Below are 115343 nucleotides of genomic sequence, written 5' to 3' on the forward strand. Positions count from 1 at the left end.
CGCCGCAGCATCCGCAGTACTCAACCCCGCCGCGATCCCCCGCCAAAACCCCCGCTTCACCGACCTCAACACCAACAGCATCGACACCCCTCACATCAGGGTGTTGCACTGACCCCTTGAGACCGCCGCGGGAATCCGCCTGTGTCAGCCGAATCACCTGATCTGGCCACAGCGTCGGCGTGAGTCAGCCAGACTCACCCGTAGGTGTCGGGCCAGCTCGCGATGTCGATGCCGTGGTTCTCGGGCGAGGCCAGCGACCACCAGGCGGGCGCGTTCTCGTCGTCGACGAGGCGTCCGCCGGCGGCGAGCGCCGCATCGACGCGTGCCTGCGCCTGGTCTGCCGGCACATAGATGTCGAGGTGGGTGCGCCCCCGACCCGGCGCATCGCCCGTGATCGGGTTGAAGGCCAATTGCGGCCCTCGGCGCAGCGGGTCGACACCATCCCCCTCGCCGAGCGGGTCGTAGCCCAGCGCCGCGAGGAAGAACGGTCGCACGTCGGCCTTCGAATGCTGAGCCACGTACACCTGCACCGCCTGCACGCGCGACGGATCCGGGCTCAACCCGAGCTCGGCGGCGGCACTCGACACCGCAGCCGCGAACGCGGTGGCTCCCTCGGCGATCGCCTCCTCCTCGATCGGGATGCGCACGATGACGGCCTCCGGCCGCACATCGATATCGGGCAGGATGCCGGTCTTCGCGGCCGCATCGACGATGGGCGCGACGAGGCTCGCCGCCAGGCCGAGCGAGTCGGCGGTGAACACCGCCTGCGGCCCGGTGCTCGTGATCCGCCAGTCGGCGACCCCGTCGGCGCGATGGAACTGCGCAGGAGAGATCGTTCCCGATGCGTTGGCCCGATCGTGCATGTCGCGTCCCTTCGCCGTCGGAGTCGCGCCCGGCAGCGCCGAGCGCACGCGCGGCCCACGGTACCCGAGGGAGGGCACCGGCGACAGGCGCAGATCAGTCCGCAGCGTTCTCGCCGACGGCGATCCGATCCGGCTCGGACTGCTGCGCGGGCTCCCAGCGCAGCAGGTCGCCGGGCTGGCACTCGAGCGCTTCGCACAGGGCATCGAGCGTCGAGAAGCGCACGGCCTTCGCCCGCCCGTTCTTGAGCACCGCGAGGTTGGCGGGGGTGATGCCCACGCGCTCCGCCAAGACGCCGACGGGCATCTTCCTCCGCGCCAGCATCACGTCGATGTCGATGACGATGGGCATCAGACCACCTCGTCGAGTTCGGCCTGCAGCGCCTTCGCCTCGGCATCGCGGTCGACGGCCTGGCGCAGCAGCATCCGCATCACGCGCACCAGGAGCGCCATCCCACCCAGCACGAGTGCCGCGCCGCAGACGAGCCCGACGGCGCCCGGTGCCACCTCGCCCGGCGCGAGGAGCACCGCGAAGGCGAAGACGATCACGGCCGCCGCGACGATCGCCCAGGTGATCACGTCGACGTAGCGGAACGACGACTCCGAGAACACCGACCCTCGACGCACCCGCGTCAGCAGCTGCCATACGCAGACCGCGAACACCTGCAGGCTGGCCACCCCGAGCACGATGAGAGTGACGAACGCGATGCGCGGTGCCGGCGGAGCGCCGTCGAGATCGGCCCAGATCGTCGGGACGATCAGCGTCTGCACCACCAGCGAACCCGCGAGTGCCAGCGCGATCACGATCCGCAGCGCCAAGATGGTTGCCCTGCCCATGGTGCACTCCCTTGCCTCGTCATCGACTTACGACGTAATTCTATCGTTAATCGATAGATTTGGGCACCCCGGCGGCAGCATCCGCCGGCCGCACCTCTGCGGGGCCGTTCCGGGTCTTGATGAGGCTCGCGACGGTCGCCACGGCGACCGTGACGCCGATGAACGCCAGCGAGAACCAGATCGGGATCTCGGGCGCCCACAGCATCGGCTCACCGCCGTTGATGAACGGCAGCTCGTTGACGTGCATCGCGTGCAGCACGAGCTTGACGCCGATGAACGCGAGGATGACCGCCAAGCCCTGCGCGAGGTAGACGAGGCGCTCGAGCAGGCCGCCGATGAGGAAGTAGAGCTGACGCAGTCCCATGAGGGCGAAGGCGTTCGCCGTGAAGACGATGTAGGCCTCTTCGGTCAGGCCGTAGATGGCGGGGATCGAGTCGACGGCGAAGATGAGGTCGACGAAGCCGATGGCCACGATCACCAGCAGCATCGGGGTGACGAAGCGGCGCCCATCGATGCGCACCGTGAGCCGGTCGCCGTTGTACTCGTCGCTCACGGGCAGGTGGCGCCGAACGAAGCGCATGAACCTGCCGTCGGCGGGGTTCGACTCGCCGTGCGCGAACGCCTGGCGGTAGGCGAGGAACAGCAGCAGCGCGCCGAACAGGTAGAAGATCCACGAGAAGTTCGAGATCAGCGTCGCACCGACCGCGATGAACACGCCGCGTAGCGCGAGCGCGATCACGATTCCGATCATCAGCACCTTCTGCTGATAGATCTTGGGCACCGCGAAGCTCGTCATCACGATGAGGAAGACGAAGAGGTTGTCGATCGACAGCGCCTTCTCGGTGAGGTAGCCGGCGAAGTACTCGCCGCCGTAGGTCCACCCCGACACCATGCCGATGCCCACGCCGAACAGCAGCGCGAGGCCGATGTAGAACGCCGACCAGCGGGCGGACTCGCCGATGGTCGGCGCGTGCGGCTTACGCACGTGCACGAAGAACTCGAACACGAAGAACGCGATCGTGATGGCGATCGTGATGATCCACACGAGGGGTGTGATGTTCAAGGGAGGCTCCCGGAGCTCGGCGTCGACGATGTCAGCGCCAAGGTCTCTTCCATCCCCGATTGGGAACCGGCCGCCCGGTGCGCAACGCTGCACACGTAATGACGAACTGACCGTGTCGGAATACTCCCCCTGGACTCGGCGACTCTAGCGGCAGAAGGTCACGGGTTCCTGTGAATCGGATGCTGCGGCGTGGGTCAGACCCCGACTGCCATGTCGGTGAAACGGGAGAAGTGGCCCTGGAAGGCGACAGTGATGGTGTCGGTGGGGCCGTTGCGGTGCTTGGCGACGATGAGGTCGGCCTCGCCCGCCCGAGGGCTGTCTTTCTCGTAGGCCGCCTCGCGGTGCAGCAGCACCACCATGTCGGCGTCCTGCTCGATCGAGCCTGACTCACGAAGATCCGAGAGGGCCGGCTTCTTGTCGGCACGCTGCTCGGGGCCACGGTTCAGCTGCGACAGCGCGATCACCGGCACCTGCAGTTCCTTCGCGAGGAGCTTGAGGGCACGCGAGAACTCCGAGACCTCCTGCTGGCGCGACTCGACGCGCTTGCCCGAGGTCATCAGCTGCAGGTAGTCGATGACCACCATCTTCAGCCCGAAGCGCTGCTTGAGGCGGCGGCACTTCGCGCGGATCTCGACGAGCGTCATGTTCGGGCTGTCGTCGATGAACAGCGGTGCGTCGTTGATGCGGCCGCGGGTCGCGGCGATCGTCGTCCAGTCCCGAGAGTCGAGCGTTCCCTTGCGCATGTTCTGCAGCGGCACGGCGCCCTCGGCGCTCATCAGGCGCATCGCGATCTCGCTCCGCCCCATCTCGAGCGAGAAGAAGATCGTCGGCATGTTCGCCCCGATCGCCGCCGCGCGGGCGAAGTCGAGCGCGAGCGTCGACTTACCCATGGCGGGCCGGGCCGCGATGATGATCATCTGACCCGGGTGCAGGCCGTTGGTGAGCTGGTCGAGTCCCGCGAAGCCCGTGGGGATGCCGGTCATCGAGCCGTCACGACCTCGGGCGGCCTCGATCTCGTCGACCGCGGCGCCGATCGCGATCTCGAGCGGCACGTAGTCCTCAGCCTGCTCGGTGCCGGTGACCGAATAGATCTCGGCCTGCGCGTTGTTGACGAGGTCGAGCGCCTCGCCCTGGCCCGAGTAGCCCATCTGCACGATGCGCGTGCCGGCCTCGACGAGCCGGCGCAGCAGCGCCCGCTCGTTGACGATCGACGCGTAGTAGCCGGCATTGGCCGCCGTCGGAACGATCGAGGTGAGCGTGTGCAGATAGTCGGCCCCGCCGGCGCGCTGAAGCTCACCCGTCTTGATGAGCTCGTCGGTGACGGCGACCACGTCGGTGGGCTCGCCGTGCGAATAGAGGGTGAGGATCGCCTCGAAGATCAGCTCGTGCTTGGGCACATAGAAGTCGGTGCCCCGCAGCGTCTCGATGACGTCGGCCACGGCGTCTTTCGACAGCAGCATGCCGCCCAGCGCGCTCTGCTCGGCGAGAAGATCGTGCGGCGGCGTGCGCTCGTGCTCGCGGGGGCCGCCGAGGCGCTCCTCGGAGATGTCAGCGATCGACATGCGGCCTCACTTTCGGGTGCGGCCCAGCCGGGGGTTCCGGGCCTCACGCAACGTTAGAGATGGGTTCCGACACCTGCAAACGCGCCTGTGGATAAATCTGTGGAATTCCTGCGGGAAACGCCGGTCACCCTGTGCACAAGCGTTGTGGATAAGTGGTGAATCGCCCGCCGAGAAACGAATTTTCCAACCCTTTACCAGGGCTTTTCTGTTGCACACCTTGTGGATCGACATGTGGGTTCAAGCATCCATCGAAGGTTGCCGTTACCCACAGGCACCTGTGGGTAACGCCTACCACGAAACGACGGATGCCGCAGACCCGAGCTCTCGTGAAAGAGCGGGTCTGCGGCATCCTCAAGCCGCTGTAAGCGATTACTTGGCGGCGACCACCTGGAGCGTGATCACGGCGGTCAGGTCGTCACGCAGGCGAACGGTCGCCTCGTGCTGGCCCACCGACTTGATCGTCGAGGTGATGTGGATCTTGCGCTTGTCGAGGTCTCCGAGACCGGCGGCCTTGACGGCGTCGGCGACATCAGAGGTCTTGACCGAGCCGAACAGACGGCCTTCGGCGCCGGCCTTGACCGACAGCTTGACGGTCGCGGCCTCGAGCGCGTTCTTGAGCGCCACGGCCTCTTCGTGGTCGTGGATCGCGCGGGCGTCGCGGGCGGCGCGGATCGACGCCACCTGCTTCTCGCCACCGCGGGTCCAGGCCACAGCGAAGCCCTGGGGGATGAGGTAGTTGCGGGCGTACCCGTTCTTGACCTCGATGACGTCACCGGCGCTTCCGAGCCCGGCGACCTCGTTCGTGAGAATCAGCTTTGCCATCGGGTGCTCCTTAGCGGCCAGCGCCGGCGTAGGGCAGGAGCGCCATCTCGCGCGCGTTCTTGATCGCGCGAGCGATCAGACGCTGCTCCTGCACCGAGACACCGGTGATACGACGGGCACGGATCTTGCCGCGCTCCGAGATGAACTTGCGAAGCGTGGCGACGTCCTTGTAGTCAATGACGCCGACGCGGATCGCCTTCGCGGGAGCGGCGTTCTTGGCGCCCTTCCGCGGCTTGCGGCGGTCGCCGCTCGACTTTCCAGCCATGGTTTTTCCTTAGTTGTGAATGGATGCCGAGGCATCCGAGTCTGAGATCAGAACGGCGTGTCGTCGCCGTAGCTCGTGCCGGGAGCGCTCCACGCATCGGCGCCGCCGCCCGCGTTCGACGACCCGGGGGTCGCCCACGGCTCGTCGGACACCTGGGCGCGCGGCTGTCCGCCGCCGCCCGAGCCGCCGGCCGCGCGCGTGACCTGAGCGGTCGCGTAGCGCAGCGAGGGGCCGATCTCGTCGACCTCCAGCTCGATCGCGGTGCGGTTGTTGCCCTCGCGGTCCTGGTAGCTGCGCTGCTTCAGACGCCCGGTCGCGATGACGCGGGAGCCCTTCGTCAGCGAGCCGGCCACGTGCTCGGCGAACTCGCGCCACACGCTCGCGCGGAGGAACAGCGCTTCGCCGTCCTTCCACTCGTTCGCCTGACGATCGAAGTTGCGAGGCGTCGACGCGATCGTGAAGTTCGCGACGGGGAGCCCGTTCTGCGTGTACCGCAGTTCGGGATCGGCCGTGAGGTTGCCCACCACGGTGATGATCGTCTCGCCGGCCATGACGCTTACGCCTTCGCAGCCTTCGGAGCGGCAGCCTTGCGGGCGGCCTTCTCCTCGGAGCGCTTGGCCTCGGCGGCCACCAGGGCGATGGCCTCTTCGGCGCGCAGGACCTTGGTGCGCATGACGAGCTCGCTCAGCTTGAGCTGGCGGTCCAGCTCCTGCGTCGCAGCGCTGGTCGCGGTGAAGTTGACGACGGCGTAGATGCCCTCGTTCTTCTTCTGGATCTCGTAGGCGAGACGGCGCTTTCCCCACACGTCGACGTTGTCGATCGAGCCACCATCAGCGGTGATGACCTTCAGGAACTTGTCGAGGTTCGGGGCGACCTGGCGCTCGTCGATCTCAGGGTTCAGGATGACCATGAGTTCGTACTGGTGCGTCACTAACCCACCTCCTTCGGACTAGAACGGCTGTGGGGCATTTCCCCGCAGCAGGAGGGTGTGTTGCACGTCGTCCGGGCTTACGCGCACAGGGGCGCGACCGGACAACCTGAACAGTCTACCCGATCGCCCGATCACACGCAGAATCGCGGATGCTGGGGCCCCGGCATCCGCACCCTTTCTCATCGCGCTCTCATGGCTTCGTCCTCACGGTTTCGTCCTGCGTTCACCTCGATTTCTCCCGCGACCGCTCGACTGGAGCTGCCCGCTCGGGCGTACCCCTCCACCCTCACGCTGTCTCAGGGAGAAGCAATGAAGACCATGAGAGCGCGCGGCCGCAAGGTCGCCCTCCTCGCCGGCGCCGCCGCGGCGGCCACGACCCTCGCGATCTCGGGCACCGCCGTCGCGCTGACCGCAGCATCCGACTGGCACCGTCTCGACGGCGACCAGACCAAGACCGTGCGCGACGCGATCGTGGGCGGCAAGGCCAAGAACGTGATCCTGCTGATCGGCGACGGCATGGGCGACTCCGAGATCACGATCGCCCGCAACTACGCCTACGGCGCCGCGGGCGAACTGCCGGGCATCGACGCCCTGCCGCTGACCGGCTCGTACACGACCTACTCGGTGTACAAAGACGGCGCGAACAAGGGCAAGCCCGACTACGTGCCCGACTCGGCCGCCACCGGCACCGCGTGGGCGACCGGCAGCAAGACCTACGACAACGCGATCTCGGTCGACATCGAGGGCACGGCGCTGCCGACGATCCTCGAGATCGCCAAGGCCAACGGCCTGCGCACCGGCAACGTCTCGACCGCCGAGATCCAGGACGCGACGCCCGCCGTGCAGGTCGCCCACGTCGATGCGCGCTCGTGCTACGGGCCCGACTCCACCACGTGCGCCGGCGACGCCCTCGCCGCCGGCGGACTCGGCTCGATCTCGGAGCAGCTGCTGAACACGCGCCCCGACGTCGTGCTCGGCGGCGGACTCGCCTCGTTCCAGCAGACGGCCAAGGCCGGCGCCTGGAGCGGCGAGACGCTGCTCGACCAGGCGGACGACCGCGGGTATCAGGTCGTCACCGATGCCGCAGGCCTCGACGGAGTGACGAAGGCGAACCAGTCGCAGCCGGTGCTGGGCCTGTTCACGCAGGGCAACTTCCCGACCCGCTACGCCGCGACCACCGCGACCGTCGGCGGGGCGAACACCCCCGTCTCGTGCACAGAGAACCCCGACCGCCTCGACGAGTCGCTCTCGCTCGCCTCGCTCACCGACAAGGCGATCTCGCTGCTGAACAAGGGCTCCAAGAGCGGCAAGGGCTTCTTCCTGCAGGTCGAGGGCGCCTCGATCGACAAGCGCGACCACGCCGCCGACGCGTGCGGCCAGATCGGCGAGACGCTCGACCTCGACGAGGCCGTGCAGGTCGCCCTGGAGTTCGCGAAGAAGGACAAGAACACCCTCGTGCTCGTCACGGCCGACCACGCCCACTCGAGCCAGATCGTCGACTCCACCCCGCCGACGTCGCTGTCGACGGCCGTCAACACCCTCGAGGGCGGCGTCATGAAGATCTCGTACGGCACGGCGGCCGCGGGCGGCTCGCAGCAGCACACCGGCTCGCAGCTGCGCATCGCCGGCTACGGGCCGGGCGCCGCGAACGTCGTCGGACTCACCGACCAGACCGACACGTTCGGCACGATCACCCGCACGCTGGGGTTGAAGCTCGACACCGCGTCGCTCAGCAGGGGCGCCTCGGTCTCGTCGGCCTACGCCAAGCCCGCGAAGCCGGTCACGGTGAAGGCGACGGGCTTCAACGGCGACCGCCAGGCCGTCGTGACCTTCGGCTCCGAGTCGCAGACGGTCGACGTGATCTCCGGATCGGTCGCGGCAACCTTCACCGCCCCCGACACCGCTAGGCAGACGACTGTCAAGGTGACGGTGACGGGCGTGCAGAGCCAGGTCTCGAAGAAGGCCACGGTGACGGTGCGCCGCTGACCCATCCGCCGACGGATCCATCCCTGTCTGTGGGGGATGGATCCGTCGGCGACGCGGATGCTGCGCGCTCAGCGCTTCGGCTTCAGGCCGAAGTACTCCAGCTCGGCGTCGTTGAGCATCCGCGAACGGATGATGAACCGGTTGCCGGTCGGACCCTCCACCGAGAACCCGGCTCCGCGCCCCGGCACGACATCGATCGTGATGTGGGTGTACTTCCAGTACTCGAACTGCGCCTCCGAGATGAACACCTCGATCGCATCGAGACCGCTCACCTCGAGCTCCCCGAGCTTGACGTCGCTCGGACCCGTGATGAACATGCCGACGGGGTAGCACATCGGGGCGCTGCCGTCGCAGCATCCGCCCGACTGATGGAACATCAGCGGGCCGTGCGTGACGGTGAGCTGCCGCAGCAGGTCGGCCGCCGCGTCCGTCACGGCCACGCGCTGGTAGGTGCCGATGCTGACCATCGAGTTCTCCTTCCTGCAGTTTCGTCTCGTCGCTGCGCTCCTCGCTCAACGCCCGGGGGCTGGGTCCTCCCGGGCGTTGAGCGAGCGGGGGTGGGGGACCCGCCGGGCGTCGAGCGAGCGTCAGCACTCCCGGGCGTTGAGCGAGCGGAGCGAGACGAAACGCCTCGTGCCGGTCAGAAGAAGCCCATCGCGCCTTCGGCGTACGACACCAGCAGGTTCTTGGTCTGCTGGTAGTGGTCGAGCATCTTGAGGTGGTTCTCGCGACCGATGCCCGACTGCTTGTATCCGCCGAACGCCGCGTGTGCGGGGTACTGGTGGTACGTGTTCGTCCAGACGCGACCGGCCTCGATCGCGCGGCCCGCCTTGTAGGCGGTGTCGCCCGAACGGCTCCACACGCCGGCGCCGAGGCCGTAGAGGGTGTCGTTGGCGATGCCGATCGCGTCGGAGAAGTCGTCGAACGAGGTCACCGAGACGACCGGTCCGAAGATCTCCTCCTGGAAGATGCGCATGTCGTTGGTGCCCTCGAACACCGTCGGAGCGACGTAGTAGCCCCCGGACAGGTCGCCGCCGAGGTCGACCCGCTCACCGCCGGCGAGCAGCTTCGCGCCGCCCTGCTTGCCGATGTCGATGTAGCTGAGGATCTTCTCGAGCTGATCGTTCGAGGCCTGCGCGCCGATCATCGTCGCCGGGTCGAGCGGGTTGCCCTGCACGATCTTCGAGACCCGGTCGAGGCCGTCGCCGAGGAACTGGTCGTAGATCGAGCGCTGGATGAGCGCCCGCGACGGGCACGTGCACACCTCGCCCTGGTTGAGGGCGAAGAACGTGAAGCCCTCGAGGGCCTTGTCGTAGTAGTCGTCCTTGCTGCGGGCGACGTCTTCGAAGAACACGTTGGCGCTCTTGCCGCCGAGCTCGAGGGTCACCGGGATCAGGTTCTGCGACGCGTACTGCATGATCAGGCGCCCGGTGGTGGTCTCACCCGTGAACGCGACCTTGCGGATGCGCTTGTGCTGCGCGAGCGGAGCCCCCGCCTCGATGCCGAAGCCGTTCACGATGTTCACGACACCGGCAGGCAGCAGGTCGCCGATGATCTCGAACAGGAACAGGATGCTCGCCGGCGTCTGCTCTGCGGGCTTGAGCACGACGCAGTTGCCGGCGGCGAGTGCGGGAGCGAGCTTCCACGTGGCCATGAGGATCGGGAAGTTCCACGGGATGATCTGGCCGACGACTCCCAGCGGCTCGTGGAAGTGGTAGGCCACCGTGTTCTCGTCGATCTGGCTGAGCGAGCCCTCCTGGGCACGCAGGACACCTGCGAAATAGCGGAAGTGGTCGACCGCCAGCGGGATGTCGGCGGCGAGCGTCTCGCGCACGGGCTTGCCGTTCTCCCACGTCTCGGCGACGGCGATCTTCTCGAGGTTCGCCTCGATGCGATCGGCGATCTTGTTGAGGATCACGGAGCGCTCGGCGGGGGTCGTCCTGCCCCACGACTCGAACGCCTTCCACGCCACGTCGACGGCGCGGTCGATGTCTTCGACGGTGCCGCGGCCGACCTCGCAGAACGGCTTGCCGGTGACGGGGGTGATGTTCTCGAAGTACTCGCCCTTGACGGGCTCGACGAACTCGCCGCCGATGTAGTGGCCGTAGCGCGAGCGGTATTCCGCGACGGCGCCGCGCTCACCCGGTGCGGCGTAGACGCTCGAGACGCCCTCTTCGACGATGGTCATGCTGTCTCCTTCGACTGTCCATGAGTCGCAGCATCCGCGCTGCGTTTCGTCGAAGGTAGGCCGCGCAACGTTGCAACGCGTTGCGGCTGCCGTGGCGTCAGCGGCGGAGGGCGCCGTCGACCGCGGCCGTCAGCGAGCGGAACCTCTCGTTCGCCGCGAGATCGTCCACGAGGATCGCCTCGCCGTCGGGGCCGGCGAGCGGCACCTGCCAGTTGGGGTACTCCTTGTCGGTGCCCGGCTGGTTCTGCACGCGGCGCTCGCCCACCGCATCGACCAGCGACACCCCGAGCAGCCACGACGGCGACGAGGCGAGGTGAACGTGCAGCGCCTCGACGATCTGCTGCTCGGTCGGACTCTCGCCCAGAAGGCCCCGCTCGCGGAGCATCCCGATCACGGCGTCGCGCTCGCGCTCGGCGTCGGCCCGCTCGTCGGCGGCGGGGCGGGTGAGCAGCCCCAGCTCCTCGCGAAGCGCGACGTGGTCGCCCGCCAGGTACCCCGCGGTGGGCGGCAGGTCGTGGGTGTTGACGGTGGCCAGCAGCGCCTGCCGGTAGTGCTCGGGCGGGGTGAGGCCGCCGCCCTCGAACCACAGCACGGAGGTGCCGAGGATGCCGCGGGCCGACAGGTAGTCGCGCACCCACGGTTCGACGAGCCCCAGGTCCTCCCCGATCACGACGGCGCCGGCGCGGTGGGCCTCCAGGGCCAGCACCCCGATCATGGCGTCGTGGTCGTACCGGACGTAGGTGCCGGCGCCGGGGCCGAGCCCGGAGGGGATCCACCACAGCCGGAAGAACCCGATGATGTGGTCGATGCGCAGTGCCCCCGCGTGCCGCAGGAGCGTGCGGATCATGTCGCGCAGCGGTGCGTAGCCGGCGCGGGCGAGGGCGGCCGGCAGCCACGGGGGCTGATTCCAGTTCTGCCCCTGCTGGTTGTACATGTCGGGTGGGGCGCCCACCGTGATGCCCGGGGCGTACATGTCGCGCAGCGACCAGGCGTCCGATCCCTCGGTGTGCACGCCCACGGCGAGGTCGTGCATGACGCCGATCGTCATGCCCGACTGCCGCGCGGCCGCCTGAGCGGCGCCCAGCTGCTGGTCGACGATCCACTGCAGCCAGAGGTGGAAGTAGACCACTCCTGCCAGGTCGTCGCGCAGCTGCGCCACCAGCGGCGAGCCGATGTCCCATGCTTCGCTCGGGCGCTCGGCGCCGGCGGGCAGCGTCTGCGCGTAGTGCTCCTCGATGGCGCACCACAGCGCGAAGTCGCGCAGCGGCCTGCCTTCGCCGGCGACGAACGCGTCGAGCTGGCTCTGCCTGCTCGCAGAGCGCGGGGCCGCATGCACGAGCTCGAGTCCCCTCCGCTTGGCGGCCCACGCCTCGTCGCGGTCGATGCGGTTCGCATCGGTGTTCTCGGCGGCGATGAGCCGGTGCGCCTCGGCGAGCTCCGCCCGCTGGCCGGGGGAGAGGTAGGCGACCTCGCGGATGTCCTCGGGGCGCACATAGAGAGAGGCGAGGAAGCGCCTGGTCGACGGCCGATAGGGCGAGGCCTCGATCGGCGAGGTGACCTCGGCGGCGTGCACGGGGTTGATCAGCAGAAAGTCGGCGCCGCGGTCGCCCGCGATCGCGGCGAGGTCGGCCAGGTCGGCGAAGTCGCCGATGCCCCACGATCCCCGAGAGCGCACCGAATACAGCTGCGCCATGAGCCCCCAGCCGCGGCCCCGGTTGCCGGGCCTGGTCGGCGGGGCGGCCAGCCGGTGCGGGGTCACCACGAGCGCGCCGGTGCCGATCGCGTCGTCGGATGCTGCGCCGTGCGCCCGCCGCCATCCCCGCACCGTGTGCCAGCCCAGCGGCAGATCCCCCGGCAGCGGCACCCGCACGCGCCACACGATCACGCCGTCGACGATCCGCGCCTCGGGCGTCTGCGCCGGGATCGTCAGCGGCCACCGGTCGCCGCTCTCGAGGTCGACCGCGAGGTTCACGTCGTGGCCGTCGAGCACGTGCACGAGCAGCTCGCCCTCGCCCTGCTTCACGACCAGCGAAGCCGGCACGAGATCACGCCAGAGGGCGAGCTCCGCCTCGTCGAGGCTGTCGCGCACCTGACGGTCGGTCTCGGCATCCACGCCCATCGCCGTGAGCACAGCCCGCAGCGTCGGGGCGGGCACATGCACCTGTTCGCCGAAGAACGACCAGTACTCGGTCGCGACGCCGTGCCGGTCGGCGAGCGCCACGAGGTCTGCGGTGGGCTGTTCGAGCTCTGCCATGGATGCACCCCTCATCGTCCACGGCCATTCTGCCGGGTCGGGCCGGGCAGCGGGGGGTCGCCGGGCCAGGGGTATTGCTCAGCCCTCGAGGCGCTCGATGCGGGCGACCAGGCCCGCGCGCTTGGGCGAGCGCGCCGGCAGCAGGCTCAGGCACAGCCGCAGCACGTCGAGATCGTGCTCGCCGTCGTCGGTGTCGGCATAGGCCAGCAGCACGTCGACGCTCGCCTCGCTCATGAGCGCCTCGCGCAGCGCCGAGCGCACCGATTCGCGCAGTTGCTCGACACCCGGGGCGACCGAGTCGGGGAGCACCGGCCCTCGGTAGGCGGCCAGCGCCACGCGGTGCGCGCCGCGATCGAGCAGCGACACGAGGTGACCGGCATCCGTCTCGAGCGGGCCGGTCAGCCGATACGGGCGCGATGCCGGCACGAGCTGCGGCGCGACCCGCTCGAGCACCTTTCGCAGCCGCACGAGCTCGGGGCGCAGCGTGTCGGCGGTGTCGGGGTCGCCGTAGACGAGCTCGCCGAGGCGCTCCGCCGACAGCCCCTGCCGGTGGGTGGCGAGCATGAGCAGGATCTCGGCGTGCCGGGCGCTGAGCTCGCTCACGCTCTCGCCGCCGACGCCTGCCACCTCGAGCAGCGCCTTGTCGCGGCCGAGCACCCGCAGGGTCGCGCGGTCGGTGTCGGCCCGGCGCACGCCGCGGCCGGGGCGCGGGGGTGCGCTCGAGGCCCGATCGCGCAGTCGCGACACCAGCAGCTCGCCCTCGATCGCCCGCGCGGTGGCATCCACGAGCAGTTGCGCCTGGGGGGTCACCGCCTCGTCGCGTCCGGTGACGTCGATCATGCCGAGCAGGCGCCGGGTCTCCGGATCGTGCACGGGCGCCGCGGTGCACGACCACGGGGCCACGAACCGGTTGAAGTGCTCGGCGCCGCGGATCTGCACCGAGCGGTCGAGGGCCAGTGCCGTCCCGGGGGCGGCGGTGCCCACGGCATCCTCCGCCCAGTTCGCACCCGCGACGAACCCCATGTCGCCGGTGAGGGTGCGCACGTGCCGGTCGCCCTCGACCCACAGCAGCCGCCCCGCGGCGTCTCCCACCGCGACGACGACACCCGACTCGTCGGCGGTGCCCGGCAGCAGCAGAGCGCGCACCATGTCCATGACCCCGGCCAGCGGATGCGTCTGCCGATAGGCCTCCAACTCGTCGGCGGCGAGGTCGAGGCGGGGGAGGTCCTCTGCCCCCACGAGACTCGCGAGCGAGCGACGCCACGAGTCCTGCACGAGCGGACGCACGTCGTCGACGCGGCGGTCGGCCCGGTTCCCGGTGACGAACTCCTCGTGCGCGCGCTCGATGAGCAGGCGCGAGGTGTGCGGCGACACTTCGCGTGGCATCCACGGCGATGTCATGCGGGTTTCCGTTCGGCGGCGGGGAACGTGCGACCAGTGTAGGCAGACGAGTGCCGCCGATCACAGGGCCGAGTTGGTATTCTGGCGGCGTCTTCGGACCGCTCCCGGCGCCAGGCCGACCGGGAAGCGCACTTCTTTCCTGTATGAGTCGACGCCAGGCCGGTCGGACGGATCATGCGGGAGGAAGCATGAGCATCACCCTGGACCGCGCTCGCATCGCCGAGCTCACCGAGCGCGAGGCGGCTCGCCTCAACGAGCGCACCACCGCGTCGCGCGACATGTACGAGCGCGCACGCGTGCACCTGTCGGGCGGCGTCGCGTCGTCGTACCAGCTGCGCGACCCCTGGCCGATCTACATCGCCCGCGGCGACGGACCGAAGGTGTGGGACGTCGACGGCAACGAGATGTGGGACTTCCACAACGGCTTCGGCTCGATGGTGCAGGGCCACGCGCACCCCGCGATCGGCGCGGCCCTCGCGGCCCGCTACCCGCAGGGCACGCACTTCGGCTGCCCCACCGAAGACGACGTCGTCGTCGCCGACGAGCTGGCCCGCCGGTTCGGCCTGCCCAAGTGGCGCTACACGAACTCGGGCTCGGAAGCGACGATGGACGCCATCCGCATCGCCCGCGCCTTCACCGGCCGCGACACGGTCATGAAGATCTTCGGCTCGTACCACGGCCACCACGACACCGTCATGGTCTCGATCGGCGTCGAATACGACAAGATCGGCGACCGCGAGAACCTCGCCTCGCTGCCGTACGGCGCCGGCATCCCCCAGTCGGTCGTCGACATGACCGTCGCGGTGCCCTTCAACGACGCCGGCGCCATGGAGCGGCGCATCGAGCGGCTCGAGGCGGAGGGCCGCAAGCCCGCCTGCGTCATCATGGAGGCCGCCATGATGAACCTCGGCGTCGTGCTGCCCGAGCCCGGCTACCTCGAGGCGGTGCGCGAGATCACCCGCCGCCACGGCATCGTGCTGATCTTCGACGAGGTCAAGACGGGCCTGGCGATCGCCCCCGGCGGCGCGACCGAGAAGTTCGGCGTGCAGCCCGACATGGTCACCCTCGCCAAGGTGCTCGGCGGAGGCCTGCCCTCGGGCGCCATCGGCGGCACCGAAGAGGTCATGTCGGTCGTCGAAGACCACTCGGTCTACCAGGTGGGCACCTACAACGGCAACCCGCTCACGATGGCCGCCGCCCGCGCGTCGCTCGAAGAGGTGCTCACCCCCGAGGCCTACGCGCACCTGGCGCACCTGAACGACCGCATCGTCGACGGCTGCCAGGCGATCGTCGACAAGTACGACCTGCCCGGCTACGCCGTGGGCATCGGCTCGAAGGGCTGCGTCACGTTCTCGACCGCAAAGGTCGTCGACTACGAGACGTTCAAAGAGAACCAGGATGCCGAGCTCGCCGACCTGGCGTGGCTGTTCAACCTCAACCGCGGCATCTTCATGACGCCCGGCCGCGAAGAGGAGTGGACCCTGTCGGTCACCCACACCGACGAGGCCATCGACGCCTACATCGCCGTGTTCGAGGAGCTGGCCGCCGACCTCACGCGCTGACAGCATCCGCCCGCCGAGACCCACCTCTCGCACCCAGACCCGCCGCCCGGCGCCGGGTTTCGGAGCCAGGGGTGGGTCTCAGCGTTACACCGCCGGGTTTCGCGCAGTCCACCAGGCGCGCAGGCGCTGCTCGGCGAGCTCGGGGCCGACCACACCCTCGTCGAGGCGCAGGTCGAGCAGGAACCGGTAGGCCTCGCCCACCTCGCGGCCAGGGCCGATGCCGAGGATCTGCTGGATCTGGTTGCCGTCGAGCTCCGGACGCATCGCGTCGAGCTGCTCCTGGGCCGCGAGCTCATCGATCCGTCGCTCGATGTCGTCGTAGGCGCCCGCGAGGCGCGCGGCCTTGCGCTTGTTGCGGGTCGTCACGTCGGCGCGCGTGAGGATGTGCAGGCGCTCGAGCTCGGCGCCGGCGTCGCGCACGTAGCGCCGCACGGCCGAGTCGGTCCACGCCCCCTCGGCGTAGCCGAAGAACCGCAGGTGCTGCTCGATGAGCTGGGTGACCGAATCGGTCGTCGCCGAATCGAACCGCAGCGCCTTCAGGCGCTTGCGCGCCAGGCGCGCACCCTTCACGTCGTGGTGGTGGAACGTCACCGCGCCGCCCGGCTCGAGCCGCCTCGTCGCGGGCTTGCCGATGTCGTGCAGCAGCGCCGCGAGCCGAAGGGTCACATCGGGCTCGGCGCCCGGATGCCGCGCCTCGTCGAGCTCGATCGCCTGCCGCAGCACCGTGAGCGAGTGCTCGTAGACGTCCTTGTGGTGGTGATGCTCGTCGACCTCGAGCCGCAGCGCGGGGATCTCGGGCACGATCAGCTCCATCAGCCCGGTGTCGACCAGCAGGCGGATGCCCCGCACCGGGTCGGGCGAGCCCAGCAGTCGCACGAGCTCGGCCTGCACCCGCTCGGGGGAGACGATCGCGAGCGTGTCGCGCAGCTGCGCCATCGCCGCCACCGTCAGGGGATCGACCTCGAAACCCAGCTGCGCCGCGAACCGGGCGGCGCGCAGCATCCGCAGCGGGTCGTCGCCGAAGCTCACGGCCGCATCGACGGGGGTGCGCAGCACGCCCGCCACGAGGTCTTCCACGCCGCCGGTGGGGTCGACCAGCTGCCGCGACGGCACGCGCAGCGCCATCGCGTTGACGGTGAAGTCGCGCCGCACGAGGTCGCCCTCGAGGGTGTCGCCGAACTCGACGGTGGGCTTGCGTGTCACGCCGTCGTAGCTGTCGGCGCGGTAGGTGGTGATCTCGACCTGCTCGCCGCGCACCCGCGCGCCGATCGTGCCGAAGGCCCGCCCGATATCCCACTGGGTCGAGGAGACCGGCGTGACGATGCGCAGGATCTCGTCGGGCGACGCATCGGTCGTGAGGTCGAGGTCGTGGGTCACCCTCCCCAGCAGCGCGTCGCGCACGGGGCCCCCGACGACGGCGAGCTCGTGCCCCGCCGCGGCGAAGGCCTGCGCGAGGGTGTCGATCACGGGCGAGGCGGCGAGCGCCTCCAGGCGCGCCACACCGTCGGCCATGTTCAGCATGACATCGAGCCTATCCGGGCGGGCGCCACGCCTCAGAAGACGAGGAAGCCGGTGAACAGCAGCTCGCGCACCCGCGGCAGCAGATCGGCACGCAGCGCCGCGGCATCGACCTCGAGCAGCTGCGCGATCGCGTCGGTCAGCACCCCGATCGGCAGGTCGCCGTCGCACGCGCCGACGAGGGCGGCAAGGCCGGGGTCGACCGACAGCGAGCGGGCGAAACCGCCGCCCTGCCGCAGCTCGATCACCGTCGGCGCCTCGTCGCCGGGCAGGTGGTGGCGCGCCTCGGTCACATCGGGTGCGACACGCACGGCGGATGCTGCCAGCCCCACATCATCGAGTGCGAGCAGACGATCGTGCGCCGCGAGCGACGCCGCCAGGTGCGCTCCGAGCCCGCCCTGATCGCCGATCGCCTGCGGAAGCCGCTCGAAGCGGCGCAGCGTCGGCTCGCCGACCGCGCGCCGCAGCAGGATGTAGCCGAACCCGACCTCGGTCACCTCCCGCTCGGCGAAATCGTCGAGCCAGGCGTCGACCAGCAAACCGAAGCCGTCGGAGCCCGGCAGCGTGCCGCCGTCGCGGATCCACAGCTCTGCGTACGACAGCGGGTCGAGCGCCTCGCGCTCGACGATCCACGCGTCCAGCGGCACGGGCGAGGCCTCGACCCATCCCCGCACGCGCTCCAGGCCGTCGACGCCGGCCCTGGTCTCCCAGTTGCCCAGCAGCTGCGCGATCCCGCCGGGCTCGAGGTGCTCGCCGACGCCGCGCACGAACGCCGCGACGAGGTCGTCGCCGACCATGCCGCCGTCGCGGTACTCATAGCTGGGCACGCCCGCGGCCCGCGGGGTGATGACGAACGGCGGGTTCGACACGACGCGGTCGAACCTCTCACCGGAGACCGGCTCGAACAGGCTGCCCGCACGCGTCTCGATCCCCTCGACGCCGTTCAGTGCCGCGTTCAGGCGCGTGAACCGCAGCGCGCGCTGCGAGATGTCGGTCGCCACGACGGTGTCGGCGTACCGCCGCGCCCGCAGCGCCTGGATGCCGCAGCCGGCGCCGAGATCCAGCGCGCGCTCCGCAGGCGTCGGCAGCTGCAGGGCGGCCAGCGTCAGCGATGCTCCGCCCACACCGAGCACATGGTCTTCTGGGAGCGGCGCCTGCAGTGCGGCCTCGTCGAGGTCGCTCGCGATCCACCACTGGCCGTCGCCGTGCGCGTCGGCGAACGCCTGCGGCCGCACGAGGGCCCGCGGCACGACCGTGCCGGACGCCGCCTCGGCGAGCTCGAGCGCGACGAGCCCCGCGACGCCGAGAGCGGGCAGCGCCGCGGCGACCGGGGCCTCGGGCTGCGGCATCCCCAGCACGAACAGGCGCGCCAGCACCGCGAGTCGGTCGTCGCGCGACCCCAGCGACCGCACGGCCGGCGCGCGCAGTCCGCGGGCGATCGCGTCGTCGGCGACCGACCCCCACGCGTCGCGCACGTTCTGGGCGGTGAACCCCGCGTCGGTCAGGTCGGCGGCCAGCAGACCGCACAGCGAAGGATCGATCTCGACAGGCACGTCACCCATTCAACCGCGCGCTCCTGTGACCGCGCTTCCAGGGTGCGCAGGGCCTCGGCCCGTAGAATCGGCCTGACGTGCGGTCATGAATCGCACAGGAGCGAAAACTCATGACCATGACCTCACCGCCCCCGGGCACGCATCGGCGCCGTCGCGCCGGCGTCGTCGGGCTCATCGCCGCGGCGGTGCTCACGGTCGCTCCGCTGGTCGTGCCCGCAGCATCCGCCGATTCCGCGACGCCGACACCGAGTCCGTCGACCGCCTCCGGCACCGTGGAGTTCACCTTCACGCCCGTCAGCGGCGGCATCGTCGAGCAGGGCGACGCGCTGACCGTCTCGCTCACGATCGAGAACGGCACGGATGCGGTCGTCCCCCGCACGCAGGTCGACCTCTCGCTGGGCGCCACGCCGTTCGCCGACCGTGCCGCGCTCACCCGCTGGCTCGCGGGCACGACAGCGGGCGTCGTGACCGCCGCTGTCGAGCAGGCGACCATCCCGGCCGTCGGACCGGGCGACGTGAGCGGAACTGGAGTCGGGGTCGACGCCGACGATCCCGCGCTGGACGACCTCGCACCCGGGGTGTACCCGCTGCTGGCGGAGTACGAGCTGGAGGGGCGCAGCGCGTCGTCGACGAGCGTCATCGTGGTGCCAGACGACGAAGTGTCGGCCGATGTCGCGATCGTCGTGCCGATCGTGGCGCCCACGACCACGGCAGGGCTCCTCACCTCCGACCAGCTGGCCGAGCTCACCGCCGAGGGCGGCTCGCTCGATGCGCAGCTGGGTGCGGTCACCGGCACGCTGAGCATCCTCGCGATCGATCCGGCGATACCCGCGTCGATCCGCGTGCTCGGCGACGCGGCCCCGGCCTCGGCGATCGAGTGGCTGGAGCGCCTGGAGGCCCTCTCGAACCCCCGATTCGCGCTGCAGTTCGGCGATGCCGACGCGGGGGTGCAGGTGGCGTCGGGAAGAGACTCGCTCGCCGAGCCGATCTCGCTGCAGGCGTACATGTCGGCCGGCGACTTCGCGACCGGCGCCGAGGCCACGCCCAGCCCGACGCCGTCGGCGACGACCGACCCCTCGGCACCCGACTACCCGACCCTCGACGAGCTGCTCGATCTCGGCGCCGAGACAGACACCGCGATCGTCTGGCCCGCCGCCGACACGACCCCCGGTGCCGTCGCCGCGCTCGGTGCGATGGATGCGGTCACGATGGTCTCGTCGGCGGCCACCTCGACCGGGGCCGGCGGCGCGACGGTGCCCGCTCGTGCCGATGCCGGCGACGCGGCGCTGCTGGTCTACGACGACGACGCCTCCCGCGCACTGCTGGCCGCGAGCTCTGACGACACCTCCGCCACCCGCAACGCCGCCCTCACGGCCGTGACCGCGCAGCTGACGATGGCCGCCGCCGATGCAGACGGCGCGCCCCTCCTGGTCAGTCTCGGCCGCGCGACCGACCGCTCACGGGTGGCGCTGGGCGCCACGATCTCGGCGATCACCCGCACCCCCGGCATCGACGCGGTCGGCCTGGACTCGGTGCTGGCGGCGAGCCCCGTCGACGTCGAGCTCGCCGACGCCGTGACCTCCGAAGACCCCGCGCAGGCGGCATCCCTGCTCTTCGACGACGAGCAGCGTCTCACCGAGTTCGCCACCGTGCTCGACGATCCCACGCTGCTGACCGGGCCGGAGCGAGCCGAGATCCTGCAGCTGCTGGCCGTCTCGTGGACCCGGGACGACACATGGAGCGAGGCCGTCGCGGCGCACCGCGAGCAGAATGCCGCCACGAGAGACTCGGTCGGCATCGTCGAGCCGACCTCCATCCAGCTGCTCAGCCAGGGCGCCTCGCTGCCGGTGTGGGTGCGCAACGATCTGCCCTACCCGGTCAACGTCGTTCTGCACGCCGAGCCCGACGACGTGCGTCTCGAGGTCGCCCCCACGACCGAGGTCGACGCCGCGAAGAGCAGCAACACGGCCGTGAAGGTGCCCGTGCAGGCGCGGGTGGGCAGCGGCGACGTCTCGGTCGATCTGTGGCTGCTGAGCCCCACCGGAGTCAGGATCGGCGGCGTCGAGCAGGCCGACGTGACCGTGCGTGCCGACTGGGAGCGCATCGGCATCGTGATCCTGGGCGTCGTCGTGGGCGGGCTCCTGGTCATCGGCGTCGTGCGCACGCTGCGCCGCCGGCGCGCGGATCGGGATGCCGCGGCCTCCGCCGACGAGAGCGTCGACGAGTGAGCGGCATCGGGCGGGCGAGCACGCTCATCGCAGCGGGCACGATCGTCTCGCGGCTGACCGGCTTCTTGCGCTCGATCGTGCTGGTCTCCGCCGTCGGGGCCACCTCGGCCGCGGGCAACGCCTTCACCGTCGCCAACCAGCTGCCCAACAACATCTACGCGATCATCTCGACGGGGCTGCTCAGCGCGGTCGTGGTACCGCAGATCGTCAAGGCGGCCACCCACGATGACGGCGGCCGCGCCTTCATCTCGAAGCTGTTCACGCTCGGCACGGTCGTGCTGCTGGTCACCGCCGTGCTCGCGACCCTCGCCGCCCCCTGGCTGGTGCAGCTGTACGCCCCCGACTTCCCCCCCGACCAGCAGGCCCTCGCCACGGCCTTCGCCTACTGGTGCCTGCCGCAGATCCTCTTCTACGGCCTCTACGCCCTCGTCGGCGAGGCGCTGAACGCCCGGCGCGTCTACGGACCGTTCACGTGGGCCCCGATCGTCAACAACGTCGTCTCGATCGCGGGCTTCGTCGCCTTCATCGTGCTGTTCGGCCAGTCCCGCTCGGTCTCCGACTGGACGCCGCAGATGGTGGCTCTCATGGGAGCCACGGCGACCGGCGGCATCGTCGTGCAGGCCGGCATCCTGTTCATGTTCTGGCGGCGCACGGGGCTGAGCGTGCGACCCGACTTCCGGTGGCGCGGCGTCGGCCTCGCCGACATCGGGCGCCTCGCCGGCTGGACGTTCCTGATGGTGCTGGCCGGCCAGCTCGCCGGTCTCGTGCAGTCCCGGGTGCTCTCGGCGGCCGCCGCCGACGTCGCGGGTGCGATGGTGACCGCCAACGCGTGGCTGCTGTTCATGCTCCCCTACTCGATCATCGTGCTCTCGATCGGCACCCCCTACTTCACACAGCTCAGCGAGCACGCCCATGCCGGCCGCGACGACGAGGTGCGCCGCGACATCGATCGCAGCATCCGCACCCTGGGGCTGTTCATCGTGGTCGCCGCCGCCGCCCTGGCCGTTGCCGCCGTGCCCGCCTCGCGCATCTTCACCGACAGCGCCGCCGAGGCTCGGCAGGCCGCAGAGGTGCTGCTGTGCTTCCTGGTGGCCCTCGTGCCGCTCGCCGTGCTGTTCGTCATCCAGCGCACGTTCTACGCCTACGACGACACCCGCACCCCCTTCTGGTTCACGCTCGTGCAGTGCGTGCTCGTCGTCGTGACCGCCCTCGGCGCCCGCGCGGTGCTGCCCGTCGAGCACCTCGCCGCCGGCATCGCCCTCGGCCAGTCGCTGGCGAGCATCGTGCAGGTGGTGCTGGCCACCTGGCTGCTGCGCCGCCGCCTGGGCGCCCTGCACCTGCGCTCGTGGCTGCCCGCGCTCGCACGGTTCATCGTCGCGGCGGCGCCTGCGGCACTCGTCGGCGGGCTGATCTTCCAGGCCACCGGCGGCGTCGACGGCTGGATGGCGCAGGAGAAGCTCCCCGCCGTGCTCGGCGCTGGCATCATCGGCGTGTCCGTCGTGCTGGTCTACGTCGGCGCGCTCGCGCTGCTGCGCGCACCCGAGCTGTCGATGGCGACCTCCGTCGTGCGGCGGCTGCTCCCCGGTCGCCGCGGCTGATCCACGGCGCGGGGCGGCGGGGCGGAATGCCCCGCGGTTACCATGTGTTGAGTCATCCGGGCGCAGTCGGCGCCCGCTCATGAGGGAGTTCGCAGTGCGTCAGGTCATCATCATCGGTTCGGGCCCAGCCGGCTACACCGCCGCGATCTACGCGGCTCGCGCGAACCTCGCACCCCTCGTGCTGGCCAGCTCCGTCGAGGCGGGCGGCGAGCTCATGAACACCACCGAGGTCGAGAACTTCCCCGGTTTCCCCGAGGGGATCCAGGGCCCGGAGCTCATGGCCAAGATGCAGGAGCAGGCAGAGCGCTTCGGTGCCGAGATCGTCTACGACGACGTCACGGCGCTCGACCTCTCGGGCGACGTCAAGACGGTCACGATGGGCAGCGGCGCCGTGCACGAGGCCGAGTCGGTCGTCTTCGCCACCGGCTCCGCGCCCCGCAAGATCGGCATCGAGGGCGAGCAGCGCCTCTCCGGCCGCGGGGTCTCGTACTGCGCCACGTGCGACGGCTTCTTCTTCCGCGAGCGCGTCATCGCCGTCGTCGGCGGCGGCGACTCGGCGATGGAGGAGGCCACGTTCCTCACGAAGTTCGCCTCGAAGGTCTACGTCATCCACCGCCGCGAAGAGCTGCGCGCCTCGAAGATCATGCAGGACCGGGCGTTCGCGAACGAGAAGATCGAGTTCGTCTTCAACAGCGCCGTGGTCGATGTGCTGGGTGAGGATGCCGTCACCGGCGTCGTGCTCGAGAGCACGGTCGACGGCTCGCGCACCGAACTGCCCCTCGACGGCGTCTTCGTCGCGATCGGCAACGACCCTCGGACCCATCTCGTGCACGACCAGCTGCAGCTGACCGAGCACGGCACAGTGTGGGTCGACGGCCGTTCGTCGCGCACGTCGGTGTCGGGTGTGTTCGCCGCAGGCGACGTGATCGACCCGACATACCGCCAGGCCGTCACCGCCGCCGGCAGCGGCACCGTGGCCGCCCTCGACGTCGAGCACTACCTGGCCGCACGCGGCGAGGCCGGTGCGCCCGCCGCAGACGTCGCCGAGATCGACGGTCTCGACGAGGCCGACGCCGCCTGAGGAACAACCCGACGCCCTCGGGCGTTGCACATCACTGAGACTTCCACCTAAGGAGAACCCATGACCGCCACCGCCACCTCTTCGGCCACCTGGGAGCAGGACGTGCTCCAGGCCGACGGCCCCGTGCTCGTCGACTTCTGGGCCGAGTGGTGCGGCCCCTGCCGCATGGTCTCGCCCGTGCTCGACGAGATCCAGGCCGAGCACACCGGCAAGATCACGATCCTCAAGCTCAACGTCGACGAGAACCCCGACCTCGCGATGAAGTACCAGATCACCTCGATCCCCGCGATGAAGGTGTTCAACAAGGGCGAGGTCGAGACCACGATCATCGGCGCGAAGCCGAAGTTCGCCCTCGAGAAGGATCTCGCCGCTTACCTCGGCTGAGCGTTCCACGCACGAAGCCCCTGACCGGGAATACCTGGTCAGGGGCTTTTTCCTGCTCGGCTGCCGCTTCGTCAGCTCGCTTCTGCGCGGGTGACGGCATCCCATCGTCGATGCGTGTCGGTGTCGAGCAGCCGCCACACGGCCTTCGTGAGCTCGGGGTAGTCGAGGGCGATCTGGCGGAGTACCCGGTAGTGGCGCGACGCGTTGGGGCGCACCCCGTCATTGGCGGCGATGTTCTCGGCGCGCAGCATCAACACCACGAGTTCGTCGACCGACGGGAGCTCTTCCATGAACTCCCACGGGTCCTCGCCGCCGCGCAGCCGTTCGTAGATGAGCACGGAGAGCTCGTCGGTCGCCTCCGCGCGCAGGAGTTCGAGGCTGGCCCGGCGCTGCGGGGGCGTCTCCTGCGTCATACCTCCAGCCTACGTCGGCTAGAGGTCGCCGTAGCCCGACTGGCCGAGTTCGTCGAGGATGCGATTGAGGTCCTGAATGCTGGCGAAATCGATGTTGATCTGGCCTTTTCGTGCCGTCAGACTAATCTTCACCCGCGTGTTGAGGCGGTCGCCCAGGCGCTCGGCGATGTCGTCGAGGTGTGCGCGTCGCGAGCCAGCCTGGGGTTTCGCCGGGCGCACGGACGACTCAGGACCCTTCGCCGCGGCTTCGGCGGCGCGCACCGAGAGGTCTTCGTTCACGATCTTGTCCGCCAGGCGCTGCATCGACTCGGCCGACGGCTGGGTGAGGATCGCGCGCGCGTGGCCGGCGCTGAGCACACCCGCCGCGACCCGCTGCTGCACGGGAACGGGGAGTTTCAGCAGGCGGATCGTGTTGCTGATCTGCGGACGCGAGCGGCCGATGCGCGAGGCGAGCTCCTCCTGCGTGATGCCGAAGTCCTCGAGCAGCTGCTGGTATGCCGACGCCTCTTCGAGCGGATTGAGCTGCGAGCGGTGGAGGTTCTCGAGCAGGGCGTCGCGCAGCAGGTGCTCGTCGGAGGTGTCGCGCACGACGGCGGGGATCGAGGTGAGTCCGGCCTCGCGCGATGCACGGGTGCGGCGCTCGCCCATGATCAGCTCGTAGGTGCCGTCGCCCTTGTCGCGCACGACGACCGGCTGGAGCACGCCGAACTCCCGCACGCTGTGGACGAGCTCGGCGAGGTCTTCCTCGTCGAAGTTCGTGCGCGGCTGCCGCGGATTCGGAACGATCGCGTGCGGGTCGATGTGCACGAGACGCGCGCCCGGCACGGCGAGCAGGTCGGCATCCGATTCGGTGGTGTCGACCGTCTCGCTTCCGCTCTCGACCCGCTCGGCCACTGCCGTGGGCGCCCCGGGGAAGAAGACGTCGACGGGGCGCGCCTCAGACGGCTCGCTCGTGGGAATGAGGGCTCCGATGCCCCGGCCGAGTCCGCTGCGCTTTGCCACTAGGCGTTCCCTTCGTTCTCGCTCACGCCGTGGGTGGCGGTATCGCGCTGGATGATCTCGACCGCGGCCTCGCGGTAGGCGATGGCGCCGGCGGACTGCCCATCGTAGGCGATGACCGTCTGGCCGAAGCTCGGCGCCTCCGACACGCGCACCGAACGCGGGATGACGGTGTGCAGCACCTCGTTCGGAAAGTGCTCGCGCACCTCCTCCGCAACCTGCTGGGCGAGCCGGGTGCGCCCGTCATACATCGTGAGGATGATCGTCGACAGGTGGAGGCCGGGGTTGAGGTGCTTCTGGATCATCCGCACCGTGCCCAGCAGCTGGCTGAGCCCTTCGAGCGCGTAGTACTCGCACTGGATGGGGATCAGCACCTCGTGCGCCGCCGTGAAGGCGTTGATCGTGAGCAGTCCCAGCGAGGGCGGGCAGTCGATGATGACGAAGTCGAGCCGCTCCGTCGACTGGGCGAGATAGTCGTCGAGCGCGGTCTTCAGTCGGTGCTCTCGGGCGACCTGCGAGACGAGCTCGATCTCGGCGCCGGCGAGATGGATCGTGCTCGGCGCGCAGAGCAGATTGTCGGACTCGGGGCTCGTCTGCACGATGTCGGCGAGGGGGAACTCGTCGATCAGCATGTCGTAGACGCTCGGCACATCGGCGGTGTGGGGCACCCCCAGAGCCGTCGAGGCGTTGCCCTGCGGGTCGAGGTCGATCACGAGCACGCGCGCACCGACGGCTGCGAGGGCCGAGGCGACGTTGACCGCGGTCGTGGTCTTGCCCACGCCGCCCTTCTGGTTCGACACGGTGAGCACCCGAGTGCGCCCGGAGAGTCGCACATCGGCGATCTCCAGCGCCTTGCGCCGCGCGGTCAGATCCGCCAGTTCACGGGCCAGCGGGGTATCGCCGTACGAGAAGGAAGAGGATGCTGCCGGCTCGACATTGTCGGCATGTTTCACGTGAAACACTCTTCCTCTCGCCTACCCCCGGACATCCCTCCCACTCTACCCGCCCCTCCGCCCCCGCATCCGGCGAACTACCCCACCCGCCGTCCCCACCGCCGTCCCCGCCCGCTGTCCCCGCCCGCTGGTCGAGTAGCGGGCGAAGCCCGCGTATCGAGACCCCCGTGTCACGTGAAACACCTCCACCCTCAAGAGAGGAGCGTCACCCTTCCTCCCCAGGAAGCAGCGCCCCCCGAACCCGCGGGGGCTTACGACTCAGGGCGTTCAGCCGCTCGAGTCGACCGTGCACGAGCGCCAACCGCTTGGCACGCCCCCATCCCTGAACCTGCTTCTCCCGGGCGTAGGCCTCGTCGATCCGCTCGAACTCTTCGCTGTAGATCAGCCGCACCGGCCGGCGTCGCTTCGTGTACTCGGCCCCTTCGCCCACCTCGTGCTGCCACAGCCGCTGCTCGAGATTGACAGTGCTGCCCACGTAGAGGCTCCGGTCACTGCACTCGAGGATGTACATCCATGCCATCGCCCCAGCCTTATGCAGCCGGCGGTCGAGCGAAGGAGCGCCCTTCACGATCAGGGAGGAGCTCACTCAGCATGACCACAGGGGAGGAGCGGTGTCAGTGATCTCGATACGGCGGCTGCGCCGCCTCCCCGATTGGCGGATTCCCGCCGGATACCCCCCACCGCTGGTCGAGTAGCGGGCGAAGCCCGCGTATCGAGACCACCAGCCGTTTCACGTGAAACGCGCCGCACGCCGGTCCAACCACCAGGCGCCCATCGCTGGTCGAGTAGCGGGCGAAGCCCGCGTATCGAGACCACCACCCTGGATCTCGATACGGCGGCTGCGCCGACTCCCCGATCAGCGGGACGTCGGGCCCACCGGTCGCAACAGACCACCCGCCGTTTCACGTGAAACGACGGGGACGTGGAGGATCAGCGGACGGTGGCCCGGACGACCCGAGTCGGCTCTGCTAGCAGACCAGCGCCGACGACCTCGACGCGCGCGTTCGTGATCTTGAACTTGCGCAGCTGCTTCTCGGCCGCAGCGATCTCGTCGCCCGCGCTGGCGCCCTTCAGCAGAATGAGCTCCCCGCCGTCGCGAACCAGGGGAGCGGTGATCGGCACGAGCGTACGCAGAGCGCTCACGGCACGAGCGGTTGCGGCATCGAGCACCGGACCGCGCTTCCAGTCCTCCGCACGCGCGCGCAGCACCTCGACGTTGTCAAGACCGAGCTCTGCGACCTGCTCCGAGAGCCAGGCCACGCGCCGCTCCATCGGCTCGATCAGAATCCACTCGACATCCGGTCGCGCGATCGCCAGGACGAGCCCGGGGAGACCGGCACCCGAACCCACATCGCCCACACGCCCTGAGAACAGGGGAGCGGCAGCCGCGCTGTTGAGCACGTGTCGCGACCAGATGCGCGGCGGCTCCAAGGGGCCGATAAGGCCACGTTCCTCACCATGCTCCGCGAGGGACGCCGTGAACTGACGAGCGACACCGATGCGGTCGCCGAAGATCTCGGCGGCGACGGAAGGTTCGGGCTCGATGTCGGGCATCTGCGGGTCCTCGGAGTCGGGTGGTCTCGATACGCGTCGCTTCGCGACACTACTCGACCAACGGAAGGTGCGGAGGGGCTCCTCCAGAAGGGGAGCCACCCCGTCTCACGTGAAACTATCCGCGGCGGATCACCGTGTGACGGTCGGCGCCCTCACCGTACGATTCCGACACGAAGCCGCGCTCAGACACGATGTCATGCACCAGCTTGCGCTCGTAGCTCGACATCGCCGGGAGCGACGCCTGCGACGCACCCTCGTCGAGCCGCGAGATCGCGCGGTCGACCAGCACGGCCAGCTCCTGCTGGCGTGCATCGCGCGATCCGCCGATGTCGAGGATCAGGCGCGAGAAGTGCCCGGTCTGGTTCTGCACGGCGATCCGGGTGAGCTCCTGCAGGGCCTGCACGGTGGTGGGGTCGGAGAGAACAGCGACGGATGCCGCGTCCTCCGCCTCGACCGACACGTACGCCCGCCCGCTGCGCACATCGAGTGCGAGGTCGCCGTCGATGTCGGCGATGTCGAGCAGACCCTCGAGGAAGTCGGCCGCGACGTCACCCTCGTGCTCGAGGTCGGCGACCGTGGGCTCGGTGCGCGGCTGGGTCGATGCGGAATCAGTGCTCATGGTGTTCCTTCGGATCAGGAGGAGGACGCCGGTGGGCGCTCAGGAGTTGTCGTCGGCAGAGCCGACGGCCCCGGCTCCGGGCTTGCGCTGTGCCTGCTTCTTGGCGCGCTGCTTGCTCATCGGCTGCTCACGCTTGGGAGCTGCGGCCTTGGCGGCCTCGGCCTCGCGGTACAGGCGCTCCTGCTCGGCCTGGTACTTCTCCATCGGCACGACCTTGCCGCTCGAGTCGAGCGCCTTGCCCTTGCGCGCCAGGCGCTCTTCGCGCTGCTTGGCGGCATCCGAGCCGGGGGTCGGCATCTCGCGGATCACGATGAACTGCTGGGCCATGGTCCACAGGTTCGAGACGAACCAGTAGATGACGACGCCGAGCGGGAAGAACACGCCCGAGAAGACGAAGGCGAAAGGCAGCACATAGAGCATGACCTTCTGCATCTGGTAGGCCTGGCCGGTCTTGGCCTCGGGGGAGAGGTTCTTCGAGATGATCTGCAGCTGAGTGAAGAACTGCGACGCGATCATGAGCACGACGAGGATCACCAGGATGACCACCGTGGCCTCCCAGCCCGAGGGCTTCTCCTGGATGGCCGCCATGAGCGACGTGTGCAGGGGAGCGACGCCGAACAGCTTCGCGTCGTAGAACTGCTTCGTCAGCTCAGCCGACAGCGCGCCGACACCGCCGACGCCGGCGAGAGCGTGCTTGGTGACATCACTCAGGGTGTAGAACAGCGCGAGGAAGACCGGCATCTGCACCAGCAGCGGGAGGCAGCTCGAGACCGGCGTCGTCCCGTGCTTCTTGTACAGCGCCATCGTCTCGCGGCTCATCGCCTCGCGGGAGAGCTGGTCGCGCTTGCCCTTGTACTTGTCCTGGATCTTGCGCATCTCGGGCGCGAGCTCCATCATCTTGCGCTGGCTCTTGATCTGCCGCACGAACAGCGGGATCAGCGCGGCACGCACCACGATCACCAGACCGATGATCGACAGCACCCACGTGGCGCCCTCGGCCGGCGGCATGCCGATGGCCGTGAACAGCCAGTGCCAGGCGACCAGCACGAGCTCGACAAGCCACTTCAGCGGCCAGAGGATCGTGCTGAACAGGTCGAAGCCGCCACCGGACGCCGCGTCCGTCGCCGTCGGCGACGGGGTGGCGGCGAGCAGAAGGTCAAAGCCCACGGATCAGTCCTTTCGGGAGGGCACGACGAAACCGTGTCTGGTCAGGTCGTGCCGGAAGTGCGCGTGCGCGGGAACGTCGTCGACGCCGCCCTGTGCCCACGGATGACACCGCGCGAGCCGGGCGGCGGCCATCGCCGTGCCCTTCACCGCGCCATGCTGCTGAACCGCCCCGACCGCATACGCGGAGCAGGACGGGAAGTACTTGCACACGTCGCCGTACGTGTGCGAGATCGTGGCGCGGTAGCCGTGGAGCACGGCGAGCAGCGCATTGCGCGGCAGCAGAGGGATGCTGCGCACGGCGTCGGAGGGATCGAATCGGGCCGTGCCGAGTGCGGTCGACGGAAGAACACTCATGCGCTTCTCCGCACGAGACACCGCTGCACTTCTTCGCGCAGATCTGCGAAGGGCGTGGTGGCCGCCGAGGGGAGCGCACGGATCACGATGTCCGATCCGCTGCGCACGCCGGGCAGCGACTCTGCGCAGATCGCCTTCAGGCGACGGCGCACCGTGTTGCGCACGACGGCCGAGCCGACCTGCTTGCTCACGATGAACCCGAAGCGCGCGTCACGCGCATCGGACGTGGAGACCACGTAGGTGACGGTGTTCGGCGCGGCACAGCGGCGGCCCCGGCGGACGACGGCCTTGTACTCCGATCCGCGGGTGAGTCGGTGCGGCCGAGCGAGCACCGCTCGGCTCAGGCCGAGAGCTCGGTGCGGCCCTTGGCGCGGCGTGCCGAGAGGATGGCGCGGCCGGCGCGGGTGCGCATGCGGGCGCGGAAGCCGTGCTTCTTGGCGCGACGACGGTTGTTGGGCTGGTAGGTGCGCTTGCTCATGAGGGATCACTTCCGGATCAGGATGTCACCGGGACGCTCGGCCGGAGACGACGTTCAGGGACCGGCCATAGGGCACAGGTCAACCGATTAAGGGTACGTCGAGGAAGCGGAATACTCAAAACGAGACCGCCGGCGTGCACATTATCCCCAGCCTGTGAACAGTCTCTGGAAGTGACACGCGGCCCGGATCTACAGTGGAGTTTGCTCCTTCGGCACGCGCTGACTAGCGTTGCTCCGGCAGTTATCCACAGGCTGCACGCTCCCGCGACGTCGGTCAGAGGCGTGCACTTTCGTCCCGGGGGGACCATGTCACACCAGGAACTTCCCGACGTCCCCGTCTGGGACGCCGTGCTCCGCGAACTCGACGCCGACGAGCGCGTCACTCCGCAGCTGCAGGGGTTCCTGAGTCTCGCCGTGCCGCAGGGCGTCATGGGCGGCACGCTCTACCTCGACGTCCCCAACGACCTGACCGCCGCGCAGATCAACAAGCGCATGCGCGCGCCCATTCTCGAAGCGCTCTCCCGCGTCGAGCCGCTGCTCCAAGGCGACGCGGCCGCGACCTTCCGCGTCGTGGTCAACCCCGACCTCGCAGACTCGCACCTCACGGCTCCGATCCCGGTGCAGTCGCCGATCGAGGCGCCCGTTCCGGCACCCGCACCGCGGTCTCCGCTCGAAGAGACCGCCGACCCGCTGCCGATCTCGCGCAGCGACACCCGGCTCAACCCCAAGTACACGTTCGACAACTTCGTCATCGGGCAGTCGAACCGCTTCGCGCACGCGGCCGCCGTCGCCGTGGCCGAAGCTCCGGCCAAGGCCTACAACCCGCTGTTCATCTACGGCGACTCCGGCCTGGGCAAGACCCACCTGCTGCACGCGATCGGCGATTACGCCATGAGCCTGTATTCCGGCATCCGCGTCCGCTACGTCTCGAGCGAAGAGTTCACCAACGACTTCATCAACTCGATCGCCAACAACCGCGGCTCCGCCTTCCAGGCCCGCTACCGCGATGTCGACATCCTGCTGATCGACGACATCCAGTTCCTGCAGGGGCGTGCCGAGACGCAGGAGGCGTTCTTCCACACGTTCAACACGCTCCACGACCACGACAAGCAGGTCGTGATCACGAGCGATCTTCCCCCCAAGCAGCTGACGGGCTTCGAAGACCGCATGCGCAGCCGCTTCGAGTGGGGTCTCATCACCGACGTTCAGGCCCCCGACCTCGAGACCCGCATCGCGATCCTGCGCAAGAAGGCGCAGAGCGAGCGACTGCACATCCCCGACGAGGTGCTCGAATACATCGCGACCGTCGTCTCGAGCAACATCCGTGAACTCGAGGGCGCCCTCATCCGCGTCTCGGCGTTCGCGAGCCTCAACAGGTCCGAGCTCGACATGTCGCTGGCCCAGACCGTGCTGCGCGACATCGTCGATCAGGACGACGCGAACGTCATCTCGCCGACCGACATCATCACGGCGACGGCCAATTACTTCAAGCTCACCGTCGACGACCTCTACGGCTCCAGCCGCTCGCAGGCCGTCGCCATCGCGAGGCAGATCGCGATGTACCTCTGCCGTGAGCGCACGAACCTCTCACTGCCCAAGATCGGGCAGCTGTTCGGCAACCGCGACCACACCACCGTGATGTACGCGTACAAGAAGATCAGCGACCTCATGAAGGAGCGCCGCTCGATCTACAACCAGGTGACCGAGATCACCACGCAGCTGGGCCGCACCGGCCGCTGACCCGCATCGCCGCGACACATGCCGCAGAAAGTCCTTGACAGCGGCTCGGCGGTGGCCCCATCATGTGCGTTCTTCACAGTGTGGAAAACTTGTGGATAACTCGCGGATGCTGCGGAAACCTGTGAACGACACGCCTTCGGCTGTGGAAGAGCCCCCTCGCATCGACAAGGGCCGTCCGCATCCCCTCCGCAGCACGTCCACATCTCACAACGATGTAGTTTCCCTGTCGCGACTGGGATCGCGACAGTTATCCACAGTTTCCACAGCTGTTAACAACATGACAGAGATCTCTTCATGAAGACCCCGCCCGATCACCTCGACGGCGAACGAGCCGCCCTTGGGGCGCACGGCATGACGGGCACTAGCATGGGAGACCCCAGCTCGATGTCAAGGGAGCGTCCGTGAAGTTCCACGTCAACCGCGATGTGTTCAGCGAGGCTGTGTCGTTCGTCGTCAAGCTTCTGCCGCAGCGCAATCCGCAGCCGATCCTCGCCGGCGTGCTGATCGAGGCATCGGATTCCGGGCTGTCGCTCTCGGCCTTCGACTACGAGGCGTCGGCTCGTACGACGATCGAGGCCACGGTCGACGACGAGGGCACGATCCTCGTGCACGGCCGCCTGCTCTCCGAGATCGCGAGCCGTCTGCCCAACGCCCCCATCCAGATCGAGGTCGACGACGACGGAGCCGTCGTGCTCACGTGCGGCTCCGCCCGATTCACGCTCGCGTCGATGCCGGTGCAGGAATACCCGGCGATCCCCGAGGTCACGGGTCACTCCGGACTCGTCCCCGCCGAGGACTTCGCCACCGCCATCGCCCAGGTCGCGTTCGCGGCCTCGCGCGACGACGTCACTCCCGTGCTCACCGGCGTGCAGCTGGAAGTCAGCGACACGACGCTGAGCCTGGTCGCCACCGACCGCTATCGGGTCGCGCTGCGCGAGATCCCGTGGGACGGCGGCGCGGCCGCGTCGGGCGAGACGCTCACCGCACTCGTTCCGGCGCGCACGCTCACCGAGGTCGGCAAGACCTTCGCGCACTCCGGCGACATCTCGATCGCCTTCTCCGGCAGCGGCGACCGCGAGATCATCGCCTTCACCGCCGGCAACAAGACCGTCACGTCGCTGCTGATCAAGGGCAACTTCCCGCCGGTGCGGCGTCTGTTCCCCGAGCAGACCGACCACCAGGCGGTCGTCAACACCGCCGAGCTCGTCGAGGCGGTGCGGCGCGTCTCGCTCGTGCTCGACCGGTCGGCGCCGCTGCGGTTCACCTTCACCTCCGACGGAGTCTCGATGGATGCGTCTGGCACCGAGCAGGCACGTGCCTCCGAGTCGGTCGACGCGGTGCTCACCGGTGACGACGTCACCCTCGGGCTCAACCCGCAGTACCTCACCGAGTCGCTCGGCGCCGTGCGCAGCGAGTTCGTGCGGGTGACCTTCACCTCCAGCGACAACGCCAACAAGCTCAGCCCCGTGCTGATCACACCGCAGACCTCGGTCGACAAGGGCGGCGAGCAGTCGTTCCGCTACCTGCTGCAGCCGAACCTGCTGCTGCGCTGACGGGAAGGCGTGTCGGCATCGGTCATTAGGCTTGTGCGGTGATCGTCGAGCACCTGAGCCTCGTGGACTTCCGCAACTATGCGGCAGCCGATGTGGCCCTCGGTGCCGGCCCCAACGTGTTCGTCGGCCGCAACGGGCAGGGAAAGACCAATCTCGCCGAGGCGATCGCGTTCTTCGCGACGCTCGGCTCGCATCGGGTGTCGGCCGATGCCCCGATGGTGCGCGACGGAGCCGAGTTCGCGATCGTGCGGGCCCGGCTCGGCCATGGCGAACGCCGCGTGCTGCTCGAGGCCCAGGTCAATCGCCAGGGATCCAACAAAGCGCGCGTCAACGGCGCCGCCGTGAAGACCGCCGAACTGCCCCGGTACGCGGCCGTCGTGCTGTTCGCCCCTGAAGACCTTCAGATCGTGCGCGGCGACCCGTCGGCACGACGCAGATTCGCCGACCAGTTGCTGATCCAGCGCTCGCCGCGCATGTCAGCGGTGCTCGCCGACTACGACCGCGTGCTCAAGCAGCGCACAGCGCTGCTCAAGTCGGCCAGGGCACGCGGCATCCGCGGCGAGGCGCTGTCGACCCTCGAGGTGTGGGACGACAAGCTGGTCGACCTCGGCACCCAGGTGATCCGGGCCCGGCTGGCACTCGCCGACGAGCTGTCGGCCCCCCTGGCCCACGCGTACACCGCGATCGCCGGCGCCGACCATCGGCCGGAGGCGCAGTGGGTGCTCTCGGTGGGCGGTGCCGATGCCGAAGACGGCGACGATTCGACGGCGCAGACGACGGATGCTGCAACCGCCGACATCGCGGGCCTCTTCCGTGCGGCGCTCGCTGCCAGACGCGGCGCCGAACTCGAGCGAGGGCTCACGCTCGTCGGACCCCACCGCGACGACCTGCTGCTGCGGGTGCGCGGACTGCCGGTGAAGGGCTACGCGTCGCACGGGGAGTCCTGGTCGGTCGCCCTCGCTCTGCGACTCGCCTCGGCCGAGCTGCTGCGGGCCGATTCTCCGCTGGGAGACCCCATCCTGATCCTCGACGACGTCTTCGCCGAGCTCGACGCCGATCGTCGGCAGCGGCTGGCGGGTCTCGCGGCCGACTACGAGCAGGTCATCGTAACGGCCGCGGTCGAAGCCGACGTGCCCGAGGCGCTGCGCGCGCAGGTCGTGCGCGTGGAGGCGGGTCGCATTCTGGAGCAGACCGATGCCTGACCCGCAGCCGGGCGAGGGCGCGGCGGACGCCGTCCCCGAGACGGTCAGCACGTACCTGCGCCTGCGGGGACTCGCCCCGTCGGCACGCACCTTCCGCCGCCGGAAGCGGCGCGCCGTCGACGACGAGCACCAGCCGTTCACCGCGGGTCGCGACCCGCGCGGACTCGGCGATGTGCTCGCGAGCGTGACGAGGGAGGCGGGCTGGGAGTCCGCCCTCGCCCGCGAAGACGTCGTGCGCACGTGGGACGAGGTGGCCGGCGCCGACACGGCGAAGCACACGCGTCCGGTGGCCTTCACCGACGGAACGCTGACGGTTCAGGCCGACTCGACGGCGTGGGCGAAGCAGCTGCAGATCATGCGCGCGCAGATCCTGTCGGAGATCATCCGGAGGTTCCCCGAAGCAGGGGTCGAGAGCATCCGTTTCATCGGGCCTGACGTCCCCTCCTGGAAATGGGGTCCCAGAGCCATTCCAGGCCGGGGCCCGCGCGATACCTACGGCTGAGACACGTCCTGGACCCTCCGACGGAATTCCATCGCGCCACAGGGGCGCGGAAGGGCCGCGCGGAGGCCTCCGGTTGATAGACTTGAGTGACCCCCGGTCTGAACGATGTGGAGTGCTGGAAACTTATGACGTCTGCGAACCCTGAAAGCGCTCCCGAAGACCACGAGCCGAACGCACCGAAGCCGTCGGGAGCCGAGTACGGCGCAGACGCGATCCAGGTGCTCGAGGGCCTCGAGGCCGTGCGCAAGCGTCCGGGCATGTACATCGGCTCGACGGGCCCCCGCGGACTCCACCACCTGGTCTACGAGATCGTCGACAACTCGGTCGACGAAGCGCTCGCGGGCTTCTGCGACACCATCGCCGTCACGATCCTCGAAGACGGAGCGATCCGCGTCGTCGACAACGGCCGAGGTATCCCGGTCGACATGCACAAGACCGAAGGCAAGTCGACCGTCGAGGTCGTGCTCACGGTGCTGCACGCCGGCGGCAAGTTCGGCGGCGGCGGATATGCCGTCTCGGGAGGTCTGCACGGCGTCGGATCCTCGGTCGTCAACGCCCTGTCGACCCGCCTCGACGTGGAGGTCAAGCGACAGGGCCACGCGTGGCGGCAGACGTATCGCGACGGCGGGCAGCCCCAGGCGCCTCTGGCGCAGGAGGAGGCCACCGACGACACCGGCACGACGATCACGTTCTGGCCCGACGACTCGATCTTCGAGACGATCGACTTCGACTACGACACCCTGCGCACGCGCTTCCAGCAGACCGCCTTCCTCAACAAGGGGCTTCGGATCACCCTGCAGGATCTGCGCCCGAGCTCCACCTACATCGTCGACGGTCCCGACGGCACCAGTGTCGAGCAGCAGCCGCACGACGACTTCCACTACGAGCGCGGTCTCGTCGACTACGTCGAGTACCTCAACAAGGTGCGCAAGGCCGAGGTCGTCAACGACGAGATCATCGAGGTCGAGGCCGAAGACACCGTGCGGCACATCTCGCTCGAGCTGGCCATGCAGTGGACGACGAGCTACACCGAGAACGTCTTCACCTTCGCCAACACGATCAACACGCACGAGGGCGGAACCCACGAAGAGGGCTTCCGTGCGGCGATGACCACCTACATCAACAAGTACGCGCGCGAGAAGAGCCTGCTCAAAGAGAAGGACGACAACCTCACCGGCGAAGACATCCGCGAGGGGCTCACCGCCGTCATCTCGGTCAAGCTCTCCGAGCCCCAGTTCGAGGGCCAGACCAAGACCAAGCTGGGCAACACCGAGGCCAAGGCATTCGTGCAGAAGGTCGTCGGCGATCAGCTCACCGACTGGCTGGACCGCAACCCGGCTCAGGCAAAGCGCGTCATCATGAAGGCCATCGACGCGGCCACCGCACGGATGGCCGCGCGCAAGGCGCGCGAGACCGCTCGGCGCAAGAGCGTGTTCGAGTCGGCCTCGATGCCGGAGAAGCTCAAGGACTGCACGAGCAAGGATCCCTCGATCAGCGAGATCTTCCTCGTCGAGGGCGACTCGGCCGGCGGCTCGGCCGTGAGCGGCCGTGACCCCGAGCGCCAGGCGATCCTGTCGCTGCGCGGCAAGATCCTCAACGTCGAGAAGGCCCGCATCGACCGGGCGCTCGGCAACGCGGAGATCCAGGCGATGATCCAGGCCTTCGGCACCGGCATCGGCGAGGACTTCAACGTCGAGAAGGCCCGCTACCACAAGATCGTGCTGATGGCAGATGCCGACGTCGACGGGCAGCACATCACGACGCTGCTGCTGACGCTGCTGTTCCGCTATATGCGCGGACTCATCGAGGCCGGCTTCGTCTACCTGGCGCAGCCGCCGCTGTACCGGCTGAAGTGGTCGAACTCTCCCCACGAGTACGTCTTCAGCGATCGCGAACGCGACGGGCTGCTCGCCGACGGCCTGGCCGCCGGCAAGCGCATCCCGAAAGACAACGGCGTGCAGCGCTACAAGGGCCTCGGGGAGATGAACGCCAAGGAGCTGTGGGAGACCACGATGGATCCCGAGACCCGCACCCTCCGCCAGGTGACCATCGACGACGCCGCCGCAGCCGACGAGATCTTCTCGGTGCTGATGGGCGAAGACGTCGAGGCCCGCCGCGGGTTCATCCAGCGCAACGCGAAGGACGTCCGGTTCCTGGACATCTAGCCCGAAGGCTGACCAGGACCCGCGACGAACGGAAGAGAAGACATGACTGACGACGAACGGCCCGATCCCACCGCCGGCTACAACCACGGCAACATCGACCAGGTCGATCTGCAGCTGGAGATGCAGCGCAGCTACCTCGACTATGCGATGAGCGTCATCGTCGGGCGCGCGCTGCCCGACGTGCGCGACGGCCTCAAGCCCGTGCACCGCCGCGTGATCTTCGGCATGTACGACGGCGGCTACCGTCCGGACAAGGCGTTCTCGAAGTGCGCCCGCGTCGTGGGCGAGGTCATGGGTCAGTACCACCCGCACGGCGACTCGGCGATCTACGACGCCCTCGTCCGTCTCGTGCAGCCGTGGTCGATGCGCTATCCGCTCGCCGACGGCCAGGGCAACTTCGGATCGCCGGGCAACATGGGCGCCGCGGCCCCCCGGTACACCGAGACCAAGATGGCCCAGCTCGCCCTCGAGATGGTGCGCGACATCGACCAGGAGACGGTCGACTTCGAGGACAACTACGACGGGCGCACGCAGGAGCCGTCGGTGCTGCCGGCGCGCTTCCCGAACCTGCTGGTCAACGGCTCCGTCGGCATCGCCGTCGGCATGGCCACCAACATCCCTCCGCACAACCTGCGCGAGGTGGCCGACGGTGCGCTGTGGGCGCTCGAGAACCCCGATGCGACGCGCGACGAGCTGCTCGAGGCGCTCATGCAGCGCATTCCGGGGCCTGACTTCCCGACCGGTGCGCAGATCCTCGGCACGAAGGGCGTGCGCGAGGCGTACCGCACGGGTCGAGGCTCGATCACGATGCGCGCTGTGGTCGGAGTGGAAGAGATCCAGGGCCGCACGTGCCTGGTCGTCACCGAGCTGCCTTATCAGGTCAACCCCGACAACGTCGCCGCCAAGATCCGCGACCTCGCCCGCGACGGCAAGCTCTCGGGCATCGCCGACATCCGCGACGAGACGAGCGATCGCACCGGCCAGCGCCTGGTCATCGTGCTCAAGCGCGATGCCGTCGCGAAGGTCGTGCTGAACAACCTCTACAAGCACACCCAGCTGCAGGAGAACTTCGGCGCGAACATGCTCGCGATCGTCGACGGGGTGCCGCGCACGCTGCCGCTCGACGGCTTCATCTCGTACTGGATCACCCACCAGGTCGAGGTCATCGTGCGCCGCACGGCCTATCGTCTGCGCGAGGCCGAGAAGCGCATGCACATCCTGCGCGGCTATCTCAAGGCGCTCGACGCCCTCGACGAGGTCATCGCCCTCATCCGTCGGTCGCCGACCGCCGACGAGGCGCGCGAGGGGCTGAAAGAGCTGCTCGAGATCGACGACGATCAGGCTGACGCCATCCTGTCGATGCAGCTGCGACGCCTCGCCGCGCTCGAGCGCCAGAAGATCATCGACGAGGCAGCCGAGCTCGAGCTGCGCATCGCCGACCTCAACGACATCCTCGCTTCGCCGGTGCGCCAGCGCACGATCATCTCCGATGAGCTCACGGGCGTCGTCGACCGCTTCGGAGACGAGCGCCGCACGCACATCCTGCACGGATTCGACGGCGACATGTCGATGGAAGACCTCATTCCAGAAGAGGAGGTCGTCGTCACCGTCACCCGCGCCGGCTACATCAAGCGCACGCGCAGCGACAACTACCGCTCACAGCACCGCGGCGGCAAGGGCGTCAAGGGTGCGCAGCTGCGCGCAGACGACGTCGTCGAGCACTTCCTGGTGACCACGACCCACCACTGGCTGCTGTTCTTCACGACCAAGGGCCGCGTCTACCGCGCCAAGGGGTACGAGCTGCCCGAGGCCGGTCGCGACGCGAAGGGTCAGCACGTCGCGAACCTCCTCGCGCTGCAGCCGGATGAAGAGATCGCACAGGTGCTCGCGATCCGTCAGTACACGGATGCTGCCTACCTGGTGCTCGCGACCCGTGCGGGTCTGGTCAAGAAGACCCGCCTCACCGAGTACGACTCCAACCGCCAGGGCGGCATCATCGCGATCAAGCTCCGAGGCGAAGAAGGCGAAGACGACGAGCTGGTCAACGACGAGGTCGTCAGCGCTCTGCTGGTGAACGAAGACGACGACATCCTTCTCATCAGCAGGCACGGCATGTCGCTGCGCTTCTCGGCGACCGACGACGCGCTGCGTCCGATGGGCCGATCCACCAGCGGCGTGAAGGGCATGTCGTTCCGCGAAGACGACAGCCTGCTCTCGGCATCCGTCGCGCGGCACGATGCCTACGTGTTCGTGGTCACCGAGGGCGGCTATGCCAAGCGCACCGAGGTCGACCAGTACCGCGTGCAGGGACGAGGGGGCCTGGGCATCAAGGTGGCCAAGCTCAACGAGGATCGGGGCGACCTGGCGGGCGGTCTGATCGTCGCCGAGGACGACGAGGTCTTGGTGGTTCTTGCCAGCGGCAAGGTGGTACGCTCTGCCGTGGCCGAGGTGCCCGCCAAGGGCCGCGACACGATGGGCGTCGTCTTCGCCCGCCCCGACGATGATGACCGCATCATCGCGATCGCGCGGAACGGTGAGCGCAACCTGGCCGATGATGCGACCGAGGCCGAACCCGCCGAGGCCGCCTCCGAGACCACAGAGGGAAGTACTGACGCATGAGCACGGTAGCCGACAAGCTCGCCAAGAAGTCGAGCCACAAGACCACCGCGAAGCAGGTGCGCCTGCGCCTGGTGTACGTCGACTTCTGGTCGGCAGTGAAGCTGTCATTCCTTGCGGCCATCGCCCAGGCGGTCGTGACGATCGTGTCGTTCTTCCTGGTGTTCATGCTGGTGCAGACGACGGGTCTCATCGACAAGGTCGACGAGTTCTTCCAGACCCTCACCGACGGCGCCTCGATCACGACCTGGTTCGGGCTGCCGCAGGTGATGGCGTTCGCGGCCGTCGTCGCGATCCTCAATCTGGTCGTGATCACGGTGCTCGGCGCCGTCATCGCGGGCATCTACAATCTCGCGGTCAAGGTCACCGGCGGTCTGCTGGTCGGCTTCACCTCGAACTGACCTCGATTTCGGATTACCCCGCGAGTCGGGTAAAGTCTTGGAGGTTGACGGCCGCGGGAGCGGCCGGAAGACGGGGCTATAGCTCAGGCGGTTAGAGCGCTTCACTGATAATGAAGAGGTCCCAGGTTCAAGTCCTGGTAGCCCCACACAGCACCCCAGGGGCCTTAGCTCAGTTGGTAGAGCGCCTGCTTTGCAAGCAGGATGTCAGGAGTTCGAATCTCCTAGGCTCCACAACTCCTCGATTCGCAGCGGAGGTCCCGCATGTCGCGCATCATCGTCATCGGCGGGCACGGCAAGGTCGCGCTGCTGCTCGAACCGCTTCTCGTCGAGGCCGGCCACGAGGTCGGCGCCGTCATCCGCGATCCCGACCAGGCAGCCGACGTGGTGCTGACCGGAGCGAACGCCGTCGTCGCCGACATCGAGAGCCTCGATCAGGCCGGGTTCATCGAGCTGCTGGCCGGGTACGACGTCATCGTGTGGTCGGCCGGCGCCGGGGGCGGAGATCCCCGTCGCACGCTCGCCATCGACCGGGATGCCGCCATCCGATCGATGGATGCCGCCGCTGCGGCCGGTGTGCACCGCTACCTCATGGTGTCGTACTTCGGCGCGGGTCCCGATCACGGTGTCGACCCCGAGAACTCGTTCTTCACGTATGCGGAGGCGAAGGCCGCTGCCGACGAGCACCTGCGTGCCGCAGCGCTCGACTGGACGATCCTCGCCCCCTCGGCGCTCACGCTCGACGCGCCCATGGGGCGCATCAGCGTCACCGACACGTCGGCACAGACCGTCTCGCGCGCCGACGTGGCCGCCGTCGTGGCGGCGTGCGTCGACGAACCCGCGACGATCGGCCGGACGATCCGGTTCAACGCGGGCGACGTGCCGATCACCGACGCGGTGCGCTGACCGCGCCCGCGGCGCCCGCCCCTCAGCGGGACGGGCGCCGTGAGAGAGGTCAGCCGGCGAGGCCGTTGTCGGAGAGCCAGTCGGCGGCGATGTCGTCGGCCTGGCGTTCGTCGACGGTCGATTCCACGTTCAGCGCGACAAGACCTTCGGGGGTCAGTGCGGCACTGACGGCGTTGATGACGTCGGCGATCTCATCGGCGATGTCGGTGCTGACGACCGGGACGACATGCGACGCGAGGAAGAGGCCATCGGGGTCTTCGAGGGTCACGAGGTCTTCGGTCTGGATCCGCGGGTCGGCACTGTAGACGTTCGCGACCTGGATGCTGCCCGCGACCAGCTCATCGACGGTCGTGTTGCCGGTCGCGTCGAAGGCGACGTCGACGCCGTAGACGTCCTTCAGGCCCGAGGGACCGTAGGGGCGCTCTTCGAGCTCGGGCGCACCGCCGAGCACGAGGCCATCGATGCCCGCCAGATCGCCGATCGAGGTGAGGTCGTGCTCCTGCGCGAATGCCGCCGTGACGTTGTACGAGTCCTGGTCGGTGGCCGGCGACTGGTCGAGAACCGTGATGCCGTCGGGCAGAGCGTCCTGAAGTGCCGCATAGACATCGTCTGATGTCGTGGCGGTGGTCTCGGGGTCGAAGTACTGGAGCAGGTTGCCGGTGTATTCGGGGAACAGATCGATGGTGCCGTCTTCGATCGACGGCATGTAGGCGTCGCGCTGCCCGATCGTGAAGTTGCGCTCGACCGTGAAGCCGGCGCCCTCGAGCGCCTGCGCGTAGATCTCGGCGATGATCTCGTTCGAGTAGTAGTCCTGGGAGCCGATGACGATCGTGCGGGACTCGCCTGTGCCCTCCGACTCCGTCGAGCCGGTGCCGAGCGGATCGGACGAGCTGCAGCCGGCGAGGGCGAGAGCGGCGACGAGAGCGCCGGCGGCGCCGATGGCGAGTCGGGTGCGTGCTGTGGACATATGCGTACCTCCGGTTGTGGTGGATGGTTCAGGCGGCGGACACCGCGCCGGCGCGCGGGACTTCTCCGCCGGGGTCGAGACGGGCGGTGACCCCGCGCGGCACCACGACGCGCTGCAGCAGCGCGAAGACGCCGTCGAGCGCGAGCGCCAGTGCGACGACGAGGATCGACGCACCGAGGATCTGGTCGAAGCGGCGCAGCGGGATCCCCTGCAGGATGTAGAAGCCGAGCCCGCCGAGGCCGACATACGCGGCGATCGTGACGGTGGCGACGACCTGGAGCACGGCAGATCGCAGCCCGCCGATGAGCAGGGGCAGCCCCAGCGGCACCTCTATGCGCACGAGCACCTGCCAGGGTGTCATCCCGGTGGCGCGGCCGGCGTCGATGACGGTGCGATCGATGGCTTCGAACCCTGCGTAGGCGCCGGCGAGGATGGGCGGGATGGCCAGCAGCACGAACGCGATGATGGCCGCTTCGGTCTTGTGCACGACGCCGATGAGCAGCACGAGAAGCACGACGAGTCCGAACGACGGGATGGCGCGCGCGGCGCCCGAGAGGGCGACGGCGATCTCGCGCCCGCGGCCGGTGTGTCCGATGAGCCACCCGAGCGGCACGGCGACGACCGCCGCGATGATCACCGACGCGAAGGTGAAGGCGAGGTGCTGCGCGATCGCGAGCGGAAGCGGGAGCGACCCGGTGAGTCGTTCGGGAGAGAAGATCCACGCGACGGCGTCGAGGAACGTGTTCATGCCGGCACACCCTGACCCTGACGGATGCGCGCCCGAGCGCGCGGGGGTGTGCGGGTCGCGCGCGCCCACGGCATCAGCATCCGTCCGCAGAGCACCAGAAGCAGATCGATCAGCAGCGCGATCAGCGCCACCGCGACGACGCCGGCGAGCACCTCGGAGACGATGCGCCGCTGCGAGCCGTTGGTGAACAGGTAGCCGAGATTCTGCACGCCGATCAGGATTCCGACCGTGGCGAGCGAGATGGTCGAGACGGCGGTGACGCGAAGCCCGGCGAGCACAACGGGCCCCGCCAGCGGCAGGTCGACCTGCCAGAACCGGCGCCACGGACCGAACCCGACCGCGAGGGCCGCCTGGCGCGTGGTGGGGTCGGTGGAGGAGAGCGCATCGGTGACCGACCGGGTCATGATGGCGACGGCGTAGATCGACAGCGCGACGACGAGGTTGGTCTCCGACAGCATCGGGATGCCGAACAGGCTCGTGATCAGGGGGAACAGGCCGAGCGAGGGGATGGTGTAGAGCAGCCCGACCGTCGTGAGCATCGGCCCTCGCAGCCGGGTGTACCGGAACGCCGCCCACCCGAGCGGAAGGGCGATCACGAACCCGATCGCGATCGAGATCATGCTCTGGCGCAGGTGCGCGACCGAGAGCTCGCCGATGAGGTCGAGATTGTCGAGCACCCAGCTCATGTCGACCGCTCCACGAGCACTCCCTGCGTGCGTCCGGCCGCATCCACCAGCACGCTGCCGCCCGCCGTCTTCTTGATCGACAGCGCGCGGGACCCGCGTTCGGCGCCGATGAAGTCGGCCACGAACGCGTTCGCGGGACTCTCGATGATCGCGCTGGGACTGCCGACCTGTTCGATGTGGGCGCCCTCGCGCAGGATCACGACCTGGTCGCCCAGCAGGAACGCCTCATCGATGTCGTGCGTGACGAAGACGACGGTCTTGTCGAGATCTCGCTGCAGCCGGATCGTCTCTGCCTGCAGCTCGCGTCTGACGATCGGGTCGACCGCGCCGAACGGCTCGTCCATGAGCAGGATGTCGCTGTCGGCGGCCAGACCTCTGGCGACGCCCACGCGCTGCTGCTGGCCGCCGGAGAGCTGACCGGGGTAGCGATCGGCGAGGGAACGATCGAGGCCGACGACATCGAGCAGTTCGAGCGCGCGTTGCCGAGCCCTGTCTTTCGCGACGCCCTTCAGGCGCGGCACCGTCGCGACGTTGTCGGCGACGGTGAAGTGCGGCAGCAGTCCGGCGTTCTGCAGCACGTAGCCGATGCTGCGCCGCAGCTGCACCGCGTCGCGCTGGGCGATGCTGTCGCCGTCGATCGTGATCTCGCCGGAGGTCGGCTCGACGAGGCGGTTGATCATGCGTAGCAGCGTCGTCTTGCCGCAGCCGCTCGAGCCCACCAGGACGGTCGTCTTGTGCGAGGGGATGCTGAGACTGAAGCCGGCGACGGCGAGGGTGCCGTCGCCGAACCGTTTCGACACGTCGCGGAACTCGATCGACATCGGCATCCTTCCCACTGGAGGTCCCAGCCAAGCACGGGTCACCGACAGGAGGAACGGGGAGGCGATCCTGGCGCCGAACCCTTATGATGCCCTCCGCCTGTGCGCAACCCCTGTCTCGGCGGCAGCGCCACCGCTTAGCGTTGGCGCATGAGCACGAGGGAGTATGACCTCATCGTCATCGGCGCGGGTCCTGTCGGAGAGAACGTCGCCGACCGCGCGACGCAGGGGGGTCTGCGGGTCGTCATCGTCGAGAGCGAGCTGGTCGGGGGCGAGTGCTCGTACTGGGCCTGCATGCCGTCGAAGACGCTGCTGCGAGCGGATGCCGCGCTCCGCGGGGCCCGCGACGTCGCGGGTGCCGCCGAGGCGATCGACGGCGGCGTCGACGTCGCGGCGGTGCTCTCTCGACGTGATCGGATGGTCCACGAGTGGAACGACAGCTCACAGGTTGAGTGGCTCGACGGCGCCGGCATCGATCTCGTCCGAGGACACGGTCGCATCACCGCCGAGCGGGAGGTCGCCGTCACTTCCTCCTCCGGTGAAGCGACCATCCTGCGGGCCCGGCACGCCGTCGCGGTGTGCACGGGCTCCGCCGCGCTGATGCCCGACATCGCCGGCCTCGACGGCGTCAGGGCCTGGACCAGCCGTGAGGCGACCGGTGTGCGCGAGGTGCCGACCTCGCTCGCGATCCTCGGCGGAGGAGTTGTCGCGTGCGAGATGGCGACGGCGTTCGCCTCGTTCGGCACGGCGGTGACCCTGCTCGCCCGAACCGGCCTGCTCGGGACGATGGAGTCCTTCGCCGGCGAAGCCGTGGCCGGGTCGCTGCGCAGCGCCGGCGTCGATGTGCGCACGGGGGTCGAGGTCGCCCAGGCGTCGCGCTCCGACGGAGGGATCGCACTGCGCCTCTCCGACGGCGCCGACGTCGTCGCCGCGCAGGTTCTCGTGGCGACGGGACGCGTGCCGCGCACAGACGATCTCGGGCTCGCCTCGATCGGACTCGAACCCGGATCGTGGCTCGAGGTCGACGACACGCTGCGCGTCGACGGGTTCGAGTGGCTGTATGCGGTGGGCGATGTCAACCATCGCGCGCTGCTCACTCACCAGGGCAAGTACCAGGCGCGCGCCGCCGGCGACGTCATCGCCGCGAGGGCACATGGAGGCGAGGTGCACGCGGGGGCGTGGGGCGCGCACGCGGCGACCGCCGATCACGAGGCCGTCCCGCAGGTCACCTTCACCGACCCCGAGGTCGCCTCGGTCGGGATCACCGCGCGGAAGGCGCAGGAGGCAGGGCGCAGCATCCGCGTGCTCGATGTCGATCTCGCGTCGCTGGCCGGGGCGAGCACGTATTCCGACCGCTACGCGGGCACCGCTCGTGCGGTCATCGACACCGGGCGAGACGTGATGATCGGGGCGACGTTCGTCGGCCCCGACGTCGCCGAGCTGCTGCACGCGGCGACGATCGCGATCGTCGGGGAGGTGCCGATGGAGCGGCTGTGGCATGCCGTGCCGGCGTATCCGACCGTCAGCGAGGTCTGGCTGCGCTGGCTCGAGCAGTATCGCGACTGACCGGCGCAGGGGACTGAGCGGGGTCATCGCCTAGAGTCATCGCATGGACCTGCGCGTCGCGGCCTACGCCGTCATCGTCGACGAAGCCGACAACGTGCTGCTGGCGCACTGGAACGAGGGCCGCCGAGGCGCGTGGACGCTCCCCGGCGGAGGACTCGAGCCGGGTGAGGATCCCGAGGTCGCCGCGCGCCGCGAGGTGCGGGAGGAGACCGGCTACAAGATCGCGATCGTCGAACTTCTCGGCATCCATTCGCGCGTCATCCCGCCCACGCGCCGGCTCACCGAGAGCGAGGTGCCGCTGCACACGCTGCGCATCATCTACCGCGCGAAGGTGACCGGCGGGCGTCTGCGTCACGAGGTGGGCGGATCGACCGACCGCGCCGAGTGGTTCCCGCTCGCCGAAGTCGCTGAACTGCAGCGCGTGAAGCTCGTCGACATCGGTCTCGAGATGGCAGGGCGCGACTGAGTCAGTCGATCGGCTGCGAGATGTCGGCCACGGTGGCCCCATAGGCGGCGATGAGGTCGTCGGCCTCGACGAACAGACTGTAGCCGTGCGCACCGGCGCCCATCGCGATGCGATGACCCGCGATGCGCTCGTCGGCGAAGACCGGCCACTCGGTCGAGCTGCCGATCGGCACGATCGTGCCCCGCTCGTAGCCGGTCGCCGCGAGCGCGCGCTGCGGATCGGGCAGCTGCAGCTTGTTCACCCCGACGACGGCACGCAGCTTCGGCCACGAGATCGCCCGATCGCCGGGGATCAGGGCGAACAGGTAGGTGTCGTCGCTGCGCTTGACGACGAGCGTCTTGACGATGCCGGCGGGCGCGATGCCCAGCAGAGCGGCCGCCTCGAGCAGACTGTTCGCCGCCGGGCGCTCCCTCAGCTCGATCTCCAGACCGCGGGCGGATGCTGCCGTGCGGACGCGGTCGAGGCGTTTCGTCTCGTCGCTGCGCTCCTCGCTCAACGACCGGCTTTCCGTCTCACGCGTCGGGGGCGCGCAGCGGGTCGTCGGCGACCCACAGTTCGTCGTCGGCACGCAGTGTCTGCCATGCCGCGTACGCCACGCCGACGGCTGCGGCCACACCGAGGATGATCGCGATCACACCGCCGGCGCCGATGCCGCTCTTCTTGGGGGCGACGAGAACCGGCGAGGAGAAGCCACGGCTCGAGGCGATCTCGGCACGCTTGTGGTTGGCGGCATCCCATGCGGCCAACGCGGAGCCGACGACGGCACCGGTCGCGGGAACCACCTTGTCGTTGACGATGTGGCGCGAATAGGCGACGCCCTTGTCGACGTAGGGCGCGGCGTACTTCTCGTAGTTCTGCTGCACCTGCGGGGCGACCTGCTCCCGGCCGTAATTGCCGAGCTGGCGGCTCGCCTCGCGGGCGACGTCGGCGGCATCCCCCACCAAGACCTGCTGCGATGCCCACAGCTTGCTCGCCTGCTGCTGGAGGCGGTGGAGTTCCTTGCGGCGCTTGCGGCTCAGGCTCATGACGTGCCCTCCCTGTCGTCGGGACGATGGATTCCCCATCTTGCCAGACCTGGCGCTGCACGCGAGGGGTTGCACAGGATCCTCTGAAAGAATATGGGCATGCCTCAGCACAGTGCCGTTGCCACCCTTCACACCAACCACGGCGACATCGTCGTCAACCTGTTCGGCGACCACGCGCCGCGCACGGTTCAGAACTTCATCGGGCTCTCCGACGGAACCGGCGCCTGGACCGACCCGGCCACCGGCAAGCCCGGCGAAGGCCCGCTCTACACCGACGTCGTCTTCCACCGCATCATCCCCGGCTTCATGATCCAGGGCGGCGACCCGCTCGGTCAGGGCATCGGCGGGCCCGGCTACAACTTCGACGACGAGATCCACCCCGAGCTGAACTTCGGCGCGCCCTACCTGCTGGCGATGGCCAACGCGGGGCTTCGCCGCAACGCGATCACCGGCAAGGCCGAGGGAACGAACGGATCGCAGTTCTTCATCACGACCGACCCGACTCCGTGGCTCAACGGCAAGCACACGATCTTCGGCGAGGTCGCCGACGACGCGTCGCGCGCCGTGGTCGACGCGATCAGCGCTGTGCCCACCGGTGCCGCCGACCGTCCGATCGAGCCCGTCGTCATCCAGTCGATCGACATCGCCGCGGTCTGACCGCGTGACCACCGACGCGTTCCAGCGCAACGCAGACAACTTCTGCTACCGGCATCCCGACCGGCAGAGCTTCGTGCTCTGTCAGCGGTGCCTGCGCACGATCTGCCCCGAGTGCCAGACGCAGGCGCCCGTCGGCGTGATCTGCCCGGAGTGCCTCGCCGAGCAGCGCCGAGCCGCGAGTCCGGCCCAGCGCAAGGCGCAGCGTCGGTGGTCGCGGCCGCGGGCGCGATCGACCGATTCGCGACCGCTGGTGACCTACGGCATCATCGCGGTCACCGCTTTCGTCTATCTGCTGCAGCTCATCCCTGGGCTCGGCGTCGAGAACTACCTGGCGTTCAACAGCGCATTCCTGCTGCCGGGCAGCGGCATCCCGGTCGAACCCTGGCGGCTGCTCACGGTGCTGCTCGTCCACGGCGGCTTCCTGCATCTGGCGCTGAACATGCTGGCGGTCTTCATGATCGGCCAGAGTCTCGAACCGCTCCTCGGGCGGTGGCGCTACCTCGCGCTGTATCTGATCTCTGGGCTCGCCGGCTCGGTGGGCGTCGCCCTGATCGCACCGGGGACGTGGGTCGTCGGGGCGTCCGGTGCGGTGTTCGGGATGCTGGGGGCGCTGCTGGTGATCGGGCGCCACATCGGCGCGAACATCCGCGGCATCGTGATCGTGCTCGCGATCAACCTGGTGATCGGGTTTCTGCCCGGCTTCACCGTCGCTTGGCAGGCGCACGTCGGCGGACTGCTCGGCGGGGCGCTGGTCGGGTTCATCTACGCGCGCACGAGGGAGCTGCGCCGACGCAACCTGCAGATCGCGCTGCTGGCCGCTGTCACGGTGGGCCTGCTGGCCCTGCTGGTGATCCCCGCCGTGTTCTACGTGTGATCCATCCACAGGGTTATCCACAGATGGGGATGAATTACACCGATGTTATTCACCGGTGTTGACAACCCTGGGGACTACCGCCACCGAGTGGTCATGAGGAATCCCACGAACGCGATGCCGAAGCCGATCACGAGATTCCACGCGCCGATGCCGGGGATGGGGCCGAGCGAACCGCTCAAGTAGAAGAAGAGCACCCAGACGAGCCCCACGAGCATGAGCCCGATCATGATGGGCTTGAACCACACCGGGTTGGGGGCGTCTTCGCCTTCGCTGCGGTCGACGGTCGCGTCGTCATCTCTGCCGGGTCGTGCCATGCGGTCAGTCTAACTGCCAGGGCGACCACAGTATGCGCCCGTAGAATCATGGGATGACCGAGTCGACCGAGCTGCGTCCTCGGCGTACGCGCCGCAAGGTCTCGGTGCTGGGCGTCGTGGGCGAACTGCTCGTCACGGTCGGCGTGGTGCTGCTGCTCTATGTCGCATGGCAGATGTGGATCGGCGACGCGATCTACGGCGCCGAGCGCAACGCCTCCGGTCAGGCGCTCTCGCAGCAGTGGGAGCTCGACTACGAGACCCCGTCGGCATCGGCATCCGCCACGGCCGAACCCACGCCAGAGCCCACCGAGACCGGATCGGTGGCCACTCCCGTGAAGATGAGCGAGCCAGCCGACGCCGAGCGCTTCGCCGTCATGCGCATCCCCCGCTTCGGCGACGACTACGCCGTCGAGATGGCCGGCGGCATCACCCGCGCCCGCACCCTCGACACGATCGGCATCGGGCACTACCCCGGCACCGACATGCCCGGCGACATCGGCAACTTCGCGGTGGCGGCGCACCGCACCACGTGGGGCAAGCCCTTCAACCGCATCGCCGACCTGCACGTGGGCGACGCCATCGTCGTGGAGACCAAGCAGGGGTGGTACACCTACCGCTTCCGCACTCTCGAATACGTCAAGCCGAGCCAGGTCGACGTGCTGCTGGCTGTGCCCCAGCAGGTCGGCGTCGAAGCCACCGAGGGGTATCTGACGATGACCAGCTGCAGCCCGATGTACGCGATGACCGAGCGCATCGTCGCCTACAGCGTCTTCGAGTCGTTCACCCCCCGCGCCGACGGAAAGCCCGCTTCGCTCACCGAGGCAGCGGCCTGATGTACGCGGCGCTGTGGCGGGTGCTGCCCGGACCGTGGTGGGTGCGGCTCGTGATCGTGCTCGCGCTTGCGACGGCCGTGCTCTACGGGCTGTTCTTCTATGTGTTCCCCTGGGTCAGCACGATGGTCAACCCGCAAGAGGTCACCGTTCAGTGACGGTGCTCGTCGTCGACAACCACGACAGCTTCGTGCACACCCTGATCGGCTACCTGCACGAACTCGGGGCCGACACCGACGTCGTCGAGGCCGACGAGATCGCGCCGGCCAGAGCCGCTCATGCGATCTCGTCGCACCGCGCGGTGCTCGTCTCGCCCGGCCCCGGCGACCCCGAGCACGCCGGCGCGTCGATCGCCGTGGTGCGCGCAGCGGCGGCGAGCGGGACGCCGCTGCTGGGAGTGTGCCTCGGGCACCAGGCGATCGCCGCGGCGTTCGGAGCGCGGGTCGAGCACGCACCCGAGCTCATGCACGGCATGACCTCCCTCGTGCACCACGACGGCGACCCGCTCTATGTGGGGCTGCCCGACCCCTTCGCGGCGACCCGCTACCACTCGCTCGCCGTGGTGCCGGCGACGCTCCCCGACCAGCTGCGCGTCACCAGTCGCACCGACAGCGGCGTGATCATGGGCATCCGCCACCGCGACGCCCCGATCCAGGGCGTGCAGTTCCACCCCGAGAGCGTGTTGACCGAGGGTGGGCACCGACTGCTGGGCAACTGGCTGGCCCAGATCGGATATCCGGATGCTGCGGCCAGAGGTGCCAGGCTGCATCCGCGCCGCGAGGGCGCTCAGCCGGAGCAGTAGGTCAGCTGGATCGTCGAACGCACGGGCACATCGCCCGGCGGAAGCGACTGCTGCGTGACGATGGCGGGGTCGGTGGCAGGGCAGTCCGGGTCTTCCAGCGGCTCGACGGTGAGGCCGAGGTCGTCGGCTTCGAGCTCGCGCGTGGCGGCCTCGAGCGTGTAGCCGCGCACGTCGTTGATCGTCACCGAGCCCGAGGCGACCGTGAGGTTGACGATCGTGCCGGGTGCGACCTCGGTGCCGTCGGCAGGGTCGGCGGAGAGCACCGTATCGGCCTCGGTGTTCGGGTCGTTGACCGGCGTCACGCTGCCGAGGGTCAGACCGGCGTCGTCGAGGGCGTCGGCCGCCGCATCCTTCTTCAATCCGGTGAGCGTCGGGATCTTGACCAGCTCGATGCCCTCCGACACGTATACCGTCACCTCCTGACCGGGGCTGACCGAGGCGTCGGCGGCGGGGTCGGTGCGGATCACGTTGCCCTCGGGCACGTCTTCGCTGGGCTCGTCTTCGCGGAAGGCGATGAGGTCGTTCTTCTCGAGTTCGGCGACGGCGCGCTCGTAGGTCATGCCGGACACATCGGGCACGACCCGCGCATTGCCCGGCACCTCTTCGCGGGGCTGGATCGAGATGACCCACAGCAGCACCGCGATCAGCAGCACAGCGAGCACGGCGAAGCCCGACCAGATCCAGGCGACGGGCGGGCCGGCCTGCGTGCGGGTCATCGTGGTGTCGGTGCTCAGCTGTCGGAGCGATCGCGCGGTCTCGGCCGCCTGGCGCGGGTTGGGGCCGTAGAGCTCGCTGGTGAGCGCTTCGACCTTGCGCTTGGAGGGCGCCTTGCCGTCGACGGTGCGCTCGAGCTCCTCGCGGAACGCCGCGGCGTCTTGAAAGCGCTGGTAGGGGTCTTTCGCGAGGGCGCGCAGCGTGACGGCGTCGAGCGAGCGCGGCACAGCGCCGTTCACCTCGGACGGCGGCAGCGGCGCCTCGCTGACGTGCTGATAGGCGACCGCGACCGGGGTCTCGCCGCGGAACGGGGGTCGTCCCGTGAGCAGCTCATAGAGCACCACGCCGGCCGAATACAGGTCGGCGCGGCCGTCGACCGGCTCGCCCTTGGCCTGCTCGGGCGAGAAGTACGACGCCGTGCCGAGGATCGCGGTGGTCTCGGCGACCGTCGACGATGAGTCCGAGACGGCACGCGCGATGCCGAAATCCATCACCTTGACCTGGCCGGTGTCGGTGACCATGACGTTGCCCGGCTTGATGTCGCGGTGCACGACGCCCGCGCGGTGCGAATACTCCAGTGCCTCGAGGATGCCGTCGACGTAGCGAACCGCGTCGGGCACCGGCACCGCCCCCTCGGCCACGATGTCTTTGAGCAGTCGGCCGCGCACGAGCTCCATGACGATGAAGGGCACGGGGCGCGGTGTGCCGTCGGGGCCGGGCTCCGCGTCTTCACCCGCGTCGTAGACGCGCACGATGGTGGGGTGCGACATGCGCGAGGCGGCTTGGGCCTCGAGCCGGAAGCGGGTGCGGAATGCGCTGTCTTTCGCGAGTTCGCGATCGAGCACCTTGATGGCGACGTCGCGGCCCAGAGTGAGGTCGTAGCCGCGGTAGACGCTGGCCATCCCGCCCCTGCCGATCGCCTCGTCGACGCGGTAGCGACCGGCGAGAATGCGCGGCTCAGCTGTCACGGTCACTCCCCTGGGTGGAACTGCTCCAGCCTAACCGACGACCCGTCGGCGGCTGCGAGCCGATCAGCCCTCGTCGCCTTCGTCGGTGGGTTCGGGCTCGGGAGCTGCCGTGACGGATGCCTGCACCTCGGCCGACAGCGGCGAGGCGTCGTCGCGGCCCGAGCAGCTCACCGTGTAGCTCACCGAGACCACACCGCTCGTGGCGGTGACGGTGAGCGTCGTGCTGCGCTCCGACGGACCGAACGAGGACTCTCCGTTGCCGTTGGGGAAGGTCGCCCCCGACGCCGTGAAGTCGTAGGAGGTGACGTTGCCTCCCCCTGCCGGGCAGTCGTAGCGCGGCCACGACACGGTCAGCTGCGATCCCGTGGCGGCCTCGGTGGGGTTGAGCGTCGGGTCGCCGGGGGTGGGCATCGCCGTCTGGTCGGAGTAGTACGTGAGCACGAGGTCGGTCGTCGGCTCGATGAGGCCCGTCGTCGAGATGCGGTAGACCGTGTTCACCTCGTCGGCCGACGGAGCGGCGTCGCCCGCGGTGCAGGTCACGCTGTCGACACCGGCCTCGCGGGCCTTCGTCCTGGCCTCCTCGCAGTCCATCCCCATGAGCGAGAGCGCGTCGATGTCGATGCGCGTCTCGCTGGGCGTGGGGGTGGGCGTCGAGCGGGTCGGGGTGGGGGTGGCCGAGGTGCTCGAGGCCTCGGGCTCCGGCTCGCCGTTCGCGAACATCGCCCACAGCGTGCCGCCGAGCACGAGCAGCAGCAGCACGATCAGCGCGATGAGCGGCCAGGTCCACGGGCTGCGCTTCTTCTTCTCGGCCTCTTCTTCTGCCTCGACCTCGTCGCCGACGACGGCGCCCGACGGCATCAGCTGCGTCGTCGCGTCGTCTCCCGCCGTCAGCAGCATGGTCGCCGCATCGGCACCGGCCGCGAGGCCCGCGATCTGGGGCACGACGGCGGCGGCGGCCGCGACATCGCCGCGGCGCAGCGCGGTGGCCGCGCGGGCGACGACGGATGCCGACGCCGGGCGGTCCTCGGGCTTCTTGGCGATCATCGCCATGACGAAGTTCTGCACCGGCACGGCGACCGTCGGCGGCAGCGGCGGGGGCTGCTCGTTGATCTGCGCCATCGCGATCGCGACCTGCGACTCGCCCGTGAACGGGCGCTTGCCGGCGAGCGACTCGTAGGCGACGATGCCCAGCGAATAGATGTCGGTGGCCGGTGACGCGGGGTGACCGGAGGCCTGCTCGGGCGAGAGGTACTGCACGGTGCCCATCACCTGACCGGTGGCCGTCAGCGGCACCTGGTCGGCGATGCGGGCGATGCCGAAGTCGGTGATCTTCACCCGGCCGTCGGGGGTGATCAGGAGGTTCCCCGGCTTGATGTCGCGGTGCACAAGACCTGCGGCGTGCGCGGCCTGCAGCGCCGCCGCCGTCTGGGTGACGATGTCGAGGGTCTTGTCGGTCGAGAGCGACCCCTCGCGTTCGAGGATCGTCGACAGCGCCTCGCCGGGGACGAGCTCCATCACCAGGAACGCGGAGCCGTTCTCTTCGCCGTAGTCGAAGACGCTCGCGATGCCCTCGTGGTTGACGAGTGCGGCGTGGCGGGCCTCGGCGCGGAAGCGCTCGAGGAACCCTGGGTCGCCCATGTACTCGTCTTTGAGGATCTTGATCGCCACGGTGCGACCGATCACGTGATCGGTCGCCTCCCACACCTCGCCCATGCCGCCGATGGCGATGCGAGAGTCGAGTTCGTAGCGTCCTCCGAAGGTCACTCCCTGCGTCGGCCTCATCTGTTCAGCACCGCCTCCATGACCTTCTTCGCGATGGGCGCCGCGATCGTGTTACCGCTGCCCGACTGACCCTGCCCTCCGCCGTCCTCGACGACGACTGCGACGGCGACTTGCGGGTCGTCCGCGGGGGCGAAGCCGGTGAACCACAGCGTGTACGGTTCGCCGGCCCCTTTCTCCGCGGTGCCGGTCTTACCGGCCACATCGACTCCGTCTATTGTTGCACCCGATGCCGCGCCGTCACTGACATTGGCGACCATCATCGACACCAGCTGCGCGGCCACGTCGGAGGTGACCGCCTGGTTGAACACGGTGTCTTCGAAGGTCTGCTGCACAGCCAGGTCGGGGGCGATCACCTGGTCGACCATGCGCGGATTCATGACGACTCCTTCGTTGGCGATCCCGGCCGAGACCATGGCGATCTGCAGGGGCGTGGCGAGCACCTGGCCCTGACCGAACCCGGTGAGCGCGGTCTGGGCGTCGTCGAGCGCCGTCTCGGGGTAGACCGAGGCCGTCGAGACGAGGGGCATCGTGAAGCTCGTGTTGAAGCCGTACTTCTCGGCCTCGTCGCGGATGGCGTCATCGCCCAGCTCGACGGCGAGCTCGGCGAAGGGGATGTTGCAGCTGAGCCGCAGTGCGTCGGCGATCGTGACCGTCTTGCCCGAGCCGCACGTGCCGCCGGAGGCGTTGTAGACGACGCTGCTGGACTGCGGCAGGGTGTACGAGGCCGGGTTGGGCAGTTCGGAGTCGGCGGTCCATTGGCCGCTCGCGAGGGCGGCCGAGGCGACGACGAGCTTGAACGTCGAGCCGGGCGGGTTCATGTCGCCGCCGATGGCCCGGTTGAACAGCGGCTTGTCGACGGCCGCCGCGAGCTCGTCGTAGGTGTTGTTGACGGCGGTGGCGTCGTGCGCCGCGAGGGTGTTGGTGTCGAAGCTCGGGCTGCTCACCATGGCGAGGATGCGGCCGGTCGACGGCTCGATCGCCACCACGGCGGCCTGCAGGTCGCCGATCGCGTCGTAGGCCGCTCGCTGCACGTCTTCGTCGAGGCTCAGCACGACGTTGGAGCCTCGCGGGTCCTGACCGGTGATGATGCGCTCGAGACTCGTGAAGAACTGCGAGCCGGCCGTGCCGCTGAGCTCCTGGTTCATCGCCTGCTCGATGCCGCTGGCCGAGCCCAGTGCCGGGTTGATCCAGCCGGTCACGTGCGCCCACATCTCGGGGTCGACGTATTGGCGCTGCCAGGCGTAGACGTCGTCGGAGGCCACGGAGGTGGCGATCGGCGAGCCGCTCGCGATGATCGAGCCGCGCTGCACCTCGTAGGAGTCGTAGAGCGCACGCGTGTTGCGGCTGTTCTCCGACAGCGCTTCGGCGTGCACCACCTGGATCCAGCTGGTCGAGGCGAACAGGGCCAGGAACAGCACGAGCAGCACGACGCTCAGCCGCTTCATCTCTCTGGTCACCCGATCACCACCCGGGGACGGCTGCGCACAGCATCCGATATCCGCAGCAGCAGCGCGACGATGATCCAGTTCGCCAGCAGCGACGAGCCGCCGGCGGCGAGGAAGGGAGTGGTCAGACCCGTGAGGGGGATGACGCGGGTGACACCGCCGACCATGATGAACACCTGCAGTCCGATCGTGAACGAGAAGCCGGTGGCCAGCAGCTTGCCGAAGTCGTCTTGACCGGCGACGCCCACGCGCAGACCGCGGGCGACGAAGACCATGTAGAGGGCGAGGATCGCGAACAGGCCCACCAGCCCCAGCTCTTCGCCGAGGCTCGGGAAGATGTAGTCGCTCTCGGCGACGGGCGTGATGTAGGGGCGGCCCTGGCCCCAGCCCGTGCCGATGAGACCGCCCTGCGCGAGGCCGAAGATGCCCTGCACCAGCTGGTAGCTGCCGCCTTGCGCGTCGATCACCTCGGGGTTGAAGGCGTCGAGCCAGTTGACGAACCGCCCGTGCACGTAGGGCAGGATCTGCGAGGCGAGGTAGGCGCCGGCGGCGACCATGACGAGGCCGATCACCACCCAGCTCGTCTTGCCCGTGGCGACGTAGAGCATCGCGACGAACATGCCGAAGATCAGGATGCCGGTGCCGAGGTCGCGCTGCAGCACGATGATGCCGAGCGAGATGAGCCAGACCACCAGCAGCGGGCCGAATTCGCGCAGCCTCGGCCAGGTCAGCCCCAGGAAGCGCACGCCGACCGAGGTGAGTGCGTCGCGGGTGCGCACGAGGTAGCCGGCGAAGAAGATCGCGAGGCAGATCTTGGCGAGCTCTCCCGGTTGGAACGAGAGCGGGCCGATCGAGATCCACACGTCGGCGTTGCCGCCCGCGCCGAGCCCCGGCACCATCGGCAGCAGCAGCAGCACGATCGCGGTGAGGCCGAACAGATAGGTGTAGCGGAAGAGCACGCGGTAGTTGCGCAGCGCGATCACCACGATCAGCGCGGCGAGCACCGAGACGCCCGTCCAGACGAGCTGCTTGGTCGAGAACGCGTCCCAGCCGTGCGAGTCCTTCGCGATGTCGAGCCGGTAGATCATCGCGATGCCGAGGCCGGTCAACAGCGTCGCGATGGGCACGATGAAGGGGTCGGCGTCGCGGGCGAGCAGACGCAGCGCGATGTGCAGGGCGAGCACGAGCGCCGTGAGCGCGCCGCAGTAATAGAGGAACGTGGGCTCGATCTCGCCGGTCGCGCCGAGCTGCACGAGCGCGACCGCCGACGCGTTGATCGCGAACGCGAAGATCAGCAGCACCAGTTCGCGGTTGCGCTGGGTCTGCGGCACGCGGATGCGCTTGAGGGCGCGCAGCACCGCGGTGTCGGCGGCGACCGGCTGCGTGTCGGCGCTCATTGCGTCTCTCCCGCGGGGCTGAGGCGCTCGACGACCTCGCGCGCCTGCTCGAGCGAGCCGGCGCTGATCGTGCGCTCGACGGCGTTCTGCTGATAGGTCGGGAGGTCGGCCAGCGCGATGCCGGTGTCTTCCACGGGCGTGGAGAGGGTGATCGGCCCGATGTTCTGCTGGATGCCCTGATAGATCACGACGGTGTCTTCGTCGGCGCCGACGAAATAGCGGGTCTGCGTCCACTGGTAGCCGAAGAACAGCGCTGCCGCCAGCATCCCGAGGATCACGACCGAGCCGACGATCCAGCCGATGCGGCGGCGTCGAGCACGCCGGCGGTCTTCTTCGATGAGCTCTTCGAGGAACTCGGCGGCCGGTTCGAAGTGGCTCGGCTCGTTCGCCGCCTGCCGAACGGGGTGCAGCCAGCTCGTGCGGCCGGGGCGTGCCGCAGGCACCTCGATGCCCTTGGGCGTCGAGGCGGAGCCCACGATCGTCGGCGTGCCGGAGAAGATCGGATGCTGACCGCCGACGTCGACGATGACGATCGTGACGTTGTCGGGTGCGCCCCCGTCGAGGGCCTGCTTGAGCAGCACGTCGGCCGTGCGGCCGGGCGCGAAGCCCTGGGCGAGCGCCTTCGCGGTGTGCGCGTCGTCGACGACGCCCGACAGCCCGTCGGAGCACAGCAGCCAGCGGTCGCCCGGCTGGGTCGGCATGATGAACGTGTCGACCTCGGGGTCGGCGTCCATGTCGCCGAGCACGCGCATCAGCACGGAGCGCCGAGGGTGATAGCGCGCCTCTTCCGGGGTGATGCGCCCCGAGTCGACCAGTCGCTGCACGAAGGTGTGGTCGGTGGTGATCTGGGTGAGCGCGTCGTCGCGGTAGAGATAGATGCGCGAGTCGCCGATGTGGGCGATGACGGCGTAGTCGTCGATCATCAGCAGCGCGCTGACCGTCGTGCCCATGCCGGCCAGCTCCGGCCGCACCCGCACCGTGTCGATGAGATCGGTCGCGGTGTCGGCGATCGTCTCGCGCAGCACCCGCTCGCCCTCCGACGTCGTCGCGAACGGCTGATCGACCGCTTCGAGCCGGTGCACGGCGATGCTCGAGGCGACATCGCCGCCGGCGTGCCCGCCCATGCCGTCGGCCACGACGAAGAGGTTGGAGCCGGCGTAGCCGGAGTCCTGGTTGTTGGAGCGGACCTTGCCGGTGTGCGAGATCGCCGCGCTCGAGCCTTGGAAGACCATCGGTTCGGCGCCGTTACTTCCGCAGCTCGAACGTCGTGGCGCCGACCTTGATCGGGGCCCCGCTGAGGACGGGAACCGGGGTCGAGACGCGGGTGCCGTCGTGCCACGTGCCGTTGGTCGAACCGAGGTCCTGCAGCATCCACTGCTCGCCCCACAGCACGAGACGTGCGTGATGGCTCGAGGTGTAGTCGTCGCGGATGACGAGCCCCGACTCGCTCGATCTGCCGATCGTGAGCGGCTCGGTGCCGAGCGGCAGCTCGAGCCCCGTCTTCGGGCCGCTCGTGATGACGATGCGCGACACCGTCGAGGTGGTCGCGTTGCCGCCCGAGGGGGCGGGCGGCGCGACGGGGCGCACCGCCTCGGTGGGTGCACTGGGCGACCCGGGCTTGGCGACGGCGGGCGCGGGAGTCGCGGCGGCCGCGGCGGGCTCCGGCATCTTGCGCACACGCACCCCGAACAGGTCGGCGCGCAGAGAGTAGACCACGACGAACACGAACACCCACATCAGCACGAGGAAGCCGATGCGCAGCAGCAGCAGGGTCAGTTCGCTCATGCGACGCCACCGCCTCCGCGCACGTCGAACACGCGGGTCGCGTCGTCGGCGGGCATCGTCGGGCGCGGCGGGGCCGCCTGCGCGACGACGCGGAAGACGATGTCGGTGCGCCCGATCGTGATGGTGGAGTCGGAGGGCAGCGCGGCCTCGGCGACCTTCGTGCCGTTCAGCAGCGTGCCGTTGGTCGATCCGAGGTCGCGCACCATGGCGCGCTCGCCGTCCCACAGGATCTCGACGTGCTTGCGGCTCGTGCCGGCGTCGGAGATCGTGATGTCGGCATCCGTCCCCCGCCCGATCACGGTGCGGGACTTGGTGAGCGGATGCCGGCGGCCCTCGACATCGACCACCCCGCGCCACGAGACGGTGCCCTTGGCGGTGTTCGAGTCGATGCGCAGGGTTCCGGTGGAGAGGTTCTCGTCGCGCTCGAGCGAGATGCTCACGGGTCCGGCGAACGTGTAGCCCTGCGACCTGGCGTGCTTCTGCACGAGCGCGTCGAGCTCGTCGCCCAGGGCGTCGCCGAGCTGGGCCATCGTGGCGTGGTCGGCGGTCGCGAGGCGCACGACGAACGTGTTCGGAGCGAGGATGCGGTCGCGCGTGACGACGGCAGCCTTCTTGTCGAGCTCGCTGCGCAGCGCAGCGGCGATCTCGACAGGCTGGATCCCGCTGCGGAAGGTCTTCGCGAACGCGCTGTTGACCGCGCGTTCGAGTCCCTTCTCGAAGCTGTCAAGTAGTCCCACACGACTCCTCAGGCAGGCAGACCGGTGGGTACATGCTAGTTGGCCAGCCTGAAGAGGCACCAAACCGCGGTCGGCTCGGTGCCGATTCTGCGTGCGGTCGAGCCCGTGATATCCTCGGGAAGTTGAATCCGCGGGAAACCGCGGTTCGCGCGAGTGGCGGAATAGGCAGACGCGCTGGCTTCAGGTGCCAGTGCCCGAAAGGGCGTGGGGGTTCAACTCCCCCCTCGCGCACAGCGGGCCGTGTTCTTTTTTGAACGGCTCAGTGTTCGTTTATTGCGAGCGAAACCGGTAGGAGACCAGTTCTCCCGCCGGTTTCGTCGTTTCAGGCGCGGTTTCGGCGCCGGAATCAGGATCCGCGCGTGCTGGACCAACACGAGTAGGCCCCAGCGGGCCTGTGTGGTTCGTGTTCTGTTCGGTGAGTGCGCGCCGCGCTAAGGGTGCGGTATCGGGTTGTCGTGCTGGTCGTATCGTCGAAGGTTCCGGAGTGTCGTCTCGCCGAGCGCAGCGATTGCGGCGTTCGCGATGAAGCTGACGATACGTCGCATATTGCTTACGGCGGCAGCGAAGCCGGCGGTCAGTGCTTGGTAGGCGTAGCCGCGGGCTCGACGCTTCTCGGGGTTGCCGAGGTCGGTGAAGCCGTCGTGCTTGAGCCAGTAGTTGTTCTCTTCGACCCGGTTACGCATTCCGTACCACTTGTGCCAGTCGTCACTGCGCAGTTCGAACATCTGCAGTTGCTTGATGATGGGGAGATGCTCGGCGATGTCGGGTGACACCGTGAGCGTCCTCTGCTTGAGGATGGGCCGCTTCACTTCGGTTCCCGTCGCGTGGTCCACATAGGCGTGCTTCTTGGCGTCGATGGTCGGGTAGTAGAAGCGAAAGGTGCCGTCTTCCTCTGGACGGCCCTTGCCCATGACCCGGTACGGGGCGCGTCGCTTCAGTCGCGCGTAGTAGGTGTCCTCGTCGATTTTCCTCGGGTCGGTGGTCTTGCGGCGGAAGTCGACGGTCGCGTTGACGAGGAGCTCAGGCATCCACTTCAGGTAGAGGCACCCATCGACGGCGATAGCATCGTCGACCGTGCCGTGGATTGCCTTGTCTTTCTCGTGTGGTTCTCGGATGTCCCATACGGTGCGGTAGCCCATCTGGGCGATGGGGAGCTGGAAGTTTTCGACGGTGAGGCCGGGGTAGAGCATGTCAGTCATGAGCAGGTGGCGCTCGTCGCGGGTGAACTCTTTCGCGTGGTACTGCATCGCGATACGGCCACCGTGACGAGTGCGGCCGGGCTGATGGACAGTCATCGCCGTCGTCAGCACCGGGAAGGTGTCGGGAGCACCAGGCTTGTTGGGGACGGTGACGACGGTCTCCGCCTCCCATCCGGCCTTGTCTGCTTCATGGCCGGTTCCTTCGTGGGTTCCTTCGCGGCTGTACCGGCCGCTCATCGCGTCGACGTTCCAGCGCTCCCTGTTGGCGTACTTCTTCCCAGGGTTTGGGCGCCCCACGACCTCGATGAGGGTCGCATCGAGCGCCACGTTGCCCTTGTAGGTGGCGCGGATGTCGGCGGGGAGCCGGCGGACGGTGGCGCGGATGATGTCGTTGATGAGCTCGTCCATGCAGGTGCGCTTCTGTTCTGAGTAGGAGGCAACTGCCGCCTGATACTCAGCGGCGGTCGCCTTCTTCCTGCGGTCCACGGTCCACGGCTCACACAGCACCAGAATGCGGTTCAGAGACCGTCGGTAGCGCTGGTACCACATGCGTTTCGTCCCGCGCAGGCGAGGAAGCCCCAGATACGCACGCGTCTCGGGTGTCAGCTGGGCGAACAGAGTACGAGCGACGGAGTTGTAGCGGTTGTCGCCGGCATCGATGTGCATCATGAAGAGGATGAGGACGGTGCGGAAGGACATGTGGGGCTTGCGGCCGGCGTTGGACTTCCGCTCCGCGCGCGCCCACGCGTCCAGCTTGTCGAGAACGCCGGACTTGTCGATGAGGCTGCCCCACAGCTGAAGGCGCTTGAGCGAGGTCGCTGCGGATTCGCGGATGCGCTCGTAGTCTTCGTGGATGTATCCCGTTGCCTCGAGCATGTGGCGGTCGAATGTGGTGAGGACCTCGGCCTCCTGTGCCGGGGTCACGCCTGCTCCTCCCCACGGAACAGGTCGCGGTACCCGTCGTCGTCGCGCAAGTCGACGAACTCAAGCAACCGGTGCAGGTGCTGCATCTTCGTGACGCCGGCGGCACGGAAGATGTCCTTGATGCCACGCGCGTACAGGTGGTGAGCGAGCCAGGTAGCCCGGAGCCGGTCACCGCGCGGTCGGTCACCGGCCCCGTAGCTGTTCTCCGTGAACGACGAGTAGAGGTTGCTCTCGTCTTTCCGGTGCGTCTGACCCCACAGGGGCTCGCCTTCCGGGCGGCGGCGGAGGAGTGCGACCATCCACTCCTCCCACTCGCTGAGCAGCGGGACGTCTCTCGGTGCGTCGGTTGCGATGTGGATGAGGATGCCGCGTTCGTCCACCGTGACGTGCTCCGCATGGATGCGTCTCACTTCGTTCGCACGAATGCCGGCGCCAGCGCAGAAGACGAGCATGAGCATGGCGCGGTCGCGCTTCTCAGCGGTGAGCTGGCTGGTCGCCCACACGCGGAACCCGTCCAGCTCTTCGCGTGTGTAGGGCGCGGCGGTCGTGCGGTTGGTGAGGGAGCTGGGCTTATCGGGGTGCTCATCAGGCAGCAGCACTTCGCTGATACGCATGAGTACCGCGCGGTAGTTCGCCCGCGTGCCCTCGGTGAGGTCCAGATTGGCGGTGGTCGTGTAGCGGTTGATGGCTCGCACGGTGAACAGGAACTCGACCGTCATCGGCCAACCGTTCTCACGCACCGCCCAGGCGACGTAGCGTGCGACGTAGGGCATCGCGATTTTCGCTGTGTAGGCAGTGTGGGGTGCGGCGACCGCGATGGCGTCGCGAACGAACGCGTCCATCTCGGGGAAGTCCGCGGTCGCCCTAAGCTTCTTGGTCGCCATGACCGTTAGCGCGCCGGCGTCGGGTGCGGTCTTTGCTCGGGCCGCGAGGATACGCTGAAGCTCCCGCGGCGGGTTTGGCATGTTGAAGGAGCCGACATATCGCGCGATGGTGGCGCAGTTGTCCGCTGCCCAGGAGGTGTCACCCCAGCGGGTGACGCGGTGGACGAAATCGTGAACGTTGTTCTTCTCTTGCACCCGACGCCTATGAGGCTGGGCCGCGCGATCGAGAAGCTAATGCCAGATATATTCAGCGATGGCAGGTTTTGAACTGCCGTCGCAGGAAAATCGGCGCAGGACTTGGGACTCCGGGGATCACGGAAAGGCGAGGACGAGTGGCATACAAGGCAGGGATGACCTTTGAGCCTCGAACGATGCTCAACAACCCGGGCGCCTTCGGTTCGGTGGCCGGTGACGTTCCTCCGGCGGAGGGGATCGATGTCACCGACCACAGGTATCGATCCGCGATCATCCAGCACCGGATTGCACGCAACGTGCAGGACGGCCTCAGATATGCGGACAAGAGCCTCCCGCGTTTCCTCGGCGACTTCGACGGGCAGGCAGGGCTCAGCCTCGACCGGCAACGGCGGGTGCTGCGCGGCGAGACGAGCGCAACGTTTGCCGACCTCACCTTCTGGGCCGCCCACTTCCCCTACGTGGCGTACTACGTCGACGATTACCTGCGGCAGTTGTTCCTGCCGACAACTGCTGCCGCACCGCGCCCGTCGCATCCGGTGGCACGGACGCGCGCACCTGGCCCCTGACACGCGTCACCTCCTCGTGAATATGCGGGGGATGGTCACGAAGTGTAGACCTCATTAAGCCGGTCTTATAGACCATGCCCTGGGGTGAGAAGGGTTGGGGTCGGTCGCTCAGGCCGAACCGCGCATGGAGTGATCATGAATCCCTTCTGGCATGATTTCTCACCCCTCCTCCTCCGTCCCGAGGAGACCCTAACGTCCGATGAGCGCGAATCAGTCCGTTACGTCACAGCCTTCTCCGACGACGTCCTCGGTCTTGGAGGAACGGACGAGCGACGTTGGTGCGCAATGGCGCGGCGGACCCGTGCGTTGAGCCGGGAGCTCGGACGGATGCCCGTAGAAGGCGACGCGGGATTCACCCCCGCGCTGCGGAAGTGGATCACCCGCCAGCACTACGAGGAGCTAGGCACGTTCCAGCGGGCCGCCCTGGAGTGGTCCGAGCATTGGCAGTGGCCGGGACGCGAACCTGCCGAGGAGAGCGCGATGCCCGCCCAAGCTGGGACCCGCGCGACCCCCCGTCGACGGGGATGGCCACTAGCAAGGCTCCCGCATAGGGCGTCCATGGCGTGGCGACGAGCGTGGGCAATGCGGTCTCGGCTGTCGCGATACGCGGTTCTTGCCGCCGAACGTCGACAACTCCGGCTATCTTCAGGGTGTGGGCTTGGCGCCGCTCGATGCTACCCACATCAAGCGGCCATGGCGGAGGTGAGCGTGGTGGGTAAGTCGGCTTACGCGTGCGCACACGATGTCATCCGTGAACACCTGCTGGACAGCGAAGGCATGCTCAACATTCCTGTCGACCCCTTCGGTCTGGCCTCCAAGCTCGGCATCGAGGTGTCCTTCGGACAGTTGAGCGAGGGGACGGCGGGCCTCATTGTGCGGGAGGCTGAGGCGGACGCAACGCGCGTGTTACTCAACCGGTCCGATGCCGCGAACAGGCAGAAGTTCACCCTCGCTCACGAGCTCGGCCACTACTTCCGGCACCAGAGTGACGGCGACCACGTGTTCGGATATGTCGACGAGCGGGCGGATCTCGCATCGCGAGGTACGAACGAGGAAGAGATCTGGTCGAACAAATTCGCGGCCGAGCTACTGATGCCCGGTTTCGCCGTGCGTCAGCTCTACAGCGAGGGGTGGGACCTGCGGCGCCTCGCGCGAGAGTTCGCGGTGTCCGAGGCGGCCATGGGCTACCGACTGCAGAACCTCGGGCTGGCGTGAGTGACGGTGATGCGCGCTCGGAGCTGACCGACGCCATCCGCATGCTCAATGAGGCATCGCGAGACGCGGTGCCCGCAGGGGGCGCGAAGTCCGCGTCGAGGAAGCGCGTGCCGTTCTCCTCGGAGAAGGACGAGGTCACCAAGAGCGCTATCAAGCTGCGGGACATGACGCAGACCAGCCGACTGCGTAAGCAGCTCGCCACCTTCGCGATTTTGGCGGTATCCGCCCAGCTGCTCGTCGCGAACTTGTTTTTCGCGTTCTATCTGTGGCAGACGAAAGATGATGGTTTCGAGCCGTCCGTGATGATTGCCTGGCTTTCCGCCACCGTGGTCGAGGTGGTCGGCATCGTCGTCATCGTGGCTCGGAACCTGTTCCCGTCTACCGCCGTCGCGCTCCGTCAACGTGACATCAGGCGGCTCGCGAAGGCGATTAAGGTCTCGAAGTAGCGCGACTCGTCACTTGAGTGGCACGAGACTACGAAGCAGCCCGAAGAGCTCCACCGCTCCGGTCAGAGCGCCTGCGCCGCCGAAGACGACGCCAGCGATTGTTTGAACCGAGACCGGTGCTGCTCTTCGTCAGCGGTGGCAGAATCCGGTCATGGTTGCCGAAGATCAGATTGACGTAGACGGGCTTCCTGCTGGGCGGGATTGCCCGTCATGCGGAGCGCCGCTCGAGCCGGGGCACATCGACGACTCGATTGCGCTCGTGTGGCTTTGCCCATTGCACGGACCAGTCGAGTTCACCCACGACCCATTTGCCGCTGACGACTAATGGATGCCGTCAATCTCCAACTATATAAAAAGGGTCGTATAAATAGGGTGTGATTTCGCAGGACTTTTGTAGATCCTGATATTGATGTGGGACGCAGCAAAGGCCATTCAGTTCGGCGCCACCGTGCGAGCGCACCGAACATCACGAGGCTTGTCCCAGGAGTCCCTCGCCTATCAGGCCGGCATTACGAAGAATCAGCTGCAGTTGATTGAGTCGGGTCGCGCATCTGGCCGCCGCGACGAGACGGGCCCTTCAAATCCGCGAATGGCAACGCTTGTGGGCCTGGCAGAGGTTCTCGGCATCTCGGTTGCTCAGCTCGTAGCCGACGCTCACCTCTGAGGGACCGCGAGGTCACCCAAAGTGGATGCGGACCATCTCCCCGCGCCAGACGACTCAGCAGGAGAAAGGAAGCAGCCCCCGCGGTCGGCGTCACTCATAGGCCGGAAGGTTAGCGAGTGCGCGGTCGAACTCGCAGGAGACGTTGTAGAAGTATGTCTCGCCGTCCTTTACGTACTTCGCTCGTTCCTCCTCAATCGAGCCATGATCGGCGCCGCGCAATAGGTGGCTGACGGCTGCGACACGCACGTCAGCGTCCGAATGCCTCATGAGGGACCGGGTCAATCGTCGCGGGGCTTCGTGATTGCGCCGCGAGAGTTCGCGGAGGGCTGCGTAGACCCGGGAGGCATCGTCGCTTTCGAGCCATTCAGAGAGCTGGGCGAGGGTGAGCTTCGACCGAAGATGATCGCCAATTTCCTCGTATCGCCGACGACGCGTCTTTACGACGACGTCGATCTGACGAGAAGACCCGATGGTTGCGAGAAGATCTCGTGCATCGTCGGAGACGATTTCATTGCCCGCGATGATCTGCACCAACGCACCGGTCTCGCGACGCCCGACCCTCGTACCTCCCAGTGTGGCGAGGTACTGGACTGCCGTGTATGTGACTGAGTCGGAGTAGTACTTCACGAGGTCTGGGTAAGCGGAGTAATCATGCCTACCCAGAAACTCCGAGAGAGGGGACGTCCGCCGTTCAAGGACGGCGATCGCATCCGCCTTCTGGGCCGAATCCTTGCCATTGAGCGCGAACCGGAGTTCGGGTTCGATGCCTCCGAACTTGCGCCCGACTGCGACCGCCAGGTCAGCCGCCGCCGGGGGTATTGCGGTGAGCGCGAGGCGCCATCGTCGCACACGGGAGAGGGCGGTCCGGCTATCCGCCGTGGCCAACAGCCGCTCGAGCGATGCGACGACCTGCGGCGTCTCAAGGGCCTCCACGATGCGCATTTCCGCATCGAAAGCAGCCGAGCCAAAGGTGAAAGGACTGTCAGGTGACAGTAGATGGTCGACGACATCGTCTGAGAACTCGCGCCGACGATGCAGCTCGTCGAGCGCTGCCGTTCGGGCAATGTCCGGCGTTCCGCTCGACAGGACAAGCGCACCCAGCCTCGCGCTGCTGGCCATGGAGGCCGGTGGCTTGCTGAGGTACGACCGCATGGATTCATCTGCGATCAGCGTCGGGTCGACATCCACAAGTTCATCAAGTGATGTTTGGGGACTCGTGGCTCGAAGAAGAGCGGACGCCGTGGCCGCAGTTTTGATGCTGTCTCCCGCCACCAGTCGCCGAAGAGTGGCTCGGTCAGAGTCTCGAGCGAATTGGCACCAGAGCCTTACGCTCAGGGCCGGCTCAGCTTTGAGTAGTCGCGTCCAACGCCGGTCCGCATTCTCGCGAGCGTCACGACTGCGGCCGAAGAGAGCGGGGGTTCGCAAGCCGAGCGCGAGCAGCATACGCGCTGTACCGATCACGACATGATCCAGGGAGTCATCGAGCAGTCGGGGGACTGACTCCATGAATTCCTTCTCGAGGCCCTCGCGGTCACGAAAGACCCCCAGCGGAAACACCCTCTCGCTAGCGCTAAGCGAGCGTCCCATGTCATTCAGCAGCGACCGCATCCACGCGTTCGCTTCCACCTGCCGAAGGCCCGAGACGTTTGCTCGGTTCGCAACCCGGTTGGCCAGGTGTATTGGAATTAGTTCCTTATCGCGCGATGCGGCGATGGCAAAGAGGAGGAGCCGATCGGCGTCCGCGTGCCCGTCGCGAGGCTTACCCACAGCGAGAGCAGCGAACGACTCGAGAGTTCTGACGAGCTCGTCAGAGGAGGAGTCGTCCTCGCCTGGCTCACTCGCGACCTCTGACTCGACTTCTGCGGCGGAGCGCGAGGGCGCGTACCCACGGCCGGTCGCGCCGACTCGCCCACGCTCGTGCATCACCTCAGTCAGGCGGAGGGCGATCAGTAAGCGGAGTTCCTCCACTGTTGCAAACTCTTGGTAGAGGATTTTGTGTTGCTCGCGCAACTCTCGCTTGAACGCGATCACGCGCGCGAGGTCGGGCCCGGGATCACTCAAGCTGCCTTCGTCAACCGCCTTAAAGTAGAGCGAGATGTCCGGCGCCCCGCTACTCGCCCTTCGCTTAAGCGCAAGTCCGATCTCCTCGTGGAATCCGGTCTCGTACTCCCCGCCCGCTGGACTGCCCCACCGTCGATGCAGGATGCCGATAAACAAGTCACATTGGTCAACCCAAGGGTTTATCAGCGCCTGAGGTCGGCCCGCACGAGAAGTTAGCTGCTCCCACCGATACACGCGGATCGTCACATCCAAGAGGTCCGACAGAATCGCATTCAGTGATGCAGCGGTCTGCTCGATCGCGTCCCGCTCGTCGGAAAGCCCGGCCGGCGACGCAATGAAGACACGAAGTTCAGCCTTCTCTGGCACCTAAACTCCCGTAGCGATCAGCGAGACACTCCGACGCAGGCTTCGAGTCCTGCGCGGTGTCAGTTCCCACGAAGTCGGGAGCAGCCGACGAGCCGACCTAAGTCACCAGGCGTCGGGTTCAGTGCTCAGACCGTCGTCCACTGCTTCTGCGTCTGTCTGGAACTGATCCAACCAACCTCCGTGCTCGAGTTCCGTCAGTGGCTTCGCGTTCTCGCGGATCCGTGCAACGAGAGGGCTGTCCCCTTGGTCGACGACGACGTCTACGGGGAACCCGGTTAGTTCTTCGACCCACGACTTAAGGGCGCCGACTTCGAAGCCGGCCACCCCGGGTCTGAGGCTCACGAGGAGGTCGATGTCGGAGGTGGGGCGGTCGGTGCCGCGCGCAGCGGATCCGAACACTCGGATGTCGAAGACCCCTAGCTCTGCGGCCTTCTCGCGGATCGCCTCACTGTGCGTGCTGAGGGCCACTGAAGGCCGGTACCCAGCTGCGTCCAGGAGTCGCGCCAGCGTCACGGAGGAGACGGCGCGGAGGTTGGCTTCCATGAGTGCGACATGGTCCTGCGTCATTCCCGCCGCTTTGGCCAGCCTTGCTTGAGTGAGCCCGCGGTGCTCTCGGGCTCGGCGGATGGTCACGTGACGGCCCGGGGATCGGTAGCGCGACCGTGAGATTCTGTCGCGCGCACGTTCGAAGTAGTCCTCATTGACGAGGGACCCGTCGCCGGAGTCAATGCCTGCCTGAATCAGTGCGCGGAGGTTGGCCCACGCTTCCTCCCCGGTAGCGGGGGCGTCGATGGCCTGCACGAGCTGGCGCAGCGCGAGCTCCAAACGGTCGCTGACGGGCTGCTCTTCAGCGGGCTCGGCCGGTTTCCGGGCGGCGTCGACGTCATGGAGGACCCCCCGTGCGTGTGTGAGCGCTGCGGCTAGCCGATCCGCTTTCGCGGCCAGGACGTCATCGAACCCGTATCCGTCGAGTAACTCGACGGTTCCCTCCTGGACCTTTTCCAGTCTGCGGTCAAGGATCCGCTCGATTGCCTCCTCTTGGCGGGCGTGAAAGGCAGCGAGCCGTTCTTGGCTCTTGCTCTGGAGGTATTCGACCGGACCCATGAACACATACGGCGCCGAGGCGTCGCCCTCGATAGGGCTACCACCGCCCGGGGCGGTCGGAGCATGCTCGGGGTTCGCCCGGTCGTCGGACTCGATGGCGTCTGGCCAGCCCTCACGCTCCCGGTCGAGGTAGCCCGAGTCGTACACGCCGTCGACTGTGCCGGCGACCTGCGCGATCCGCTCGCGATGTGCGGCTGAGGTGGCCGGGTCGCTCGCGTCGGCTGGTTCGACGGGGTCCCCGCTTGGCGTGTTGTCCCCGCTGTCCTCCGGCTCGGTCGCGTCGGCAGACGGGTGGGGCACTGATGGTGACGCTTCTTGAAGTTCGTCCGTGGTCGGAATCGTCGGCGTCGTGGGCGAGTCGTCGGCGAGGATGCCTGGAGGTGCTTGCAGGAGTTCAGCGAGTGCTCGGATGACGTTCGACACCTGCGCTTCTAGAACACCGTGCTTCTCGAGGAGGCGGAGAAGTCGCTCGCCGAGCGTCTGATCGTGGTCGTGGTTCGTCATCTCTCCTCCTGCGTGCGCCGCGCGGGGATTTCGGCGACGATGCGTTTGACCACGGCCATGTCGTGAGGGGCCAGGTCCGTGTCCGGGATGCGGTCGACGGTGAGTCTCCACCAGACGGTGGTCTCGATCCCGCAGTCAGGGCAGGTGCGCGGAGAGACTGTCCCGAACGGATAGAGACCACCGGGGCCGGCGAAGTCCCACCCGTCCGAATGGGCTTTCGCCGGGGTCGTGGCCTCCTCGCGGCCACAGGTCTCACACCACACGAGGATCGTCGCCGGAGCGGTGGAGTCCTCCCACTCGGCGGGTTGGTTCAGCAGCTCGCTCATGAGGTTCTGGAATGCAGCAGTGGGCTCGAGGTTGCGGGCGGCTTTCAGTTGGTCGACCAGGTCCTTGTGGGCGGTGACAACCTCAGCGGCGGTGCCCTGGTGGGCGCGGAGGGTGAGGATTACCCGACTGGTCGTGCGCGTCGTGCCGCCATACAAGGTGCCGGGAGGGTGGTGGCGGGTGGTGGGGTCGGGCTTCCACCATCTGATCTCACCCAGCCCGGTCCTGTGATCGAAGAAGAAGCCGTTCACACCGGGGAGCGGTTCCCCATCGGAGATCAGCGGTCCGGTCGCGGGGTAACGAATCACGATCGGCGGTGCTGTCTCACGGATCTCGAATAGGTAGGTGGCTCCGGAACGCGTGACCGCGAGATAGGTTCCAGGCGGCGAGTCCTGCGTCAGCGGGGCGTCGAGAAGTCGCCCGTCCGGTGGTGGTGTTTCAGTGGTCATGGGGTGCTCCTCCCGGGCAAGGTCGGTAGGTGTGAAGGATCGACACGATGACGTCGATCGGCGGGTCAGTGGCGAGACCGAAGTCGTAGAGCGCCACCGTGATGGCGTCCTCATCCAGACCGTCCGGGTGACGTCGGACTTCGGAGCCCAGCATGCAGATGTCATGTGAGTCCAGTCCGGCCTCCGTTTCCAGCCGCCTGCGCACCGGAATCCATCGGCGGTAGTTGCTCTCCGACCCCCACCCCGCGCGCCGGTTACGGGCCGCGTCGCGGGATAAGTCCCGGCGCCGTCGCCGCCGCAACTCCTCTTGCCCTACCGCACTGCTGGCCAGGGCAAGCCATGCGTCCATGTCCGCGATGTCAACGGCGGTGATACCGACTGATGGGTTCCGGATCCACTGCATTCGGGTGAGCGCCCGGTCCGCAGGCAGGCGGGCGCGTTCGAAGTCGCGGCCGAAGATCGGGTTGTCATCGACCCAGAGCAGAGGCCTGCCGTCGAATTGTCGGGCCAGGTTTCGGGCCTTCCAGTCCGGTGAGTCCTCACTGAACCGGGGTGGGCTGGACACGCCGACGGGCAGGTCGGGCAGGCCGAGCGCAGGGGCGAAATAGGTGTTCGCGTACTGCTGCCAGGTGGTCGCCCACACCACCTCAACACCACGATCCAGCAGCGATCTCACCCACTCCACGGCGATCGTCGAGAAGAAATGCGTGGTCGTCCACTCATCGTTCTCATCCCAATCCGGGGCCGAATGCAGCACGGTCGGGTACGCGTCGCGACGAATGGTGACCGTCACCTCGGTCTCTTGCAGGTTCGGGTCGGGCTGAGAAAGCCACGACCGGAGTGTTCTCAGGACCCCGTCCACGTCGACCGCGACCACAGGCCGGTATCGCTCGTTCTCGTCGGTCATGGCGTCGCTCCCTGCTCAGGCGGTGTTCGGTAGCTGCGCAGGATCGGGAGGATCACATCCAGCGCCGGGGTCGTGGTGTCACCGAAGCCGGCGAAGACCTCCGCGACTGCCGCTTCATCGACGGAGGGGGCTTGTGCGAGGTACACCCCGAGCATGTCGATGTCGTCACGGCTCAACTCGGTCGCAGCCTGCAGTTCCGCTCGGATCGGGAGCCAACGGCGGTAGTTCGCGTCGTTGCCCCAAACCAGTCGTCGACCGCGGGCTCTGCGAGCGGCCAGGGCACGGCGTCGCCGTGCCCGCAGCTCCGCCTGTCCGTCCGGGCTGCCCGCTAACGCCAACCAGTCGTCCATCGCTGCCGCGTCCGCATCGGTGATACCGCGCGACGGGGAACGGAACAGGTACGTGGAGGTCAACGCCCGATCGGCCGGGAGCCGACGGTCCTCCAGCTGCGGCCAGACGGGCGGGTTCTCCTCGACCCATAACAGCGGACGCCCCGGGTATCTTGCGGCCAGATTCCTGCATTTCCAATCCGCAGCGTCCTGCCCATCTTCCGCCGGCCCCGACACCCCGATGGGTAGCTCCGGCAGTCGCAGAGGGCCGGAGAAGTAAGTGTTCGCGTGCTGCTGCCACTCGCTCGCCCAGACGACCTCGATGCGCCGGTCAACCAGGCTCCGCACCCAGCCGACCGCAACCCTTGAGAAGGCGAACTCCTGGGTCCCCTCGCCTCGCCGAGCCCACCGGGGACGGGGCTGGAACAGGGCGGGGTACGCGTCTGTCCGCATCGAGATCGTGACCCGCATCTCGGCCGACGAGTCGGCGTCGTCACGAGAAGGCTTCAGCGCGATCGTGCCCAGGTCCAGCGCCACGACAGGGCGGTAACGGTCTTCGATCATGGCCGAACCTCCACGTCCGACACCGACAAATCCGCCAGCTCGAGCAGTCCGAGGTTGCCCGGCTGATCATCCATTCCGAGCGACTCGACCTGCAGCGGCGGAAGCCCTGGCCGAGGGATCGTGGCCGAGTCTCGGACGTGGAAATGGCCATGGAAGTGGAGCAGCGGCTGGGTGCCCGCGACCACATAATCGATCAGGAGCCGACTCTCGGCCGTGTACTCGCGCTCTGCTTCGGTCCACGGACTCGGGTCCGAGATGATCTTCTCCACCCGCGGGGTCCTGAGCCTTCCCGCGTCATGTGTCAGCAGAACCTCCGTCGACCCGCCCGCGACCGCGATCTCCACATCCCTCTGGCTGGGAAACTCCGACGGCCACCAGGACCGAAAAGGCGTCCTGTACCGGTAGTCGATGCTCGCCGCCCCGCCGAAGGAGAGAAACTCCCGCCCCGCGATCGTGAAGCGGAAACCCTTCGGCAATACCCAGACGCTCTCGCTGACCCGTGCCGCTTGCTCTGGCGCCGCTGCGAACAGTTCGTCGAGCTCGGCCCAATCTTCGTGATTCCCTGGCGTGACCAGGACTCGCTCAATCCCCGGTGTCATCCGCCGTTTCCAGCTCTGCCCGACCCAGTACTCCACCGCAGCGAGCAGGTCAGCGGTGCCGCCCGGCCAGAATCCGAAGTCGCCGAGGTGCAGGATCGTCTGCACGCCCGTGCGAGCCGCGGCCGGGATGGCCCGGCCGATCCACGGTCGATTCGCGTGCCAGTCGCCGGCTACGACGACCCGCTCGTCGGGCAGCTCGAAGTTCGGTGCAGTTTCCAAATCGCTCAGCGTCATCTCGACCCCCCGCGAACACCGTATATGGATCAGGCCGTAAATAACAGGCCAGATATAGAGTGCTGAGGGCTTGCGTGCTACGACCGGCCGCTGGAGGTGAGGAGCGGTCTCGCTGGCCGCCGATCGCTGTGTGAGCGGAACAGATGCGGGATTCGAGGAGCCGATTGGTGCAGGGGACTAGCTGCCGATCGCCCGTCTGACTCGGAACGAAGGATCTGTGGCCAGCACTTCGCGAATCGCCTCCTGCCTGGGTTCCGGCGAGGCCGCAGCGAGTGCGCGAGCGAGAGCCTCGCGCACACGTACATCTCCATCGCTGGCGAGTCGAGCACCGACGTGTTGGGGACCGCCGTGCTTCACCCACAAATCGGATGCGAGGCACCGCATCGCCCATCCCTGTCCCGCTAGGAAAGCGACATCATCCTTCATACTCGCGCCGAGTTGCTGAAGCGCACGGGTTGCGTAGTACTCGTCGGATCCGCTGCCGAGAAGCGCGTAAGCGAGGCGACGAACAATTGCGCGCTGGTCAGAATCAGTGGCCAAGATGCTTGCGAGATAGACCGCCTCTCCTCGTGCGTCAGCGTGCCCGACCATGATGCGGAAGGCGCTCAACGGGTGTGAGTACTTCGCGTCATGCAGGTCTGGATCGGAGGGCGACATTGTCTCGACCAGACGAGAGGCCTCAGCGAAGAGGCGGCTTCGCGACACTTCGTCCATGCCCTGTGCGACGTTGGCGGCCGCGACAAGATATTGGCCGCGGTCAGATGCGCTGACGTGCCTGCTCCCGGCCCGCCGCAGCAACTCGGTGACTGCTTCGCTGAGCACCGCAGGCGGCTGTCCGCTGAGGAGGAGCGAGTCTCCAACGGCGCGGGTACCTACTGTGTACATACCGGGAGTGTGAAGGAGAGGTGTCGTGAGACGGGCGACAGCGGCGGCGGCATCGTCCGGACTAATCTCGTCGGGGTCCGCGAGCGCAAGCATCTCAGTTGCCCAGTCCTTCCCGCGACCGTCGGTCGCTTTCAGGGCTTCGCGAGCGAGTTCGGGATAGCGGTCTAGAACGTCCAGGGTGGCTGGCTGCCGGGCTCGATCTGCTCGGGCCAGGAGTTCGACAAGGTGTGGGACAGCTCGGATCGCAAGACTCGGGTGGCGGATTGCGATCTTCGCAACGGCGACAGCTTCGTCGTCATCGTGAGTGCGGTAGTGGTTCTCCTGAATGGGAGGCTGGCGTTCAAAGTGGCTCAGCGTCTCATCTGCGTCGCTTTCGGTGATGCGGTCAGCGATACCTGCGAGGGCTTTCACCGCGCCGGCATATCGCGATGTGGAGAACACTGCGAGGTCGGTCAGTGCTCTCTCGTCAGCGGCTCGCAGATCGGTGACTATTTGACTGGCAATGGCGGAGATCTTGTCGTCTGGAACCAGGTCCTCTTGAGCGGCGAGGAGTCGGTAGGTGGCGCCGACTGTCCAGTAGTTCCCGCCGTGGAGGCCGTCGATGGCGTCAATGAAGCGCGATTGGTAGGCCTCGCTGAGCGCCACGATCTCCTTCGTCGCTCCCGCCCGCGCAAAGTGTGCGGCAGCGACCTCTGGCTCATTCGAGGCCTGCAGTACGGCGGCGAACACGATATGGGATCTCCTCTCCGCGGCCCAGTCGCCTGCGGCCACGGCGTCGCGCAGGGCGCGTTTGGCGGCGATGGCTGCGGTGCGATGGTTTCCTTGGCGAAGTGAGTCCAGTGCGTCCTCGTACGCATGAAGCGACCGGGGGACGACGCGCGAAGACGGGCCCATTTCATCGAGGGCCATCTCTAGCGGTACGAGCTCACTGCCGTTGAACGGTTGCCAGTGTGAGTAGAAGGCTCGTTTGCTCAGAACCCATGCGCCGGCGTCATCCCATTTGCGAGCCAGGGAAGCTGTCGCGGCCGCTTCTTCCCAGTGCGCGTCCGCCTCGTGGAATTGCTCGCGAATGGCGCAGTATCGTGCCCTCCGAGCGAAGACGAGCGACACCACGTCGGGTCGCAGCTTCCTGCGCCTGGCTTCCTCAAGTAGTGACCCCCAGTCGCCGGTCGACTCTGCCAGCAGAAGACGTAGTCGAACATCCTGCAAGGGGTCGCCTATGCCGCGCTCTCGTATCCCCGCAATGCTGGTTGAAGCCGACTCGAGCCATTCGGTGTCGTCCAGGGCGAGGGCCGTCTCGCCCGCCAGCAAGAGCAGTCTGATCTGGTCGTCGACCTCGCCGATTCGCAAGGAACCCGGGTCGGGAAGCAGTCCCAGTGGGTGAACGTAGATTTCAAGGGCTCTAGAGGCCACCGAGGTGTGGTCAGCCACGGCTTCCGCATCGGGCAGAGCCGAAACGAGAGTTTCAAGCCGGGTGACGATGACTTGCGCGTTGGTCGTTCGCCCACGGTCCAGGGCCGCCCAGGTCTCGTCGAGCAGTTGCCGAGTGGCCTCGCGCTCGCGCCCCAGTTTCACCAGCAGGTCGGCGCGGGTGGGTTCGTGGCGGCTCGCGTGGGCGCTGAACCCTCCGGTTCGCAAGGCTGCCTGGGCCAGCTCGACGAGACCGATAGCAGTTTCAGGGTCGCTGGTGTTCTCTGCCTTGTCGAGGAGCGGACGAGCCCCGGTGACGGTTTCTGGGGAGCGGGCGATGGCATCGCTGATAGCGAGCGCGTCGGCGTCTGCGATTTGCGGTCGGTAGATCTCGAAATCGCCGCAAAAGCCGCGAGCCGTCGGCTCTCCGAAATACTGCACGACGATTTCGGGGCGGTCGCGCAGGAGTTCCGAGAGTCGTTGCGCGTCCCACAACTCGAGCCGGACCGGCTCAAGCGCCTCCTGTAGCCGTGCAAATTCTAGGACCATTCGCGTTTCACGAAGTTCCACGCTGACTCCGAGGATGAGCCTGTCGACCTGAAATGGGCGATCTGCGTCACGAAAGGTCTCCACAGCCTTGCGCAGGTCGGTGGTCGTGAACTTGACGTATTTCTTACTCTGCAACGCCGTCCAGCTCCCGTGAGCGTCGACGGCAAGGATGTCGATTCCTTGTTGAGCCTGCCCGGGGTTCCCGTAAAGGTAGGGGTTGCGCAGCCCTAGCACGTCGCGCATCACGCGCCATTGGAGAGACTCGAACGCTTGCCAGTGAAGATCGCTGAACGGCAACTGCTGGAGTCGACCGATCACTGGTGCGGGGGTTGGGCTTGGTGGGGACAGATACAACGCCGAGTCGATTCGAAGTGGTTGCCAGCCGCTCAATTTGTTCACGCCTCCACTTGAACTTGCTCTCGGTCTCGCACGCGTCTGCTTGATGAGCACAACGTTCGTCGTCGCCGGCGCAGCCCCAGAGTCAGAGTAGTGGGGCAATAACGTCGCCCGGGGCCGAGCGCGTCGTCCGAGGGCGGCGCTGGCTTTGCCGCGGCACTCATTGATGAGGCGCGGAGCCCCGATTGAGGCGGACATGCCCCCGCCCGAGTCCGAACCTCGGCGCGACCAGGAGACGACTACGGCGTCGCGCGAGTTGCAATGTTGACCAGAGCAAACATCCGGCGGATCGCCCAGGAAACGAGCGCGAGCACGATGGTGGCAATGCCGCTAGCGTCAGACCTCATGAGCCCACTGCTGCAACCGATCGCTTCTGCGGGCCGCACGTGATTGGCGAGCGCCTACTGCAACCGGGGGTGAATTTCACTACTCGAGGTGAACTGAAGTTCGCGCGCGCAGTGCACCTCGCGAACGAGTTACGCGGTCGCATCGACGAGTGGTCGGCGGCCGAAACGATTCTCGCGCGGCCGAAGAGGGTCGACGAGGGAACTGTGGAACTGAGGCTCGTCCTTCGACGGGAGCCTCCGGTCGACGAGTGGGGGCTCATCCTGGGTGATGCGCTCCACAATTTCAGAGGAATGCTCGACAACGTCGTATGGGCACTGGCGACGCTGGACGGCGCGGTGCCCGCACAGCCGACTCAGGTGACATTCCCGGTTACCGACTCCGCGACAAGGTGGGAGAAGCGAGTCGCCTCTCTCGAGTCGATCCCCCCGGACCTTCTCGAGCGGCTACGCCTGCTGCAGCCTTGGGTCGCGGGTGTCCCCCGCGAAGACAGCCTCCTTGGTGTGCTCCACGGACTCGATATCACGGACAAGCATCAGCAGCTCATCTCGTCGTCGTTGCACTTGAGGAGGATTCTGATGGGTGCGCTTGACTTCGGGACCGACCCAATTGAAGTCCTCGACGAAGCCTTGATTTCATACGAGATTCACGAGACCCCAGTCGCGCTGAAAGACGACGCAATCGTCGTCACGCTCCGATCCGACACCCGTCCGTTGAATGTGAGTCCCGACTATCGGGCGCGACTTGACGCCCAGTTCGCCATCGTCAGAGACGAGACCCGACTGATGATGCTCGACACTTTCATGAGCGAACTTGCGAAGAGTGCGCGTGAATGGCTCGATCTGATCTACGGCGGCGCCTTGTACGCCCAGCAGATGGAGGCGGCGAGACAGCCTGGTGCGGCCAACGCTGTGTTCGGTTACATCGACGCCTTCGGCGCGCCGCGACTGACACAGTTGCCGATGACTCGTATAGGCGACTAGCGCCGAGCTTCGAACTCGAGGAGTATGCAGTGGTTCGCGCGCTGATCGGCTCAGTTGCCGCCGTCCAGTGCGCGGAGAGAGTCGATGACAAACTCGCGAAGCTGCACGTCCTCGACCTCCGGCTCGTCGAGGTCGTCGGTGACGTATGGGATGTGCTGCTTCTGAGCGGCGAGACCGTCCGCGTACCGGCCCCGAGTTTCGGACGACACCACCGTGCGGAATTCGGTGGCCTCGAAGGTCATCTCGTACGTCACGGAGTTGCTGCCCACCCATCGTCGGAACCGCACGAAGGCGGTCGCGAGACGGATGTATGCCTCACTGTCTGACGCGAGCGGGTCGAGTGCCTCCGCTATCCGGTCGGATCCGCCCGCATAGTTCACCAACGCGACGGCTCCGGTAAGGAGACTCCCATCCTCGATGAGTTCTTGGGGTCGCTCCTTAATCGCGGCGGCCCAGTAATCGGCAAAGCCTTGGAGAGTTCTTCTCGCTCTCGTGTTGTCGCCACCCAGGACACTTGAGAACTGAGAAACATAGGAGAAGCTCTCAGCGTGACCGATTTTCGCGAGCGTTTCTGATGGCGTGATAACGGCCTCCTCGATCCCCATCGCGAGCTCGCGTGCCAGCCAGGGGCGTAGGAGCGAGCTGGGTCCGACTGCGGGTTCGCCACCCGACCGCGGTGCCTGGACTCGTTCGATCAAGAAGTCGATGAGCGGTCTGCTCGCAGTCGTGACGGGTCGCCGCTGATCCATCGCCCGTGACACGGCCAAGCTCGCAAGGGGTTCGGGACCATCGATGAGTTGGCCGAGGCTATTGGTGCTCGACGACTCCCGAAGCGAGTTGATGTCATTGAGTGCCTCGGCGATGAGCGCGTCGCTCACGTCGTCTTCTGGCAACGCGAGAAGAAGGTAGCGGCCGATGAACGTATCTTCTGAGACAGACCGAGGGTGCGCATAGAAGTTGCTAATGGAGTTCGAACTGACTCCCGGGAACATCAGATCCAAGACCCGCAGCAGGTCCAGGGGATCAGCGTCGCCCGCGACATCGCGTAGGCGTTGCTTCCACTCCTCAGTGCTGATCTTGTCGCGCTGGAGTAGGCCGGTCGTCCGAGACCCGGTGTTCAGTTCGGACCTCCACTTGGGAAGAAGTCGCCAGACCTCGTGCGCCTCGAGGCGGAGCCAGGTCACTGCGGCGTAGTCGAACAGATCAAGTTCCGCCTGGCGGACATGGTCGGCGAAAGCAAGTAACTGAGAGCGATATCGACCGTAGGTGCGCGGAGTGGTGATCATCGAAGCGAGCACCTCGATGAGTTCGCTTTGTCGCAGGAGCCCAACCTCGTCGAGACGCGTCCCAGTCACTTGCACGAGATCCGCCATGAGTGCCTGCACAAGTCGCATCGCGTTCGCACGGGGAATCGGCGGCACCTCGAACGGGTACTGAACGATCTTCTCCATGAATGAAGTGGCTCTCCCAGCGACGCCGCTGGCCGCCAGGAGACCTTCGACGGTGGATTGGTCGTAGGCCATCAGATAGTGAACGCCCTGGAATCGGCCAAGGAGCCGCACGATGCGGAGAAGGTTGGTGAGCTCATCAGCCCCGAGCCGATCCACGTCATCGATGACGATCAGCACGCGCTTGCCGTGGTCTTTCACGAGCCGCGACAGTTCCTCGAACTGCTGATGCCATGGTGGCCGCGAAGCAATCTCCGAGAGGACCTTGCTCGCCGTGTCAGCGACTACTGCGCCGGCCAGTGGGACAACGCCCAGCAGGGGCGCTGCGAACCCTGCGTATCGCGCGAACTTGGCTCGGCCTTCACCGGCCGGCTCGACGTCGAGCGCGGTCGCCAGCGTGCTGACGAACTCGATCGACATGGCCGCAGCGTCGCCACTTGACCACGGGGTGAAGTCCGCCACCACCCAGTCCTCAGCGAGGGAGAGTTTGACGCGCGCGATAACGGATGACTTTCCAGATCCCCACTCACCGACGAGGCCGAAAACTGTGCTCGCGTCGGCGACCGTCGCTCGGTCAATTCGCGACGCCACCGTCTCAATGAACGGGGATCGCCCGAGCTCGTCGGCGCTATGGTCGGAAAGTGGCTCGTCAGTCCATCGGTTGTCGCCGGGCGTCGGAGGCGCAGTCATGACATGAGTTCATCGGTGAGGACTGCGGCGCGATCGAGGGAGACCAGCGACTCGTCTTCCGTGCCGAGCGACGAACGGATGCCGTTCGCAGCCCTCTGCCGCTGTCGACGAGGGCTTGCACCATCTCTTCGTTCGAAGATGAAGAGGAACGCGCTGATCACGGACTGGCCGAGCATATTCGGATAGTGGTGCTCATCGACGTGCCGAAACCAGAGTTGCCCGTCACTGGCGCGGAGTCGCACGTACCGCGCGTCGGGGTTCCGTGGCTGCCCGACAACAACCGCTCGGCACTCTTCGCCAGGTGGGATCATCGTCGGTGCACCGTCACGACTGATGATCTGGGTCGCATAGCCGCCGCGTCGGTCGGGGAACAGCAGCAGTGGGGCACGTACGGGCCGGTTGCCGACGTTCCGTGCGTGCACGATGATCTGCTCTCGCGCCACCTCCGATCCACCCTCGCGAACGTGTTCTGTCGTTTGCCAGGTAATGAGATCGTCAATGCTCTGTCGGTTGCGGGCTGACCGCTCCTTGGCGAACAGCACCAGAGCAAGGATGAGTGCCCCACCGGTGCTGATTGCTGCGATCCAGTCCGGGATAGTTCCCCAGTTCATTTGGTTACGGTACCGAGTCGCACCGACATGCGACCCATGGCCGGCGCGACCAACGCGGGCGCAGGTGCACTCGGTGAAGACACAGCTCGTATCCTTCTCGAGGCCCGAGGGGCGGAGTTTTCCGGAGTCGGCGACGCGAGCATGGAACGTGGCGGTCACAAGCAAGGCCTGGATATCCTCGCGTTCGTCGATGGCGAGCTCGTGGCTTACGAGGTGAAGATCCGCCATGTTGGCCGACTCGCCGGACTGGTGACGCGCACTGGCAATCTCCGTCGGCCCCCCGCCTGAGTACAACAATTGACGGAGTACGCGAGGGTCGTGAGGCGTATATCGACGTTCGGGCGAACCAGATCATCGACGGCGGTCAAGACGCCGGGCACCCGGAGGTGAGACTCATCGTCGTCGACCTCGTGGCGATGCTCGCTCAGGGGTTCGGGGTCACAAGGGCGGGGCGAGTGGGACCAGCACTCACCCCGCAGGTTGACTGTGAAGCGGCAGCGCGGCAGGCGTTCGACGCGATGCACGCGGAACAGTTCAATTCCGAGCCAGCAGCGAAGACGAGTTGGCTGCACGTGCCGCCCACATCGCGCGGACTCGGCTGCGGGAGTAGGTGACTGAGATGCAGTACGGATCATCACCCAAATGGATGACGCGTGGTCAGTGATGTCGGTCGCCACGCTTCGCTCGGACTGATCACAATCAGGTCGTGTGGCAATCGTTCGCGCAGTAGTAACATCCGTTGACGTCGGTGTAATACTGTCGCGCGGCCTTGACGGCGTCGGCGCAGTTGCTGTGCCAACCAAGGTCGCGACGGCTGTAAATGCTAGGCAGGCACCCCTTTGTCGACGAAGAGTCGTGGACTTCGTGGTCTCCGCTGCCCGGCTGGGCATTCACGTTCACGCAGTAGTAAGGCATGTTCTCCCCAATCCGCGCACATCTGCGTGCGCGCGAAACATGGTAGGGCAACTCACGTGGTCTTCGACCTGCGCTTCGACAGGGAAGCAAGAGCTAGAGAGTCGCCCTTTCGACGACGTAGAGGGTCTTCGCCTAAGGGAAGAGGGGGCGGCTGGTGCCGCCCCCTCTTCCTCAGCAGACAGTTGAGAAGGTGCTCAAGCACACCGACGTGCTGAAAGTGCTCGCGAACTGCGTGTCCACGGCTTCCTTTCCCCGGTGCTCAAGCGCCTGTAGCGACAAGAGGTACCCCATTGATCTCACCTCCTCGAGCCAACTCGCGTGGCGACGGTGACATAAGGGAGTCGGGTGCGAGGTACGGCAACCCGGACCAGCGAAGGGAGCCCCCAGCAATCCATTCCCTGTACGCAAGCAGGGCGGTGAGCACTCCCGCCGAGCCGGAGCCAAGATCACAGGACATCCGGAGAAGCCCATCGCCGGCGAAGCGCAAAGCCCGTTGATCGGGGAACGCATATAGCGCCAGTTGCGAAACATGGTGGTCGACAATGCTCCGAACGTCGGAGGGGGCAAGACCGAACCGGTCCAGCAGGATCAGAGCGTGGATGAGGCCCGCACGACCGCGGAGGAGGCCGGCCTGAACGGTGAATGGAGTCGAAGCAGCGAGGACGATCGCATCAAGCGTCTGCTTGTACCGCCCCGCGTCCCCCGTATGTGAGATGTATCGTGCCAGCACCACGCCGACGCCCGCCGAGCCGTGCCCGAGGTATGGGATCACACGCCACCCTTCATTGACGTGCAGCGAGCCGTCTTTCACGACCGCGAGCGTGGCGAGGTCGTGGTCGAGCGCACGACGCGCACTCTCAAGATGGCTTGTGTCGCGCGTGTGTTCGTAGACGGCCAGGGCCAGGAGCGCCGTGCCAGTTGCCCCACGTAGTAGGCCACCGCGGTCTGTCGCGACTCGGGACTTGGTCGGTTTCGTCTTCCACTTCTCATCGAGCTGCCGAACGATTTCGGCTGCCTGTGACACAGCGGTGGCATCGCTCGAGGCGAACGAGAGCAGTGTCAACCCGACCCCCGGAAGGCCGGAGTAGAGCGAGCAATCTGCATCACGCCATCCCCGCGACCTCAAGACTTGCAGGAGCTCTGCGGCGTCTGAGTCCAGACCGAGCTGCCGCAGGCCCCAAATCGCGCCGGCGATACCGTCCATCAACCCCGGCCGTTTGAGATCCGTCGTCTCCCGCAACGCAGTCTGTATCCACAGCAATTCTGCGTCCCGCAGTCGACGACCTGTCAACGCGGCGGCCGACGCAACGCCGAGCGCACCAGAGGCTAGCCCGAACGCTGGTTCGCGAAACTGGCGGGGGTCGCCCGGCCAGAGCCGATCAGCCCGTGTGGGGTCGGCGTCCACACTGATTCCATGAACGATCCCGGTGATTGCCGCGTCCAGACCTCGCGGGCGTGTGAACTCCAAGGAACCGAGAGTTTTCCGATGTTCCCTCGCAGCCCCCGGTGAGGTGCGGGGCGAGAGGGTTCGAAGGACTTCCTCTGCCCACCCAGGACCGAGGTCGAACTGCTCTGCGGCTACTTCCACAAGCTGATGCAATTTCTGGTTGGCCTGCTGCGCGAGCGGGGTGAGTGGGAGAAACATGTGCAGGTCGATGCAGGCAAGCGCGTAGAGGTCTGCATCGCGTGCGCTGCGGCCGTCGGGCGCGACAAAGCCGGGAACACCAAAGGGCGAAATAGTTTCGCGCTCGGTCGGCACAGACATCTCGAAGTCAATGAGCCGGACATCGCCGGACGCGGTGACAAGGATGTTCCCGGGGTGAAGATCTCCGTGAGTGTGCCCGGAGCGATGGAGGTCGGTCACCACCGCGCGAAGCGAAGCGGAGATTCCTAGCACCCAGGACCGGTAATCCGAATAGTCCGACGGGGTGGCTGTGCCCGACGCTAGCGGGTGGCGCGCGACTACAAGATTCGAGAGTGTATCTCCCTCGATGTGTTCCATGGCGAGGTATCGGTGTCCGTGCGCGATGAATGTCGCCAACGGTCGTGGCGCGTAGCCTCGGCCGATGAGAGCCTTCAGGACGGTCTCCTCATCCTGAAGCCGTGAGACGGCATCCCGATCATCGGGGGTTAGCCCGGTGTGCGGCCGTGCCTCCTTGAGGACTATTTCCTTGCCACCCATAGTTGCGGTGTAGATCCCCCCGGCATTCGAGTGATGCAGGGCACCCGTCACGTGAGGGAACCCCTTCGGAGGTGCGAGCTCAAGCGCGTCGAGTTGCGCCTGAAGGAATGCCGGGATGGTGACCCAGGCTGGACACGTGAAGGTGGTGCCGCGCACATCGGGGACGAGCTGGCCTGTGCGGGGGTCACGAATGGCAGGGGTTTGGAACCCGTTGACGTCGACGAACTGTCGGATGAAAGCCCCATAGCGAACAAACAGCGGACCGTCGTCCCAGCGGAGGTCGGTGAGGATGTGTGGGGCCGGATGCCCGGACAGCAACTCCTGAAGAGTCGTCAGGCAGTTCTGCAGTGCCTGATCGTCAGTTGGATAGATCGTGATGAACTTCGCGGCGCTGATACGGTCGGCATCCTTCGCGAGCGACGCGCGGAGCCGGGAAGGACTGCGGAGGTGTTTGAAGGCGACTCGCTGCTGGCGGCAGTAGGCGGACGCCTGACGCAAGGCCTCGGACGCCGTGCCCAGCGTGGCCGACACGTGGACCTTCCAACCTTGCTCCGGAACGGTGATGCCGGGCGCAGTCCAGTGGATCCAATGGTCGTCCTGCTGAGATAGCCATCCGAGGCGAGCGAGAGCCCGATCGGTCCGGTAATCCTGTGATGAATCGAGTTCGTGGCGGCCCGGCTTGTCGTAGAACGGCGAGCCGGCCGCCGCGAACTGCGGGTAGATCGGGTCCACAAGCTCCCCCCGGCGAAGGGCGCGACTACCGCGCAGCACATTGTGAACTGGCAGCGGGTTGGCAACTCAGCCGTGACCGGAGCGCACGCGATGCTCCTCAAGCCAGCACTTTTGGCGTGTGAACGGGGATTCGAGCGCCGAGCACGGCCAAGTCGCGATAGAACACGGCCGACCCAACTTCATCCGAAAGGACTACGTACGACCAATATCGAGGCCGTTCCGCGCGCCCCAGAGCGCGAGTTGTGTGCGATCCGCCAGTCCAGTCTTCTTCAATGCAGACTGCAATTGGGACTTCACAGTGTGCACAGAGACGTGGAGTCGAAGGGCGATGTCATCGTTGCTCGTGATGCCGCTGGAGAGCGCAGCCACCACGCGACGCTCGGCGGCGGTGAGGAGGGCTAACTGGGACTGATCGGCTTGCGTGGGGCCACGCTTGATGAACTCGCGGAGGATTGGTGCGGTCACCCGCGGGGATATCACAGCCTCCCCCTTCGCGGCCGCTCGGATGGCATCGACAAGTTGGTCGAGGTCGTGGCTCTTCAGGAGATAACCGACCGCACCCGCGTCGAGTGCCTGAACGACGTACTGGTCGAAGGCAAAGCTGGTCATCACAATCACCGCGATTTGGGCTGAAGGCGACTGAGTCAACTCTCGCGTCGCTTCCACCCCGCTCAATCCCGGCATCTGGATATCCATAAGCACCACGTCGGCGCGTTCGTTCAGAGCAACCTTCACGGCATCAACGCCGTTGGTTGCCTCGCCAATCACCTGGATGTCCCACACGCTGTCAAGCTGCAACCGAATCGCGCGTCGGACTGTGCGGTTGTCGTCGGCGATGAGGACTCGAATCCGCCTAGTGCTGCCAGTCATTGTCTGTCGTCTCCCCGTCCCGTGGGAGCGACGGGGATGGTGAAGGCCGACTCCCAGCCGCCCGCTGGTGTTGCACGGGCGACCAGTGTGCCCTGAAGGAGTTCGAGTCGCTCGCGCATCCCACTCAGGCCCCATCCAAGCCCCGGCCAGGGATGCTCTCGGCGCTCATTGCGCGGTGCCCCGTTCGCTACGGTCACCTCAAGGGCAGTCGGGTGCAGCCGGATCGACACGGAGACGGTGGCTCCAGGCGCGTGCTTCGCTGCGTTCGTGAGTGATTCCTGGATGCACCGATAAGCGGTTGTGGACACGACAGCGGGCAGGTCGGAGAGCGTGCCGGTGACTTCGAGCTGGACAGTCATCCCCCGCTTCTGCCAGTACTCCACCAGGCCGGGCGTTCGCCGTATGTCCTTTGTCGTCTCCAGGGGTTCAATGTTGTTCGAGCGGAGATCGGAGAGAGCACCGGTGAGACCCGCAGCTGCGAAGCGGCCCTCGGCTCGGACCTCTTCGATGAGACTGATCGCGTCCTCGGGGTGGGCGGGTGCGATCTTCAGGGCGGCGTCAGCGAGTGTGATGAGGCCAGCGAGGTGTTGGCCCGCGACATCGTGCAGTTCTTGTGCGATGCGGGCTCGCTCACGTTCCTCGGCCTCGCCGACACGGCGGTCATGTTCCTGCCGTGCGAGTTCAGCCTCTTCCCGCGCCAGGGTTACGCGTCTGACTTGCGCCGCCCACCAGATCCCTAGCGCCGCGCCGCCGACGACTGGTGCGGCGAATCTCACGGCCTCAGCCGACACGTATCCGAGTGCGGCACTTGCTTCGGTGCCGATCGCAAGAACCCACCACAGTAGCGCGCTCATACTTATCGCGACCACGCCCACCGCCCAGCCGATGGCGCTGACCGCCGAGGAACGCGTGGCGAGTAAGAAAACCGAAAGCGCAATCACCAAGTACATGCCAATGAGCCACGACGGAACGCCAAGCCCGAGAGCAAGGGCCAGGTAGACGGCAGTAACGCTGCTGACGGCCAGCCCTGGCCAACGGGGCGTGAGCAGGAGAGCCGCTGCCTGGAGCGCGCAGCCCGCCACGAGCAACGTGAAGCCTGCCGGGATGGAGACCGTGAGCGGCCAAGGCCCTTGCGACTGGGCAAGGGCGGTGATCGGCACAGCCAACACCTGGATGACGGTGGTGAGGAAGACCACGCTGGCGAACACCCACGCCGAGCGACGTGACCTCAGCAGTGCGCCGGGGGCGACGCCCGCGTCATCGAATGTCTCGCCCAAGCGTCCGATCGGCTGAGTGGGCATCTATGTCGTGCTCCAATCCAGGTGGGTGCCTGGGAACTGAGGTCGGCGGCCGCGTAGCAGGCGCCCCGATGATGTGCAGTTGACACTATCTGTGCTCGCCTGCCCGGTGCGGCACACGTCGCGCATCCGTCGGAGCCCACCGCAGCGACATGCGAGCGATCCGGATACCGGGAGAAAGCCCATGCTGCTGGTGACTCCGCGGCCGAAGGGGCACTCGTGCGTCAGCCAAACGAGTGAAATCTCCCGCTCGATTTACGCCAGACCTTCCACATCCAAGGGCGTCCGCTACCCGGAGTGCGCCGCGAGCCATGCTGCGACGACCTGCAGCTCCATGCGGGTCCGCGAGCCCGCAACTTGCAGTCAGACGTTGCGGATGCTCAGCTCGATTGAATCAAGACTGAGTGACGGGATAAAAGCCTTACTTGACGTCCGGAGTGTTGTCTGCGCCGCACCCCATGGCGTCTGGGAGGCGAGGATGCGTCTTGGTGCCCCTGTCCTCCGGCGGCGAGAGGTGCACCGTGACCGCCAACATCAGGCAACGGAGCTGAGAGGTTCAGATGGACGTTATCGAGCGGCCACGCTTCGGGCGGGCTGTCGTCATCGTGATTGTGGTCACAGCCGTCCTCGGCTTCGTTGCGGCTATGTGCACAACAAGCGCGTACTCCGGAACGGCGAACTCGAGTTGGGGCTACTACTCACTCAACGGACAGAACTACAAGAACCAGGCCGTCGTTGAGACAACGCCATCTACAAACTCCATAACCGGTGCAACGAACATTCTTACCAATGAGACTGCATGTATTCCTTCCGGCTGGGCAGGAGCTCGCGCAAGGATCTTCAACTCCAGTGGTGCGCTGATCATCCAGTCAGATATCAGATACAACTCCGGATGTGCCCTTTCTCATGCCAACCTCATCTACTACACCGCGGCGGGCGCATGGTATAGCTACGGCGTGACCTGGGCCTGGAGTGGATCTAGTTACAACGCGTTCTACACATTCAAGAGCCCGAGGGTCTGTCCGCGTTTCTGTGTAAATGGTCATCGGCTCGGTGTTCAGTTGAGTCCTAGGCGGTCGCCGTAGGTCATTGCGAGTACGTTCAGGATGCCTTTCCAGCCGGCGGTTTCGCCAGTGGGATTCTGCCGGTTGTGTTGTCGTTGTTTCGCGACGAGGTAGAGGACTTTCATTGCGGACTGCTCGTTGGGGAAGTGTCCGCGCCGGCGCACGGCCTGCCGGAATCTGGCGTTGAGCGACTCGATCGCGTTCGTCGTGTACACGATCTTGCGTAGCTCGAGGGGGAACTCGAGGAACGGGGTGAACTCGCCCCAGGCTCGCCGCCACATCTCGACCATCGCCGGATACATCGGCGTCCACTCGTCGGCGAACTCCGCGAATCGGGTTTCGGCGGCGGCGACGGTGGGCGCGTGATAGATCTCTTTGATCTCTCCGGACAGGCGTTTCCAGTGCTTCTTCGACGCGAACCGCAACGAGTTCCGCACGAGGTGGACCACGCAGGTCTGCACGGTCGTTTGCGGCCAGGTCGCCCGGATCGACTCGGGTAGCCCTTTCAGCCCGTCGCAGCAGACCACGATGACGTCCTGGACGCCCCGGTTGCGCAGCTCGGTGAGCATGTTCATCCACTGTTTCGCGCCTTCCCCGCCGGTGGGTCCGACCCACATGCCCAGCACGTCGCGGTGTCCGTCCAGATCGATGCCCATCGCCACGTACACGGGCCGGTTCCCGACCGTCCCGGCACGGATCTTCATCATGATCGCGTCGATCAGGATCACCGGATACACCGGCTCCAGGGGGCGGGCCTGCCACTCCGCCATCTCTTCAACGATCCGGTCGGTCACCGTCGAGACCAAATCGCGAGACACCTCGTCGCCGTACAGCTCGGCCAGATGCGCCGCGATATCGCCGGTCGTCATCCCTTTCGCGTAGAGCGAGAGGACGTTCTTGTCGAACCCGTCCAGCCGGCGCTGATGTTTCGCCACGATCCGCGGCTCGAACGTCCCGGCCCGATCCCGCGGCACCTGCACGGTCACCTCGCCGATCTCCGTCCGCACCGTCTTCGGGGTGGTCCCGTTCCTGCTGTTCCCCGACCCGCGACCATCGACCGCGTACCGGTCGTAGCCGAGATGGTTCGCGAGCTCGGCCTCGAGCGCCGACTGCAGCACCTGCCGCGTCAGCCCGGTCAACAACCCGTTCGGGCCGGTCAGCTCGACGCCCTCCGCCGTCGCCGTCGCGACCAGCCGCTCAGCCAGCTCGGACAAGTCCACGCCGGCCTCGACGATCTCACCCGTCCGCGAGTTCACCTGCGTGACCCGCTGCAATTCCTTACCCATGCGCGATTCTCTTCCCGCCCCGACCACAGATCGCGGCAATCACGCCGAGCCATTTACACAAAGAATCCGACAGACCCGAGCCCGAACCAAAACACCTGAGGGGCAAGCAATGAATCTGCGGCGTGTGGCTTTATTGAGTTTGCTGGGTGTCGGGGCGTTCGCGGCCGGCGCAGTGGGAGGCGCGGCGATTGCGGGTGAACCCCTTCTCCAGGCGCCCTGGGGGATTACTGCGGCGGACGGTGTTCCCTCGGAGGCAATGCCGTCACCCTCATACGCGGTCAACAACTCGGGAGACACATATGGCTCCCTAGCTGATGCGCCGGCGCCTGACCAGCAGCCAAAGCTGATCCTCGTGGTCGCTACCAACGGGCGTGAGGGATACGTGTACCGGAACGACCTTGAGGCCTCGACGGTACAGCGGCAATGAGAACATTCAAGTCCCCCGAGGATGCGCTCGCGTGGCAAGAAGAGCAGCAACGGCAGGGCGGCGGCGGCGTTATCCCGGTGTACTCATCCGACGGAATCGTCGTTATCGGTGAGTTCAGGGTCCAGGGTTGAAGCGCAGCACCAGGCGGGCTCAAGCACTCCCTGCTGCAGGGTGAGCGGCGTGCCAGATCACGCCGAGATGAGGGCCGGGCGTTCGCAAGCGCGGCCGTTGCGGCCAAGGTGTGTGCGGTTCAACACAAAGGCTCGAGACTTCTACGAACAACTGGATCTCGAGACGAGCGCCTCCCGAATCCGGAATGCGAGCATAAGGCGTGGAGGCCAGGAGGCGGCAGGTGCCCAGCCCTCATTGTGACGGTGGGGAGTTGTCGACCAACGTGAACCCAAAGCGTGGGTCACTCTTCACCCAGGGGCAAATTCCGCATCGTTACTGATCAGGCATGCCGCACGTGCTGGCAATCGGAGAACATCGGCGTCGCACGTCTTCATGGTCAGGAAGTCGAGACGGAAGCCCAGTTCGACGTCACCCATTTGATTGAATCTGACTAGGAGCTTACGTCGCCGAGTAAGCACCTCGTCGCCCGGTTTCCTGTCATCCTCGCCGGCTATGGAAGGACAGCCTGAGGCTAGGGCAGCCTCCTTGATCCTCGCTCGTCACCGCAGAAACACGCGGGTTCCACAGAGTGGGGCTGCGTCCGGTCTTCGGGGTCCGAGTGCCTCGGTGGCCGGTGTGACCCCCGCGATCTCGACGGGTTTCGCGGGCTGCGTTCGCGATTGCCCACTGACGCGGCCGCGGAGCTGACCAATAGTCTCCAGCCAGTCTCTAGGGCAAGGAGGGTCGAGGTGGCGGAATCAACTCGCGTGAGGAGAGGCGGAGTCATATCCGCGGCAGTGACTGCAGTGTTGCTTGCGGTGATGACCCCGCAGATCGCATTCGCTGCGCCGACTTGGTGGACATTCTACAACCAGTCCACGAGTCAGAACGCCGTCAAGACCAGTCAACATTGGACGTCCTTGAGCGGCGGGAAGGCTGGCCCATCCTCCGGATCAACGCCGGGCGCCTACAACGTCTACTACGTGTCCAGCAAGCAAGCATCGGGCGCACTAATTGTGAAGGCCGAAGCCACAGGGAATGCGGTCACGATCATGCATTCCGCGCGTAGCAATGCAAGGAGCGAGTGCTACTGGAACCGCTTTATCGAGGGCGTGCCGGTGTCGGGCGGGACCGCAAGCCTCCAGTGCCAGTCATACCGCGGTTGAGTCGAAGGGGAAGAACAGTGGGAACCAAGTCATATGCGATCGCTGCGACCGTAGGGTTGGCGTTGGGTGCCGGTGCGCTACTTGCGGCCGCAGCGTCAGCGAGTGCGCCCTACGGTATCGACGAGTACGATCTGGACGCCATCCAAGGGAACGCCAAGTCCTCTCCTGCTCAGGTGCCGCTGCCAGGGAACCTGGATCCCGCGATGCTCGACGGCGGCGAGGTCGATCCGTCGACTCTCCAAAGCTTCGCCTCCTCGGAAGCTGCCGAGTTTCACACGGCACTGAATCGAGACGGCGAGCTGTGCCTAGTCGCAAGTGTCGGCGGCAAGGACTGGGCCGTTGCAACCTCGTGCAGCACACCACAGCAGTTCAACGAAGACGGCATCGGCATCCGACTCGAGACGCCAACCATCGCCTTCGAGAGCTATCTGATCCCCGATGCCGTTGCCGGCAAGATCGACTTCGCCGACGTAGATGGGATCACCACGATGGTCAATGGCAATCTGGTTGTCGTCGACTCCGCTGCGACTGAAGCCGAGAGAGCAGCGATGAGCGACGAGCTCGCCACCGCCGGCGTCACTCCTCTCGAGGGAGAGTGACGCGTGGACACCCGTCGCGCTGACAAGCTACGCCGAACCCAAGTCTGGTCTGTGAGCTTGCTAATCGCGATTGCGGCCGCGATCGCCCCATCGGCGGCGTATGCCGCGACGTGGACCATTTGGCTCGAAAAGGAGGTCGCCTCCAACACTTGGCAGTCCTCCGCTTACAAGTACTACCTTGACGGAGGTCGCGCTTGGGTGACCGGCGACTACCACACGCCCAAGATCCGCACCGTTAGTACCTCGGGGGTGGTTCTGTACTCCGCAACCGGCGGGTACGGCGGGGCGATCCAGATGATTCACGCACGAGCAGTGAATGCGAAATCGTCCTGCACATTCAGCCCGTACGGAGGCGTGGCCGCGAAAACGGACATGATATGCAAGTACTACATGTAATCGTTGCGGCTTCGCTAGGCGAGCTCCTCAAAGACGGGAACTTGACGTGACATCAGATGCTCCCCGCTCTTTCCGCACCATCTTTTTGCGCGTCTCCAAGGCGCTGTGGAGGGCTATCTCCGTTGCGCTCTCAGCCGTCGCTGGGTCGCACGGCATCGCCTCGGCGGCAACTGACGACTCGAGAACAACCGGCCACTCGCGCACGCCTCGATCGGGTTGATCCGGCATTAGCCGAAATGGTCCAGCCCGATCGGGAGCGCCAGGTAATCGCAGGGACGAGCGCGACCGACAGGACCGGGAACCGCTCTGAGAACACCGAGGCCCCGCTTGCGCCGCACATTCCGCCGCCAGGAGGCCCCAGATAATCAGTTCAGAGACCTCGAACGGTTTCACCTCTTCCCCTTCGATCAGAGTGGATGCGGGGGTAGCGAGCACCTGGACGACTTTTGCGATGAAGAGGGTGAGTCCGAAGATGACCGCTGCGCGGGTGGTCCCGAGGATGGCGCTGGCTGGTGTCACCCCGGCAACGGTTGCCTGCGGCGTAGTTTCGCTCAGCTCCCCGAGCTGCCTCTCGTTGCCGCCCACGGGGAGGTTCCGATCCACCCTTGCCGACTGTCCCGTGCACAAACGCCTTCGCCTGCATACGGGGCAGAACCTGGTTACGGCTGGTTCGCCGGCGGCAAGCGGAAGCTGAGCCAAATCGAGACGCCCGCGTGAACCCGCGGTCAAATCCACACGATGAGTGTGGTCTGTCCGCTGAGTCAGACCGCGCATAGGTCAACACGACACATTGTGTCGCTGATCGTCCCGCACCGGGCGGCGCGTCAGCCTACAGACAGGGTCGGACGCATCATGCACAATAAGGGAATGGGGAGTCGTGTCGTGCTCAGCGAGGTGGGGCCATCCGCCGGACTCACGATCACTGACGGTGAAAGCCGTGGCCTCGCCCATGCTCATAGTCTCCACTTCGGCAGCCAAGACCTCGTTCGCGTCGCCGGATTCGCGGCTCGCAGCGGCTTCACCCTTGTGCGCTTCTACCTTGCCGACGCCTATCTTCAGCCTCTGCCAGCGGGTGAGGATGAAGAACTGTCGGACGAGCTCGTTGAGATCTTCCAGCGTGACGGTGACCGTGAGGTCGTCGCAGCCCTGGACGACGACTTCGATGGGCTTTTCGTTGTGGGCATCGAATTGCGCTCCCATGCAACGGGCCTCAGCATGCTGCTGCGACGTAAGGGGTACATCGATACCCCCGTCAAAGACGAAGCGACCACCCTCCTGACCGCGGCGTGGCAGAAGTTGCATCTGACGTGAGCGTGCGATGGGAGCCGGGTGGCCGCATCTTCACCGTGGCCACAGAGGCTGCCAAGGTCGCAGTCGTCACATGGGGTGTACTCGGGCTCGACGAGCAGCTTGAGGCGGTGCTGTCCTCCTGGCCGCTCCCTGCCCGTTATGCGCTGGCTGCGGTCGTTGGAGCGCTTATCCTCGAAGTCGTCCTCGCGTTTGTCGTCGGACCACCGCGCATCCAGGTCGACTGGACCGAGCCGGGGAACCCCCGGGATCTCACGGAGATCCTCGTTCGCCCCTCTGCGCGTCGACCCAGCACTGGAGTATTCGGGATTGACGTGGAGATTCCACACACGAGTGTGATCGGAATGCTCATCTTGCGTGCTTTGATGGCCTTCCGGCCGACGCTGTCCATTCGGATAGACACTGCACCGATGACTCCAGACGTGAAAAGCTCTCGCGTCCGTGACAACGCTGCGACGATTACCGCCAACGACGGCACGCATGGCTTCGACGTGGACCTGGGGGCGGCGCTCAGCCGTCCCGGACACTGGCACGAGGCGAAGGTGATTTGGACTTGTGACGAATTGCGCGACGACACAACATACAACATCGACTACAGGTGGGTTCATCGCTCGCTCTTGGTGCGACTCCTGCTGTGGACTTGCGTCCGAAAGCGGCGAAACGTTGATGTTGTGCGAATGGTAAGAAAGTGAAATGCCCGTACTGAGCAACGACGCTGTCAAGGTGACACCCGTTACCTGCCGCACCGATATGACCCTGAAGGAAATCCGTGACGCGTTGGCCAGCCGGCCCCCGAAGCGAGCCGACTATGTAGGCGGTTGGGCGAGTACGAACAACAATGCGTCGAACATGGGTCTCGTCAACGCGACACCACCGGCATCCGAACCCGAACTGGTCCCCGACGGCGACTACCCCGAGATGATCCGGGCAAGGTACTACTACTGGACCGCGATGCCCAGCGCAGTATCCACCATCGCTACCACAGCAAACGATGACTTCCGCGTGCTGCACGGGATGGACGTCGTGATCACCCAGGCTGGCTCGGGGCGCGTCTCGATCCTCGTGTCCAGTCGCAGTAGCGTGCTGATTCGTCGACGCGACGGCGCGATCCGGTCTCTCGAACGGCTGTTCCGTGAGCGCGACGACACGATCCGCGCCGATTTCTCAACCTCCGCGCTCGCTCTCGACAGCGACGACATCTTCCTCTGGCTCGCGCACAAGGTGTCTACTCAGCCGCAGATTGACCACCAGATCCGACTCGACGTCCTCACCGGGATCAGCAACACGGACTCCGCCCAGCGCACCGCCGATCTTCGCCTCGGTGTCGACTTCGAACGACCCAACTTCCTCACCGCCGTCGCGGAGCTCGACACCCTCGGCCCCATCGAACTGTCTTTCCGTAACGAGACAGCAGCCGGGAAGAGCACTTTCAAGCTCAAGCTCCACCTGGACGGTGGGTTCGAGATCCACAAGTCCGGGATCTCCTACCCATATTTCTCCAGCTCGGAAGAGTTGATGCTTGACGCGTCCTACGAGCTTGCGTTCGACCTCATCCCTCGCATCAACCGAATTTACGGCGATGACACCGCGTGGCCCGAGCGTCGCACCCAGGTGATCATGGACGCCATGGATGCACTTCAGACCCGGTACGCGAAGCAGCTCGGCGACCTCCGCGCGCGTCTCGAGGCACCAACCCCCTGACAGCGATCGCGGGACCCTCTCATCCGTTTGAGTGAAAGGTCGTCGCGAGTTCTGACGCCGCGGGCGTAACTTCCACGGCGTCGGGATGACCAAACCGGCTCCGCAGCCTCCCGGTCGCGGCGAGTAGAGAACCGCTGGGACGGCAACCCGACACCGGCCGGAGCGGCGGTGCTGGGCAGCCGCTGACCCAACAACGTGGTCACGCCGCCTCCGAGTGGATCCCCGACGTTTTTCCCTTACCGGGAACCTTGGCCGGCGGGTGCCGGGTGGGCGGAGTTGCGGTCAGCGTGGTAAGCGTCCTCGACCTCGACCAGCTTGACGGTCCGCCAGGGCCGCGCTGACGGATCACCTCGGTCCCTTACAGGTTGTTGACCGCCTCCGCCATCGCGTTGTCGAAGCCGTCGACGACGGTCCCGGCGGAGAAACGGTGCAGATTTCGACGATCCGCTCCGCGTAGCCCGTCGCTGTGCTTCGACTCGTGGGTCGCGTGATGGTTCAACCGATCCAGCCGCCTGCCGATTCCCCACGCGGTCATGTCCCGCGCACGCAACGGCAGGATCACGGAGCGCAACGTCCCACGGCGCGCGTCCTTTCGAGCAGATGGACTCTCGCGGGCCACCCGAACGAGACCCGCTCTGTGGGTCTGATGGGTCCAGTTGCACCGCCGGCCTGGCTCGAGGAGGTGCGCCACCCGCCTTCCATGCGTTGGGCGATCTATTGAAAGAGTGCCCGCAACTCGGTCTGAGTCACCGTCAGCTCGGGATCTGTGTGCGAGACGTACGTGGTCCCGATAATGTCGAAGGCCCCAGCGTCGCCACCGACGATCGCGGCTGGAGCGTCGTCATACTCGGCGAGGAACACCAATATCGTCTGGCCCACTATGAGCGGGCTAATACCGTCCTCACTGTACGTGACACCGTCCAGGGTGCCGCCGAGTTGCTGAATGTGGATTGTCTCGCCCGACTCCACTGGACCCGCGAACACCTCGCCAACGATTGCTTCGTAGACGGTTATTGGCACGACGCCTTCGCCGGGTTCGGGTGTCTCATCTGTACCGGCGTATGGGTTTATCTGGGGATCGTCGCTTCCATAATCCGGGTAGAGGAGGGCCTCTTCATGTTCACCGATCGTCACCTCGGCGACGATATCTGCTGCCTCGACAAGCCGTGCCGCACTGTCGTAAGCGGGGTAGTCAGCTGAAATGACGGCGGTATCTGGTGCATCGATGCTCTCGCTCGAGCATGAAGCCAGGGTGACCGTGGCGGCAAGGATTGCGAGAGTTCCGCCTATCGAGGCGTTCCTGTGGAGCATTGCCGGTCCTTTTCCCTTAGAAATGCGCATTGATGTCTGCCCAGTCGTAGGTCGTGGGCGCGACAAGAGTGTTGCGGTTCCGACTGTGCTTCATCAGCGAGGCGCTGGAGGTAGTCGGGTCATCCTTCAGGCAGAACCCGTGGCCGAGCTCGTGCGCGAAGACGCTGCGGACAAAGTTGGCGAAGTTCGTAGCGTCTGCGGTGATTGTTCGTGTGTTCATCTGGATGAACTTTCGCCGGCTCGAACTTGTGTAGGTGTAGTACCCATACCAGGTTGCTGAGTATGACGCCGCGGTCACGCTGCTCGTCGTCGAGCTGTTGTGGTAGATATTCAGGAGCGCACTAGTGTTCCACGTATTTCGGGCCGTGTTCATCGGAGTCTCCCAGGTGGAGTTGTAACTGCTCCACGATTGGATGGGCCATGAGCCGAGCCCCTCGCAGAGGCTTCCTTGATATGTTGCGTGCGCCTGGGCGGGCGCCAGCATGGCCGCGACCAAGGCGGCAGCGACGACGACCCGTGCGCCCAACCTTCGCCGGGCCTGCGCGTCTCGAACACCATCGTTCGTCATTTGCCGAACCTCCTGAGTGGTAGAGGGCGGGATCCCCGATACCGGGCGAGCTGAGACTAAGATCCCGAGTCGCGCATGCTCAAGGGCATCCATCCGCTGCAGAACACAAGCCCTTCTGCCGTATCGCGACGAGCCGCCGCGTCTCCCCTCTGTTCTCGGCCGTCGGTGGCACCATGTCCCGGGAGACGGTTACCCGGGGCCCGAATAAATCCCCATCCGGGTTTCACTCATTGGGATGATCGCCGGAAGGTCGATTGACGGGTAGGCGAGGCCGAGGGGACCTCCGCACTGCGACGTATGCCATCGCGCGGGGGGAAGGCGTTAGGCACCTGTTGTCGTACGGCGGTCGGGAGTCCGCCGCGCATTACCCAAGCGCGAGCGCGCCTTTAGGGAGGTGCCTATTGCGCAGGCGATTGCAGCGCCGCAAGGACTTGCTCCGCGACCTCCACCGGGTCGAGTCCGCCCAGCTTGCTCGCGGTGGGAGCGACCGCCCAGGCGACGTGCGCCGACGCAAGCGAGCGTCAAACGAAGGCGTGTTGCTCTTCGGACACCCGAGTCGCAGTGTCGGTGGTTGCTGTCTCGTCGGGGAGACGAAGCGCCGGCCTTCGAGCAGGGTGACTGTCCCGAAGGCCGGGATCCCGAGATCCTTCGCAAGCCTTTGCTGCGCCAAATCATCAGACCACGGCGGCCCCTTGTCGGCCGGCAACTTCGAGTGAGGAGACCCACGCTGAGAGTCCGAGACCTTTCAACTTGCTCGCGAAGATCAGTTGGCCGCCGACATCGATGGGCAACAGGCATCGAGAGCATAGGGACCACGTCAGACGCTCCCGGACAGGCCCTGCGGGCAGGTCACAGACCGGGCGCTGGGTTGGTGAGGCCGATGCGCCCGGAGCCGTGCAGAGTTCCTGGGACTGCCGTCGCCAATGGCGTCCTTCCGGTCGCGGCCAACTCGGCCTGACGAGTTCACAAGTCGCGCGCAGCGCGCTCGGACTAGAGACCGCGCCCGGGGCTGCTGTGTTGACGCATGTCGAATTTCCCAGGATTTCCTGCTCGTCCGGTATCGCTTCGCCGGCCCGTGCCGACCGTTGCATCGGATAGTGGGATGGTCAATCCCGGTTCTTGCCAACCGCGGGCCGAAGCGTTCGCAGCGATCGCATCAACGACCTTCACGATGGCTGGGTCGTTGCCGAGGATCGCTGCGGCGTCAGTTGCTGCCTGGTCGAATGCTGCGGTGATACCGCCGAGGATCTCCCGCACTCGGGCCTGTGCCAGGTCCTGGTCCAGATCCAGTTTGCGGGCAGCGATGAGGAGCGCTGCCTCACCGATGCGATCCATGGTGTACTCCCCGTCGATAGACATCGCGAGCTTCGGGGAGGTTCCGGCCGGCATCGGATAGGGAGCGTGAGTGCCGAGGTCGTACAGCGGGGCAAGCGAAGCACGCGTCTGATTGAGCATGAGTGAGTAGTTCTTCGCGTGTGCGTCCGTTCCCACTGCGGCGAGGTTGAAGACAAGCGCATCGAAGAACTGTGCCGCGTTGTTCACTCGGTCCTCACGCTCGGGCAGACTCCGGAACAATTCGGCGATGCGAGCGATTCCAGGGCCGCCGTCACTCTGGTACTTCTGATCCGGGTTGATGCCGAGCGCCTGGCAGATGTCCTCTTGATGCAGTCGCGCCCAGCGCCCGTCGTTTTTCGCCCGGTCGTATCGCTTCGAGATGAAGACGTTGTCGCCGAGCGCGGTGGTCGCGAGTTCGCTGTCCGCGACCGTCATTCCCAGATGCCTGGCCGCAGCCATGGTCATGAACTCGTTGACGTGATGTTCGGTATAGGGCGCGACAGCTGGCTTGATGATGTACGTCGTAGGTGTCGAGTCCAGCGGTGTCGCCCATTGCCCCTGTTCTGTTCGGAACAGGGCGGTCTTCGGCTGCGCGCCAGGGAGGGACCATCGTCCGGCGCGGCGCACCCCCCATGTGGCTGCATTGCTGATGAGGTCTCGGACGATCTCTCCGAAGTCCTGGTCATCATGCAGTTGGAGGTCACCCGTCCGCGTTGCCGCATCGGTGCTTTCGGCGCCTTCAGGGAGCAGCTGCACTGCGCCGGCCGCGTCGCGTCCGATGTGAGTAAGGATGGCGAAGGGATTCCGGTGAGAGACGTGATACTCCGCACCGAGTTCACGGAGCCGCCCGTCGCTGTCGGGCAGCAGACCCTTGAGGTACGCGCTTGCAGGAGCGTTCTTGTGTGTTGCGCGGGTGAGCGGCATGGAGAGCGAGATCGGCGTCGTACCCCTCTGCTGCCGGTACTCCTCGTCATATGTGAAACTGAGCGCCCCCTGCGTCGTCTGGACGAAAGTGCCCACATGCACTCCGTCCAGATATGCGTTCAGTTCACCGGCCATCTTCGACGCTCATCTCAAGGTTCAGAGCGCTCAGGACCCACAGCACCCGGTGCAGGGTCACGGTGCTCTTCCCTCGCTCGAACCGGTTGAGCCAGTCACGCGTGACCCCCGACTCATCAGCGAGCTGCTGCTGGGACATGCCGAGCTTCTCCCGCCTCTCTGCGACAAGTGCGCCAAGATCGGCTCCTCGAGTGACTCTCATCATTTCTCCCTATGGGATGAACCCCATACCTGAAAGAGTGGGATAAATCCCACTATACCTGAAGTGGGAAATATCCCACTTGTATGAGTGTGGGATGAATCCCACACTCATATATGCGCGGTGGGGTTCAGGGATCGTCGCTCTGCGCCGTGGGCAGGCTATCGGAGCAGCATGAGGAGTCGTCCGCAGCCGTGACGCCTCGGCTCATCGTGACCGTCAACCTGCCCGATACGGGTGCTTCGAGGTCGTGACGACCACTGACTCCGCCCAGCTGTATCCACCGCCGTTCATGGGGTCGACCGGGCTGGCGTCGACTTGATAGCCACGACCGAGAAGCAGCCACCGCACCGAGTCAACCGCGATGGCCGGAGCGTTAGGGGTCAAACGGACTGCGCGAACCGGGAGTGGGGGTGCCACTCGGGGATCGGTTGCAGGGCGCCCCACGCGGGAGAAGTCGCCACCCTCAAGTGCGGGCGCGGGCTCATGGGTCGACGGCCTGCGCCGGCCGGGTGCGGCTTCGAATCTCCTAGCGAGACCCCCAGCTCGGGCGCACCAGATCCATGACATGCTGTCGTGCGTCGCCCTCGGCCAGGTAGGCCTGAGTGCTGGCGGGCGCCAAAAGTGTCGGTGTCATGAGGGCGTACGCACCCCCGCCCGCCTCTTCTACACCGAGCGACGGGTGCCAATCGCGCCGCCTTTGCGGGCGATGCCCTCCTTTCGGCCTCGAGGAATCAGGTTGTACCTCGGTGAGCACGACTCCCGCGGCGGGAGTATCGACGCGTTGGCACAGCACGACAACGTCGAGTACCCCGCATAGGGGTGGGCATGACAGCGTTCAGCAGCCCGAGCTACCCCGACCCAGAACTCGAAAACCACCGCGAGCCGGCTTTCGAATACTCCGAAGTCAGCATCACGGAATTCCCGTCTGACCTGGGCCGTGGAAAAATCTCGAGGTCGTCGTGGAAAACGCCTGGGGAGGCTTCTCCGGAGCCCTTGTCCCCGTTGGGATCGGGGATTTCGACACACGGCCACAGCGGGCCGTGTTCTTTTATGAACGGCTCAGTGTTCGTTTATTGCGAGCGAAACCGGCAGGAGACCAGTTCTCCCGCCGGTTTCGTCGTTTCAGGCGCGGTTTCGGCGCCCGATTCAGGATCCGGGCTGGCTGGACCAACACGAGCAGGCCCTCGTGGGCCTGTGTGGTTCGTGTTCTGTTCGGGGAGTGCACGCCGCGCTAGAGGTGCGGTATCGGGTTGTCGTGCTCGTCGTATCGTCGAAGGTTCCGAAGTGTCGTCTCACCGAGCGCGGCGATTGCGGCGTTATCCGTGCATTACACGCAACTATCTTTCAGGTCGTACGAGATCGACCCAGTCGTCGTGTGAAAGGTTCCGGCTTCCTCGTACGTGATTACGAGCGCATCAGTGTGGGCGACCTCTTCGGTTCGTTTCACCTTGGCGACGACGTTCACCTTCCCAATCGGCGCTGCGGCCCCCGGCAACGGAACTCTGGTCGACCACACTGGGTCATCATTCGAGAGTAGCTCGGAGGTCCAAATCACGGATTGTCCGGTCCGCACCGGGATGATGACGTCTTCGACGACCTCGATTCCGATGCCATCCTTCAACTCCAATGACTCGAAGACGATCTCGGTATCCGATGGCACCGTTGCCTGCATCCCTAGAAGGAGTTCTCCGCCCACTTCAAGCGGGGCACACAACTCGACCGGATCGGTTCCGATGCTCAGGCTCCCCGGTCCCGGCTGAGTGCAGCCATCTAAAACCAAGGCGAGGGCTCCAAGCAACAGCGGTCCGGTCCGTCCCCAAGCGTCCCGGCGTTGCCAGAGAGCGCGCCATCCCCTGACGCCATCCCCTGACGCTGGCACCCGCCGCTGGTGCATGCCGTCATAGTGGACGGCTACGGCGTTCAAGTCAACCGGCGAATCCTGGCGGCGGGAACTGGCTCGGAGAAAAGCTCGAAGTGGGCACTCAGGCAGATGGGGATCGGGGTTTGCTCAACGGCGATTGTCACCTTTGTCGAATCGGCCGTCGTGTTTGGCGAACCTATTGATGAGGTTGCGCTTAGCCAACATGAGGAGGTATTCCCTGGAATCTCCGTTAGTGTGTACTCGACTATCGAGGATATGCGTGGGATCGGGAGCGCCCCCGAGACGTTCAATTACGACATCACGAGCTTTGGTTCGAGCATCAAGCTGCCGTGCGCAACTTCCGTGGCCGAGACGGAATAGCATCGCGCCGTCTAGCGGTCGCTTCGGTCTCCCACTCTCGGTTGGGGTGGCAGCTGCAGGGGGTCAGAAGGCAACGAGCTTCCGATTTGTGAGTTCTCGTCGGGGCGACGTTCGAAAGGTGTCTTCTGAGTTCGACCTAGATAGATGTCCTGGACCTGATCGTAAGTCTTGGCCACCGTCCTGGTGGTGGAACGTGGAGCGCGGACGGCACGAACAACGATGGCGACCGCGATCAGTGCCCATGCCGCGAGACTGAACCAGGGTGCGAGCGGCGACTGGCTGGCAATTGCAACCGCCCACAGAACGATAACGATCAAGGTGATCGCGACTACGAGTATGCGTCTGCGCATCTTGTCTCTCCTAGTCCGACTCTACATCGCCCCTTTCTAGTCGGCACGGCTATCGCCCAGCGCGACGGTTGCACTGCCACGAGTTCCCATTGGCGCGTCTGGGACTCCAACGATCGGATGAACGATGAGCGGAGAACATTCGGGTGAGGCACGAGCGAACATGACGTTCCACTGTTGACGAGCGGGGACGGGAGTGAGCTCCGTCGCTCAGCGGCTGCCGCGCACCAGTCGCGAGGATCGTGCCGACGTCTGCATCAATGCCCGGTGTTCGGAGGCAGTTCGTAAGGAGTCGCTCAGCTGTAACGACCTAGAGATGAACGTCACATTCGATGACGGCAGACGAATGAAAGAGGACTCGATGAAGAGATTCGTACAGGTAGGCGTATCTACGCTGGTCGGACTGACATTGGCAGTGACGGCGACGACTGTAGCGCCGTCGGCCGCTCTCGCGACGACGGATGACGAGGAGAGAGCTTCGTTTGTCGCGTCAGCCTCGGAGATCATGGGTTGGTCCGAGGCTGAAGCGCAAGCGGCATGGGCAGATCCCGATATCCGGGCGATTACCCCGACCGACGTCATCACGACGACGACCGAGACCGACAGTCGGCCCGCTGCGAGCGATCGGGCCGCTCTAGCCAAGGAGATCGGGGCCGTGGCCGCGGCAGCTACTCAGCAGAAGACGATATCGACGACACGCAAGTACACCGGTATCGCTGGGACGCTGTTTAGCCTTACCTCCAAGAAGACCTTCCTGTACAACGGAGTTCGGGTCTGGCACGACGCGGTTATTGTGAGCTACACCCAAGAATGGTGGTCGTTCGACAGTATGGTGCTCTCGACCGATCAGTACGGTGCAATTGGCGGTGTCGCAAACAGCAAGACGGTGTCGCAGCGTGCGGCGAAGTTCTACTTTGCGGTGACCGGGGAGTATCTGTCGATCGGCATCACCCAAGAGGGGCGGTACAACGGCGTGACGAACTGGAGCACGTGGTGACACAGCACGCTCAGGCCTCAAGGGGGACCGCGAGGGCTCTGCTCCTGGCGGCTTGGCTCACCCTCGGGCTCGTCTGCCTCTTCGTGATACACGGTGTGATCTACTTCGCCGTCGTCACGGTGGCTGCTCTTGCAGTGAGCCTTTGGCGGCGAGACCCGTTTGCGTGGCTTTACGGCACAGCGACTTTGTTGCTAATCGTCCTGTACGTGGCTCTCGGACCCCATTTCGGTGCGTTCGTTGATCTCACCGCCGTGACTTCTTAGCGGGGGTTGCGTTGGCTGACCCGGCCGGGTCAGCCAACGCAATCAGCAACTGGAGGCGTGTTGACGCTGGTAGTGACTGCGCTGGGCAAAGAGACCATTTGGGTAGCCGCGGACCGCCGCCTGTCCTACGGGCCGGGCCGGGCGCCCATCGACGATGCGATGAAGGTGCTGGTGTTGGACAGCGTTGATGGAAAGGCCGTGTTCGCGTACGCGGGCCTGGGTGCTACCTCCAACGGCATGCAACCGTCGACCTGGCTGCGGAATGTGTTGCGGGGTCGAAGTGGGAAGCTTGAGGACTACCTCGGCCTGGTCGCCGACAAGGTCGGCGAGCAGTTTCCGCGCCACTTGTCGAAAGTGCCGGGCGGGGCACACGTGTTTCTCGTCCCCGCCTTTATCGGCCGGCAGGCGGCAATGTTCGCCATCGAGTGCGTCGTGGACTCCTTCGGTGGTGCTCGGCACCGCTACACCAGGCTTGTCCGGCCGGAAGACATGAGATCGCCTGCGACATTGTGCGTTGTGGGGAGCGGGGCGCGCTCACTCGCGCGCGATAGCAACGTGTGGGGTCGATCGCTCCTGAATCTCATTCGCGATGAGGAGGCGCACGGTACCGGTACTCGCGCCGTTGCAGACGGGCTGGCTGAGCTGGTCCACCGCGCACACCTGCAGACGAGCGACGGCTCGGTGGGGCCTCGATCGGTCGTCGTGTGGGCCCGCGCGCACGGGACGAAGCGAGACGGGGGCGGCCATGCGTTCTACGAAGGCGTCCACCTTGACCCTTCACCGGACATCCGATTGGGAATGATCCCGTCAATAAGCAATGGCACGGACTTCAACGCGGTCATCGAGACATCGGTCGCTGTACTAGGTCCAATCATGGAGGCGTGGGTAAATGCTGACGGTGACGCCGAAGCCGAACCGCTCAAGTTCGATCCGGCAGCGCTCAATGAGAAGCTCGAAGCTCTGGCTGACAGCCCGGATGATCGACTGAGATGAACCGGCGTGGTGCGCTCTCGACCGCCGTCCATTACCTATGGATAACGAGTTTGGTGAGTCTTGGGCTGTCGCTCTGCCATGACCATTCGTGCCTCTCGGAGATGCGCGCGGGTGTCCGCCATCTGACCGATTTCCCGCATCTCGCGGCACTCCAACTAGGGCAATGTCCTCCAAAGAGGGGACATACGTCGAGCGGAATCTATCGATAATGTCCGGAATATGACGCGATGTCGCGTCGGGTCCCCCCAACCCAGAGGAATTGTCGTGCATCGAAATGTCTTCCGTGAAGCATCAGCTCGATCGTCGTCCATTGGGCAGCGGTGGCTCGCGATTCCTACTGTTTGTCTAGTTCTTGTCGGGATTCTGACGGCGGGATCTCAGTCGGCGAGTCCGGCCGCCGCGGATCCTCTTCCGCCGACACTCGTCACACTCACGACGGACAAGATCGAGTTTTTCGCGGGCGAGTCATTCACGTTGACGGCGACAGTAGATCAGCCTGTCGATGGTGCGGCTCCAGTGGTTATCCGCGACGTCACAGACGGTGTGGATGTGAAGGAGTGCACGACGGGGACGGTTTGTGCGACCACCGTGGCCTTCACCTCCGGCGGCCCGCACGAGTATGTCGCGACGGTCGGTTCTCTGACCTCTTCATCGGTGTCGGTGGCCCGGTCAGCGTGGGCGCTGACTCTCGAAGCATCAGAAACGGAAATTGGCGCGGGCGAGGTCACCACGCTTATAGCCACCGCCAACCAGGATGTTGCAGACACCTCTGGTGAGTACGCCATCGCCATCTTCAACGCGAGCGAGGGGACACGGATCGCTACCTGCCCAAGCGGTGCGTCTTGCGAAGTTGAAGTGAGCTCATACGAGGCACCGACTTGGGCATCGGACTACGTAGCTGTGGTGTCGGCTGCGGCCGACACGACTTCGGAGACCCCAAGCGAAGCGATTGATGTTCAGGCGAGCTCGGACCCTGTGACTGTCACCCGCAAGTCGTGGTCGATCAACGTCGCGGTAAGTGTGGAGGTGCTCTGGCCGAGCGAAACGACGAACGTCAACGTAACCCTGGATCAGGATTTGGCGGACACGAACGGGCTCTACTCCTTGTACATCGTCGAGATCCCCGGCGGGCAGGTCATCGGTCAGTGCGACACGGGGACTGTCTGCGACGCCACGATTAGCTGGAGTCAGCTCGATGACGTAGCGCCCAGCTCTCGCTACTACGTCGCCTATGTCGCTCTGAGAAGCTCAGCGCCGGTGAGCTCCGGGGAGTCGATCACCGGCATCATCGGCGGCGGGGGTTCGACCGGAGTGAGAGCCGCGGACTGGGAGATCACGGTCACCCCCGACGACGTGCAAGAACTCGCGGCCGGTGACGTGATGGAAGTTCACGTATCGACCAATCAAGACGTCGGCGACACTGGCGGACGATATGTGACCTACATCGTCGACTACTACGCCAACAAGGTCGTGAAGACATGCGATGACGGGTACACGTGCGACTACGAAACCAGCTTCTACACCGAACAGGACCGTGGCACTGACGACTGGGGCACCTTCATCGCGTACGTCGGCTCACCCGGCGCGACGACCCTGTACGGAGAGACCGGTATCCAGAACATGAGGGTCGCCGGCACCGATCCGACTTGGATGTATCGCAAGCACTGGGACGCGACCATGAAGCGCACCTCCAGTACCACGGTCACGCTCACCAGCAACCAGGACGTCAGCAAGACCAACGGGTACTTCACGTGGTACCTCTACTACATCGCCGACGGGCCCGTCGCCTCCCCGGTGCTCACCGACACCTGTGACAGCGGGCCACGCTGCGTGTTCTCAGCCTCCGCGGTCGGTCCCGGCCACTATGAAGCTTTCCTGGCGCGGAAAGACACAGAGTTCTCTTCATCAGGGACTCCCGCCAACTACCTCGCTTGGACCTACCTGCACCTCGAGGGACCGCAGCTTCCGCAGTACCCGAACCTGACATCGGCCACCGGACGTGGAGAAATGTCCGGTGGCGGAAACCCCGCTCAAGGCTCGTGTGACTGCGGTCGGGCCGATCCAGTAAATACCGCGACGGGAGAGTTCTACCTGTCTGAGTCGGACATCAGTCTGGCCGGGCAGGGCCCGCTTCTGACCGCCGAGCGGACTTATTCGACGACCGGTGCGGGTTCCGTGGGCGCATTCGGCCACGGATGGACGAGTGGTCTCGACACGCACCTCAGCATTCTCGCCGACACGGACGATGCCAACCCTCTCCCACGGCAAATCGAAGTGCAACAGGAGAATGGCTCGATCCTCGTCTTCACACGCAACGAGCTCTCGTCCACATTCTCCGCGCCTGAGCGCGTGCGCGCGACGTTGACATGGGACGACTCTGATTCGGAGTGGCTGCTCGTGCGAAACGGCACGCAGTACATGCGATTCAGTGAGGCAGGCAACCTGCTTGCCGTCGCGGACCCGGACGGTAACACCACCACGCTCGTCTACTCGGCAGGCAAGCTCAGCGAAGTACGTGCCAGTGGTGGCCGGGAGCTCTCCATCGAGTGGACCGGTGGGCGCATCAGCGAGATCACGGACTCCGCCGGCCGCGCAGTTCTCTACACGTATGACGACGATGACCTCGTCTCAGTCACCGGAGTTGACGGCGTCGTGACGGCGTATGAGTACGACAACTCACACCTCCTCACCGCGATAGTTCAACCCGGGGGCGGGCGCACCGAGAACGTCTACGACGATGTCGATCGTGTCATCAGCCAGAGTGATCCACTCGAACGCATCACCACGTTCACGTACGACTACAGCGGCACGGTCACCACCTGGCCAGACGGGTCGCAGACGATAGATCGCTACGCCGGCGGGATGCTTATCGAGCAGGTACTCACGGCGGGCACCGACGCGGAGGCGATCACCCAATACACGTACAACGAACTGAACCTCCTCTCGTCTGTTCTCGGCCCCGAAGACGGACTAACGACGTATACGTATGACGAGGATGGGCGCCGGCTCAGCCAGAGCGATGCTCTCGGTAGGGAAAGTACCTGGACCTACGGCACAGCACTCAGCCCCTTGACGTTCACGGACCCGGAAGGCGGGACCACGACGTCGACGTACAACGAGGCCGGGCACCCGTTGACGATCACCTCGCCCGGTGGAGCGGAACAGTCCTGGACGTACAACTCGGACGGGACCGTCGCGACATACGAGACGGCCACAGGCGCCACGACCGTATACGACTATGACTCCGCGGGGCGGAACACCTCTGTCGTGGATGCGGAGTTGCGGGAGACGAGTTTCAGCTACAACGGGTTCGGGATGCCGATCTCGACGATCGCCCCGGGTGGTGCAGCAACCACCACAAGCTACGACGACGCCGGCCGCACCATCGCCGTCGAGGATCCGCTGGGGAGAGTCACTTCCTACGTCTACGACGACGATGGGAACCTCACTTCGGTGACCAACGCGGAGGCCGAAACGACGACATATGCCTACGACGATGCGGGTCAGAACACTCTCGTCACCGACCCTGAGGGCGACCAGACCGCGATGGTCTACGACGCCGTCGGCCGGGTAGCCAGCGTCACCGATCCGCTCGGGCACACCACGAGATTCACTCACGACAGCTACGGCAATACCCTCACTTCCACGGACCCGCTAGACCGCACCTCGACGGCGACATATGACCTCGCCGGGCGGCTCTTGCAAACTCAGACGCCTTCGGGTGCCACGACGAGCTACGCACGCGACACCGCCGGGCAAGTGACGGCGGTCACCGACGCGCTGGGCAACACCACATCGTTCGGCTACAACGACGCGGGCCAGGTCACCAGCATCGAGGATCCTCTCGGGAGGCTGACAACGACGACATATGACGCGGAGGGTCGGGTAGACGAGGTCACCCTCCCCGATCTGAGCACCCAGTCCTATGAGTACGACCTTGCAGGCAACGTCACCGGCTTCACGAACGCAGACGGGTTCGAGACGTCCTATGAGTACACCGATACAGGGCTTCTGTCCGCACGCACCGACCCCGGAAATCTGGTCACCGCATTCGAATACAACAATGCCGGCCGGCTCTCCGTGAAGACGCTGCCAGACGGTTCAGAGACTGCATACACCTACAACGCGGGTGGCCAAGTCATCGGTGTCGCCTACTCAAGCAGCGCTACACAGGACGTGTCCTACGAGTACGACGACGCGCAACGCGTCACCTCGATCACTGATGCAACCGGGACAACCACGCTCGAGTACGACAAAGCCGGGCGCATTGTCACCGAAACAGATGGGGGTGGCGAAGAGCTCGGCTACACGTACGATGCGGCAGGCAGGCTCACTTCCGTCGACTACCCCGTCGTCGGCGCGGTGGAGTATGGCTACAACGCGGCCGATGAGATGACAACAGCCACCGACTGGGCAGATCGGGTCACGGAGCTTACCTGGGACGCTGACGGTCAACTTGCCACTGAGACCGCTCCAAACGGAGTCGTGCAGGCATGGACCTACGATGCAGCAGGACGCACCACCGAGGTGAGCACCGAGCGGGGAACCGCAGAGCTTGCAGCGTTCGACTACACGTACGACGACGCGGGGCAATTGACGCAGCAGACGACAACCCTCGGTACCTCAGAAGTGACTGTCGACTTCGAGCACGACTCGATCGGTCAACTCTCGTCCACGACCACAGACGACGGGGCGAGCACCCCGACCACTATCGCGATCACAGCGACCCCCGGCGGTCAGCTGGTCGTCACGGATGACGGTGCGGAACTGACCTACAACACCGCGCAGCAAGTCGTCGAACGTGACCCCGCCTCCGGGAGCACCACAACGTACAGCTACAACACGAACGGCGCACGGAACCAAACGACAGTCTCCGGATCACCAGCCCAGACCACCTCCTATGGGTATGACGCCGCCGGGTACCTAAGCTCGGTCTCCACCGGGGGGACCACGGTCGAGTATGAGACTGATGGGCGTGGACTACGGCAGTCACGAAGCACCGGCACCATCGAAGACTTCCTCTGGTCCACCACTGGCTCGCTGCCCCTCATGGTTGCGGACGGCGACAACTACTACCTCTACGCGGCAGGATCGACCCCGATCGCACAGATTGACAAGACCAGCGGCGAGGCGCGCTACCTGGCGCGAGACGACCTCGGCTCCGTGCGCCTCTCCACCGACAACACGGGCACTGTTCTCGGCAGCCAAACGTTTTCGGAGTTCGGCACACCTACCTCCAGCGCCGGGTCAATCGACACACCGTTCGGGTTCACCGGAAACTGGACCGACGCCGAAACCGGGTTCGTGCACCTCCGCGCGCGTGACTACGATCCCGACACGGGGCAGTTCATTAACGTCGACCCAGCACTGGACACGACGAAGCAGCCGTACACCTATGCGGGCAATAACCCCGTCCAGTACACGGACAACACCGGCCTCGACTTCTGGAGCGACCTGGGCACGAACCTCGCGGCGTTCGGCGCCGGCGTCCTCAACGGAGCCACCTTCGGACTCTCCGGATTGATCATGAGCGCAGTGATCCCCGGGTATGACTGCTTCGTCCAGGAGAACCAGGGCTTCTACGCGGCAGGAGACGTCGTCGGGATGGTCGCCTCAACCGTCGCAGTGAGCGTCGTAAGTGCCGGAGGTCTTGGCGCCGCGGCGCTGGGGGCTCGTGTCGCGGTGAGTGCGGCAGCGAAGGTCGGCGCGGGTGCAGTCAGGAGCGCCGTAAGGATCACCACGGCGAAATCGCTGCCGCGCGTCGCGGCGACAACCAGCAGCAGGAATCTCGCGCTTTCGACGCCGAAGGTGGCAAGCGGTAAGCTTCAGAACCTCGTGGACAACCTCTATAAGGGCACCGCAAACCCAAATAGGGTCGGAAGCGGCACGACAATGGATGCGGTGCGTAGCGAGCTTTCAACGGGCGTCGCTACTGGGGGAAAGATGCACTCAACGAAGGCGCAGGAGAGTGTAAACGGGCTCCAGAACTGGTTGAAGAAGAATCCAGACGCTAGCTACTCCGACAGGCTCGTTGCGCAAAGCTTGCTCGATGATCTGCGCGACGCGCTTGGTGGCGCTCAATGAGCGCCTGGACGGTTGGAGCAGTCGGAGCGCTCGTGTACCAAAACCCGGCTCTTATCCCGTTGCTTGAGGAGCACTTGAACGATAACGACGGTGTCGTTCTCCCACACCTCCTGCTGTCGGACATTGTGCGCTGGATGGTGCAAAACGAATCCTCCGAGTTCACAGTTGTGCACTCGGTCATGTCGTGGTGGGGTCGGGCCTACAATGATGGCCCCGAGGATGTGCGGGAGTTGATCGTGGTGAGTGGCGTGGAGATGATTCCGGACCCTGGAGAACCAGGATCCGGACTGAGGGGCTTGCTTTCCGAACCGCTTCAATCTTTGGACCCCTGGCACTAAGTCCTGCCCCGAACGGGCGGGACTTCGTCAAGCGAACACCATGCCTCTCACGGCACGGGGCTCATCCGATCCAGGCGATCGTTGATTGGGCGCCGCCAACCCCCTCTCGGAGGCACCCCTTCTCCCGTCAGACGAGAAAACGTCGGACGCAACGACGCCACTGTCACAGAAGCGGCCCCATCCATTCGACGCGACATGACAGCGTCCAGCGCTCCCAATTGCCCCAGTCTTGACCTTCAGGACCCGCTGGAAGGGGGATGCCGCGCCCCCGAGTCAAGCGTTACAGAAGTGACTGCTGACCTGGGGTTTGGAAGAATCTGCGCGTTATCGTGGAAAACGCCTGGAACGGTAGTGCGCGAGCCCTTGAACCGACTGGGATCGGGGATTTCGAAACACGGCCACAGCGGGCCGTGTTCTTTTTTGAGCGGCCCAGTGTTCGTTTATTGCGAGCGAGACCGGTAGGAGACCAGTTCTCCCGCCGGTTTCGTCGTTTCAGGCGGGGTCTTGCTCGTCGAGAGGCACTCCCCGTCATCGAGCCGTGGACAGTCGATGAAGCGGCTCTGGAAGAATGGGCCGGCGGAGAGGTGCTCCGCACATAAGACGGAGTTCCATGGTCAACGTTTCCCGTGTCCTCGCGCAGGCCACCGCCACCACTGACGGAGGTGTCGACCTCGGGTTCTACCTGATCCTCGCCGCCGTGCTGGCCGTCGCCGCTGTTGTCATGAAGTTGATCTTCTCCCGCCGCGCTGCATCCAGCACCGACGCGGTCGTGCGCGACCAGGACCCTGCCCAGGTGATCCGGATCCCGCCGGCGCCCCCATTCCCGAGCGATGTGGCGAGGCTTCGCGCGTTCGTCGGCGACACGACACCGCCGCCCCGCATCACCCGGTACACGGTTCCCATCGTGACTGTGGATAACACCCACTTGTCGATCCGCGACAAGAAGATCGGTGACATCGTGTCGGTGCCGCTCACCGACATCGAATCCGCTCAGATGCGCGTCACCACCATCCGGCCCAAGGGCACCCTTCTTGCGCAGAACTACCCATCGCTGTGGGTCACCGTCAGGCGGGGCGCGGCTACGCAGTCGCTGGCGCTGACGCCCATCACCGGCGCCTACGCCAAGGTGTCAGAAGCTGAAGCCGAGGCGATGGCGGCCGCGCTCAACTCCCTGCTCGCCGCTGCGAGCTGATCATTCGTCATGCGGGGCCCGGAGCAGCGCGGGGAGGGCACGGATAGGTGACACCTGATCTGTGGTGCCGAGCGGTGCCGCCGGGAGGATCAGCAGGACTCGCGCGCGGCACTATTGTCTGAGGCATGCGCTGTCGTCTCCTCTCCACGGTGCTTACGGTCGTCGTTCCTCTAGCGGCTCTGGCCGGGTGCGCGACGCAACCCACCGAGGCGGTCAGCCAGGAGCCGAATCTCACGAACTACGTCAACCAGCCGAGCTCGACCGACTTATCCTGCCGAGAAGCGGGGGCCGCAGTGAACGACGCGGCACCCGACGACAGCGCCAAATCCGACCAGATCTACCTGACTTTGCTTGCGTGTGAATCCGTCGATGCGTGGATCACGACAATGGCGGAGAACCCCACGGCGTTTGGCTCTTCGGGCGTTAGTCGAGAGAGCCTCGAGATGCGCCTCCAAAGTGCGTGTGCGGGTGCCGAAGAGACACCCGTTTGCGCAGACCTGGCACGCCTCTACACGGAATAGGGCGTAACCGGCAGGAGCATCCCCCGCCCGACTTGGGGATGAGCCGAGCGAAGGTCGATGCGCATGAAGCTTCCGGGCGTTCGGATAGAGAAATCGAGGAGGCTCAAGGCGGAGGCACACCAGTGATTGCGAGCGCGACTTCATGAATGCAGCGGGATCACGACGCGCCGACGACCTGACCTTCTGGGCGATGATCCTTCTGATCGCCCAGTTCGTCATCGCGGTCGCTCTCGCCGTGTCGATCACCTTCCTTTGGTCGGCGTCTCCGCACTGCGGCGACTCGTGCGAGTACAGCACTCTCACGTTCGCCACGTATGGGTTCTTCGCGCTGGCGGGCGTTCTGCTTCTCGGCGCCGGTCTAGGGGTGTTCCTCCTCAGAGACACCTATCGTCGCTCACTGATTCCACCGTTGATCGGGGTAGCTCTCACCGTCCTCGGCGCGACCGTGGCCATCACGCTCGGGCGTGCTTCATTGGGGTTCTGAGCGCCCCGGTGATCCGCCACGACGAAGGGGCGGACAGCGCGGGGTCAGGCGCCGTCGAGGGCGGGCATGAGCGCGAAGACGATCTCCTCGACCTCGACCTCGTGCCCGAGCCCCGGCGCGAACTGGAGCGAGCGCGAGACCTCGGTGAAGCCGTTGTGCTCGAACGCGGCGATGGCGGCGGCGTCGTGGGCGGCGAGGCGGGCGAACAGCGGACGTTCGGGCTCGCCGGCCACGAGCAGCCGCAGCGCCTCGGTGGCCACCCCTCGGCCCCACGCCTCGTGGGCGATCCACACCGTCGCCTCGCGGTCGTCGCCGACGGCGAAGGTCGCGGCGATGCCGACGAAGGCGCCGTCGTCGGTGACCGCGTGCAGCGCGACGCTGCGGGAGGCGCGCTCGCGGGCGATCCAGGCGTCGAACGCGGCGCGGTCGGTGGGATCGTCGGCGGTGAACGCCGCCAGAGCGACGGCGTCGGCATCCGTCGTCATCTCGAACACGGCATCGAGATCGTGGTCGTCCAGGTCGCGCAGTTCGATGTGGCCCACAACCACACGCTAGTGACAGCGGGTCGTCAGGAGAACCCGTGCAGTTCGCGGACGCGCGCCTCGGCCGCGGCGCAGTCGCGCGCGGCGATCGCGTCACGCAGCTGCACGTAGCCGGCGGTGCGCGTGACGGGGCACTCGATGAACGGATGCCAGCCCTCGAGGTTGTGGCGGATCGCCACCTCGGCCTCGTCGAGCACCAATTGGAAGGCCTGGTTGCGAGAGATGCGCGTGCCGGCGGAGAGGAAATCGGAACTCGCGCTCAGCAGCGCCTCGATCTCGCCTTCGCGCGAGGCCTCGACCATCGCCTCGGCGTGCTCGACCAGCACGTCGAGCTCTTCGTCGCTGGCACGGGCCAGCGCCAGGCCGATGACATTTCCCATGAACAGCACGATGAAGTCATGCGTGTCGGTGCGGGACTTCTCGCTGCGGGCGCGCACGCGCGTGTAGCGGTGCGGCGCGACCTCCACCAGGCCCGACCGCGCCAGCCGCTGCAGCGCCTCGCGCACCGGAGTGCGGGAGACCCCCAGCATCGAGGCGAGATCGTGGTCGCGCAGACGCTGCCCCGGAGGCAGCGTTCCGTCGAGGATCGCGGCGGCGATGCGCTCGTACACCTCGTCGCCGAGCACCGTGCCGGTGGGCTCCAGAGGGCTGAACGGGGCGGACATATCGCGACAAGTGTATTCCGCCGGATATGCCCTTCAGAAGCCGATTATCTCGGTTCGATGAGAGTTCGCCGAGAGCTCTCGGCGGCTCTCGCTCCACGACCGATATATCAGTATCGTTTGGCTGTCACGCTTCGCGTGGCGTATCCGGGGGGATCCGTCGACGCCCGGGCTTGGAGCATCGCTCAGCCCGGGCGTTCGATGGTGTCTGTGCAACGTTTCTGTCACCATACGCAACGCGGCTGTTGCAGGGGCGCGCTGTCGCATTACGTTGGTCTCGACCCGTCGCATTCGGGACGGGCATCTGAAGAACGGCAAGTAATGAGCACCCAGGGCACGGTCAAGTGGTTCAACGCGGAGAAGGGCTTCGGCTTCATCGCCCCCGATGAGGGCGGCGCCGACGTCTTCGCGCACTACACCGCGATCACGTCGAGCGGCTACCGCTCGCTCGAAGAGAACCAGCGCGTCGAGTTCGACATCGCGCAGGGGCCCAAGGGCCTGCAGGCGGAGAACATCCGCCCGCTCTAACGCGTGGTTTTGGCGTAGTCGCCGAGGGCCTTCGCGTCTTCGGCGTCACGCAACGCTCGCCGCGCCGCGTCCAGCGCATCGACCGGATCGGTGCTCTGGCGCGCCGCGGCGAGTTCTCGCTGTGCCGCCGCAAGGCGAACACGGGCATCGGCGCCCGCGTGCGCGTTCGAGACGGATGCTTCGGCAGCCGCGATCGCGTGGCGCGCGGCCGCGAGGGTTCCGGGGAGCGCCGTGCGCGCCCCCCGCAGCCGCTGCTGTGCGGTGCGCGCGTCTCCGACGGCGAGGTCGAGGCGGCCGCGCAGCCGTGCGATCGCGTCGACGGTGCGCGTGGGGCGCCGCGCGCCCTCCGGCTCCAGGGCTGTCAGCCGCTCGTCGACCTCGCGCAGTTCGTCGGTCAGACGCTGCGCGGCGTCTGGCTCGAGCCGAGGCAACAGACCCTGCGCCTGCGTCAGCGCACCGCGCGCCGACGCGAACTC

General features: G+C 66.4%; 101 protein-coding genes and 3 tRNA genes (1 of these 104 running past the window's edge). 40 read left to right on the forward strand and 64 right to left on the reverse strand.

Features of this window, described 5'->3' with window-relative positions; translation table 11 throughout:
* Positions 1-194 precede the first annotated feature (194 nt).
* From OAW74_RS13835 to rpsF, 9 genes are all read right to left on the reverse strand, one after another.
* Complete coding sequence (locus OAW74_RS13835; RefSeq protein ID WP_262874975.1) at positions 195-863, reverse strand: VOC family protein; 669 nt, start codon at positions 861-863, stop codon at positions 195-197.
* A gap of 94 nt (positions 864-957) precedes the next feature.
* Positions 958-1212 (reverse strand): helix-turn-helix domain-containing protein, encoded by a 255-nt coding sequence (locus OAW74_RS13840; protein WP_262874976.1) that lies wholly within the window; start codon positions 1210-1212, stop codon positions 958-960.
* Positions 1212-1697: a DUF2975 domain-containing protein gene (locus tag OAW74_RS13845; RefSeq protein ID WP_262874977.1), complete on the reverse strand. Its 486-nt coding sequence runs from the start codon at positions 1695-1697 to the stop codon at positions 1212-1214. Before OAW74_RS13845 ends, OAW74_RS13840 begins: the two co-directional genes overlap by 1 nt.
* A gap of 46 nt (positions 1698-1743) precedes the next feature.
* Positions 1744-2760, reverse strand: coding sequence for a TerC/Alx family metal homeostasis membrane protein (locus OAW74_RS13850; RefSeq protein ID WP_262874978.1), 1017 nt, complete (start codon positions 2758-2760; stop codon positions 1744-1746).
* Between the two features lie 194 nt (positions 2761-2954).
* The gene (gene dnaB, locus OAW74_RS13855; RefSeq protein WP_262874979.1) at positions 2955-4322 is read right to left on the reverse strand and encodes a replicative DNA helicase; all 1368 of its coding nucleotides are present in this window, start codon (positions 4320-4322) and stop codon (positions 2955-2957) included.
* A 369-nt stretch (positions 4323-4691) separates the two neighbouring features.
* Complete coding sequence (gene rplI / locus OAW74_RS13860) at positions 4692-5144, reverse strand: 50S ribosomal protein L9 (protein ID WP_262874980.1); 453 nt, start codon at positions 5142-5144, stop codon at positions 4692-4694.
* Between the two features lie 10 nt (positions 5145-5154).
* Positions 5155-5409 carry a 30S ribosomal protein S18 gene (rpsR, locus tag OAW74_RS13865; protein WP_137418536.1) on the reverse strand — a complete coding sequence of 85 codons (255 nt, stop codon included), beginning with the start codon at positions 5407-5409 and terminating at the stop codon, positions 5155-5157.
* A 47-nt stretch (positions 5410-5456) separates the two neighbouring features.
* Positions 5457-5960 carry a single-stranded DNA-binding protein gene (locus OAW74_RS13870; RefSeq protein ID WP_262874981.1) on the reverse strand — a complete coding sequence of 168 codons (504 nt, stop codon included), beginning with the start codon at positions 5958-5960 and terminating at the stop codon, positions 5457-5459.
* Between the two features lie 5 nt (positions 5961-5965).
* Complete coding sequence (gene rpsF, locus OAW74_RS13875) at positions 5966-6340, reverse strand: 30S ribosomal protein S6 (RefSeq protein WP_262874982.1); 375 nt, start codon at positions 6338-6340, stop codon at positions 5966-5968.
* 309 nt (positions 6341-6649) lie between these two features.
* Between rpsF and phoA the strand changes: the two genes are divergently transcribed.
* The gene (gene phoA / locus OAW74_RS13880) at positions 6650-8326 is read left to right on the forward strand and encodes an alkaline phosphatase (RefSeq protein ID WP_262874983.1); all 1677 of its coding nucleotides are present in this window, start codon (positions 6650-6652) and stop codon (positions 8324-8326) included.
* A gap of 68 nt (positions 8327-8394) precedes the next feature.
* Here phoA and OAW74_RS13885 read toward each other — a convergent pair whose 3' ends face one another.
* The 4 genes from OAW74_RS13885 to OAW74_RS13900 form a co-directional block, all read right to left on the reverse strand.
* On the reverse strand, positions 8395-8793 hold the full coding sequence (locus tag OAW74_RS13885) for a DUF779 domain-containing protein (protein ID WP_262874984.1): 399 nt from the start codon (positions 8791-8793) through the stop codon (positions 8395-8397).
* Positions 8794-8966: 173 nt separating this feature from the next.
* Complete coding sequence (gene exaC, locus OAW74_RS13890; protein WP_262874985.1) at positions 8967-10514, reverse strand: acetaldehyde dehydrogenase ExaC; 1548 nt, start codon at positions 10512-10514, stop codon at positions 8967-8969.
* Positions 10515-10611: 97 nt separating this feature from the next.
* On the reverse strand, positions 10612-12768 hold the full coding sequence (malQ, locus tag OAW74_RS13895) for a 4-alpha-glucanotransferase (RefSeq protein ID WP_262874986.1): 2157 nt from the start codon (positions 12766-12768) through the stop codon (positions 10612-10614).
* 78 nt (positions 12769-12846) lie between these two features.
* Positions 12847-14169: a GAF domain-containing protein gene (locus OAW74_RS13900; RefSeq protein ID WP_262874987.1), complete on the reverse strand. Its 1323-nt coding sequence runs from the start codon at positions 14167-14169 to the stop codon at positions 12847-12849.
* 188 nt (positions 14170-14357) lie between these two features.
* Between OAW74_RS13900 and OAW74_RS13905 the strand changes: the two genes are divergently transcribed.
* Positions 14358-15731 (forward strand): aspartate aminotransferase family protein, encoded by a 1374-nt coding sequence (locus tag OAW74_RS13905; protein ID WP_262874988.1) that lies wholly within the window; start codon positions 14358-14360, stop codon positions 15729-15731.
* 84 nt (positions 15732-15815) lie between these two features.
* Here OAW74_RS13905 and OAW74_RS13910 read toward each other — a convergent pair whose 3' ends face one another.
* A complete protein-coding gene (locus OAW74_RS13910; RefSeq protein WP_262874989.1) occupies positions 15816-17252 on the reverse strand; it encodes a CCA tRNA nucleotidyltransferase in 1437 nt (478 codons plus the stop codon).
* A 32-nt stretch (positions 17253-17284) separates the two neighbouring features.
* A complete protein-coding gene (locus OAW74_RS13915; protein ID WP_262874990.1) occupies positions 17285-18811 on the reverse strand; it encodes a DUF7059 domain-containing protein in 1527 nt (508 codons plus the stop codon).
* A gap of 107 nt (positions 18812-18918) precedes the next feature.
* On the opposite strand from OAW74_RS13915, the gene OAW74_RS13920 reads away from it, so the two are divergent.
* The 4 genes from OAW74_RS13920 to trxA all read left to right on the forward strand — a co-directional run bounded on the left by OAW74_RS13920 (position 18919) and on the right by trxA (position 24093).
* Positions 18919-21030 carry a DUF6049 family protein gene (locus OAW74_RS13920; protein WP_262874991.1) on the forward strand — a complete coding sequence of 704 codons (2112 nt, stop codon included), beginning with the start codon at positions 18919-18921 and terminating at the stop codon, positions 21028-21030.
* The gene (gene murJ, locus OAW74_RS13925; RefSeq protein ID WP_262874992.1) at positions 21027-22628 is read left to right on the forward strand and encodes a murein biosynthesis integral membrane protein MurJ; all 1602 of its coding nucleotides are present in this window, start codon (positions 21027-21029) and stop codon (positions 22626-22628) included. Before OAW74_RS13920 ends, murJ begins: the two co-directional genes overlap by 4 nt.
* 94 nt (positions 22629-22722) lie before the next feature.
* The gene (gene trxB / locus OAW74_RS13930; RefSeq protein WP_262875296.1) at positions 22723-23709 is read left to right on the forward strand and encodes a thioredoxin-disulfide reductase; all 987 of its coding nucleotides are present in this window, start codon (positions 22723-22725) and stop codon (positions 23707-23709) included.
* Between the two features lie 60 nt (positions 23710-23769).
* The gene (trxA, locus tag OAW74_RS13935) at positions 23770-24093 is read left to right on the forward strand and encodes a thioredoxin (RefSeq protein WP_262874993.1); all 324 of its coding nucleotides are present in this window, start codon (positions 23770-23772) and stop codon (positions 24091-24093) included.
* Between the two features lie 71 nt (positions 24094-24164).
* Here the strand turns inward: trxA and OAW74_RS13940 are convergent, their stop codons facing one another.
* From OAW74_RS13940 to rpmH, 10 genes are all read right to left on the reverse strand, one after another.
* Complete coding sequence (locus OAW74_RS13940; protein ID WP_262874994.1) at positions 24165-24506, reverse strand: tryptophan synthase subunit alpha; 342 nt, start codon at positions 24504-24506, stop codon at positions 24165-24167.
* Positions 24507-24524: 18 nt separating this feature from the next.
* Positions 24525-25508 (reverse strand): ParB/RepB/Spo0J family partition protein, encoded by a 984-nt coding sequence (locus OAW74_RS13945; protein WP_262874995.1) that lies wholly within the window; start codon positions 25506-25508, stop codon positions 24525-24527.
* On the reverse strand, positions 25508-26458 hold the full coding sequence (locus tag OAW74_RS13950) for a ParA family protein (protein WP_316250229.1): 951 nt from the start codon (positions 26456-26458) through the stop codon (positions 25508-25510). The genes OAW74_RS13945 and OAW74_RS13950 overlap by 1 nt, the downstream gene beginning before the upstream one ends.
* A 205-nt stretch (positions 26459-26663) precedes the next feature.
* Positions 26664-26978, reverse strand: a complete 315-nt coding sequence (locus tag OAW74_RS13955; protein WP_262874996.1) for a GIY-YIG nuclease family protein — start codon at positions 26976-26978, stop codon at positions 26664-26666.
* Positions 26979-27388: 410 nt separating this feature from the next.
* The gene (gene rsmG, locus OAW74_RS13960; RefSeq protein WP_262874997.1) at positions 27389-28012 is read right to left on the reverse strand and encodes a 16S rRNA (guanine(527)-N(7))-methyltransferase RsmG; all 624 of its coding nucleotides are present in this window, start codon (positions 28010-28012) and stop codon (positions 27389-27391) included.
* Positions 28013-28127: 115 nt separating this feature from the next.
* A complete protein-coding gene (locus OAW74_RS13965; protein WP_262874998.1) occupies positions 28128-28631 on the reverse strand; it encodes a Jag family protein in 504 nt (167 codons plus the stop codon).
* Positions 28632-28670: 39 nt separating this feature from the next.
* Complete coding sequence (gene yidC, locus OAW74_RS13970; protein WP_378734077.1) at positions 28671-29798, reverse strand: membrane protein insertase YidC; 1128 nt, start codon at positions 29796-29798, stop codon at positions 28671-28673.
* 3 nt (positions 29799-29801) lie between these two features.
* The gene (gene yidD / locus OAW74_RS13975) at positions 29802-30152 is read right to left on the reverse strand and encodes a membrane protein insertion efficiency factor YidD (RefSeq protein ID WP_262874999.1); all 351 of its coding nucleotides are present in this window, start codon (positions 30150-30152) and stop codon (positions 29802-29804) included.
* Positions 30149-30484, reverse strand: a complete 336-nt coding sequence (gene rnpA, locus OAW74_RS13980; RefSeq protein WP_262875000.1) for a ribonuclease P protein component — start codon at positions 30482-30484, stop codon at positions 30149-30151. Before rnpA ends, yidD begins: the two co-directional genes overlap by 4 nt.
* A gap of 8 nt (positions 30485-30492) precedes the next feature.
* Positions 30493-30630: a 50S ribosomal protein L34 gene (gene rpmH, locus OAW74_RS13985; protein ID WP_248242477.1), complete on the reverse strand. Its 138-nt coding sequence runs from the start codon at positions 30628-30630 to the stop codon at positions 30493-30495.
* Between the two features lie 306 nt (positions 30631-30936).
* Between rpmH and dnaA the strand changes: the two genes are divergently transcribed.
* The 10 genes from dnaA to OAW74_RS14035 all read left to right on the forward strand — a co-directional run bounded on the left by dnaA (position 30937) and on the right by OAW74_RS14035 (position 41712).
* On the forward strand, positions 30937-32370 hold the full coding sequence (gene dnaA / locus OAW74_RS13990) for a chromosomal replication initiator protein DnaA (RefSeq protein ID WP_262875001.1): 1434 nt from the start codon (positions 30937-30939) through the stop codon (positions 32368-32370).
* Positions 32371-32771: 401 nt separating this feature from the next.
* The gene (gene dnaN / locus OAW74_RS13995) at positions 32772-33923 is read left to right on the forward strand and encodes a DNA polymerase III subunit beta (protein WP_262875002.1); all 1152 of its coding nucleotides are present in this window, start codon (positions 32772-32774) and stop codon (positions 33921-33923) included.
* Between the two features lie 38 nt (positions 33924-33961).
* The gene (gene recF / locus OAW74_RS14000) at positions 33962-35125 is read left to right on the forward strand and encodes a DNA replication/repair protein RecF (protein WP_262875003.1); all 1164 of its coding nucleotides are present in this window, start codon (positions 33962-33964) and stop codon (positions 35123-35125) included.
* Positions 35118-35627: a DUF721 domain-containing protein gene (locus tag OAW74_RS14005; protein WP_262875004.1), complete on the forward strand. Its 510-nt coding sequence runs from the start codon at positions 35118-35120 to the stop codon at positions 35625-35627. Before recF ends, OAW74_RS14005 begins: the two co-directional genes overlap by 8 nt.
* A 125-nt stretch (positions 35628-35752) precedes the next feature.
* Entirely contained in the window at positions 35753-37792 is a 2040-nt protein-coding gene (gene gyrB, locus OAW74_RS14010; RefSeq protein WP_262875005.1) for a DNA topoisomerase (ATP-hydrolyzing) subunit B, read from the forward strand.
* A 42-nt stretch (positions 37793-37834) separates the two neighbouring features.
* On the forward strand, positions 37835-40411 hold the full coding sequence (gyrA, locus tag OAW74_RS14015) for a DNA gyrase subunit A (RefSeq protein ID WP_262875006.1): 2577 nt from the start codon (positions 37835-37837) through the stop codon (positions 40409-40411).
* Entirely contained in the window at positions 40408-40809 is a 402-nt protein-coding gene (locus OAW74_RS14020; protein ID WP_262875007.1) for a DUF3566 domain-containing protein, read from the forward strand. Before gyrA ends, OAW74_RS14020 begins: the two co-directional genes overlap by 4 nt.
* 72 nt (positions 40810-40881) lie before the next feature.
* Positions 40882-40955: transfer RNA gene (locus OAW74_RS14025), tRNA-Ile, on the forward strand.
* Positions 40956-40967: 12 nt separating this feature from the next.
* Positions 40968-41040: transfer RNA gene (locus OAW74_RS14030), tRNA-Ala, on the forward strand.
* A 30-nt stretch (positions 41041-41070) separates the two neighbouring features.
* Positions 41071-41712 carry an SDR family oxidoreductase gene (locus tag OAW74_RS14035; RefSeq protein WP_262875008.1) on the forward strand — a complete coding sequence of 214 codons (642 nt, stop codon included), beginning with the start codon at positions 41071-41073 and terminating at the stop codon, positions 41710-41712.
* Between the two features lie 49 nt (positions 41713-41761).
* Here the strand turns inward: OAW74_RS14035 and OAW74_RS14040 are convergent, their stop codons facing one another.
* Genes OAW74_RS14040 through OAW74_RS14055 form a run of 4 tightly spaced genes read right to left on the reverse strand, consistent with a single transcriptional unit; the run spans position 41762 to position 44934 of the window.
* On the reverse strand, positions 41762-42679 hold the full coding sequence (locus OAW74_RS14040; protein WP_262875009.1) for an ABC transporter substrate-binding protein: 918 nt from the start codon (positions 42677-42679) through the stop codon (positions 41762-41764).
* 28 nt (positions 42680-42707) lie between these two features.
* A complete protein-coding gene (locus OAW74_RS14045; protein ID WP_262875010.1) occupies positions 42708-43427 on the reverse strand; it encodes an ABC transporter permease in 720 nt (239 codons plus the stop codon).
* Entirely contained in the window at positions 43424-44113 is a 690-nt protein-coding gene (locus tag OAW74_RS14050) for an ABC transporter permease (protein ID WP_262875011.1), read from the reverse strand. The genes OAW74_RS14045 and OAW74_RS14050 overlap by 4 nt, the downstream gene beginning before the upstream one ends.
* Positions 44110-44934, reverse strand: coding sequence for an ABC transporter ATP-binding protein (locus OAW74_RS14055; protein WP_262875012.1), 825 nt, complete (start codon positions 44932-44934; stop codon positions 44110-44112). Before OAW74_RS14055 ends, OAW74_RS14050 begins: the two co-directional genes overlap by 4 nt.
* Before the next feature lie 147 nt (positions 44935-45081).
* On the opposite strand from OAW74_RS14055, the gene OAW74_RS14060 reads away from it, so the two are divergent.
* Both OAW74_RS14060 and OAW74_RS14065 read left to right on the forward strand, forming a co-directional pair.
* Positions 45082-46497, forward strand: coding sequence for a dihydrolipoyl dehydrogenase family protein (locus OAW74_RS14060; protein WP_262875013.1), 1416 nt, complete (start codon positions 45082-45084; stop codon positions 46495-46497).
* Between the two features lie 43 nt (positions 46498-46540).
* Positions 46541-46963, forward strand: coding sequence for an NUDIX hydrolase (locus tag OAW74_RS14065; protein WP_262875014.1), 423 nt, complete (start codon positions 46541-46543; stop codon positions 46961-46963).
* A gap of 1 nt (position 46964) precedes the next feature.
* Here OAW74_RS14065 and OAW74_RS14070 read toward each other — a convergent pair whose 3' ends face one another.
* Positions 46965-47384 carry an aminoacyl-tRNA deacylase gene (locus OAW74_RS14070; protein WP_262875299.1) on the reverse strand — a complete coding sequence of 140 codons (420 nt, stop codon included), beginning with the start codon at positions 47382-47384 and terminating at the stop codon, positions 46965-46967.
* A gap of 91 nt (positions 47385-47475) precedes the next feature.
* The gene (locus tag OAW74_RS14075; RefSeq protein WP_262875015.1) at positions 47476-47988 is read right to left on the reverse strand and encodes a DNA helicase; all 513 of its coding nucleotides are present in this window, start codon (positions 47986-47988) and stop codon (positions 47476-47478) included.
* 99 nt (positions 47989-48087) lie between these two features.
* On the opposite strand from OAW74_RS14075, the gene OAW74_RS14080 reads away from it, so the two are divergent.
* Both OAW74_RS14080 and OAW74_RS14085 read left to right on the forward strand, forming a co-directional pair.
* Complete coding sequence (locus OAW74_RS14080; protein WP_262875016.1) at positions 48088-48645, forward strand: peptidylprolyl isomerase; 558 nt, start codon at positions 48088-48090, stop codon at positions 48643-48645.
* Between the two features lie 4 nt (positions 48646-48649).
* The gene (locus OAW74_RS14085) at positions 48650-49519 is read left to right on the forward strand and encodes a rhomboid family intramembrane serine protease (RefSeq protein ID WP_262875017.1); all 870 of its coding nucleotides are present in this window, start codon (positions 48650-48652) and stop codon (positions 49517-49519) included.
* A 74-nt stretch (positions 49520-49593) separates the two neighbouring features.
* On the opposite strand, the gene OAW74_RS14090 is transcribed toward OAW74_RS14085, so the two are convergent.
* Entirely contained in the window at positions 49594-49833 is a 240-nt protein-coding gene (locus OAW74_RS14090) for a cell division protein CrgA (protein WP_262875018.1), read from the reverse strand.
* A 53-nt stretch (positions 49834-49886) separates the two neighbouring features.
* Here OAW74_RS14090 and OAW74_RS14095 point away from each other — a divergent pair, with 53 nt between their 5' ends.
* Genes OAW74_RS14095 through OAW74_RS14105 form a run of 3 tightly spaced genes read left to right on the forward strand, consistent with a single transcriptional unit; the run spans position 49887 to position 51465 of the window.
* A complete protein-coding gene (locus OAW74_RS14095; RefSeq protein WP_262875019.1) occupies positions 49887-50666 on the forward strand; it encodes a class E sortase in 780 nt (259 codons plus the stop codon).
* Entirely contained in the window at positions 50666-50821 is a 156-nt protein-coding gene (locus OAW74_RS14100) for a hypothetical protein (protein ID WP_262875020.1), read from the forward strand. The genes OAW74_RS14095 and OAW74_RS14100 overlap by 1 nt, the downstream gene beginning before the upstream one ends.
* A complete protein-coding gene (locus OAW74_RS14105) occupies positions 50818-51465 on the forward strand; it encodes a glutamine amidotransferase-related protein (protein ID WP_262875021.1) in 648 nt (215 codons plus the stop codon). Before OAW74_RS14100 ends, OAW74_RS14105 begins: the two co-directional genes overlap by 4 nt.
* Here OAW74_RS14105 and pknB read toward each other — a convergent pair.
* From pknB to OAW74_RS14140, 7 genes are all read right to left on the reverse strand, one after another.
* Positions 51450-53147 carry a Stk1 family PASTA domain-containing Ser/Thr kinase gene (gene pknB / locus OAW74_RS14110; protein WP_262875022.1) on the reverse strand — a complete coding sequence of 566 codons (1698 nt, stop codon included), beginning with the start codon at positions 53145-53147 and terminating at the stop codon, positions 51450-51452. The genes OAW74_RS14105 and pknB overlap by 16 nt on opposite strands.
* Before the next feature lie 63 nt (positions 53148-53210).
* Positions 53211-54929, reverse strand: coding sequence for a serine/threonine-protein kinase (locus OAW74_RS14115; protein ID WP_262875024.1), 1719 nt, complete (start codon positions 54927-54929; stop codon positions 53211-53213).
* Complete coding sequence (locus OAW74_RS14120; RefSeq protein ID WP_262875025.1) at positions 54926-56386, reverse strand: peptidoglycan D,D-transpeptidase FtsI family protein; 1461 nt, start codon at positions 56384-56386, stop codon at positions 54926-54928. Before OAW74_RS14120 ends, OAW74_RS14115 begins: the two co-directional genes overlap by 4 nt.
* Positions 56383-57771: an FtsW/RodA/SpoVE family cell cycle protein gene (locus tag OAW74_RS14125; protein WP_262875026.1), complete on the reverse strand. Its 1389-nt coding sequence runs from the start codon at positions 57769-57771 to the stop codon at positions 56383-56385. Before OAW74_RS14125 ends, OAW74_RS14120 begins: the two co-directional genes overlap by 4 nt.
* On the reverse strand, positions 57768-59003 hold the full coding sequence (locus tag OAW74_RS14130) for a PP2C family protein-serine/threonine phosphatase (RefSeq protein ID WP_262875027.1): 1236 nt from the start codon (positions 59001-59003) through the stop codon (positions 57768-57770). Before OAW74_RS14130 ends, OAW74_RS14125 begins: the two co-directional genes overlap by 4 nt.
* A gap of 13 nt (positions 59004-59016) precedes the next feature.
* A complete protein-coding gene (locus OAW74_RS14135; protein ID WP_262875028.1) occupies positions 59017-59556 on the reverse strand; it encodes an FHA domain-containing protein FhaB/FipA in 540 nt (179 codons plus the stop codon).
* Positions 59553-60293, reverse strand: a complete 741-nt coding sequence (locus OAW74_RS14140) for an FhaA domain-containing protein (RefSeq protein WP_262875029.1) — start codon at positions 60291-60293, stop codon at positions 59553-59555. Before OAW74_RS14140 ends, OAW74_RS14135 begins: the two co-directional genes overlap by 4 nt.
* Positions 60294-60440: 147 nt before the next feature.
* Here OAW74_RS14140 and OAW74_RS14145 point away from each other — a divergent pair.
* Positions 60441-60524: transfer RNA gene (locus OAW74_RS14145), tRNA-Leu, on the forward strand.
* A gap of 200 nt (positions 60525-60724) precedes the next feature.
* Here the strand turns inward: OAW74_RS14145 and OAW74_RS14150 are convergent.
* Positions 60725-62416 (reverse strand): hypothetical protein, encoded by a 1692-nt coding sequence (locus tag OAW74_RS14150; protein ID WP_262875030.1) that lies wholly within the window; start codon positions 62414-62416, stop codon positions 60725-60727.
* On the reverse strand, positions 62413-63495 hold the full coding sequence (locus tag OAW74_RS14155) for a tyrosine-type recombinase/integrase (protein ID WP_262875031.1): 1083 nt from the start codon (positions 63493-63495) through the stop codon (positions 62413-62415). Before OAW74_RS14155 ends, OAW74_RS14150 begins: the two co-directional genes overlap by 4 nt.
* 176 nt (positions 63496-63671) lie before the next feature.
* On the opposite strand from OAW74_RS14155, the gene OAW74_RS14160 reads away from it, so the two are divergent.
* From OAW74_RS14160 to OAW74_RS15540, 4 genes are all read left to right on the forward strand, one after another.
* Positions 63672-64061 carry a hypothetical protein gene (locus OAW74_RS14160; protein ID WP_262875032.1) on the forward strand — a complete coding sequence of 130 codons (390 nt, stop codon included), beginning with the start codon at positions 63672-63674 and terminating at the stop codon, positions 64059-64061.
* Positions 64062-64754: 693 nt separating this feature from the next.
* Positions 64755-65276, forward strand: coding sequence for an ImmA/IrrE family metallo-endopeptidase (locus OAW74_RS14165; protein WP_262875034.1), 522 nt, complete (start codon positions 64755-64757; stop codon positions 65274-65276).
* Positions 65273-65722 (forward strand): hypothetical protein, encoded by a 450-nt coding sequence (locus OAW74_RS14170; RefSeq protein ID WP_262875036.1) that lies wholly within the window; start codon positions 65273-65275, stop codon positions 65720-65722. Before OAW74_RS14165 ends, OAW74_RS14170 begins: the two co-directional genes overlap by 4 nt.
* Before the next feature lie 409 nt (positions 65723-66131).
* The gene (locus tag OAW74_RS15540; RefSeq protein ID WP_378734090.1) at positions 66132-66386 is read left to right on the forward strand and encodes a helix-turn-helix domain-containing protein; all 255 of its coding nucleotides are present in this window, start codon (positions 66132-66134) and stop codon (positions 66384-66386) included.
* Between the two features lie 90 nt (positions 66387-66476).
* Here the strand turns inward: OAW74_RS15540 and OAW74_RS14175 are convergent, their stop codons facing one another.
* The 7 genes from OAW74_RS14175 to OAW74_RS14205 all read right to left on the reverse strand — a co-directional run bounded on the left by OAW74_RS14175 (position 66477) and on the right by OAW74_RS14205 (position 77070).
* Positions 66477-68813, reverse strand: a complete 2337-nt coding sequence (locus OAW74_RS14175; protein WP_262875037.1) for a DUF4062 domain-containing protein — start codon at positions 68811-68813, stop codon at positions 66477-66479.
* Between the two features lie 102 nt (positions 68814-68915).
* Positions 68916-70421 (reverse strand): XRE family transcriptional regulator, encoded by a 1506-nt coding sequence (locus tag OAW74_RS14180; RefSeq protein ID WP_262875039.1) that lies wholly within the window; start codon positions 70419-70421, stop codon positions 68916-68918.
* Positions 70418-71194 carry a hypothetical protein gene (locus tag OAW74_RS14185; RefSeq protein ID WP_262875040.1) on the reverse strand — a complete coding sequence of 259 codons (777 nt, stop codon included), beginning with the start codon at positions 71192-71194 and terminating at the stop codon, positions 70418-70420. Before OAW74_RS14185 ends, OAW74_RS14180 begins: the two co-directional genes overlap by 4 nt.
* The gene (locus OAW74_RS14190; RefSeq protein WP_262875041.1) at positions 71184-72101 is read right to left on the reverse strand and encodes a hypothetical protein; all 918 of its coding nucleotides are present in this window, start codon (positions 72099-72101) and stop codon (positions 71184-71186) included. The genes OAW74_RS14185 and OAW74_RS14190 overlap by 11 nt, the downstream gene beginning before the upstream one ends.
* Positions 72098-72994 carry a hypothetical protein gene (locus OAW74_RS14195; protein WP_262875042.1) on the reverse strand — a complete coding sequence of 299 codons (897 nt, stop codon included), beginning with the start codon at positions 72992-72994 and terminating at the stop codon, positions 72098-72100. The genes OAW74_RS14190 and OAW74_RS14195 overlap by 4 nt, the downstream gene beginning before the upstream one ends.
* On the reverse strand, positions 72991-73827 hold the full coding sequence (locus OAW74_RS14200) for a metallophosphoesterase (protein ID WP_262875043.1): 837 nt from the start codon (positions 73825-73827) through the stop codon (positions 72991-72993). Before OAW74_RS14200 ends, OAW74_RS14195 begins: the two co-directional genes overlap by 4 nt.
* Positions 73828-74004: 177 nt before the next feature.
* The gene (locus OAW74_RS14205; protein WP_262875044.1) at positions 74005-77070 is read right to left on the reverse strand and encodes a hypothetical protein; all 3066 of its coding nucleotides are present in this window, start codon (positions 77068-77070) and stop codon (positions 74005-74007) included.
* Positions 77071-77525: 455 nt separating this feature from the next.
* Between OAW74_RS14205 and OAW74_RS14210 the strand changes: the two genes are divergently transcribed.
* Positions 77526-78395 (forward strand): hypothetical protein, encoded by an 870-nt coding sequence (locus OAW74_RS14210; protein WP_262875046.1) that lies wholly within the window; start codon positions 77526-77528, stop codon positions 78393-78395.
* A gap of 50 nt (positions 78396-78445) precedes the next feature.
* On the opposite strand, the gene OAW74_RS14215 is transcribed toward OAW74_RS14210, so the two are convergent.
* The 7 genes from OAW74_RS14215 to OAW74_RS14245 all read right to left on the reverse strand — a co-directional run bounded on the left by OAW74_RS14215 (position 78446) and on the right by OAW74_RS14245 (position 90466).
* A complete protein-coding gene (locus OAW74_RS14215) occupies positions 78446-80533 on the reverse strand; it encodes a KAP family P-loop NTPase fold protein (RefSeq protein ID WP_262875048.1) in 2088 nt (695 codons plus the stop codon).
* Complete coding sequence (locus OAW74_RS14220) at positions 80530-81372, reverse strand: hypothetical protein (protein WP_262875049.1); 843 nt, start codon at positions 81370-81372, stop codon at positions 80530-80532. The genes OAW74_RS14215 and OAW74_RS14220 overlap by 4 nt, the downstream gene beginning before the upstream one ends.
* A gap of 946 nt (positions 81373-82318) precedes the next feature.
* Entirely contained in the window at positions 82319-84973 is a 2655-nt protein-coding gene (gene lanKC / locus OAW74_RS14225; protein WP_262875050.1) for a class III lanthionine synthetase LanKC, read from the reverse strand.
* Positions 84974-85165: 192 nt separating this feature from the next.
* Positions 85166-85843: a response regulator transcription factor gene (locus tag OAW74_RS14230; protein WP_262875051.1), complete on the reverse strand. Its 678-nt coding sequence runs from the start codon at positions 85841-85843 to the stop codon at positions 85166-85168.
* The gene (locus tag OAW74_RS14235) at positions 85840-87144 is read right to left on the reverse strand and encodes a sensor histidine kinase (protein WP_262875052.1); all 1305 of its coding nucleotides are present in this window, start codon (positions 87142-87144) and stop codon (positions 85840-85842) included. Before OAW74_RS14235 ends, OAW74_RS14230 begins: the two co-directional genes overlap by 4 nt.
* Positions 87145-88198: 1054 nt before the next feature.
* Entirely contained in the window at positions 88199-89491 is a 1293-nt protein-coding gene (locus OAW74_RS14240; RefSeq protein ID WP_262875053.1) for an IS256 family transposase, read from the reverse strand.
* A gap of 846 nt (positions 89492-90337) precedes the next feature.
* Positions 90338-90466 (reverse strand): hypothetical protein, encoded by a 129-nt coding sequence (locus OAW74_RS14245; RefSeq protein ID WP_262875054.1) that lies wholly within the window; start codon positions 90464-90466, stop codon positions 90338-90340.
* A 384-nt stretch (positions 90467-90850) separates the two neighbouring features.
* Between OAW74_RS14245 and OAW74_RS14250 the strand changes: the two genes are divergently transcribed.
* From OAW74_RS14250 to OAW74_RS14270, 5 genes are all read left to right on the forward strand, one after another.
* Positions 90851-91195 carry a hypothetical protein gene (locus OAW74_RS14250; RefSeq protein ID WP_262875055.1) on the forward strand — a complete coding sequence of 115 codons (345 nt, stop codon included), beginning with the start codon at positions 90851-90853 and terminating at the stop codon, positions 91193-91195.
* Between the two features lie 17 nt (positions 91196-91212).
* On the forward strand, positions 91213-91794 hold the full coding sequence (locus OAW74_RS14255; RefSeq protein WP_262875056.1) for a hypothetical protein: 582 nt from the start codon (positions 91213-91215) through the stop codon (positions 91792-91794).
* 1278 nt (positions 91795-93072) lie between these two features.
* Positions 93073-93501 carry a hypothetical protein gene (locus tag OAW74_RS14260; protein WP_262875057.1) on the forward strand — a complete coding sequence of 143 codons (429 nt, stop codon included), beginning with the start codon at positions 93073-93075 and terminating at the stop codon, positions 93499-93501.
* Positions 93498-94190 carry a hypothetical protein gene (locus OAW74_RS14265; RefSeq protein WP_262875058.1) on the forward strand — a complete coding sequence of 231 codons (693 nt, stop codon included), beginning with the start codon at positions 93498-93500 and terminating at the stop codon, positions 94188-94190. Before OAW74_RS14260 ends, OAW74_RS14265 begins: the two co-directional genes overlap by 4 nt.
* Before the next feature lies 1 nt (position 94191).
* Positions 94192-95199: a hypothetical protein gene (locus OAW74_RS14270; RefSeq protein ID WP_262875059.1), complete on the forward strand. Its 1008-nt coding sequence runs from the start codon at positions 94192-94194 to the stop codon at positions 95197-95199.
* Between the two features lie 358 nt (positions 95200-95557).
* Here OAW74_RS14270 and OAW74_RS14275 read toward each other — a convergent pair whose 3' ends face one another.
* From OAW74_RS14275 to OAW74_RS14300, 6 genes are all read right to left on the reverse strand, one after another.
* Entirely contained in the window at positions 95558-95761 is a 204-nt protein-coding gene (locus tag OAW74_RS14275) for a hypothetical protein (protein WP_262875060.1), read from the reverse strand.
* Between the two features lie 152 nt (positions 95762-95913).
* Positions 95914-96510, reverse strand: a complete 597-nt coding sequence (locus OAW74_RS14280) for a hypothetical protein (RefSeq protein WP_262875061.1) — start codon at positions 96508-96510, stop codon at positions 95914-95916.
* A 16-nt stretch (positions 96511-96526) separates the two neighbouring features.
* A complete protein-coding gene (locus OAW74_RS14285; protein ID WP_262875062.1) occupies positions 96527-97078 on the reverse strand; it encodes a hypothetical protein in 552 nt (183 codons plus the stop codon).
* 990 nt (positions 97079-98068) lie between these two features.
* Complete coding sequence (locus tag OAW74_RS14290; RefSeq protein WP_262875063.1) at positions 98069-99472, reverse strand: HipA domain-containing protein; 1404 nt, start codon at positions 99470-99472, stop codon at positions 98069-98071.
* Positions 99462-99677, reverse strand: a complete 216-nt coding sequence (locus OAW74_RS14295) for a helix-turn-helix domain-containing protein (RefSeq protein ID WP_316250230.1) — start codon at positions 99675-99677, stop codon at positions 99462-99464. Before OAW74_RS14295 ends, OAW74_RS14290 begins: the two co-directional genes overlap by 11 nt.
* A 1324-nt stretch (positions 99678-101001) precedes the next feature.
* Positions 101002-101568 (reverse strand): hypothetical protein, encoded by a 567-nt coding sequence (locus OAW74_RS14300; RefSeq protein ID WP_262875065.1) that lies wholly within the window; start codon positions 101566-101568, stop codon positions 101002-101004.
* A gap of 1011 nt (positions 101569-102579) precedes the next feature.
* Here OAW74_RS14300 and OAW74_RS14305 point away from each other — a divergent pair.
* The 5 genes from OAW74_RS14305 (at position 102580) to OAW74_RS14325 (ending at position 113135) form a co-directional block, all read left to right on the forward strand.
* Positions 102580-103260, forward strand: coding sequence for a hypothetical protein (locus OAW74_RS14305; protein WP_262875066.1), 681 nt, complete (start codon positions 102580-102582; stop codon positions 103258-103260).
* A gap of 335 nt (positions 103261-103595) precedes the next feature.
* Positions 103596-104516, forward strand: coding sequence for a hypothetical protein (locus OAW74_RS14310; protein WP_262875067.1), 921 nt, complete (start codon positions 103596-103598; stop codon positions 104514-104516).
* A gap of 516 nt (positions 104517-105032) precedes the next feature.
* A complete protein-coding gene (locus OAW74_RS14315; protein WP_262875068.1) occupies positions 105033-110600 on the forward strand; it encodes an RHS repeat-associated core domain-containing protein in 5568 nt (1855 codons plus the stop codon).
* A gap of 948 nt (positions 110601-111548) precedes the next feature.
* The gene (locus OAW74_RS14320; protein ID WP_262875069.1) at positions 111549-112130 is read left to right on the forward strand and encodes a hypothetical protein; all 582 of its coding nucleotides are present in this window, start codon (positions 111549-111551) and stop codon (positions 112128-112130) included.
* A gap of 663 nt (positions 112131-112793) precedes the next feature.
* Positions 112794-113135: a hypothetical protein gene (locus OAW74_RS14325; protein ID WP_262875070.1), complete on the forward strand. Its 342-nt coding sequence runs from the start codon at positions 112794-112796 to the stop codon at positions 113133-113135.
* A gap of 44 nt (positions 113136-113179) precedes the next feature.
* On the opposite strand, the gene OAW74_RS14330 is transcribed toward OAW74_RS14325, so the two are convergent.
* Together OAW74_RS14330 and OAW74_RS14335 are read right to left on the reverse strand one after the other, a co-directional pair.
* Positions 113180-113677 (reverse strand): GNAT family N-acetyltransferase, encoded by a 498-nt coding sequence (locus tag OAW74_RS14330; protein WP_262875071.1) that lies wholly within the window; start codon positions 113675-113677, stop codon positions 113180-113182.
* Between the two features lie 26 nt (positions 113678-113703).
* A complete protein-coding gene (locus OAW74_RS14335) occupies positions 113704-114342 on the reverse strand; it encodes a GntR family transcriptional regulator (RefSeq protein ID WP_262875072.1) in 639 nt (212 codons plus the stop codon).
* Between the two features lie 318 nt (positions 114343-114660).
* Between OAW74_RS14335 and OAW74_RS14340 the strand changes: the two genes are divergently transcribed.
* Positions 114661-114867, forward strand: a complete 207-nt coding sequence (locus tag OAW74_RS14340) for a cold-shock protein (protein ID WP_262875073.1) — start codon at positions 114661-114663, stop codon at positions 114865-114867.
* On the opposite strand, the gene OAW74_RS14345 is transcribed toward OAW74_RS14340, so the two are convergent.
* Positions 114864-115343, reverse strand: the 3' portion of a protein-coding gene (locus OAW74_RS14345; protein ID WP_262875074.1) for a hypothetical protein. The gene runs 783 nt beyond the window's last position; only the last 480 of its 1263 coding nucleotides appear in the window; its start codon lies off the right edge, out of view — the gene reads right to left on this strand; it ends in the stop codon at positions 114864-114866. The genes OAW74_RS14340 and OAW74_RS14345 overlap by 4 nt on opposite strands.

Source organism: Microbacterium fluvii, assembly GCF_025515205.1.
GTDB classification, from domain to species: Bacteria; Actinomycetota; Actinomycetes; order Actinomycetales; family Microbacteriaceae; genus Microbacterium; species Microbacterium fluvii.

Excerpts from the sequence above, each read along its gene's own strand:
- rplI (WP_262874980.1), bottom strand. The coding sequence starts at position 5,144 with ATGGCAAAGCTGATTCTCACGAACGAGGTCGCCGGGCTCGGAAGCGCC.
- OAW74_RS14220 (WP_262875049.1), bottom strand. The coding sequence starts at position 81,372 with ATGGCGGATCTTCACCTCGTAAGCCACGAGCTCGCCATCGACGAACGC.
- OAW74_RS14295 (WP_316250230.1), bottom strand. The coding sequence starts at position 99,677 with ATGATGAGAGTCACTCGAGGAGCCGATCTTGGCGCACTTGTCGCAGAG.
- OAW74_RS13965 (WP_262874998.1), bottom strand. The coding sequence starts at position 28,631 with ATGAGCACTGATTCCGCATCGACCCAGCCGCGCACCGAGCCCACGGTC.
- OAW74_RS14195 (WP_262875042.1), bottom strand. The coding sequence starts at position 72,994 with ATGATCGAAGACCGTTACCGCCCTGTCGTGGCGCTGGACCTGGGCACG.
- OAW74_RS14095 (WP_262875019.1), top strand. The coding sequence starts at position 49,887 with ATGACCGAGTCGACCGAGCTGCGTCCTCGGCGTACGCGCCGCAAGGTC.
- OAW74_RS13915 (WP_262874990.1), bottom strand. The coding sequence starts at position 18,811 with ATGGGTGACGTGCCTGTCGAGATCGATCCTTCGCTGTGCGGTCTGCTG.
- OAW74_RS14075 (WP_262875015.1), bottom strand. The coding sequence starts at position 47,988 with ATGAGCCTGAGCCGCAAGCGCCGCAAGGAACTCCACCGCCTCCAGCAG.
- OAW74_RS14135 (WP_262875028.1), bottom strand. The coding sequence starts at position 59,556 with ATGAGCGAACTGACCCTGCTGCTGCTGCGCATCGGCTTCCTCGTGCTG.
- gyrB (WP_262875005.1), top strand. The coding sequence starts at position 35,753 with ATGACGTCTGCGAACCCTGAAAGCGCTCCCGAAGACCACGAGCCGAAC.
- OAW74_RS14320 (WP_262875069.1), top strand. The coding sequence starts at position 111,549 with ATGGTCAACGTTTCCCGTGTCCTCGCGCAGGCCACCGCCACCACTGAC.
- OAW74_RS14180 (WP_262875039.1), bottom strand. The coding sequence starts at position 70,421 with ATGACGAACCACGACCACGATCAGACGCTCGGCGAGCGACTTCTCCGC.
- gyrA (WP_262875006.1), top strand. The coding sequence starts at position 37,835 with ATGACTGACGACGAACGGCCCGATCCCACCGCCGGCTACAACCACGGC.
- OAW74_RS14245 (WP_262875054.1), bottom strand. The coding sequence starts at position 90,466 with ATGGGTGACGTCGAACTGGGCTTCCGTCTCGACTTCCTGACCATGAAG.
- OAW74_RS14215 (WP_262875048.1), bottom strand. The coding sequence starts at position 80,533 with ATGACTGCGCCTCCGACGCCCGGCGACAACCGATGGACTGACGAGCCA.
- OAW74_RS14160 (WP_262875032.1), top strand. The coding sequence starts at position 63,672 with ATGCTCAACAACCCGGGCGCCTTCGGTTCGGTGGCCGGTGACGTTCCT.
- OAW74_RS14045 (WP_262875010.1), bottom strand. The coding sequence starts at position 43,427 with ATGAACACGTTCCTCGACGCCGTCGCGTGGATCTTCTCTCCCGAACGA.
- OAW74_RS14285 (WP_262875062.1), bottom strand. The coding sequence starts at position 97,078 with ATGACGAACGATGGTGTTCGAGACGCGCAGGCCCGGCGAAGGTTGGGC.
- OAW74_RS14230 (WP_262875051.1), bottom strand. The coding sequence starts at position 85,843 with ATGACTGGCAGCACTAGGCGGATTCGAGTCCTCATCGCCGACGACAAC.
- OAW74_RS14080 (WP_262875016.1), top strand. The coding sequence starts at position 48,088 with ATGCCTCAGCACAGTGCCGTTGCCACCCTTCACACCAACCACGGCGAC.
- OAW74_RS14240 (WP_262875053.1), bottom strand. The coding sequence starts at position 89,491 with ATGGGTAAGGAATTGCAGCGGGTCACGCAGGTGAACTCGCGGACGGGT.
- yidD (WP_262874999.1), bottom strand. The coding sequence starts at position 30,152 with ATGAGTGTTCTTCCGTCGACCGCACTCGGCACGGCCCGATTCGATCCC.
- OAW74_RS14280 (WP_262875061.1), bottom strand. The coding sequence starts at position 96,510 with ATGCTCCACAGGAACGCCTCGATAGGCGGAACTCTCGCAATCCTTGCC.
- OAW74_RS14020 (WP_262875007.1), top strand. The coding sequence starts at position 40,408 with ATGAGCACGGTAGCCGACAAGCTCGCCAAGAAGTCGAGCCACAAGACC.
- OAW74_RS14055 (WP_262875012.1), bottom strand. The coding sequence starts at position 44,934 with ATGTCGATCGAGTTCCGCGACGTGTCGAAACGGTTCGGCGACGGCACC.
- OAW74_RS13910 (WP_262874989.1), bottom strand. The coding sequence starts at position 17,252 with ATGCTGAACATGGCCGACGGTGTGGCGCGCCTGGAGGCGCTCGCCGCC.
- OAW74_RS14335 (WP_262875072.1), bottom strand. The coding sequence starts at position 114,342 with ATGTCCGCCCCGTTCAGCCCTCTGGAGCCCACCGGCACGGTGCTCGGC.
- malQ (WP_262874986.1), bottom strand. The coding sequence starts at position 12,768 with ATGGCAGAGCTCGAACAGCCCACCGCAGACCTCGTGGCGCTCGCCGAC.
- OAW74_RS14290 (WP_262875063.1), bottom strand. The coding sequence starts at position 99,472 with ATGGCCGGTGAACTGAACGCATATCTGGACGGAGTGCATGTGGGCACT.
- phoA (WP_262874983.1), top strand. The coding sequence starts at position 6,650 with ATGAAGACCATGAGAGCGCGCGGCCGCAAGGTCGCCCTCCTCGCCGGC.
- OAW74_RS13870 (WP_262874981.1), bottom strand. The coding sequence starts at position 5,960 with ATGGCCGGCGAGACGATCATCACCGTGGTGGGCAACCTCACGGCCGAT.
- OAW74_RS14165 (WP_262875034.1), top strand. The coding sequence starts at position 64,755 with ATGGCGGAGGTGAGCGTGGTGGGTAAGTCGGCTTACGCGTGCGCACAC.
- OAW74_RS14115 (WP_262875024.1), bottom strand. The coding sequence starts at position 54,929 with ATGAGGCCGACGCAGGGAGTGACCTTCGGAGGACGCTACGAACTCGAC.
- OAW74_RS14060 (WP_262875013.1), top strand. The coding sequence starts at position 45,082 with ATGAGCACGAGGGAGTATGACCTCATCGTCATCGGCGCGGGTCCTGTC.
- OAW74_RS13845 (WP_262874977.1), bottom strand. The coding sequence starts at position 1,697 with ATGGGCAGGGCAACCATCTTGGCGCTGCGGATCGTGATCGCGCTGGCA.
- OAW74_RS14035 (WP_262875008.1), top strand. The coding sequence starts at position 41,071 with ATGTCGCGCATCATCGTCATCGGCGGGCACGGCAAGGTCGCGCTGCTG.
- exaC (WP_262874985.1), bottom strand. The coding sequence starts at position 10,514 with ATGACCATCGTCGAAGAGGGCGTCTCGAGCGTCTACGCCGCACCGGGT.
- OAW74_RS14235 (WP_262875052.1), bottom strand. The coding sequence starts at position 87,144 with ATGCCCACTCAGCCGATCGGACGCTTGGGCGAGACATTCGATGACGCG.
- OAW74_RS14065 (WP_262875014.1), top strand. The coding sequence starts at position 46,541 with ATGGACCTGCGCGTCGCGGCCTACGCCGTCATCGTCGACGAAGCCGAC.
- OAW74_RS15540 (WP_378734090.1), top strand. The coding sequence starts at position 66,132 with ATGTGGGACGCAGCAAAGGCCATTCAGTTCGGCGCCACCGTGCGAGCG.
- OAW74_RS13900 (WP_262874987.1), bottom strand. The coding sequence starts at position 14,169 with ATGACATCGCCGTGGATGCCACGCGAAGTGTCGCCGCACACCTCGCGC.
- OAW74_RS13840 (WP_262874976.1), bottom strand. The coding sequence starts at position 1,212 with ATGCCCATCGTCATCGACATCGACGTGATGCTGGCGCGGAGGAAGATG.
- OAW74_RS14130 (WP_262875027.1), bottom strand. The coding sequence starts at position 59,003 with ATGGTCTTCCAAGGCTCGAGCGCGGCGATCTCGCACACCGGCAAGGTC.
- OAW74_RS13955 (WP_262874996.1), bottom strand. The coding sequence starts at position 26,978 with ATGGCATGGATGTACATCCTCGAGTGCAGTGACCGGAGCCTCTACGTG.
- OAW74_RS14200 (WP_262875043.1), bottom strand. The coding sequence starts at position 73,827 with ATGACGCTGAGCGATTTGGAAACTGCACCGAACTTCGAGCTGCCCGAC.
- dnaB (WP_262874979.1), bottom strand. The coding sequence starts at position 4,322 with ATGTCGATCGCTGACATCTCCGAGGAGCGCCTCGGCGGCCCCCGCGAG.
- trxA (WP_262874993.1), top strand. The coding sequence starts at position 23,770 with ATGACCGCCACCGCCACCTCTTCGGCCACCTGGGAGCAGGACGTGCTC.
- OAW74_RS14100 (WP_262875020.1), top strand. The coding sequence starts at position 50,666 with ATGTACGCGGCGCTGTGGCGGGTGCTGCCCGGACCGTGGTGGGTGCGG.
- OAW74_RS14190 (WP_262875041.1), bottom strand. The coding sequence starts at position 72,101 with ATGACCGACGAGAACGAGCGATACCGGCCTGTGGTCGCGGTCGACGTG.
- OAW74_RS14050 (WP_262875011.1), bottom strand. The coding sequence starts at position 44,113 with ATGAGCTGGGTGCTCGACAATCTCGACCTCATCGGCGAGCTCTCGGTC.
- OAW74_RS14270 (WP_262875059.1), top strand. The coding sequence starts at position 94,192 with ATGCCCGTACTGAGCAACGACGCTGTCAAGGTGACACCCGTTACCTGC.
- OAW74_RS14340 (WP_262875073.1), top strand. The coding sequence starts at position 114,661 with ATGAGCACCCAGGGCACGGTCAAGTGGTTCAACGCGGAGAAGGGCTTC.
- OAW74_RS14185 (WP_262875040.1), bottom strand. The coding sequence starts at position 71,194 with ATGACCACTGAAACACCACCACCGGACGGGCGACTTCTCGACGCCCCG.
- OAW74_RS14250 (WP_262875055.1), top strand. The coding sequence starts at position 90,851 with ATGACCCCGCAGATCGCATTCGCTGCGCCGACTTGGTGGACATTCTAC.
- OAW74_RS14305 (WP_262875066.1), top strand. The coding sequence starts at position 102,580 with ATGAACGTCACATTCGATGACGGCAGACGAATGAAAGAGGACTCGATG.
- dnaA (WP_262875001.1), top strand. The coding sequence starts at position 30,937 with ATGTCACACCAGGAACTTCCCGACGTCCCCGTCTGGGACGCCGTGCTC.
- OAW74_RS14300 (WP_262875065.1), bottom strand. The coding sequence starts at position 101,568 with ATGCACCAGCGGCGGGTGCCAGCGTCAGGGGATGGCGTCAGGGGATGG.
- rpsR (WP_137418536.1), bottom strand. The coding sequence starts at position 5,409 with ATGGCTGGAAAGTCGAGCGGCGACCGCCGCAAGCCGCGGAAGGGCGCC.
- OAW74_RS13940 (WP_262874994.1), bottom strand. The coding sequence starts at position 24,506 with ATGACGCAGGAGACGCCCCCGCAGCGCCGGGCCAGCCTCGAACTCCTG.
- rsmG (WP_262874997.1), bottom strand. The coding sequence starts at position 28,012 with ATGCCCGACATCGAGCCCGAACCTTCCGTCGCCGCCGAGATCTTCGGC.
- OAW74_RS14005 (WP_262875004.1), top strand. The coding sequence starts at position 35,118 with ATGCCTGACCCGCAGCCGGGCGAGGGCGCGGCGGACGCCGTCCCCGAG.
- OAW74_RS14325 (WP_262875070.1), top strand. The coding sequence starts at position 112,794 with ATGAATGCAGCGGGATCACGACGCGCCGACGACCTGACCTTCTGGGCG.
- OAW74_RS14040 (WP_262875009.1), bottom strand. The coding sequence starts at position 42,679 with ATGTCCACAGCACGCACCCGACTCGCCATCGGCGCCGCCGGCGCTCTC.
- OAW74_RS13920 (WP_262874991.1), top strand. The coding sequence starts at position 18,919 with ATGACCTCACCGCCCCCGGGCACGCATCGGCGCCGTCGCGCCGGCGTC.
- OAW74_RS13905 (WP_262874988.1), top strand. The coding sequence starts at position 14,358 with ATGAGCATCACCCTGGACCGCGCTCGCATCGCCGAGCTCACCGAGCGC.
- rpmH (WP_248242477.1), bottom strand. The coding sequence starts at position 30,630 with ATGAGCAAGCGCACCTACCAGCCCAACAACCGTCGTCGCGCCAAGAAG.
- OAW74_RS13885 (WP_262874984.1), bottom strand. The coding sequence starts at position 8,793 with ATGGTCAGCATCGGCACCTACCAGCGCGTGGCCGTGACGGACGCGGCG.
- OAW74_RS14090 (WP_262875018.1), bottom strand. The coding sequence starts at position 49,833 with ATGGCACGACCCGGCAGAGATGACGACGCGACCGTCGACCGCAGCGAA.
- OAW74_RS13835 (WP_262874975.1), bottom strand. The coding sequence starts at position 863 with ATGCACGATCGGGCCAACGCATCGGGAACGATCTCTCCTGCGCAGTTC.
- OAW74_RS14125 (WP_262875026.1), bottom strand. The coding sequence starts at position 57,771 with ATGAGCGCCGACACGCAGCCGGTCGCCGCCGACACCGCGGTGCTGCGC.